Here is a 115,343-nt window from a genome sequence, read left to right as displayed (position 1 = left end):
TCCCCGGACATCCTTCTCTCTAGGGGTACATTCGGCCGCCGACGCCCCGGACTCGGCCAGCGGGAAATGGCAGGCGGCCCGGTGGCCGTCGCCGCCGAACACCCGCATCGGCGGCTCCTCGTGCGCGCAGATCTCCTGCGCCAGCGGGCATCTGGTGCGGAACCGGCACCCCGACGGCGGTGTGCGCGCCGACGGCAACTCGCCGGTGATCACCGCCGCCCGGCCACGCCCGGCCCACGGATCGGCGACCGGGACGGTGTCGATCAGGCCGCGGGTGTAAGGGTGGCGCGGGCTGCGATACACCTCGGCGGCCGGGCCGGTCTCCACCAGCTTGCCCAGATACATCACCCCGATCCGGGTGGACAGATACCGCACCACCGACAGGTCGTGGGAGATGAACACATACGTCAGGCCGTGGCGGCGGCGCAGATCGCTCATCAGATTCAGAATCTGCGCCTGAATCGACACATCCAGCGCCGACACCGGCTCGTCGGCGACGATCAACGTCGGTGCCGACGCCAGCGCCCGCGCCAACGCGATCCGCTGCCGCTGCCCCCCGGAGAACTCGTGCGGATACCGCTGCGCCGCCGCCGCGGGCAACCCGACCTCCCCCAGCAGCTCCCGCACCCGCGCCGCCCGCCCCGCACGCGTACCGACACCGTGAATCACGATCGGCTCGGCCACGATCGCCCCCACCCGCATCCGCGGATCCAACGACGAATACGTATCCTGAAACACCAGATGCGTATCCTGCCGCCGCTGCCGTAACGCCTTCCCCCGCAACGACATCAACTCCGCACCCCCGATCCGCACACTACCCCCCGACGGCGTCTCCAACCCCACGATGCACCGCCCCACCGTTGTCTTCCCACTCCCCGACTCCCCCACCAACCCGAACGTCTCCCCCGCGGCCACCGAAAAACTCACATCAGCAACCGCCGACACCGCCCCCACAGTGCGCCGCAAAACCGCCCCCGCGGTAACCGGGAAGTCCTTCACCAAATGCTCCACCCGCAGCAGCGGCTCCCCCACCACCTCCCGCCCCACCGCACCGCGCTCCCGCACGGAGACAAGCCGTCTCACCGAACCGACAGCACGCCCACCCACTGCCCCGGCGCCATCCCCCTGCGTCACGTCCGCATCATGGTCTTCCAGAACACCGGTGCCATGCCCCTCCACGGCCTCGGCATCACCGGTCTCCGCCACGGCGGCGCCCACCTCCCACAGCGCAGCGACGTTGGGCCCCATCACAATTGCGGCATCGCGCCCCTCCGCTATTGCGGCGTCGCGCCCCGCCACCGTTCCGGCATCGTGCCCCTCCGTCATTCCGGCACTGCGCCCCTCCATCGTTCCGGCGTGCTCGAGGCCGGAATCGAGCGCGCCCGGGGCGCCGACCGGGTGGAAGCACGCATAGTCGTGCCCCGGCACGTCGCTGCGCACGGGCGGGTCCTCGGTGCGGCATCGGTCGGTCGCGTAGCGGCAGCGGGGGGCGAAGCGGCAGGAGGTCGGCGGGTCGATCAGGTCCGGTGGCAGGCCGGGGATGCTGTACAGCGTGTCGCCGGAGTCGGCGGAATTCTCCGGCAGCGCGTCGAACAGGGCCTCGGTGTAGGGGTGGCGCGGGTTGGCGAACAGCGATCGGGTGTCGGTGAGTTCGGCGATGCGGCCCGCGTACATGACCGCCACCCGGTCGGCGCGCCCGGCGACCACCCCCAAATCGTGGGTGACCAGGATGACCGCCATGCCGACCCGGGTGCGCAACTCGTCGATGAGCTCCAGGATCTGGTGCTGGATGGTCACATCCAGGGCGGTGGTCGGTTCGTCGGCGATCAGCAGATCCGGCTCGCACACCAGCGCGCGGGCGATCATCACCCGCTGGCGCATGCCGCCCGACAGCTGATGCGGGAAATCGCCCAGCCGCTCGGCCGCGCGCGGCAGACCCACCAGATCCAGCACCTCGATCACCCGCGCACGCCGGGCCGCCGCCGACAGCTCCGCGTGCAACACCAGCGGCTCGCCGACCTGCCTGCCGATCGGGATGGTCGGATTCAGCGAGGTCAGCGGATCCTGGAACACCATGCCGATCCGGCCGCCGCGCACCCGCCGCAACTGCGGCTCCGGCAACCGCGCGAGGTCCTGCCCGCCGAGCAGGACACGGCCCGACGCGATCCGCCCGCCCGCGGGCAGCAGCCGCAGGATCGACAGCGCCGTCATGGTCTTACCGCAACCGGATTCGCCGACCAGGCCCAGCAATTCGCCCCGATGCACGTGCAGGGTCACGCCGTCGACCGCGCGCACGACACCGTCGCGGACATCGATGGTGGTGTGCAGATCGTCCACCCGCAGCACGGGCGGCCGCGTCGCGTCGGTCATGTCAGCGCCTCCGCAGCCGAACCTCGAGCGCATCGCGCAACGCATCGCCCAGGAAATTGAATCCGACGACCACCAGCATGATCGCCACACCCGGCGGCAGGATCATCCACCAGTACCCGTTCTGCACGAAATCCGTTGCGTTGGACAGCATATTGCCCCAATCCGCGTGCGGGGGCGCGATCCCCAACCCCAGATAACTCAGCGCGGCGACCAGCAGAATCGCGTCCGCCACCTGAAAGGTCGCGTTCACCACGATGGTGCCGATCGCATTGGGCATGATGTGGCGCAGCACAACCCGGCGATTACCGCCGCCCATCATCGTCACCGCCTGCACGTATTCCCTGGTACGCAACGACAGGGTCTCCCCGCGCACCAGCCGCGCCGGCGTCAGCCAGGCGGCGAAGGACACCACCACGATGAGCAGGCCCACCGACGCGGTGAAAATCGACGCCAGGATCAGCAGCAGAAACAGCGTCGGAATCGCCAGCAGGGTGTCGACCACCCGCATCATCGCCGCATCCACGATGCCGCCGACATATCCGGCGACCGCGCCCCACAGCGTCCCGAACACGGTCGCGATAATCGCCGCGGCCACCCCGATCTCGAGCGACGCCTGCCCGCCCACCATCAACCGACCCAGCTCGTCGTAGCCGACATCGTCGGTGCCCAGCGGATGCGCGCCACCGGGCGGCTGATTCGCATTCGCGAGATCGGTGCCGATCTGATCGGTGTGATACAGCAGCGGCCCCAGAAAGCAGAGCAGCAGGAAGGACACGACCAGCGCGACACCGGCCACGGCGAGCTTGTTCTCCAGCAGGGCGCGCACGGTGGCGCGGAATCCGGCACGCGCCCGGACGCTGTGATCGGTCATCAATACGTCACTCTCGGATCGAGCACCGCGTAACCGATATCGGCGAGCAGCGACCCCACGACCGTCGCGACCGCGACCATCAGGCCGATACCCAGCAGAATCGGATAATCGTGCACCTGCGCCCCCTGGACGAAGACGAACCCCATCCCGGGATAGTTGAACACCTGCTCGGTGATCAGCGCGCCCGCGAACAACTGCGGCAGCGTGATCCCCAACAGCGTGACCACCGGAATCAGCGAATTGCGCAGCACATGCCGCAGCAGCACCCGCCCGTCGCCGGCGCCACCGGCCAGCGCGGTGCGCACATAATCCTGACTCAGGTTCTCCATCACCGACGACCGCACATACCGGCTGAACGAGGCCACGGTGATCAACGCCAGCGTCGCCACCGGCAACACCAGGCTCGACGCCTGCCCGAACACCGCCCCCAGCGTGTCCCCGTTCGGCCCGACCGGCGAAAACCAGTGCAGCTGAATGGCGAACAACAAAATCAGCAACTCACCGAGAAAGAAGCTCGGCATGGCATAGAACGCGAACGACAACGCCGTCACCGCGTAATCGCCCAGCGTATTACGCTTGCGCGCCTGATAGATCCCGATCGGCACCGCCAGCACCAACGCCACCGTCGTCGACAACGCCATCAACACGATCGTCTTGGGCAGATGCTCATCGATCACATCCAGCACCGGCTGATTCAACTTGTAGGAATACCCCAGATCCCCGTGCAACACCCCGCCCGCCCACCGCAGAAACTGCACCACCACCGGCTTGTCGTACCCGTTCTGCCGGGTAAACGTCTCGATCTGCTCCGCGGTCGCCTTCGGCCCCAGAATCGCCCGCGCCGGCCCACCCGGCAACAGCTGCAACAACACGAACGTCACCACCGCCACCAGCACAACCACCACCACCGACTGCAGTACCCGCCGCAGCAGATACCCGGTCACGGTCGCCTCCCCCCGACGGCACCCGCACCGCCCCGCACACTCACCACCCACACCCTCCCGAACCCGACCAACCGCCCAGCCGTCCTCATGCCGGAATGCTAACCAGGCCACATGCCCCCGTCCACCCCAGAATCCTTGTGCGCCAAACCCTTTACCCAGGCCGTATCAACCGAAATCCACCACACCCGACCGGTCAGTTCAGATCGATGCGGACAGTGAGCAGATCGGTGCCGAGCATGCGGACATTCCAGCTACCGACCCCGCGACAACGGAACTGCTCACCGCCTTCGCCCGCGACCGCCGCACCACCCTGCATCGCATCCTCGACCGCGCTCGCACCCGCGGCGAACTCCCCGCCGACGCCGACCTGGAACTGCTCGCCGACCAGATCTACGGCGTCCTCTGGTACCGGCTCGCGGTATCCCGCACCCCCCTGGACGCGAAAACCGCCGCGCGCCTGATCGATTCGATGGGTTTCTAACAGGACTCGGCAAACATGGGCCACCGATCGTCGGTGACGAGCGAAATGTCGTAGTGCCCAGCCGAACCGCGACCCGGCGTGGCCCACTGGCAGGCGACCGCTCCCGCGATTGCGTGCTGGCGTCCCGTCCACTCGGCGATCCACACCGCGTAGGTCAGGCCCTTGCAGGCCGCGCGGACGGCGGGCCAGGTAGATCTGTTGCAGTAGATGGTCGGTCGCGCCAGACCGGCCGCATGCCGCTTCCGGATCCAGCCCGGGGCCTGAGCCGGAGTGCTGTCGCCCGGCTCGACATCGAGGACGTGACCGTCGTCGGTATGCGGGCTGACCGCGATGCGCACTTTGATCGCATGCGGGAACCGACCCCAATCAGCCTGCGACCAACGGAATTTCCCGTCGACATACCCCGCCACCATGGCGGCATGCGCCGGAATATCTTTCGCCGTAACGGAATCGTACATAGTCCGCGCCATTGCGTTTCCCCATCTGCACCGTCGGCGATCAGCGGGCCACCCGAACACATCGAGAGAGCCCGCCCGCCCCGCTCGTATCATTTGCGACCAGTATGATTTCGCCAAGTGCCGCACGGGAATACAGCACATTGCGATTAGGGATCGACATCGCGCGGAGAGCCGCCCTCGACCGCCGCCACCAGACAGCGAAGAATACGCGCCCACCCCAGATCGTATGCGCCGCCGGTATATCCGCCCGGTAGCGTGCATGCCGCCGCCAGCTCGTCATCGGTGAGTCTGTCCCAACCACGGTGTTCGACAGTGACTCTGGTCAGGGCGGGAGCGAGTTCGGTGAACGACAATTCGACCTCGGTGGGGGTCGAGGTCATGGTCCAGGTGAGGGTGAACCGGTGGGGCGGATCCCAGAAAAGCACTCGGCCCCAGTCGAATTCGGTGCCATCCGATCGGATTTCGTAGACACGGCCGCTCGCGAACCGGTCGAAACGGACCTCACGGACCCGGTCGCGGCCCGCGGAATACGGGACCAGGGGCCACCAGGCGCCCAGGGTGCGGACGAAGGTGTCGAAAGTGTGTGAGCGGGTGCTGCGCACCAGCACCGACTGGCGGACAGGGGGACGGCGCAGATTGGTGACGGTCTCGTCCGCGCTCACGCGGGCCTGCCCAGGTAGCGCAGCAGCCGGGTCTGCGGGTCGGCCTGGGCCGGTGCTGCCAGGGCCGGGCCGAACATCTCCGGCGGGCGCGCCGCGTCCATATGCGTATCCGCCCAGCGTTGCGCGTACTCGACCGCATCCGGATCCAGCCGGACCCGCACGCCGATCGCCTGGCCCAGATCCCAGGCGTGCGTGAGGAAGTCGACGGTCAATGCCGCCACGATGTCACCCACCCGCATCGGCCCGCGCGTGCGGGTGGACACGACGACGGCGAGACTGTCCGGAGTCAGGGTCCGCGCGCAGGCCGCTCGTGCCCGCTCCCAGTCGGCCACCGGGTCCGCGCCGAGATAGTCGCCGGGACGCAGCGCGCCGGGCGCTCCGACCCGATTCTCGAAATCCGAACCGCCGCACCATGTTCGGACCAAGTCCAGGCCCCAGATCACATGCCCGGCGATATCGCGCACCGTCCACCGCGTACACGGCGTCGGATTGCCCCATTGGTCGGCGGCGACCTCGGTCAGCACCCGCGCGAACTGATCCTGGCTGTGTGTATACCACTGCATCGGCTACCCCACTGCTCCGTGCTTCTCCTCGTCGATGCCGCGCTCGGCCTCCACCAGACCGCGGGCGGTGTCCAGCGACGCCGACCACATCTCGTCCAAGGCGTGGCGCAACTCATCCAAACCTTGTGCGCGAGCACGGTACAGGCGGCGGGTGCCCGCGCGGCGCTCGGTGAGCAGGCCCGCGTTCTTGAGCACCGTCAGATGCTGGCTGACCGCCGTCCTGGTCACCTCGAACGCCGCGGCGATCTCGCCCGCGGCCAGTTCGTCGCGGGCGACCAGGCGCAGGATCGCCCGCCGCCGCGGTTCGGCCAGGGCGCGCAGGACGTCGTCGGTGCGCACATCGTCCGGCATGCTCCTCCGTTCGCTCTCACTAACGTTAGCAACCACTGACATAATTGGGAAGGGTCTCGCCCACCCCGGAGGCGACGTACGATTTCGCTTGTGACCAGCACACCCGCCGCCGACCAGCAGTTGCGTGAGCTCGCGCGATTACGCCGGGTCCGCGACCGGATCGATCGGGAGTACGCGCAGCCGCTGGATGTCGAGGCGCTCGCGCGCGATGCGCACATGTCGGCGGGGCATCTGAGCCGCCGGTTCCGGCTCGCCTACGGCGAATCGCCCTACGCCTATCTGATGACCCGCCGCATCGAGCGGGCCATGGCCCTGCTGCGCCGGGGCGATCTCAGCGTCACCGAGGTCTGTTTCGCCGTCGGGTGCTCGTCGCTGGGCACCTTCAGCACCCGGTTCACCGAGCTGGTCGGGGTGCCGCCGAGTGTCTACCGCCGCGAGGCCGCCCGCGAGACCGAGGGCATGCCGTCGTGCGTGGCCAAACAGGTCACCAGACCGATCAGGAATCGAGAAGCGCAGGCAACCTCGCCGCAATTAGCCTGATCGACATGGACATCACCATTGCTTCCAGCTTCCTCCCGCAGACCGATCCCGACGCCGCGAAGACCTTCTACCGCGACGTCCTCGGCTTCGAAATCCGCAACGACGTCGGCTACAACGGCATGCACTGGATCACGGTCGGCCCGCCCGGACAGCCCGGCACCGCCATCGTCCTCTACCCGCCGCAGGCCACCCCCGGGCTCACCGACGACGAACGCCGCGCCATCGCCGAAATGATGGCCAAGGGAACTTTCGGCAACATCCTGCTGGCCACCAAGGACGTCGACGGCACCTTCGAACGATTGCAGGCCAACGACGCCGAGGTGGTCCAGGAACCCACCGACCAGCCCTACGGCGTCCGCGACTGCGCCTTCCGCGATCCGGCGGGCAACCTGCTGCGCATCCAGCAGGTGAGCTGATCCCGGCCAAAAGCACGCCGGGATAACGAACCCCAGCACGCCGCGATCATGAACCCCAGCACGCCGGGATGACGACCCAAGCACACCGGGATCATGAACCCCAGCACGCCGGATAACGACCGCCAGCACGCCGGGATCATGAACGCCAGCACACCGGGATGACGACCGCCAATATGCCGGGATGACGATCGGAGCATGCCGGGATGACGAACGCGGCCGTCGCGACCACAACGGCGGCCGCACGACCGCATACCCGGCAAAGGCGCACCACCGCACGCACAACACACGGAGGCACGATGACCAAGGCTGCCAGGAAAAGCGCGCCCCCGGCTGCTCGGGCGGGCGCGGACAGTCATGAACTGATTCGCGTGCAGGGCGCGCGGGAGAACAATTTGAAGGACGCCAGCGTCGAGATTCCCAAGCGGCGGCTGACGGTGTTCACCGGGGTGTCCGGGTCGGGGAAGAGCTCGCTGGTGTTCGACACCATTGCCGCGGAGTCCCAGCGGCTGATCAACGAGACCTACAGCGCCTTCGTGCAGGGCTTCATGCCGACGCTGGCGCGGCCCGAGGTCGACGTGCTCGAGGGGCTGACCACCGCGATCATCGTCGATCAGCAGCGCCTGGGCGCCGACCCGCGCTCCACGGTCGGCACCGTCACCGACGCCGACGCGATGCTGCGAATCCTGTTCAGCCGCCTGGCGAAACCGCATATCGGCTCCCCCAAGGCATTCTCGTTCAATGTGGCCTCGATGAGCGGCGCGGGCGCGGTCACGGTCGAGCGCGGCGGCCGGACCGTGCGCGAGCGGCGCAGTTTCAGCGTGACCGGCGGCATGTGCCCGCGCTGCGAGGGCCGCGGCGCGGTCAACGACATCGACCTGACCCAGCTCTACGACGACACCAAATCGCTGCGCGAGGGCCCGTTCACCATTCCCGGCTACAGCATGGACGGCTGGTTCGGCCGCATCTTCATCGGCTCCGGATTCTTCGACCCGGACAAGCCGATCAATAGATACACCAAGCGCGAGCTCGACGACCTGCTCTACAAGGAACCCACCAAGATCAAGGTGGAGGGCATCAACCTCACCTACGAGGGCCTGATCCCGCGCATCCGGAAATCCATGCTGTCCAAGGACGTCGACTCGATGCAGCCGCACATCCGCGCGTTCGTGGAGCGGGCGGTGACCTTCACCGTCTGCCCCGACTGCGGCGGCACCCGGCTCAGCGAACTGGCCCGCTCCGCCAAGATCAAGGGCACCAGCATCGCCGACGCCTGCGCCATGCAGATCACCGACCTCGCCGCCTGGGTGAGCGGGCTGAAGGAACCGTCGGTCGCGCCGCTGTTGACCTCGCTGCGGCACACCCTCGACTCGTTCGTGGAGATCGGGCTGGGCTACCTGTCGCTGGACCGGCCCTCGGGCACACTGTCGGGCGGAGAAGCACAGCGCGTCAAGATGATTCGCCACCTCGGCTCCTCGCTCACCGACGTCAGCTACGTCTTCGACGAACCCACCGCGGGCCTGCACCCGCACGACATCCAGCGAATGAACGGCCTGCTGCTGCGGCTGCGCGACAAGGGCAACACGGTGCTGGTCGTGGAGCACAAGCCGGAGACCATCGCCATCGCCGACCACGTCGTCGACCTCGGCCCCGGCGCGGGCGCGGCGGGCGGCACCGTCTGCTTCGAGGGCACCGTCGACGAGCTGCGCCGCAGCGGCACCGTCACCGGACGCCACTTCGACGACCGCGCCGCACTCAAGAAGACGGTGCGTAAACCCAAGGGCGCGTTGAAGATTCGCGGTGCGTCCACGCACAATCTGCGCAGGGTGAACGTCGACATCCCGCTCGGGGTGCTGGTCGCGGTGACCGGTGTCGCCGGGTCCGGCAAGAGTTCGCTCGTGCACGGCTCCCTGCCCCCGGGCGCGGACGTGGTGTCGGTCGACCAGGGCGCGATCCGCGGGTCGCGGCGCAGCAATCCGGCCACCTACACCGGGCTGCTGGATCCGATCCGCAAGGCATTCGCGAAGGCCAACGGCGTGAAACCGGCACTGTTCAGCGCGAATTCCGAAGGCGCGTGCCCGAACTGCAACGGCGCGGGCGTCGTCTACACCGATCTGGCCATGCTGGCCGGGGTCGCCACCACCTGCGAGGAATGCGAGGGCAAGCGGTACCAGGCGGCGGTGCTGGACTATCACCTCGGCGGCCGCGACATCAGCGAGGTGCTCGCCATGCCGGTCACCGAGGCCGAAACGTTCTTCGGCACCGGCGAAGCGCGCACCCCGGCCGCCCACGCCATCCTCCAACGGCTCGCCGACGTCGGGCTCGGCTATCTCACCATCGGCCAGCCGCTCACCACGCTGTCCGGCGGCGAGCGGCAGCGGCTCAAGCTGGCCACCCACATGGCCGACAAGGGCGGCACCTACATCCTCGACGAGCCGACCACCGGCCTGCACCTCGCCGATGTCGAACAGCTGCTGGGCCTGTTGGACCGGCTCGTCGACTCCGGCAAGTCGGTCATCGTGGTCGAGCATCACCAGGCGGTGATGGCGCACGCCGACTGGATCATCGACCTCGGCCCCGGCGCCGGGCACGACGGCGGCACCATCGTCTTCGAAGGAACACCCGCCGATCTGGTCGCCGCCCGCTCGACCCTCACCGGCGAGCACCTGGCCGACTACGTGGGCGCCTGATCGGCCGCGATCCGGTCGAGCCAGTCCCCCATCAGGGCCTTCTCGTTACCGGTGAGCGCGTCGAGCGCGGGCAGCGCGGCCCGCAGCGCGACCGCGGCGGCGATCGGGGCCGGTGCGGGCCCGAGCGGTTCGTCGGTGGTGATCGCCGCGATCACCGCCTCCCGCGCGGTCACCGACAGCGCCGGGTCGCGGTCGGGCTCGGGGGTGGCGATCAGGCTCAGCGTGGTACCCGATCCGGCGGCGTGCACGAGGGCGGCGGCCAGGGACTCGGGGACCCGCAGGCGGCCCGCCTGCGCCGTGCGCCGGATCCGCGCGGCCAGTATCTCGAACGCGGCGGCGCCGGCCGGGGACGCCAGCGCCCGGGGCCGGTGATACATGAGCAGGTAGAGGGCGGGGTCGGCGAGTCCGAGTTCGACGTGCTGATCCCAGCCGCGGCGCAGTTCCTCCACCGGGTCGGCGGCGGGCGGCAGCGCGGTCTTGCTGGCCAGGTAGTCCCGAAAGCCTTGGGCCGCAACGGCATCGAGCAGGCTGTCCTTGTCGCCGAAGAACCGGTAGATGGTCGGCGGCTGCACGCCCGCCGCGGCGCTCACCGCGCGCGTGGAGATCGCCTCCTGCCCGCCCTGCGCCAGCAGTCGCCGCGCCGCGGCCAGGATGCGGGTGCGCGGGGAATCGGCGTCGCCGTCGGTCTCGGATCCCATTTCTCGACGATAACATCGCGCTGTTACCGCCGATAATACCGGTGTTATCAAGATCAATTTTCATCGATACCCCGAGCTGGCCGCCGCTGACCAGCGGCGTTGCCGTGCGGCCGAGATACCGGGAATATCGAATGTGAATCGAAGGTGAACCGCATCAACGACGCTGCCGGGTCGCTACCGGAAAGGATCGAAGCAATGACAGGCACCGTGGTTGATGTCCCGATCGCTCCCCTGCAGATCGCGCAGCCCCTCGGACCGCGATCCGCCGGCACGGGCATGGCGGCGAAATGGCAGGCCGCCAAGACGGTTCTGGTGACCCGGGTCGTCGGCCCGCGGCAGCTGATGACCGTGCCCCGGCTGGTCGTTCCGGTCGGCGACAGCCAGCTCGCGTTCCGGGTGTCCTCGCACTCCCCCGAGGCCGATCAGCTCGACCGCGACGGCCGCGTGCTGGTGCAGGCCGGTGACTGGCGCGGCAACCCCGCCCTCGGCTCGCATCAGCATCAGGGCCAGGCCCAGCTGGTCACCGGCGGCACCCTGCTGCCGTATGTGCAGGCCGAGATCGACGCCAAGTATCGCTGGCGAATTCCCATGGCGCGCTTCGCCCATCGCCTCGCCCGCGGCGCGGCCCCCTACGGCGACGTCATCGTCCTGGTGACCGTCCAGGAGCCCAGCCCGATCCCGCTGCCGCCCGCCTAGATCGGCCGGAAACGCAGCGGGGCCTCGCCGTACTCCTCGAGGGTGTGCGCGATCCAGCCGATGGTGCGGGCCACCGCGAAGATCGCCTCCCCGGCGTCGGGCCGCATGGCGAACGCGTGCATCAGAACGGCAAGGGCCAGATCCACATTCGGTACGGCGGTCGCGGGCTTGCCCACCCTCGCGGTGATGACATCGATCGCCGCCAGCGCGGGCGCGGCCCCGGGCACCGCGCGCAGCAGGCGCAGCAGCAGCTCGGCGCGGTGATCGCGGTCGCGGTAGATCAGATGCCCGAAGCCGGGCAGTGGCCCGCCCAACCGCAGCCGCTCCGAGACCGCGCCGACCGGATCGGCGATGGCCTCGGCCAGGAAACGATACGCGACAGTGCTTGCCGCGCCGTGGTATTGGCTGTCGAGCGCGCCCAGGCCCGCGGACACCACGCCGTAGGGATGCACCCGCGCGCTGGCCGCCACCCGCGCGGCCACCGTCGACACCGCCAGCCCGTGATCGGCGAGCAGCACCAGCACCGCATCCAGCAGATCGGCGTGGGTGGGCGCGGCGGTCAGGCTCGGCCACAGTCGCCGCGCCAGCGTGGCCTCGGTCACCGAATCCGGTGCCAGACAGCTCGTTTCGACGGCGAGCAGGACCCGCGCCGTGCGCAGCACGCCCTCGGTCGACAGGTCGAAGCGCAGCGGATCGCTCGCCGCGGCCACGGTCACCGCGACCCGCATGCGGTCGGTGAGCCGGGCGCCGTCCCCGAGCGCGCCGACCGCGGCGCGCACCGCGGTGAGCACCTCCGGCGGGGCGCCGGGCCGCTGCGGCGCCGGTTCGCCGGTCCACAGCAGGCCCGCCACCGATTCGGCCGAATACCGTCCCACCAGGTCGGCCACCTCGTGCCCGCGGTAGTACAGCCGGTCGGCGGCCACGTGCGAGACCGCCGTCGAGGTGCCCTCCACGGTCCCGCCGCCGCTGTGTGCGCGGCGCTGCCGCCGGGCGAGCTTCGCCACCTCGTCCTCGCGAAACAGGCTGCCGCGCCGGTCGTTCGACGCGACCTTGGTGAGCAGCCCGCGGCTGACGTAGGCGTACACGGTCGCCGGTTTGATATCCAGGCGGCTCGCGACCTGCGCGGTCGTCAGGTAACGCGCGTCACCTTTCTCGCCTGCCACCTGCGCCTCCCGTCTCATATTGACTTGATCAATATTGACTCTACTGGACCGCGATTGCACAGTGCAGTCAAGGAGGTTCGGATATGACGATCAACGGCCACGAACTCATCGATGTCCCCGCGGGCTTGCGCCACGTGGCGGCGGCCGAGACCCGCTTGGGCGATGTGCGCGGGAACGAAGGGTTCTATCACTACCGGCAGTACTCGGCGATCGATCTCGCGACGACGCGCAGCTTCGAGGAGGTGTGGTTCCTGCTGTTCGAAGGCCGCCTGCCGAACCGGTCGGAACTGGCGGAATTCACCGATACCATTGCACCGCTGCGTGTTCTGCCGACCGAACTGCTCCCCGTGCTGTCGGCCGCCGCCACCGCCGGACGCGAATTCCGGCCGATGATCGCGCTGCGCACCGCCCTATCGATGCTGGCGTCGGTGCGTGATCTGCAACCCCTGTGGGATGCCGATCCCGACACCCGTAAGGCCGACGCGCTGCTGATCTGCGCGGTGACGCCGACCATTCTCGCGGCCCTGCACCGGCTCCGCCGCGGCGCGGATCCGATTGCGCCGCACCCGGATCTGTCGACCGCCGCGAACTGGCTGCACATGCTGGGCGGCACGCGGCCGAGCCCGCGGTCGGTGCGGGCGATCGAGCAGTACCTCATCGCCACCATCGACCACGGGTTCAATCCCTCCACCTTCACCGCCCGCGTCGTCGCCTCCGCCGGAGCCGATGTCGCCTCGGCCATCGTGGCCGCCATCGGCGCGTTCTCCGGCCCGCTGCACGGCGGCGCCCCCGACCGGGCCCTCGACGGCCTGGACGAGATCGGCGGCATCGACCGCGTCGACGACTGGGTCCGCGCCAAGATCCGCGACGGCGACCGCGTCATGGGCTTCGGCCACGCCGTCTACCGCACCGACGACCCGCGCTCGAACCTGTTGCGCGCCATCGCCGTCGACCTCGGCGGCGACCTGGTCGAGTTCGCCACCACGGTCGAACGCCGCGTGGTCGACGTGCTCGCCGAACTCAAACCGGGCCGCGAACTGTACGCCAACGTCGAGTTCTACGCCGGAGTGGTCATGGAGCTGTGCGGCATCCCCCGCCCCATGTTCACCCCCACCTTCGCCGTCAGCCGAGTCGTCGGCTGGACCGCCAACATCCTCGAACAAACCGAATCCACCAGAATCATCCGCCCGTCCGCCCGCTACATCGGCCCCACCGCACCCCAACCCGTCCCGCCACGCGAGTGACGGCTCACCCGTCCACGTAGCGGCGGACGGCGCGACCGCGAGGGGCACAGACGATTTCGTCGTGGATGGTGTCGAGCGTGTCGGCCCACTCCCGGGCGGTGGGCTGGCCCGGGTCGCCCTCGGCGATACCGGCGCGGTTGTCGCCGAGATCGACCACCACTGATCCATACACACCCGGCCCACGCTCGGATACCGCGCGCCGTCGATGCCGACATCGAAGCGGCCGCTCAGCGTGCGCGGTACGCCGTCGGCGTACCCGGCGGGAACCAGGGCCACCCGGGCGCGGAAGGTCATGGCCGGGCGCAGGCCGAAGTCGCCGACACCGTCACTGCCGGTAGGTGGCCAGGAAGCGGCCGATTCGCCCGATGATCGCCTCCAGGTCGTCGGCGTGCGGCAGGGTGAGGATGCGGAAGTGATCCGGGCGGGGCCAGTTGAAGCCCGTGCCCTGCACGATGTGAATCTTCTCCTGCAGCAACAGATCCAGCACGAACCGCTCGTCGTCGTGAATGCGGTACCGGTCCAGGTCGATGCGCGGGAACGCGTACAGCGCGCCCCGCGGTTTCACACACGTGACCCCCGGAATCGCGTCGAGCGCCTCCCACGCCCGATCCCGCTGCTCGCGCAGCCGCCCGCCGGGCAGGGTGAGATCGTAGATGCTCTGATACCCGCCGAGGGCGGCCTGAATCGCCTGCTGCCCCGGCACATTCGGGCACAACCGCATCCCCGCCAGCATGGTCAGCCCCTCCAGATAGCTCGCCGCGTGCTGGGTCGGGCCCGACACCACCAGCCAGCCGGAGCGAAAACCCGCGCAGCGGTAGGACTTCGACAGCCCCGAGAAGGTCAGGCACAGCAGATCCGGGGCCAGCGACGCGACCGCGGTGTGCTCGGACCCGTCGTAGCGGATCTTGTCGTAGATCTCGTCGGACAGCACGATCAGCTGATGCCTGCGGGCGATCTCCAGCAGCTGCCGCAGCAGTTCGGTCGGATACACCGCGCCCGTCGGATTGTTCGGGTTGATGACGACGATCGCGCGGGTGCGGTCGGTGATCTTGGATTCGATATCGGCCAGATCCGGGCACCAGTCCGCGCCCTCGTCGCACAGGTAGTGCACCGCGCGGCCGCCGTTGAGAGTGGTCACCGCCGTCCACAGCGGGAAATCCGGTGCGGGAACGAGAATCTCGTCACCGTTCTCGATCAGCGCGGTCATCGCCATCGTCACCAGCTCGGACACGCCGTTGCCGAGGAACACCTCCTCGACGTCGACATCGGCGACACCCAGGGTCTGGTAGTACTGCACCACCGCGCGCCGCGCGGGCAGCAGCCCCTTCGCCGAGGTGTAGCCGCTGGAGGCGGGCAGGCTGCGCACCATGTCCTGCAGGATCTCCGGCGGCGCCTCGAAACCGAACAGCAGCGGATTGCCGGTGTTGAGTTTCACCACATGGTGCCCCTCCGCCTCCAGCCGCGCCGCGTGCTCGGCCACCGGGCCACGAATCTCATACGACACCCCCGCCAGCTTGCTGGACTGCTTGACCTGCATGAACATCCCTTCTCGCGGCAACGTGCCCACACTCTACTTGGAAAATCCAAGTTTGCGCTTGGCATTTCCAAGTGACCAGCTAGAGTGGGGTGCGTGCCACGCCGAAGCTACGACCACTACTGCGCCGTCGGCCGCGCCCTCGACGTCGTCGGCGATCGCTGGAATCTGCTGCTGGTTCGCGAATTGCTCTCGGGCCCGCGCCGTTACAGCGATCTGTTCGCCGACCTGCCCGGCATCAGCACCGACGTGCTCGCGGCCCGGCTCAAGGACCTCGAACGCGACGGCGTGCTGCGGCGGCATCGCGCCGGGCCGCGCGCGACGACGGTGGTCTACGAACTCACCCCGGCCGGTGCGGCGCTGCGCCCGGTGCTCGACGCGCTCTCGGCTTGGGGCACACCGCTACTCGGCGAGCGCGGCAGCACCGACGCCGTGCGCGCCCACTGGCTCGCCCTCCCGCTGAGCCGCGCCATCGCCGAGCAGATCCGCACCGGCACGGTCAGCGTCCACATCGGCGACACCGTCTTCCACGTCGTGGTCACCGGCGACGGCGTCACCCACCACGACGGCCCCGCCGCCACACCGGATCTCGACCTGCACCTCGACCTGCCGACCGCCCTCGCCGTCGCCACCGGCGCCACCCCGCTGGCCGAGGCCGCCCCCGAATTCCCGTCCCCCGCAGCGGGATCACGCGCACGCTGACGGATGCCCTCACCGCGTCCGCAGCCACCGCTCGAACTGCTCGGCATCGAAGTCCCGGCCCGCCAGCGTGGTGTCGGTGCCCGATCGCAGTGCGGTGACGCGGGTCTCGGTCCATCGGAACCAGGTGTGCGACGGATAGTCCAGCAGCAGCCGCGAATCCGGCGTCAGGGAGCGGGCCACCTCCGCCTCCTCGGTGCCGGTGGCCACCGCCCGCGGCGTATAGGGGGCGTCCGGGGCCAGTTGCAGTGTGTCGGAGCCGTTTCGGTGGCCGACCCGGACCGGCACGGCGAGATAGGCGGGCACGCCCGCCGCGCTCATCGGCGCGCCCGCCGCGGTGGCGAACCGCGGATCGGTGGCGAACACGACGACGGGAACATCCGTGCGCCGCACCGGCGGCGCGGCGGGACCGGCGGACGGGTCCTGCGAGCGCAGGAACGCGCCCGCGAGCTGCGCGGTCGCCGGGGAGGCGACGACCCCGTCGATCGCGCCCAGATCCGGATCGACCGCCCACGGGCGCGGCTGCGGCTGCGCGGCCACGCATCCCGCCGCCGCGCACGCGGCGACCGCGACGAGCACCGCGCGCACCACGATCCGGGTCACTGCTTCGGGGCGATTCGATAGTCTTCGCCGAACCACAGCCACTCCGGATTCTTCGTATACGACGACAGCGTCTGTGTCACGTTCCGCTGCGAGGTCGGCCACGGATCGCCGTAGGTGACGGTCCCGGCATCGGCGTCGTATCCGTAGACAACTTGTGCATGACCGCCGCCCGCGGTCCACGCAATTCCGGTCAGAATGGGACGATTCGCGGCGATCTCGGCCGCGACGGTGGTCATGGAGAACGGCGAGCCGACCTTGGCGTCGAATCCGATCTTCCCGAATGCGGCGGCGATTTCCTCGAGCGAGGCGTTATCGTTCGGGCACTGCCCGTCGGCCGCCGATCCGTGCACCAGTTTGCAGTATTCGTTCTGATCGACGAACCTGTCCGAATATGCGGCGATCGAGGCGCCGTCGGCGGCCCAGCACCACTGGTCGAACTCCTGAATCTGCTGGAAGTAGAACAGTGTCCGCGCCCCGGTGGCCGCGTCGCGCGGCTCCGCGACGCCGGGCAGCCCGGTGCTGACCCGCAATCCCGTCGAGTGGCCGGAGAAATTCTTCCCGTCCGGCGGTGGCGCGGCGACCGCGGCGGCCGCCGAGAACGAAAAAGCCAGCACCAACGCGGTGCCGGCGAGGGCGAATATTTTCCATCGCAGGCGCACTCGAACGCTCCTTTTCGGATGGGAATTGTGGCAGAACATGTATCGAGTCATTCCCGACTCGGTTCGATCATGGTAATCGAACACGGTGGCACCCGCGCCGGACTGAACATCTTGAACAACTCTTGCCGTACTCCGAGCTGTGCGCAAAAAATTGATTCTGTCGTGAAGGAGTACCCGGAGGGGTTGTGCTCGGTTCGATCGGGTAATTCCGGGTCCCTTCCCGACAGGGGGCGCAAGCCCTCGATTCACCTTTCACAACCAGGAGAAACAATGCGTTACTCGTGTTTACCCACCGCGTTCGCGTTCGCCTTGGGAATCGGACTCGTATCGGCGGGATTCGCCAACGCCGCTCCGGCCCCCAGCGCCCCCGCTCCCGTGCTCAAGCACCACGCCTTCGGTCTGGACGTGAAGGCCGCCAAGGCCGCGCAGAGCCACGACACCAGCAGCGGCAACCCGCTGCCCGTGCTGGTCGGCCGCACCGGCGCTCCGCCGGATTCGTATTCGCTGGAGCAGTACGCGCAGTCGCCGGGCAATCAGGGCCAGGTCGGCTCGTGCGTGACCTGGGCGACCGGCTACAGCGCCTACGGCGTTCTGATGAACGAGCAGAACATCAGCGGCGGCCCGATGGCCCCGATGTACATCTACTCGCAGATCGCCCAGGGCAACGACACCGGCACCTACGCCTCGGTCGCGATCCCGATGGAGGAGCAGCAGGGCATCGACACCAAGTCCGATTACTACCAGGGCGATTTCGACTACACCACCCAGCCCACCGATGCCGAGCGCGCGAACGCCGCGCACTACAAGACATCCGGCTCGCAGGACCTGATCAACAGCAGCGACCGCCAGCAGGCGATCGAGCAGGCGATCTCCACCGGCATGCCGGTGCCGATCGGCTTCGAGGTGCGGCAGAGCTTCGAGAACCTGAACTCGAGCAACTACAACTACAACCCGGACCCCAGCGAGAGCGTGCTGGGCGGGCATGAGGTCACCATCGTCGCCTACGACCAGACCGGCGTGACGATCGAGAACTCGTGGGGAACCGGTTGGGGCAACGGCGGTTTCTTCACCGCCCCGTGGTCCTGGATCAACTCGAGCGACGTGGACGAGATCCACTCGATGGGCCGCCTGGTCACCGAGTGATCGCTCATCGACTGGAGTTCAACGGTGAGGGTTGGACTGCACACCGATGAACGACGATCCGGTTCCTGCCGACACCGCCCGGTGCCGACAGGAACCGGAGTCGCTCAATCCTTCCGATTTTCCAGATTGGCCGCGAACCGCCGCCAGTCCTCGGCGAACAGATAGGCGAGTTCGATGATCAGGCTGACATTGTGGGTGGGCAGCGCATCGACCACCGCCTCGAGGCCGGTATTGGCGACCGTGTACAGATCCAGCCGGCGCAGCAGCGCCCGGCCCGCCTCGGTGAAGCGCAGCGAGGGGTCGGCCCGCAGCCGCTGGATCACCAGCCGGGGGTCCTTGATGCGCAGCCGATCCGACGGGCCGTTCGGCTGGGCGTGCGGCGCGGGCGCCTTCTCCAGCGGCACCGGCGCCGAATTACGGTGCCGCCGTGCGGGAATCGGATCGTCGCCGCGGCGCATCCGCTGACGCACATCGTGCGCTGTCCCCAATGAGACACCGGCCGCCTTGGCCACCTCCCGCAGCGGAGCCTCGGGCGAGCGGGTGATCAGCTCGCTGGCCAGCCGCCGGCCGTCCTCCCGATTCGAGACGTGGGTGCGGCCGTCGCGGCCGATGCGGATGTTCATCTGGGTATCTCCCCCGGCCGAACGCCGAAGCGACCCAACGGTCTTGTGCGACAGGCCGGTGGTCGCGGCGATGGCGCGGTCGGACCACTGCGGACGCTCGCGAATGATCCGATAGGCCGCGGCCTTGCGGTCGGCCAGCGACAGCGGCAGCCCGTGCGCGATGTTCATGCGAACCGCCAGAATGAATGCCTCGGAGTCGGTGCCGTCGAAGAATCGCGCCGCTATTGTGCGGTCGCCGCGTAATCGCGCCGCGCACACCCGGTGGGCGCCGTCGATGACGCGCATGCTGGGCCGGTGCACCAGGATCGGCGGCAGGCATTCTCCGGTCTCGGCGAGCGCGCGGACATGGGCGAAGTCTTCTCCGGTGAGTCGTGGTGAGTCCGCCAGGACGAGACCGTCGATCCGGACCGCGGTGATGGCCCCGGCATGATTCGTCCGATGTTGGTGGTCGGACGAAACTATCCATAACGGGATGCTCGGGTCGCCACGCCCCTCGGGCGTGACGCAAGTTTCCTGGTCCATCGACGTAACTCCCAACGTGTTGGTCACGCGCACAGCTTCCGATGACTTCCGACTATATCGCCCGGCACAATATTTCGACTGTTAATTTAATGTTTCTTGGCATTGACCGAACTTCGCTCGAATGCCGGTTGGGATAAACGCCTTTCAGGGTACCCGGATTGTTGTCGCTACAACCGCTCGGCGGACATGAGGAATTGTCATAGCGCGTGCGAGCAGTGCTGTTCCGCAGAATAATTGGAAATCCCAACAGGCGGTCGTCGGATATACGGAGACCAACGCTGTGACAAGAAAGAGCGCGGGCGCCAGAAATTGGCCCGACGCGAAGAAAGAATGTCTGGCGCGCCCGAAAAGGAAATCACGCCGACAGAGAAGTACGGCAGCCGAGAAACTCGCGGGCTCGGCCACGCCGCCGATTACGGATATTCCCGAAGCCGCGATCGCGGTGACTGGGTAATATAAAGGAATACTGATACTCGAAAGTGTCGAAACCGCCGATCGTTGCTGGAGCCGCCTGCTGCCGCCGCATAAGTATGCGACGATGTCAGTATAGCCAGCGACCGGGCATGTCAACATCGGATCGGTCGAAAAGGACGGTATTTTCAATCGCTCGCGAAGGTCCGCGGGATTCTCTATGATATGGGGTTAACCTTCTTTCCAGTTGTCACGTGCTAACTATTCGTAACGCCTAGTCAGACCGGTGCGTCCGGCCGAATTCTTGACCGAATGATGAGATTCTCCGCGATCATGCCGCACGACGCGACCCCTGTTCTGCCCGGCCATAGGGGTTCAGGGGTCCCCACCGTCGCCGCCACCCGGACCAGCTCCCCGGGCAGCAGGACCGACGCGGTACTGTGCGGCTTCGCCGATCCCGGCCCGCAGCACGCTGTCCACGGTGGTAACCACGGCCCGCGCGTGGCGCACTTGCGCCCGCCAGCACGAGCAGGTTGTCGCAGGTATGACGAATTCGCGCGGTCACGTGCCGGACCTGGAACAGCTCGGCCCGACCTCGATCACCGAGCGCCTGGGCCGAATCGACGGCCGCGCCACCACGATTCGCAACGACGACGACGGATTCACCTTGCGGGCATGGGTTCCGGCAGGAACGGGCCCGCCCGCACCGGCATGGGAGCGTTACCCGGTGCGGCCGCCGAGGCGGCGGGTGGCCCGGTCGGCGGCGGCCACGACCAGCGGGGCCAGTTCCTCGCAGCGGGCCGGGGACAGGCGCTGGATAGGTCCGGCGAGGGCGAGGGCGGCGATCAGGGCGCCGTGGATGTCGAAGACCGGGGCGCCGACGCCCGCCGCGCCGAGGTCGCGTTCCTCGGCGGTGGTGGCGTAGCCCTGCTCGCGGGTCAGGCGCAGGGCCTGCCGGAGCCGTTCGGGGTCGGTGAGGGTGTGTCCGGTGTAGCGGGGCAGCGCCGCGGCCAGCACGGCCTCGGCCGCCTCCGGGTCCCAGGCCAGCAGCACCCGACCGGCCGAGCCGACGTGCAACGGCATGATCTTGCCGACGTGTACCTCCCGGCGCACGGCGTGCCGGGTCTCGGCGACGGCGATGCACACCCGGTACCCGCCCTCGCGCCGATACAGGCAGGCCGTCTCCCCGGTCGCGTCGCGTAGTTCGCGCAGCACCGGCGCCAGCGCCTCGACGGTGTCCGGCTCCCCGGCCGCGGGCGAGGCCCAGCGCGCGAGCGTCGCCCCGATCCGGTACCGGTCACCCGCCCGGTCCAGGAAGCTCTCGGCGACCAGGTTCGCCACCAGCCGCTGGCAGGTGCTGGGCGGCAGCCCGGTCGCGCGCCGGATCTCCGGCAGCGTCAGCTCCGGCCGGTCGAGGGTGAACACGTCCAGGATCTCGCGGATCTTGCCCAGCACCAGCAGCGGCTTGACCCCCTTGGGCAGCGCGCGATCGGCGATCCCCGGTGCGAGATCGGTCTCGGTCATCCGCCCCTCCGTCCGCTCGGTGCGCGCTTCGCGCGATGATCGTAGTGGGGTGTCCGCCAAACGCTTTCGGCGCACCGGGCCGATGGTCTTGAATGGTCGGGTGCATTCGTTCCGAACAGAAGGAGTCCTCATGCGCGACGCGGTGCCCCGCCACGACACGGTCCGCCGTGCCACCAGCCGGGGCGTGATGATCGCGGTCACCGGCGCCGCGCTCATGGCCTGCGGCGACACCACCCCCTTCAACCAGGCGGCGGGCTCGCACGGCGATCCGGCCGCCTCGGGCCGCGCCCGCGACGTGCTGACCCGCGGCCTGGGTGTCGGCTCCTTCGATCAGGCGTGCGGCCGCGTCGACTGGGCCTGCCCGATCACCGACGTGGTGGCCGAGTCGCAGTACGTGGTGACCATCCGCGCCTCGGTGCGCGACAAGCGCTGGGAACCGGCCGGGCGCGGGGCGCGCAGCATCCTGAAATACCTGCGGCAGGCGCCGGAGACCTCACAGGTCAGCACCGTCAAATACGCCAACGCCACCGGCGATGTCCTCGACACCGCCGACAAATTCACCTCCGCGATCGGCGGCGACTGCGCGCTGCCCTGCGGCAGCCCGCGGTAGTCAGCCCCGCAGCGGCGACCGGGCCGTCAGGTAGCGGACGTGGTTGCGGGTGCTGTTGAACCGGTCCAGGTCGGCGGGGATGCGGCGGCCGTAGCGGGTGGCCAGCTCCGGGAGCACCACGGCGTCGGTGTGCCAGCCGCGCGCGGCGAACCAGGCGTCGGGGTCGGCGCGCGCGTCGCCGTACAGCAGGCCGCGGACCTCGACGCCCTCGAAGTAGATGCCCGCCAGCTCGTCGTCGGAATATCCGGCCAGCCAGGCATAGTCGGTGGCCAGACCGCTGCCGGGGGCCGAGAGCCGGTCGATGCGCTCGAACAGCAGGTCCTGGGTGGCGCCGGGCAGGTAGGCCAGCAGGCCCTCGGCGGCCCACGCGGTCGGGACGGTGGGATCGAATCCGGCGTCGAGCAGCGCGGCGGTCCAGTCGTCGCGCAGGTCGGCGGCCATGCCGCGGCGGTCGGCGGCCGGGCAGGCGCCGTGGTCGGCGAGCACCTTCTCCTTGAACTCCAGCACGTCGGGCTGGTCGAGCTCGAACACCACCGTGCCCGCGGGCCAGGCCAGCCGGTAGGCGCGGGTGTCGAGCCCGCTGGCCAGGATCACCGCCTGCCGCACGCCGCCCGCGGTCGCCGTCAGGAAGTAGTCGTCGAAGTAGCGGCTGCGCAGACCCATGAAATGGGAGCCCTGCACGGCGTCCGGCCGGGCCGCCGGATCGGCCAGCAACCGATTCATCTCCTCATGCCCGGAGGCCGCAACGAACAGCTCGGCGTACGGATCTCGCATCAGGGCGTCGCTGCGGGCGGACTCGATGGCCCGCTCGGCCGCCACGCCCAGCGCGGTCACCCCCACACTGCTGACGATGTCCCAGGTGTCCCCTTCAGTACGCACGATCCATCTTTCTTCGACATTCAGAACACAGCACGCGGCTGGAGCTCTCGCGTGGGCGGCCGATGATCACCGCCGGTTAGCCATCCTACGACCGTTCGGTCCGTTCTGCCGAGCGAGATCCGGTCATTCATCCAGTGCGCACCGGCTGACACTTGACACCGGCCCCGGAACGCACCCGGAATTCCGCACCGACGTACGCCAACCGCTGCTCGAGGAGAAAACAGGCGGTCACACCCGGAATACCCACGCGACCGTACACCCCACACCCGCCCGGAATACCTACTTCAGCGGGGCCGCGGTCCGGGCCGGGCGACGAGTGCCACGGTGTCGCCCGCGACCCGGACGACGGCGTCCAGGGTGAGGCCCGCGCGGTCGAGCAGCGTGCCGAATTCGGCGGCGGTGCGTTCGCGGCCCTCGACGACGGTCAGCATGTACAGCGTCATCAGGGCCGTCAGGCGGGCCTCGTCCCCGGCGTCGGCGGCACCGGCGACGCGGTCGACGATCACCACGCGCCCGCCGGGGATGACAGCGTCACGGCAGCGGCGCAGGATGGCCACGCAGCGGTCGTCGGGCCAGTCGTGCACGATGTGCCGGAGCAGGTAGAGGTCGCCGCCCGGGGGCACGGACGCGTCGAAATCGCCGCCCACGCAGTCGATCCGGTGGGCGACGGGTGCGCCGGTGAGCCGCCGCCGGGCCGCGCTCACCACCGAGTCCAGGTCGAACAGCACACCGCGCGGGCGCGGGTGGGCGTCGAGGATCGCCGCCAGCAGGGTGCCGTCGCCGCCGCCGACATCGACAATGGTGTCCGCGGAGCCGAAATCGACCGCGTGCACGAGTGTTTCCGATTCCAGTTCTACCCCGGCCGCCTGCGAGGCGTCGAAGACCTCCCGGAAGCGCCGGTGCGCACCGAGATAGCCGAAGAAGTCGATGCCGTGCACCCGGTCGAAGGCCGGGCGCCCGCTGCGGACGGTGCCCGCCAGCCCGTCCCACGCGGCGCCCACCTCGCCGCCGAGCAGCAGCGCGGTGGGCCGGGCGGTGGCGGGTGCGTCCGCGCGCAGGGTCGCGCCGAGCGGGGTGAGCGCGAAGCGGCCGGGCTCGGTCTCGCCGAACACCTCGAAGGCGCACAGGCTGCGCAGCAGGTGTTCCAGCACAACCGGATTCGATCCGGTCCGCTCGGCCAGCTCGGCGGCGGTGGCCGCGCGGTCGGCCAGCAGGTCGGGGATGCCGAGTTCGGCGACCACCACCAGCGCCCGGGACAGCAGGTGTCCGTAGAGCAGGTGCCGCATGCGCAGCGCATCGTCGGTGGCCGCACGGACGCTAGTGGTCATTGTCGTCGCTCTCCTCGTCCAATCGCCGGATCGCGGCGTCGTAGAGCCGCACCATGAACCGGTCGTGTACCTTGCCCGCGGCGAAGTGCGCGCCGAAACGTTCCCGGTAGAGCCCGAACCAGCGGTCGTCCTCGTGCAGGAACAGGATGTCGTGCGGCGCCATGAGCCGGGCCGCGAGCAACGGGACCGGCGCCCGCGACACCGGGAAGATCGGATTGCGCACGGCCGGTTCGTTGCAGTGCGGATGGAACTGCCCGACCATGAGCCCGCGGGTGACCGCGAATTCCTTGAGCCCCGGATAGATCATGTCGAGCATCAGGCAGTGCTCCGGCGGCATATCCGGGAACACGACCAGCAGACTGTCCAGCGCCACCCCCGATTTCGGTGTGCCGGAATGAATTCGACGGAACCGACGCAGCTCCCGGCGGAGGATGTCGATCACGGCGTCCGGGTCGCTGCCGTCGATGCCGCCGCGATACACCAGCGACAGCTGCCCGGCGGTCAGCGCGGGGCGCACGAACGGGCAGACCGGGCCGCTGCGGCCGAGCCGCTCGTGCGGCGCGCAGATGTAGGTGTCGAGCCAGTCCGACACCAGCGCGTGCCGGGCGGGCAGGCCCGGATCCTCGACATCGGGGGTGTGCTGGACCAGGTGGCCGTAGGCCAGTTCGGCCAGCGCCGCCGGGGCGCGGCCGGGCCGGGACAGGGCGCGATCGAGGATCGGGCCGAGGTCGGCGAGCGCGGCGGCCGAGGTCATCTCCGCGTGCGCATGGTCGACCACATGCTCGGTCATGCGCCCGGTGACGTGCTCGCGCCACCGCTCGACGCCGGGCACGGTGGCCGAATCACCCTGCCCGGCACGGAAATACAGCAGATCGGCGGCGGCGACGCCGGGCCGGTGCTTGGCGAGGATCGCGGCGGTATTGCGGCACACCGCGATGATCGCGGCCAGGGCGGCCTCGTCGACCGCGCCGACCATGGCGGTGTCGGAGCAGGCGCGCAGCAGCCGGGCGACGGCCGCGACGGTGAGTTCCTCCTCGGGCACGTCCGCGATGCCCGCCTGCTCCAGCAGCAGCCGCAGCACGTTCGCGTCGGTGACGGCGGCGTCGCCGATGTCGTCGGCGGGGTGGGAGTCCAGCATCACCACCAGGTCGACCTCCGCGCCGGAATCGGTGAGCGCGGCGGCCACCTGCTGGGCGATCAGCCCGCCCGACGACCAGCCCAGCAGCCGATACGGTCCCTCCGGCTGTACCGTCCGGATCTGGTCGATGTAGTCCGCGGCCATCTCGGCGACGCTGGCGGGCAGCGGATCGGTCCCGTTCAACCCGCGCGCCTGCAGGGCGTACACGGGGGTCTCGGCGTCCAGCTCCCGCACCAAACCGAAGTAGCACCAGCCGATTCCGGCGAACGGATGGATGCAGAACAGCGGCGGCCGCGCGCCACGGGCCCGCACCGGCAGCAGCGACCGGAGCATGGCCGACGCACCGCCGCCGGTCGCGTCGCGCGCCAGCAGGGCGGCGGGGGTGGGATGGTCGAACAGGTCGCGAATGGTCAGCCCGGGATCGACGACCTCGCGCAGCCGGGTCACCAGGGTGGTGGCCAGCAGCGAATGACCACCCAGTTCGAAGAAGCCGTCGTCCATGCCGACCTCGGGCACGCCGAGCACATCGGCGAACAGGCAGCAGACCACCTCCTCGGCCGGGGTGCGCGGCGGCCGCGACGCGGAGACCACCACCGGCGCGGGCAGATCGCGCGCGGCGATCTTCCCGTTCGGGGTCAGCGGCCACTCGCCGAGCTCCACCACGGCCGCCGGGACCATATAGGCGGGCAGCCGCCGGGCCAGGCGGGCGCGAACGGCGCTGGGCGACACGGTCTTTCCCGCAGGCGGACTGACATAGGCGGTGAGCCTTCTGTCGCCGGGCCGGTCCTCGCGGACAATCACGTGGGCGCGCTCGACGGTGTCGTCGGCGAGCAATGCCTGTTCGATCTCCGCGAGTTCGATGCGGAATCCGCGCACCTTGACCTGAGTATCGGTGCGGCCCAGGCAATCGATCACCCCCGTGCGCAGCCAGCGCCCGAGATCCCCGGTCCGATACAGCCGATCGCCCGGTGCACCGAACGGGTCGGCGACGAAGCGCTCCGCGGTGAATGCCGGTCGCCGCAGATACCCTTGCGCCACACCGGGTCCGCCGATATAGAGCTCGCCCGGCACGCCGACCGGCACCGGGCGCAGCCGGTGATCGAGAATATGGATCCGCTTGCCCGCGACAGGCGCACCGATCGGGACGCTGCGGGCGGGGTCGGGGTCGGTGACGGGCTGGAAGGTGGCGAAGATGCTGGTCTCGCTGGGTCCGTAGGCATTGAGCACCCGGTGCCGACGGCTCCACCGCGCGGCCGTGTGCGGTGGCATGGGTTCACCACCGACGACGAAGGTCACCGGCCCCGGTATGACATCCGGGTCCATGGTCTGCAATACGGCGGGCGGGCAGAACAGGTGGGTGATCCGCTGGGCGGCAATATAGTCCGCCAGCTCCGCGCCGAGTAGCCGACCGGGCGGGGCGAGCACCAGCGCGCCCCCGCGCAGCAGCGCCTGGGCGATATCGCCCACCGCACCGTCGAAGCTGGGTGACACCGCTTGCAGCACACGACTGTCCGTGCCGACGCCGAGCGTGTTCTCGAATGCGTCGGCCAATCCCGCGAAACCGCCGTGCGCGGTGACGATCCCCTTCGGTTCCCCGGTCGACCCGGAGGTGAAGACGATATAGGCGGGCTGATCCGCACGCGGATACCGCTGCGGCACCGCATGATCGGGTGCGCTGTCGATACGCTCCCGGGTGCGCGGCTCATCGATGACGAGCCGCTCGCCGCCCGGAATCCGCGCGCCCTCCGCGACAGTCGTGACGGTGAGCGCGGGCGCGCTGAGCGCCATCATCCGCTCGAGCCGGTCGACGGGATACTCGGTATCCAGGACAGCGAACGCGCCCCCCGCCTTCATCACCGCGACCACCGCCACCACCCACTCGACCGACCGCGGAACGGCCACGGCCACCACATCCCCCGGCACGACCCTGTCCGCCAGGCAGTGCGCCAACCGGTTCGCCCGCCGCTCGAGCTCCACATACGTCAACCCGCACACCCCGTCGAAGACCGCCAACCGATCGGCCCCATCCCACACCCGCTCACCGAACAACTCGAGAAACGTGACCCCGGCACTCGGATCGAGAAGCCTGGCCCCGGCACTCGGACCGAGAACCCTGATCCCGGCACTCGGATCGAAAACCCTGGCCCCGACACTCGGATCGAAAACCCTGATCCCGGCACTCGGACCGAGAACCCTGGTCCCGGCGCGCTTTTGGCCGGGATCACCCCCGCCCACACGACTCGCACACGTATTCCACTCCCGCAGTAGGCGATTCCGCTCCGCCTCTCCATAAACCGGCAGGCCGTGCAGCGCCGCACCGGTATCGTCCGCGATCCCCTCAAGGACGTGGACGACGGCCGCGGCGAGCGAGTCGGCGGTGGCGCGTTCGAACAGGTCGGTGCTGTACTCGAGGACCATGGTCAGCCGCGTTCCCCCGCCGGGGACGGGCCGTTCGGCGAAGGCGAAGCTCAGGTCGAAGCGCGCCACCGGTTCCCGCACCGGTTCCGCGGTGACCCGCAGGCCGGTCTCGTCCGCGTAGCGCTCCCCGGCGTCCGGGCCCTGTGCGGTATCCAGGCTCAGCATGACCTGGAACAGCGGGTGCCGGTTGGTGGCGCGGGTCGGATTGAGGGCGTCCACCAGGTGTTCGAACGGCAGGTCCTGGTGGGCGTAGGCGGCCAGGTCCGCCTCCCGGACCCGGGCGAGGGCCTGCGCCACGGTGGGGTCGCCGGACAGATCGGTGCGCAGCACGAGCGTGTTGACGAAGAATCCGACCAGATCCGTCAGCGCCTCGTCGGTGCGCCCGGCCACCGGGGAGCCGACGACGATGTCCTCCCCGCCGCCGAAGCGGGACAGCACCACCGCCACCGCCAGGTGCAGCAGCATGAACAGGCTCGCCTGCTCCCGATTCGCGATGTCGCGCAGCGCATTCCGCAGTATCGGGTCGATCTCGACGTCGATGCTGTCGCCGCGATGCGAGAGCGTCGCCGGGCGGGGATGGTCGGCGGGCAGCGGCAGTTCCTCCGGCGCTCCGTCGAGCGCCGCACGCCAGAATCGCAGCTGCGCCGCGAGTTCCGAGGCCGGATCGTCGACCGTGCCGAGCACGTCCCGCTGCCACAGCGTGTAATCGGCGTATTGGACCGGCAATTCGGGCAGCCGCGGAGCTCGTCCCGCGCGCCGGGCGGCGTAGGCGCGCGCCAGATCGTTCATGAGCGGGCCCAATGACCAGCCGTCGCAGGCGATATGGTGAACCACCAGGAGCAGCAGGGTGCGGTCCGCGGCCGCGATCAGCCGGGCGCGCAGCGGCGGTTCCCGCTCCAGATCGAACGGCGCGCACACGACGTCATGGACGGCGTCGGCCACCTCCGCTGCGGGGCAGACGATTTCGGGGATCTCGGTCACGGCCCGAACCGCCTCCGCGTCCGGGTCCAGGACGCGCTGCCAGGTGCGGGTGTCGTCCTGCGCGTACACGGTGCGCAGGATCTCGTGCCGCGCCAGCACATCCGCCAGTGCCGCGGGCAGCGCGGCCCGGTCGAGGTCGCCGTCCAGGCGCAGCAGCACCGGAATGTTGTAGGCGCTGCTCGCGCCGTCGACCCGGCTGACCAGCCACAGCCGCTGCTGCGCGGACGACATGGGCACGACGGCGGGCCGGTCCGCGCGCCGCCGCAGGCGGGTGCGGGCGGCGCCCGCGGCGTCGAGGGCCGCCGCGATCCGGGCCACGGTGCGGGCCCGAAACACCACGCGCACCGGCACTTCGACGTCGAACACCTCCCGCACCCGGCTCACCAGCCGCGCCGCGAGCAGCGAATGCCCGCCGAGTTCGAAGAAGTCGTCCTCGACGCCGATACCGTCCAGCCCGAGCAGGTCGGCGGCAATATCGCAGAGCAGTTGTTCGCGATGGGTGCGCGGCGGCCTGCCGGACGCGGCGGTGTCGCGGTCGGGCAGCGGCAGCGCCGCCCGATCGATCTTCCCGTTCATCGTCACCGGGAACCGATCGAGCACCACGAAGGCGGCCGGGACCAGATATCCGGGCAGCCGCGCCGCCACCAGCTCGCGCAGCATCGCCCGATCCGGCCGCGCCCCGCCCTCCGGCACCACGTACGCGACCGGACGCCGGTCGCCCGCAGCGTATTCCACCCCCACCACCAGTGCCCGCGCGATATCGGCATGGGCGGTGAGCACGGCCTCGATCTCGCGCGGATCGACCCGGAAGCCCCGCACCTTGAGCTGATCGTCCCCGCGCGCAACGAATTCCAGCTGACCGTCGGGCCGCCAGCGGGCCAGATCGCCGGTGCGGTACAGGCGCGCGCCCGGCTCACCGTACGGATCGGCGACGAATCGGGCCGCGGTGCGGGCGAATTGGCCGTGATAGCCGCGGGCAATGCCGGGCCCGCCCGCGTACAGCTCACCGACCGCACCGCGGGCGACCGGATGCAGCCGCCGATCCAGCAGATAGACCCGCACATCATCGAGCGGCCGCCCGATCGGCGGGTGCCCCGCGGCCGGAACCAGCGGATCGCTCTGGGTGACCGAGACCGTCATCTCGGTGGGCCCGTAACCATTGACGAGATCCACATCCGCAGCCAGATCGGCGACCAGCTCCGGCGGGCACGCCTCACCGACCACCGCGAGCGTCCGCAGCGAGGCCCACCGCCCGCGACCGGCGGCCGCGACCGCAGCGGGCGGCAGCACGGCATGCGTAATGCCCTGCCGGACAATCCAGTCCCGCACCTCGATCCCCGCCCCGAGCTCCGCAGGCGCCACAACCACCGTGGCCCCCGCCGCGAGCGCGGGCATCACCTCACCGATAATCCCGTCGAAACTGGGCGAAGCGAACTGCAACACCCGACTATCCGACGCAATCCGCAACCGATCCCGCGTCGCGGCAACAAAATTCGCCGCACCCCGATGAGTGACGACGACCCCCTTCGGGGTACCGGTGGACCCCGAGGTGTAGATGAGGTAGGCGGCGCTGTCGACGTGCACATTGGGCGGCGTGAATTCAGCTGGGGTGGAGCCGATCTCGCCAACCGAGGCCGCGCCAACCTCACCAATGGCGGCGGCGCCGATCTCCCCGACGGGGGCAGAGCCCATTTCTCCGTCTACCCGAAGGGTCGGCATATTCTCCGGCAGCGCCCGCATGGTCTGCTCACAAACGATGGCTGAGACCGGCCGGGCGTCGCGCAGCATGTGGGCGATGCGCTCGGCCGGGTATTTCCAGTCCACCGGGACGAACGCACCGCCCGCGATGTGGACGGCCAGCATGCCCACCGGCACCTCCACCGAGCGCGGCAGGACCAGCGCGACCAGCGTCTCCGGTCCGACCCCGCGCGCGGCCAGCGCGGCGGCGAGAGCCGTTGCCCGCGAGACCAATTCCGCGTAGGTGAGGGTGATCCGCCGTCCGCGGGTGTCGGTGCCGATCACCGCCACCGCCTGGGGAGTGGCGCGGGCGCGGTCCAGGATCAGCCGGTGGAACGGGACCGGCTCGTGCCCGACCCGGGTGTCGTTGAGCGTGTACAGCACCTCCCGGCGGGCCGCGTCGGGCAGGCTGGTCAGCGACCCGACCGGCCTATCCGCCGTCTCCGCCAGCGCGGTCAGCACCCGGGTGACCCGGTCCAGCAGCAGCCCCGCCGTCGCCTCCCCGATCACGCTCGGGTCGTGGCTGAGCCGCAGCCGCAGCCGTTCCCCCGGAACGACGATCAACCCGAGCGGATAGTGCGAGCGGTCGTATCCGTCGCTGCCCACCGCCCGCACCCGCAACCCGTCGATCGCCTCCGCGGGCGCGCCCATATCGGCGGGCAGGTTCTCGAAGACCATGCCGATGTCGAAGAGGGTGTCGAACCCGGCCGCGCGCTGGATATCGGGCAGGCTCAGGTGGCCGCTGTCCTGTAGTCGCGCCTGCTCGGTGTGCAGCCGGGTCAGCAGCGTGGCCGCGGTGTCGTGCGGGTCGAGGCGGATCCGCGCGGGCACCGTATTGATGAACAGGCCGATCATCGTCTCGATGCCCGGCACCTCCGGCGGCCGCCCCGACACCGTGGTCCCGACCACGATATCGTCGCGATTCATATGGTGTGCCAACGTGATTCCCCACGCGGCCTGCACGACGGTATTCAGGGTGACCCCCTGTCCGGCGGCCCGGCGGCGCAGATCCGCCGACAGGGCCGCGGTGAGCACCCGATCGGCGCGGACCGGCGGCGCGGCTGCGCGGCGGGCATGCGGGTCCGTGAGCAGGGTGGGTTCGTCGAGCCCCGCGAAGGCTTCCCGCCACCGCAGCCGGGCATCGTCGTGGTCCCGGCCGACCAGCCACGCCAGATAGTCCCGATACCGGGGCGGCCTCCCCAGCGGCCGCTCGTCACCGCCCGCCGCGTACAGCGCCAGCAGCTCCCGCATCAGCAGCGGCACCGACCAGCCGTCGAGAACCGCGTGATGATTGGTCATGGCGAGCCGATACCGGTCCCTGCCGTGCCGAATCACGGTGAACCGCACCAGCGGTGGCCGCCGCAGGTCCACCCCGCGCTCCCGCTCGGCCCGCAGCACCCGGTCGATCTCCTCCTCCGGCTGCCCGCTCAGATCGTGAAAGGCCCACGCGCCCTGCTGGTCCCGATACACCACCTGCACCACCTGCCCGCTGCGGCGGGTGCGGAACCCGACGCGCAGATTGGGGTGCCGCCGCAGCAGCGCGGCAACGCTCCGCTCCAGCACGCCGACCCGCAGCGGCCCCTCGATGGCGTAAGACTGTTGCAGCACATACATATCCGGATGCCGGTCATCGTGCTCGGCATGAAAAACGAACCCCTCCTGCAATGGCGACAGCGGCAGCACCGCTTCCACGGTGGAATCGGCCGTGACGTGTCCGGCATCCATACTCAGCGCTCCTCGGAATAGGCGACGGCCAATTCCAGATCGGCCAGTTCATCGGGATCGAGCATCAGCAGCGGCTCCTCGGCCCCCACCGCCATATCGCCGCCCTCGGCGGCATCGACAAGCGTTTCCAACGCGGCAAACCACGCATCACTCACCGCCCCCACCTCCCGCTCGGAAAGCACAGCCCCAGCCCAAATCCAAAACACCCGCAACCGCGGCCCCTCCGAACTGTCAATAGTCAACGCATTCAAATCCAACGCATGCTCAAACCCCAACGGAAAACCACCACCCACCGAACCCCTTCCGACGCCCCCTCCACTCGCCACCCCAACACCTTCTCCATTCGCCAGCCCAACACCCCCTCCACTCGCCACCCCGGCATCTTCTCCGTTCGCCAGCCCAACACCCCCTTCGCTCGTCACCCCGGCACCCTCTCTGCTCGTCACCCCGGCACCCTCTCCACCCGTGATCCCGGCATGCTTTTGGCCGGGATCGGCGACCAATGTCCAGCCGCCCGCGGAGCGATGGGCGAAGCGGCCCAGGTAGTTGAAACCCAGTTGCGGGCGGGCTGCCTGTGCCAGGCCGGATCCGGCCGGGTCGAGATAGCGCAGCACCTGGAAGCCGTTGCCGCCGTCGGGGATTGCCGAGCGGATGGCGTGGATGCGTGCCAGCGCCGCGCTGGCGCCGGCCGGATCGCCCGGGTCGAGGTCTTTCGCGAGGGGGCCGAGTCGAATCGGGTAGCGGGCGGTGAACCAGCCCGTGGTGCGGGTGAGATCGGCGTCGGGCACCGCGTCGCGGCCGTGGCCCTCCACGTCCACCAGGATCGAATCCGCCTGCGGGTGCCCGTGATCGCGCTGCCAGGTCACGGTGGCGATGGCCAGCGCGGTCAGCAGCAGGTCGTCGATGCCGGTTCCGGTCGCCGCGGGCGCGGCCAGCAGCCGCCGGGTGAGGTCGACGGTCGCCGTGCGCACGAGGGTGCGGGCGTGGTCGCCGGTGTCGATGGCCGGGTCGACGCGGCGGCGGCCGAACGGGGGCTCCTCGCCGTCGAGTACCGCTGTCCAATAGGGCAATTCGTGCGCCCGAGCCGACTCGATGCCCTGCCGGTGCAGCCGTTGCGCCCAAGCCCGGTAGGAGGTACCCGAGCCGGGCAGCAGCGCGGCCGGGTCCGCCAGCACCACGGCGAGGTCGTCGAGCAGCGTCGACCACGACACCCCGTCGACACCGAGATGATGCACCATCAGCAGCAGCCGCGTCGGCAGCCGCCCGAGCGCGGTGCCCGGCTCGAACAGCACCGCCTGCACGAGTGCGCCCGCACCGGGATTGAGCCGCCACTGCGCCGCCACGGTGTGCTCGGCGACGAACGCGTCCAGCTCGGCCGCGGTGAGAGCGGTGGTATCGACCACCAGCAGTTCCGGCGAAACCTCGCCCGCGGGAAGGATTTCCACACTCATCGACCCCGCATCCGCGACGACCTTCGCCCGCAGGCTCGGATGCCGCTCCAGCAGCGCGGTCAGCGCCGCGCTCATCCGGGCGGGCTCGACCCGCTCGCCGGTCTCGAGCAGCACCGACTGGTTCACCTCGTCGTGGCGGCCCGGCCGCTCGTAGAGCCACCGCACCATCGGCGGAGCCGCGAAGACACCGACCGGCTCGTCCGGCTCGGCGTCGACCCGGGTGCGCCCGGCGGTCGCGGCGAGTATCCGCGCCACCGTGCGATGCTGGAAAATATCCTTGGGCAGCACCGGCATTCCGTCCTGGGCGGCGCGGGCGGCGACCCGCATGGCGGCAATGCTGTCCCCGCCCAGCGCGAAGAAGTCGTCATCGATCCCGACGCCGTCGCGATGCAGCACCTCGGCCACGACCGCGCACAGCCGGATCTCCTCGTCGGTACCGGCGTCCCGGCCGGTCGTCTCGGCGGCGCGCGGCGCGGGCAGCGCCTTGCGATCGAGCTTGCCCGTCCCGGTGCGGGGCAGCTCGTCGAGCCGAATCACGGTGGCGGGCACCATATATCCGGGCAGCCGGGTCACCAGCGCATCGGGCACCCCGGCGGTGTCGACCTCCGGGTCGGCGACGACATATCCGACGATCCGCCCGTCCCGCACATCCGCCGCGGCGGCGTGGATTCCGGGCGTTGCGGTGAGCGCGGCCTCGATCTCCCCCAATTCGATCCGGAACCCGCGAATCTTCACCTGCCCGTCGGCGCGCCCGTGATAGTGCAGCACCCCGGCGCGATCCCAACTCACCAGATCGCCGGTGCGGTACAGACGTTCGCCGGGCAGGTAGGGGCAGGCCACGAATCGTTCGGCGGTCAGGTCCGGTCGTCCCAGATACCCGCGAGCCAGCCCCGATCCCGCGACGTACAGTTCGCCGACCTCGCCGGGAGCCGCCGGACGCAGGAACGAATCCAGCACGTACGCACGCACATTCGGCAGCGGAGCCCCGATCGGCGGCACCGGATACGAGCCGTCGATGTCGCCGGTGCTGTAGATCGCCGCCTCCGACGGCCCGTACAGATTCACCACCCGCCGCCCGCGCCGCCGCATGGTGTCGGCGGTATCGGCGGGCAGCGCCTCGCCCGCGGTGATCAGCGTGGCGGCCCCGAGCTCGGCCGGGCAGGCGGCCAGGATCTCCCGCCACAGCGTGGGGGTGGCCTCGATCAGCGTGGGCCGGTGCTCCTCGATCATCGACACCAGCGGCAACAGGTCGCGGGCCGCGTCGGGTGGGGTCACAACCGTGGTAGCCCCACTGATCAGCGGCAGCAGCAGTTCGGCGGTGGCGATATCGAAGGTGATCGCGCTCAGGGCCAGCAGCCGGTCCCCGGGCGAAACATCCAGCAGCAGGCGCAGTCCGGCGAGCACATTGGTCAGCGCACCGTGCGGCACGACCACACCCTTCGGCCGCCCGGTGGAACCGGAGGTGTAGACGATATAGGCCGCGGCGGCGGGTTCCGGTCGGGCATCGGTGAATTCGGCCGGTTGACCGGTCACCTGCACCGGGACGGCCGTCGTAACGGCGTGCGCGGCAGCCAGTTCCACGGTCGAGCCGGTGACGATCGCCGCGGCGGGCGCGGCCTCCGCGAGTATGTGCGCCGTCCGTTCGGAGGGACCGGACAGATCGATCGGCAGATACGCGGCACCGGCCCGCAGCGTCGCGAGTATCGCCACCACCAGGTCGGCCGACCGCGGAACCAGCAGCGCCACAGCATCATCGGCTCCGACCCCGGCGGCGCGCAGTCGCCGCGCCAATGCCGCACTGCGCCGGTCCAATTCGGCGTAGGTCAGCGACTCCTCCGCCGAGACGACCGCGGTGGATTCGGGAGCCATCGCCACCCACTGCGCGAACAGCTCCGGCACCGGATCGCCCGGCAGCGCGACACCGGTATCGACCCAATCCCCCAGTACCAGACCACGATCCGTCGCCGCGAGGGTGTCGGCCGCCGCCACCGTGGTCTCCGGCGCCTCGGCCAGCAGGGTGAGGCCGCGGCGCACCCGCGCCAGCAGCGCCTCCGCGGCCTCGGCGGTGAGCAGATCGGGCCGGAACGACAGCCACAGCGACAGCTCTGCCCCGAGCGTCGCGGTCAGGGTGACGGGGTAATGCGTTGCGTCCCATCCTGTTACGTCCGTGATCCGCAGCCCGTTCACCTCGGCCGCGAGCGCGGTCGGATCCACCGGATAGTTCTCGGTGATGACCACGGTGTCGAACAGCTCACCCAACCCGGTCTCGCGCTGGATTCGGGCCAGCCCGAGATGATCGTGTTCCCGCATCCCCTCCTGCGCCGACCACAGCGCCCGGGCGGTGTCCAGCAGGGAGGCGGTGGGCGAGATCGTCGCCCGCACCGGCACGGTATTGATGAACAGCCCGATCATCGACTCGACACCCGGCAGCTCCGCCGGACGCCCCGACACCGTCGACCCGAACAGCACCTCGCCCGCCCCGCGCGAACCGCCGAGCACCAGCGCCCACGCCGTCTGCACCAGGGTGTGCACGGTGAGCCGATTCTCGCGGGCCACGGCGATCAATCCCGCCGTGGTCGCCTCCGGCAGGCACACCGTCAGCGACCGGGGCGGCTGCCGCACGTCGGCATCGGCGCCCGGCGCGATCAGGGTCGGCTCATCGATCCCGGCCAGGTGCTCGCGCCACGCCTGCCGCGCCGCCTCGGTGTCCCGCTGCGACAACCACACCAGATAGTCCCGAAACGGCGTCGGCGACGGTGCGGCCGCGTCGGAATCGTAGCGGGACAGCAACTCTCGCAGCAGAATCGGCATCGACCAGCCGTCGAGGAGAATGTGGTGGCAGGTCAGGATCAGCCGATGGTCCCGGTCGCCGAGCCGGGCCAGGGTGAAGCGCAGCAGCGGCGGTTCGGCGAGATCGAACGGCGTGCGGCGCTCCGCGGTCACCAGCCGATCCAGTTCCGCCGCCCGGCGACCATCGGGCACCGGCCGCAGATCCACCTCCTCCCAGGGCATGTCGACCTCGTGCGGGATGAGCTGCACGGGCCGATCCAGGTCCTCGTAGACGAAGGCCGCCTTCAGATTCGGGTGCCGCGTCAGCAGCTCCGCCGCCGCCCGCCGCAGCGCCCCGGCATCGAGATCGCCATCGATCGACACCACCACCTGCGTGGTGTACACATCCACGCCGGTCCCGTACTCCGCGTGGAACAGCACGCCCTCCTGGAGGGGCGTCAGCGGCAGCGCATCCTGAATATTGCTGGTCATCGGCGATTTCGCCTCCATTTCCGTTCGAGCCCGTCGACCTGGCTCTGCGCGAGCGACAGCAGCGGGAAGTCCGAGGGACTGTGCCCACCGGACCCGTCGTCGTCGAGATGACGGGCCAGCCCCCGCAAGGCCCGCAGCCAGGCGGCGGCGAATTCATCGATGGCGGCGCGAGTGGCCAGCCGCGCGGGCCACCGGAACGTCCCCACCAGGCAGTCCCCCTCGGCAGTGTGCCGCACCCCCGTATTCAGTTGCAGCACATGAATACTCGGAACATCATCATCGAACGCATCGATCCCGATCGCCTCCCCCGCCGGACCCCACTCCCCCACGGCCGCAGCCCCACCCCGGCCGAGATAGTTGAACGCAATCTCCGGCCGAGCCAGCCCCGCCAACTCCCCCCGAGTCTCAGCATTCACATACCGCAACAGCCCATACCCAACCCCGGCCCGCGGCACCACACTCAACCGCTCTTTCACCGACTTCACCACCGTCGTCCAGTCAATCCCCGCCCCCACCACAGGATCCCGGCCAAAAGCACGCCGGGATCTAGGAGTGCCACCCTCCGATCCCGACACACTGCCCTGCGATCCCGACGCGCCACCTTGCGATCCCCGCGCACCACCTTGCGACCCCAGCGCACCCCCCTGTGACCCCGACGCACCGCCCCGCAATCCCGACGCACCGCCCCGCAATCCCAGAGCACCACCCTCTGATCCCGACGCGCCACCCTCCGATCCCGACCTGTCACCCTCCGATCCCGGCGTGCTTTTGGCCGGGATCTCCCCCACACCAGCGGGATTGATGGATACGAATGCCGGGTGCACGGTGGTGAACCAGCCGACGGTTCCGGTGAGGTCCGCGCCTCGAATCGGTTCTCGCCCATGCCGTTCCAGGTCGACCAGGAGGTCCCCGCGGCCGGTGGTTTCGGCCAGGGCGGCGGCCAGGGCCGCCAGGAGCACGACGTCCGGGCCCGTGTGGAAGCGGGCGGTGGCCTCCTCGAGTACCCGGCGGGTGAGGTCGGCGGGCAGGGTGACCTGGACTTCCGCTTCGCTGCCCACCCGGTCGAGCGCCGGGTCGAGCGGCTCGGTCGTCAGCGACGGAACCTGGTGGGACAGTATCGTTTTCCACTGTTCCAGCTCGGCCACCGTGGTGTCCGACACGGCCTCCTCGGCCAGCAGTTGCGCCCAGCGGCGCAGCGAGGTGCCCGGCCGGGACAGCGCATGGTCGTCGCCGGTGCGCAGCACGGTGAGCAGGTCGGTGAGCAGGATCGGCCAGGACACGGCGTCGACCGCGATGTGGTGGCCGATGACGAGCAGCCTGCCGGGGCGGGCGCCCGCGTCGAACCAGCGCAGCCGCAGCAGCACTCCCTTGCGCGGATTCAGTTCGGCCCGGGCCCGTGCGGCATGCCGGGTGATGGTGTCGGCGAGTTCGACCTCCCCCAGGCCGCTCACGTCCACCCGGTCCACGAGCCGCCGGGTCGGCGCGGCATCCGGCGCCAGGATGTCGACCGACCAGTCCTCCCCGGTGCCGGGCCGCACGGTCGTGCGCAGGGCGGGGTGGTGGTCGATGATGCGGCGGGCCGCCGCCTCGAGCCGTCCCTCGTCGAGGCCGACGGGACTGCGCAGCAGCACCGCCTGGTTGAATCCGCCGATCGGGCCGCCGCGTTCGCGCAGCCAGTGCAGCATCGGCGTCATCGGGACCGGGCCGGTCGGGATGTCGTCGGCATCGGTCGCGGCCTCGATCGGTGTCGCGGTGGCGGCCAGATCGGCCAGCGTCGCCGCGGCCAGCACATTCCGCACCGTGAGTTCCACGCCGTGGGTGCGCGCCCGGCTGACCAGTTGCAGCGCGGTAATGCTGTCGCCGCCCAGAGCCAGGAACCCGTCGCCGACGCCGATATCGGTGCGGCCCAGCATCTCCGAGCACAGCGCCACCAGCAGCTCCTCCTGCGCCGTGCGCGGCGGCTGCGGGGCGGCGGCGCGCATGACCGGTTCCGGTAGTGCGGCGCGGTCGAGCTTGCCGTGCGCGGTGGTGGGCACGGCGTCGATCTCGACGATCGCCGCGGGCACCAGATAGTCCGGCAGCCGTCCCCGCAGATACCCGCGCAGGTCGTCGCCGTCCAGCGGTGCGCCGCCGGGCGCGGGCACCGCGTAGGCCACCAACTGCGACCGATCCGACACGATCACCACCGCGTCGGCGACCGCCTCGTGCTCGGCGAGCGCCGCCGCGATCTCGCCCGGCTCGATGCGCAGCCCGCGCAGCTTCACCTGATCGTCGCCGCGGCCGACGTATTCCAGTGCGCCGTCCCGATTCCACCGCACGAGATCACCGGTCCGGTACATGCGGGCGCCGGGTGCGGCGTGTGGGTCGGCGACGAATTGCGCTGCCGTGCGGTCGAATCGGCCATGGTAGCCGCGGGCCACACCCGCCCCGCCGACATACAGCTCCCCCACCACGCCGGGCGGCACCGGTTGCAGCCGAGGGTCGAGCACATACACCCGGGCCGCGGCCACCGGGTGACCGATCGGCGCGCGACCGGCCTCCTCCAGCGGTTCGCTCATCGTCGCGCAGACGGTCGTCTCGGTCGGGCCGTAGGCGTTACGCATCTCCCGGCCCGGCGACCACCGCCGAACCAGTGTGGCGCTCACCGCTTCCCCGGCGACCACCAGCAACCGGATCGACGCCAGCGTGCCCTCCGGCACCGACGCCAGCACGCTCGGCGAGATCGTCGCTACCGAGATATCCGTCGCGGCAATGAAATTCGCCAAATCCGCGCCGACGACCGGAATTTCCGGGGACACGACGAGCGTGGCGCCGGTCAGCAGCGCCATCGACAGCTCCCAGTAGGAGGCGTCGAAACTCGGTGATGCCAAGGCGAGCACCCGATCTCCGGGCCCGACGCGGCAGCTGCGCGCATGGGTGTCCGCGAGCCCGGCCACGCCCGTGTGCGAGACCACGACGCCCTTGGGCCGCCCGGTCGATCCCGACGTGTAGATGACATAGGCCGCGGCTGTGGCCGGACCCGTTGGCGGCGTGGCCTTTTCCGGCTCCTCGATCGGATCGCCGACCACGGTTCCGATCCTCGGCCCAGCGGCAGTGATCGCCACGGTGTGTACCACCGGACTCGGCTCCGGCTCGGTCTCACCCACCAGTACCAGCGCGGGACGGCTGTCGGACAGCACATACTCGATGCGTTCGGCCGGATACCCGGGATCGACCGGAACGTAGGCCGCACCGGCCTTCAGAATACCGAGCACCGCAACGACATTCGCCACCGAGCGCGGCAGCAGCACGGCCACCCGGTCCTCGGCTCCGATACCCCGAGCCCGTAACTGCCGAGCCAGCACCGACGAGGCCGCATCCAATTCCCGATAGGACAGCGACGCACTCCCGTTGGTTACCGCGCAGGCATCCGGCCGGGCCCGCACGGAGTCCGCGAAGATCTCCGGAACCGTCCGCACCCGCCCGGCGAAGCTGCCGATCGCCTTGCGCCCCAACAGTTCCACGCGCTCGCGCGCACCGAGCACCTGCACCGCCCCGAGCCGACGCCCGGGCTCGTCGAGCAGCTGCCGCAGCACCAGCCGGAACCGCCCGGCCAGCCCCGCCACGGTGTCGGCGTCGAACAGGTCGGCGGCGTATTCCACCGTCCCGTCGATGCCGGCGGGATCGCCCTGCGCGTCGCGCTGTTCGACGAAGCTGAACGACAGATCGAATCGGGCGGCGGGCACACTCACCCGATACGGTGTCGCCCGCAGCCCCGGTAGCCGTAGCGTGCGCTCCCGGCCGTTCTGGAAGACCACCGCCACCTGGAACAGCGGGTGCCGCGACCGCGAGCGCGGCGGGTCCAGCACCTCCACCAGCCGCTCGAACGGCACGTCCTGGTGGGCGAGGGCGGTGAGATCGGTGCGCCGAATCCGTTGCAGCGCTTCGCCGAGCGTGGGATCGCCCGACAGGTCGGCGCGCAGCACCAGCGTATTGACGAAGAACCCGATCAGCCGCTCCAGCGCGGCATCGGTCCGGCCCGCCACCACCGAGCCCATCGGAATATCGGTGCCCGCCCCGCAGCGCGACAGCAACACGGCCGCGGTCGCGTGCAGCACCATGAACACGCTCACCTCGTGGGCGCGCGCGAACTCCGCCACTTCCCGGTGCAGGTCCGCATCGAGCCCGAGATCCACCGTCCCACCGCGGTAGGAACTTTCGGCCGGGCGAGGCCGATCGGTCGGCAGTGTCAGCTCGGCGGGCAGGTCCGCCAGCGCGGTGCGCCAGTACTCCAGCTGCACCGCGGCCAGGCTCCGTGGATCGGATTCGTCGCCGAGCAGCCGCTCGTGCCACAGGCTGTAGTCGGCGTATTGGACCGGCAGCGGCGCCCATTCGGGCGCGCGGCCGCGTCGACGGGCCGCATAGGCGGCGGCGAGATCGGTGGCCAACGGCACCTCGGACTCGCCGTCGGTGGCGATGTGGTGCAGCGTCAGCAGCAGCACATGATCGTCGGCGGCCCGGCGGAACAGGGTGGCGCGCACCGGGATCTGGTGGCGCAGATCGAATCCGCGGCCCGCCTCCGCCGCCGCCCGTGCCGCCAGCCGATCCGCATCGACATCCTCCACGGCGAGGTCCAGCCGCGCGGCCGCGCCGTCGAGCACGAGTTGATAAGGGCGGCCGCCGGATTCGGGCAGCACGGTGCGCAGCGCCTCGTGCCGCCGCACCACATCGTCGAGCGCGGCGGCGAGCGCCGCGACATCGAGGGCGCCGCGCAGCCGAACCGCCAGCGGCACATTGTAGGTGGCGAGTTCGGGATCGAGCCGGTTGAGCAACCACAGCCGCCGCTGGGCCGCGGAGGCGGGCACCCGCGCCGGGCGCTCCCCGGCCAGCAGCGCCACCCGGCCGCCCGCGGCGCCGTCCACCCGGGTGGCCAGCCGGGCCGGGGTGGGATGCTCGAACACGTCGCGCACCCCGAGGTCGCCGCCCAGCCGCGCCCGCACCCGCGCCACCAATCGCGACGCCGACAGCGAATGCCCGCCGCGCGCGAAGAAATCGTCGTGCACCCCGATCTCGGTGGCCGCCAATATCTCCGAGAACGCCTCGCACAGCACCTGTTCGGTCGGCGTGCGCGGCGCCTGCGCGCCGTCGGTGGTCACGGCCGGTGCGGGCAGGGCGGCGCGGTCGAGTTTGCCGTGCGCGGTGGTGGGTATGGCGTCGATCTCGACAATGGCCGCGGGCACCAGGTAGTCGGGGAGCCGCTGCCGCAGATGTGTGTGCAGCGCACCGACATCCACCGGTCCCGTCCGCGCCACGACATAGCCGAGCAGCTGATCCCGGTCGGACACGATGACGACCGCGTCCTCGACCGCCTCGTGTTCGGCGAGCACCGCCGCGATCTCGCCGGGCTCGATGCGCAGCCCGCGCAGCTTCACCTGATCGTCGCCGCGGCCGACGTATTCCAGTGTGCCGCCGCGATTCCAGCGCACCAGATCACCCGTGCGATACATGCGGGCACCGGCGGGCCCGAAGGGGTCGGCGACGAATTGTCCTGCGGTGCGCGCGAATTGGCCGTGATATCCCCGCGCGACACCGTCTCCGCCGACATACAGCTCGCCCACCACGCCCGGCGGCACCGGCCGCAGCCGCCCGTCCAGCACGCACAGGCGCGCCGCCGCGACCGGGGACCCGATCGGGGTCCGCCCCGAGGTGTCCAGGGCCTCGCTCATGGTGGCGCACACCGTGGTCTCGGTCGGCCCGTACGCATTACGCAGCGCCCGCCCGGCCGCCCAGCGCCGAACCAGTCCGGCCCCCACCGCTTCTCCGGCGACCACCAGCAGCCGGACCGAGGCCAGCGTGCCCTGCGGCACCGACGCCAGCACGCTCGGCGAGATCGTCGCCACCGTAATCCCGGTACCGGCAATGACATTCGCCAGCTCCGCGCCCACCACCGGCTGCTGCGGCGACAGCACCAGCGTGGCGCCGGTCAGCAGCGCCATCGACAGCTCCCAGTAGGAGGCGTCGAAACTCGGTGACGCCCAGGCCAGGACCCGGTCACCCGGCCCCACCCCGCAGGTGTCGGCGTGGGTGGCGGCCAGCCCCGCCACACCCCGGTGCGAGACCACCACGCCTTTGGGCCGCCCGGTCGACCCGGACGTGTAGATGACATAGGCACCCGCATCGACCGGGACCACCGGCAGGTCGGGTCCCGCAGCGGGGACCGGGTCGCCGACGAGCACACCGTCGCCGCGCAGCTCGGCCGAATCCAGCTGCGGCAGCGGAACACTCGATCCCGCACCCACCAGAACCAGCGCGGGACGACTGTCGGACAGCAGGTATTCGATGCGCTCGGCCGGATACCCGGGATCGACCGGGACATACGCCGCACCGGCCTTCAGAATGCCCAGCACCGCAACGGTGTTGGCCACCGATCGCGCAAGCAACACGGCCACGCGATCCTCGATGCCGATCCCCCGGGCCCGCAACTGCCGGGCCACGATGTCCGAGGCCGCGTCCAGCTCCCGATAGGTCGCGACCCGCACCCCGTCGGTGACCGCCTCCGCCTCCGGATTCGCGCGGACCCGGGCGGCGAACAGCTCCGGGAACGGCCGCGGCGCACCGGTGAAATCACCCGTCGCGCCCCGGCCGAAGGTGGCGGCGCTCTCGGTCAGGCTCAGCACGTTCAGGTCCCGCACGCGGCGCCGCGGATCGCCCGCGACCTGCCGCAGCACCAGCAGGAACCGCGACACCAGCTCCCGCGCGGTCTCGGGGTCGAACAGATCGGCCGAATACTCCAGCACCGCAGCGGCTCCCGAGTCGGCGTGCGGCTGGGTGATATGCCAGGACAGGTCGAATTTGGCGGTGGCGAGATCCGGTTCGCCGACCTCGGCCGTCAGCCCCGGCAGCTCCAATCGCGGTGCGGCCGTATTGTTCAGCGACAGCGCCACCTGGAACAGCGGGTGCCGCGCCCGCGAGCGCGGCGGGTCCAGCACCTCCACCAAGCGCTCGAACGGCAGCTCCTGATGCGCGAACGCCCCCAGCGCCGATTCCCGGCTCCGCGCCAGCTGCTCGGCCACGCTCGGGTCGCCGCTCAGATCCGCCCGCACCACAAGGGTATTGGCGAACAGGCCGATCAGCGGTTCCAACTGTGGCTCCGGTCGTCCCGCCACCACCGTGCCGATCGGGATGTCGGAGCCCGCGCCCATCCGATGCAGCAGCGCCGCGAGCGCGGTGTGCAGCACCATGAATACGCTCGCCCGATGCTGTTCGCCGATCAGCTCCAGCTGCCGCCACAGCCGCCGATCGAGGGTAAACCGCACGCGCCCACCGGATCCGGTGGCGACGGCGGGACGGGGCCGGTCCACCGGCAGGGACAATTCCTCCGGCAGGCCCGCCAAAGCCGAACGCCAGTACCGGATCTGCTCCGCACCCAGGTCGGTGGGTTCGTCCTCCGTTCCCACCACCGATCGCTGCCACGCCGCATAGTCGGCGTACTGCACCGCCAGCACAGGCAGTTCGGGGGCGTTCCCGTCGAGCCGGGCCCGGTAGGCCGCCGACAGGTCCGCGGCCAGCGGGGCCAGCGACGCGCCGTCGGCCGCGCTGTGATGCAGCACCAGCAGCAGCGTGCGCGTTTCGGGTCCGGTCTCGAACAGTGTTGCCCGCAAGGGCAGGTCGACATCGAGCCGGAAGGGACGCGCCGCCTCGGCGGACAGCAGTTCCGGTTCCCGCTCCACGGTCGTCGGCACCACGGTCAGCCCGAATACCGCACCGGGCGGCGCGATCGCCGCCACCGGGACGCCGTCCTGCTCCCGCAGCCGGGTGCGCAGGCTGTCGTGCCGGGCAACAACATCCGCGAGGGCCCGCTGGAGCGCGCCGAGGCGTAGCTCGCCGGACAACCGGACCAGCAGCGGAATCGTATAGGTCGCCCGGTCCCGATCGATCCGGTCCAGCAACCACATTCGCCGCTGCGCGAACGACAGCGCGGGCGGCGTACCCCGCGGGGCGGCGCGCAGTACGGGCCTGCCGGTGTCGCCGCCGCGACCGTCGTCGAGCCGGGCGGCGAGGGCGGCGACCGTCGGGTGGTCGAACAGCGCCCGCACACCGATGTCCACCCCGTGCGTATCCCGCAGCCGCGACACCAGTTTGGTGGCGAGCAGCGAATGCCCGCCCAGCCCGAAGAAATTGTCGTCGGCGCCGACCGTCTCGATGCCGAGCACCGCGGCGAACGCCTCGGCGAGCCGATGTTCCCAGGCGGTGGCCGGGGCGCGATACTGCTCCGCCTCGAACACCGGCGCGGGCAGGGCACGCCGATCCAGCTTGCCGTTCTCGGTGATCGGCAACCGCCCCACCGGCACGAAGGCGGCGGGCACCAGCGGGGCGGGCAGCCGGGTCGCGAGCAGTTCCCGCAGTCGGCGCGAATCGGGTTGTCCCGCACGGGACGTCACATAGGCGATCAGCGCGGGGCCGGTGGGCAGGTCGGTGCGCAGCACCACCGCGGCCCGATCGATACCAGGGTCGGCCTCCAGCAGCGAGGCGATCTCGGTGGGGTCGACCCGGTGCCCGCGCAGCTTCACCTGATCGTCGGCGCGGGCGAGGTAATCCAGTTCGGCCCGGTCGCCGACCAGCCGCCAGCGGGCGATATCACCGGTCCGGTACATGCGGTCACCGGCGGGATCGAGGCAGTCGGCGACGAATCGCGCCGCCGTCGCCTGCGGCCGGTCCAGGTACCCGCGGCTCACCCCGGTACCCGCCAGATACAGCTCGCCCGCGACACCGGGCGCGCAGGGCCGCAGATACTCGTCGAGCACATAGCAGCGCATCGAATCGAGCGGCACGCCCAGCGGCATCGCCGTCACGCGCGGCAGCGGGCCCAGGACCGGGTAGCGGGTGGCGAAGGTGGTCGCCTCGGTCGGCCCGTACACGCACACGATCCGCGCCGACGGGCAGGCGGCCCGCACCCGCGCCACGGTCGCGGGCGCGATCGCCTCGCCGCCGACATTGATCTCGCGCAGCCCGGCGAAGCAGCCCGGATCCTCCTCGGCCAGCAGCGCGAACAGCGCGGTGGTCAGGAACACGGCGGTCACGCCGTGCCGGACGATGCGGTCGCGCAGCACCCGCCCGTCCAGCGGGCCCTCCGGCGCGAGCACCGCGGTGCGGCCGGTGAGCAGCGGCACCCACAACTCGTAGGTCGAGGCGTCGAACGCGAGCGGCGAGTGCAGCAGCACCCGATCGTGCGCCGCGCCCGCGAACCCCGAATCCGCCGCCAGCGCAACGATATCCGCGCCGGTCACGACCACGCCGTTGGGGCGGCCGGTCGATCCGGACGTGTACATCACATAGGCGGCCTGCCGGGGATGCGGCGCGAGCCGGAGGCGTTCGACGATCGACAGGTGCCGGATGCGCTTCGCGGTGCGACGGTCGTCGAGCACGATGCGGTCCACGCCGGACGGCAGGGTCGCGGCGCTGGCCGAGTCGGTCAGGATCAGCCGAGGCCGCGCCTGCGACAGCAGAAACCGTTGCCGCTGCGGCGGATAGGCCGGATCGATCGGCACGTAGGTGGCGCCGATCTTCACGCACGCCAGCACCGCCACCACATAGTCCACCGACCGGGGCAGGCACACACCCACCCTGGTCTCCGCGCGAACCCCCTGTCCGAGTAGATGGTTCGCCAGCCGCCCGGCCCGTGCGGACAGGTCCGCGTAGTCGATGGTCTCGCGATCGGTCACCAGGGCCGCGGCGTACGGGTGCTCCCGGACGGCGCGATCGAACAGCGCCGCCATCGAGTCCCGGGGCGGCGGCGGTGGCGGCGTGGCCGGAAGCGTCAGTCGCCGTTCGGTTTCCGACAGCACATCGATGTCGTGCAGCCGTCGTGCCGGGTCGCCCGCCACCGCATCGAGCATCAGCAGGAAGCGGTCCGCGAGCGCCCGCGCGGTGTCCGGGTCGAAAAGGTCGGTGGCGTAGGCGAGATAACCGGTCAGCACGCCGTCGCCGTGGTGTTCGGTGAGTTCGAAGGACAGGTCGAATTTCGCGGCCTCGAGCGCACCCGGCGTCGCCGTGATCTCCAGGCCCGGCAGCCGCACGGTCGCCTCGGCGGTGTTCTGCACGGCCAGCGCCACCTGGAACAGCGGATGCCGACCGAACGACCGCTCCGGGTCGATCTCCGCCACCAACCGCTCGAAGGGCACATCCTGGTGCGCGAGCGCCGCCAGGTCGGTGCCTCGAATACGCGAGATCGCCTCCGCCACGGTCGGATTACCGGACAGGTCGGTGCGCAGCACCAGGGTGTTGACGAAGAAGCCGACCAGCTCGTCCAGCGCGCTGTCGGAGCGGCCCGCCACGGGCGCGCCGATCACGATGTCGGTTCCCGCGCCGCTGCGGGCCAGGGTCGCGGCCAGGGCGGTGTGCACGAGCATGAACACCGTGGCCCGCCGGGCGGCGGCCGCCTCGGTCAGCGCGGCGTAGCGGGCGGCGTCCAGGTGAATCGGCACGGTAGCGGATCCGCCGCTCGGGTGCGCCGGGCGCGGGCGGTCGCGCGGGAGATCGAGCTCTTCGGGCATCCCGTCGAGAACGGCTCGCCAGTGCGCCACTTGCGCGGACAGCGGCGAATCCGGATCGCTCTCCTCCCCGACCGTTCGGCGCTGCCAGAGCGCGAAGTCGGCGTAGGCGACCGGGAGCCGCGGCCACCGCGGCCCGGTCCCTGCCGCCCGCGCCCGGTACGCCTCGGACAGGTCCCGGGCCAGCGGTCCCAGCGACCAACCATCGGCCGCGATGTGATGCACCGTCAGCGCCAGCACGTGCGCGTCGTCCGACAGCCGGAACAGCGTGCACCGCAAGGGAATATCGGATTCCAGCGCGAAACGCCGGGCCCCCTCCGCGCGGAGGGCCGCATCCAGGTCGGAGGGCGCGATGCCGATGGTCTCGAACGGCACCGCGACCGTCTCGGCGGGCAGCACCCGCTGATACGGTTCGCCGTCCGCCTCCGGGAGGACGGTCCGCAGCGTCTCGTGCCGGGCCACCACATCGGTGAGAGCCGCGCGCAAGGCCCGCTCGTCCAGTGTTCCAGTGAGCCGCAACACGATCGGCATGTTGTAGGCGGTCCCGGTGGTCAGCCGGTCCAGGAACCACAGCCGCCGCTGGGCGTGCGACACCGGGATGCGCTCGGGCCGGGGCTGGGGCACCAGCGGGGTATGCCCGGCGGCGGGCCGGTCGAGGAGCTCGGCCAGCGCCGCGGGCGTCGGGCATTCGAACACGTCCTGGATGCCGAGTCCGGCCGGGGTCACCGCCTCGAGCCGCGCGACCAGCTTCCCGGCGAGCAGGGAGTGGCCGCCGCGGTCGAAGAAGTTGTCGTCGACGCCGACGGCGGGCACGCCGAGCACCTCCGCGAACAGCGCGCACACCAGCGCCTCGGCGGGCGTGCGCGGCTGTGTCCCGGCCTCGGACACGGCCGGTTCCGGTAGCGCCCGCTTGTCCAGCTTTCCATTGGGGGTCAACGGGATTCGATCCAGCAGTACCAGCGCCGACGGGATCAGATAGGTGGGCAGTTCGCGGGACAGCTGCTGGCGGATCACGATCGGATCCGGGTCGGCCCCCTCGGCGGCGACCAGGTAGCCGGTCAGGCGCTGATCGCCGGGCCGGTCCGCGCGGACGATCACCGCGGCGTGCGCGATATCGGGCCGCGCGGTCAGCACCGCCTCGATCTCCCCGGTCTCGATCCGGATACCCCGCAGCTTCACCTGTTCGTCGGCGCGGCCGTGATAGTCGAGCGTGCCGTCCGGCCGCCACCGCACCAGATCACCCGTCCGGTACATGCGGCCACCGGTGAACGGGTCGGCCACGAACCGGGCGGCCGTGCTGCCCGGATGCCCCGCGTACCCCCGGCCCACACCGGGACCGGACACATACAGCTCACCGAGCACGCCCGGCGGCGCCAGCGCGAGATCCGGCCCGAGGACGTACAGGTCGATTCCCGCGATCGCGGTCCCGATCGGAATCGGTTGCCGCCGATACCGATCCAGATCCGCATCGAGCCGGTGGCAGGCGACCACGTCCGCGGCCTCGGTGGGACCGTAGCTGTTGACGAATCGCGGTGCCGGAGCGCCGATTCGAGCCAGATCCTCGACCGGGATCGGTTCCCCGCCCAGCACCACCGCGCCGATCGATCCCAGCACGCCCGCGGAGTCGGCCTCCAGCACGGCGTGAAAAGCGCTGGGCGCCATATTCGCCACGGCCACCGGGAACTCGGCCGCCAGCGCGGCCACCTGCGCGGGCTCGAATCGCGCCCCCGCCAACGCTATCGGCCGCCCGGTCCGCAAGGCCACCCACACGTTCTTCTGCGTCAGATCGAAGCTCGGCGACGAGGCGATCAGCACCGCGCCGTCCAGGTCGGCCAGTTCCTCCTCGTACCAGGCCAGGGTGTTCTCGAAGCCGTCCAGCTGCACCGCGGTCGGTTTGGGCCGCCCGGTGGAGCCCGAGGTGAAGATGACGTACGCCAGCCGCTGCGCCGGAAGCTCGGCCGGATTCGGCAGGGTGACGGCGTGATTCGCGTGCGGCCGGTCGGTGATCGCGCCGGTGAGGCCGACATCGTGGCTGTCGGCCCACCCGCGCGTGGTCAGCACGCAGCGCGCGGCGCTGTCGTCGAGCATGGCGCGAATCCGGTTGTCCGGATAGGTCGGATCGATGGGCGCGTACGCGGCCCCGGTCCGCCGCACCGCCAGCAGCGCCACGATCCAGTCCGCCGAGCGCGGCAGCACGACCGCTACCACATCATCGGGGCCGATGCCCGCGCCGACCAGGTCCCGGGCCAGTGCCGCCGAGCGTTCGTCCAGCTCGGCCCGCGTCAGCAGGGCATCCGCCGCCACGACGGCCACGGCGTCCGGTGTCGCACGCGCGTGCTGGGCGATGCGCCGCACGGTATCGACCGCGGCGGGCGTGGCGGCGGGACCGCGGCCGAGGGCCAGCAGGTCGCTCCGCTCCGAACCCACGAGCACCGTCGGCCCGGTCAGCGGCGTATCCGGTTGCCGCAGCAGCTGTTCCAGAAACAGGACGTATCGCCGGGTGAGGGTGCGCGCGGTCGTCTCGTCGAACAAATCGCACGCGTACTTCAGCGAACCCGCCAGCCCGTCCGGCCGCCCGTCGCGGGTGAAGTGTTCGGCCACCACGAATTCCAGGTCGAACCGGGCGTCGCCGATATCGATGGGCAGGATCGTCGCCTCCGCCGCCGCGAAGTCCAGTCGGGGCCGGTCGTGGTGCTGTACCGCCAGCATGACCTGGAACAGCGGATGCCGGGCCAGCGAGCGATCCGGATTCAGCGCCTCCACCAGCAGTTCGAACGGCACGTCCTGATGCTCGTAGGCCGCCAGCGCCCGCGCCCGGGCCCGCTCGACCAGGGCCCGGAAGGTGGGATTGCCCGCCGTGTCCAGGCGCAGCACCAGCGTATTGACGAAGAACCCGACCAGGGAATCCAGCGCGGTGTCCGGCCGTCCGGCGATCGGCGACCCGATCGGGATATCGGTGCCCGCACCCAGCCGCGTGAGCAGACCCGCCAGGGCCGCCTGCAGGATCATGAACGCGCTGCTGCCGGTCTCCCGCGCGAATTCGGCCAGCAGAGCGTGTGTTTCGGCCGGAACCTCGAACTCGACCCGCCCGCCCCGATACGACGATCGCGGCGGCCGCGGCCGGTCCGCGGGCAATGCCAGCTCGGCGGGCACGTCGCGCAACTGTTCCCGCCAGAACGCCACCTGCCGCGCGGCCCGGCTGTCGGCATCCGTCTCCTCGCCCAGCAGCGCACGCTGCCACAGCGTGTAATCGGTGTACCGGACCGGCAGGGGTTCCCAGTCCGGTTGCCGCCCGGCCACTCTCGACCGATATGCCGACGACAGATCCGCCGCCAGCGGACCCGCCGACCAACCGTCCGCGGCGATATGATGCGCCACCACGGCCAGCACGTACTCGTCGACACCGAGCGTGAACAACCGTGCCGCGAACGGAATGTCGGCGGCGAGATCGAATGGGGTGGTGGCGAATTCGCGCAGGCGCTCGTCGATGTCGGTCGCGCGCGCCGCCACCACATCCAGCACCGGCGGCAGCGCCGCCGGGTCGAGGACCCGCTGATACGGCTGTCCGTCGCGCTCCGCCACGACGGTGCGCAGCGCCTCGTGCCGGGTGAGCACATCGCCCAGGGCGGCGCTCAGCGCGTCGATGTCCACCGGACCGGTCAGATGCAGCGCGTACGGCTCGTTGTAGGCGGTCCCGGCCCCCTCCAGCTGGTTCAGGAACCACAGCCGCCGCTGCGCGTAGGACAGCGGCACCGGCCCGGTATCCGGCCGCCGCACCAGCGGGGGCCGGGTGGCCAGGGCGCTGCCCGCCAGCCGCTCGGCCACCACCGCCACCGTGCGCGCATCGAACAGGTCCCGGATGCCGAGCTGAATCCCGAACTCCGCCTTGATCTTCGACGTCAGTTTGATCGCCGACAGCGAATGCCCGCCCAGCTCGAAGAAATCGTCGTCGGGCCCGACCTCGGGCACGCCGAGCACCCCGGCGTAGAGCCCGCACAGCGTCGCCTCCACCGGGGTGCGCGGCGCCCGGCGCGCACCGGCCCGAGGCAGCTCCGGCTCGGGCAGCGCGCGGCGGTCCAGTTTGCCGTTCGTGGTCAGCGGCAGCACCGGCAGGGCGACGAAGGCCGCCGGAATCATGTAGTCCGGCACCAGGTCTCGCAGAAATTCGCGCAGCTCGGCGGCCGAGGGCGGGTCCGCGTCCGCCACCAGGTACGCGGTCAGGCGCTGCTCGCCGCGCACCACGACCGCCGCGTCGCGCACCCGCGGGTGCCGCAGCAGCGCCGCGGCGATCTCACCGGGTTCGACGCGAAAGCCACGGATCTGCACCTGATCGTCGCCGCGACCCAGGTACTCGAGCTCACCGTCGGCGGTCCAGCGCGCGATATCCCCGGTGCGGTACAGGGTTTCGCCCGGCGCACCGAACGGATTCGCCACGAACCTGGCCGCCGTCAGCCCGGCGCGGCGATGATACCCGCGCGCCTGTCCCCCACCGCCCAGATAGAGGTCGCCCGCCGCGCCCGGCGGCACCGGACGCAGCCGCGAGTCCAGCACGTAGGTGCGCTGATCGGGAATGGCGCGGCCGACCACGTTCGCGGTCACGTCGCGTTCGCTGGGGCCGAGGGGCCGGTAGGTCGCGTGCACCGTCGTCTCGGTGGTGCCGTACATGTTCACCAGGCGCGTCCGGTCGCCGCACCGCTCGAACCAGGCCCGCAGCTGCGCCGGATTCAGCGCCTCGCCGCCGAAGGTCACCACCCGCAGCGCGGGCAGGCCGGACTCCCCGCGCACGGCATCGATGAGGGGCAGGAAGGCCGACGGCGTCTGGTTGAGCGCGGTGACGCCCTCGCTCCGCAGCAGCGCCAGGAACCGATGCGGCGACCGCGACGTCTCGTAGTCGACCACCACCAGGCGGCCGCCACGCAGCAACGCATTCCAGATTTCCCACACCGACATGTCGAAGGCGTAGGAATGAAACAGCGGCCACACGTCCTGCGCGCCGAAGTCGAACCATTCGCCGGTCTGGTCCAGCATGCGAATCACATTGTGGTGCGGGATGATCACGCCCTTCGGGAGGCCGGTCGACCCGGAGGTGTAGATCACGTACGCGCCATTGGCCGGGCGCAGCACCGCGCCGCGCTCATCGGTCCCGACGGGCTCACCCGGCCGTGCCCCGATCCGATCGACCGTCTCGGGATCGTCGAGCAGCACGGTGTTCCCGGGAACGAGTCCGGCGTACTCGGCGAGCGTGAGCACCGTCGCGGGCGCGGAGTCCTCGAGAATGTGGGCGATCCGCTGCGCCGGGGCGGCCGGATCCACCGGCACGTAGGCCGCCCCCGTCTTCAGCACGGCGAGAATGCCGACCACCAGATCCAGCGAGCGCGGCAGGATCAGGCCGACCCGATCCTCCACCCGCACACCGCGTTCCAGCAACTCGCGGGCCAGCCGGTTGGCGCGCTCGTCCAGCTCCCGATAGGTCAGCGCCGCCGCGCCGAACCGCACGGCCTCCGCCTGCGGGCTGCGCCGCACCTGCCGGTCGAACCGGGCGCAGATATCGTCGCCGGGCGGCGCGACGCGGTCGGGATTCCACCCCGTCAGCACCTGCGCGCGCTCTTGCGGCAGCAGGATCTCGACATCACCGACCCGGGCCTGCGGATCGCGGGTGATCTCCCGGCAGTAACGGGTGAATCGGTCACGGTGTGCCGCAACCACATCCGCGTCATAGGCGTACGGATTACCGTCGACGTCGATCTGCAGACCCGCACCGTCGGAGCGGTCGTAGACGGTGAAGGCGAGATCGTCCACCGGCCCGTTGCTCAGGTTGTGCACCGTCGTCGCCACCCCGGCGAAATCGACGGGCAGATAGAACGACAGAATATTCACGAACACCACCGGCAGCACCGCGTTCCCGCGCAGCGCCGCCAGCTCCTGGCGCAGATCCTCCAGCCGGTACTTGCGGTGCGCCAGTGCGGCTTTCAGCTCGGTCGCCGCCTGCGCCACCACCTCGGCGACGGTGCTGTCCGCGCGGATCCGGAACCGCACCAGCACCATATTCGCCGCCATGCCCGGCGTCATATTCGCCTCCGGCGTGGACCGGCCGGTCACCGGCAGCACCAGCACCACGTCCTCGCGGTCGATGATCCGATGCACATAGCAGGCGATGGCGGCCAGGATCACCCGCGTCCACTTCGACGCCAGCCCGGCCCCGACCGCGGCCAGATGATCGGCGAATTCCTGTGGCAGGTACGCGGTTTCGCGATAGAAGGACGGCGCGACCGAGCCGGCGCGGCGGCCCATGCCCACCAGTTCGACGTCGTCGGCGAACTTCTCCAGCCAGTACCGCCGATCCTGCGCGAACTGCTCGGACTCCCGATAGGCCCGCTCGTCGGCCACGAACGCGCCGCTGTGGCCGAACGGGTTCGGGCCCGCGTCCTGCCCGCGCACCAGCGCCGCATAATGCTGGGTGATGCGCTGAATGAACAGCGAGCCCGAATAGGCGTCCAGGATCGCGTGGTGGGCGCTCTCGAAGAACAGGCACAGCTCGTCGGACAGCCGGAACGCGGCGGCCGTGAACAGCCCGCCCGCCGCCAGATCCGGGGCACTCGCCAGATGCGCCTGCATCCACGCCATCGCGAACTGCCGCCCCTGCGGGTCCGCACGCAGGTCGTACGTCTCGATGACGCAGACGCATTCGTCGGAGTGCTCCTGGAAGATCTCGCCGTCGATCTCCACGAAACGGATACGGCACGGGTCGATCTCGTCGGCCGTGCGCTCGACCGCCGCCCGCAGCGCCGCCAGATCCACCTCGCCGTGAATCTCCACGTACTCCGCGATCCAGAACGCCGAACTGGACGGATCCAGGGCCTGGCCCATCACCACGCCCGTCTGGGCGCGCGACAACGGCCGCAGATCCGAGGATTTCGTCGACCGAACCATGATCAACTCCTTGGCGGGTGCGCGGCACCACGTGCCCACGCACGGCGGATGAGACGAAACACGACCTGCCCGAAGACAAGTCACGACCGCCCGATAGTTCGAAAATCACCCCGACTGTTCCCGGGGGGCACGTCCCGGATGCTGCTCGAACGGAACGCCGGAGAGCCAGGCCCCGAGATATACCGATCTTCCTCGGCGAGGGCAACCCTACAGCAATCTGATTGCGAACGGAAGGATACCGATAACCCTCCATACCGGATCATTCGAGACGTGCGGAGATCGCGCCGCGCCCGGCGCTCGAATTAGTCAATAATTCAATGGGATCCGACGATCCCGAGCCGCGAAACGAGTGCCGAGAAATTCCCCCACGGCGCGACGGAATATGACCTGCACCACGTTGACGGCGCAACCCCGAGGCCCCGCCGGGAAAGCCTTTGCGCCGCATACGCGCCGTATTGTGCCGCTTTACCTGCGAGAACGCATTGTCATCGAATTGAGTGCCAAATGCGGCTAGCCAGATGTTTGCTGTCGTGCTAGCTTCGGTGCCCGGAGAGCTGAAGTGGTTTGTTCAACCGACACTGTGGAGTCGCGATGGCAACGAGTACAAACCCTTTCGACGACGAGGATGGCCGATTCGTCGTTCTGGTCAATGCCGAGGAGCAACATTCCCTCTGGCCCACCTTCGCCGACGTCCCCGAGGGGTGGCGCGTCGTCTTCGGGGAGGACACCCGCGCCGCCTGCCTCGAGTACGTCGAGCGGAACTGGACCGATATGCGCCCGAAGACCCTGCGGGAGGCGATGAACTCGGCGAACTGAGCCGCGGCACTTACCCTTGCGGCCAGCCGGACGGGTCGCTCACCGGCCGGTCGATCTCGACCGGCGCCACCGGTCGTCCCTCGTACTGGGTCGACAGCACGATGTGCGTCTCGATCGCGCCGTGCTGCCCGATCCGCTCGGCCAGACCCTCGAAATGCCGCAGCGATCCGGCGCGCACCTTCAGCAGCGCGCAGTGGCTCCCGCTGAGCTTGTGCACCTCGACCACCTCCGGAAAGTCGTCCGCGGTACTGGTTTTCAGCAGGCAGCGGCCGAGTGCGCAGCGCAGGTGCACGAATGCCAGCACCGGCAGCCCGGCACGGGCCGCGTCGATGCGCGCCGTATATCCGGCGATGACGCCGCAGTCCTCCAGCCGCCGAACCCGATCGGCGACGGCGGGCGGCGACAGATTGACCCGGCGCGCGAGTTGGTTGTAGGACAGTCGCCCGTCGCGCTGTAACTCGGCCAGGATGTGCCAGTCGGTGTCGTCCAGGGGTTTGTTCGATTGCAAGGCGATCCCTCCCGAATTGGTTGCATTCGACAGCCGAGACCGCCGGAACTCCCTTCGTATCGTATTCTTTCGGGCTCGCGCGCCTTCTAGCGTTTCCGGCATGACTGCGATCGAGACTCGGCCGGGAGCGCGGGGCCGGATGGTGGCGCTGTTCCTCGGGGCGGCGGCAATGAGCCTGGCCATGGTGACGGCCAGCACGATGGGCACCCTGGTCGCGGCTGACTCGCTGGGGCCCGGCCTGTCCGGCCTGCCGAGCGCGGCCGGGGTGGTCGGTACCGCGGCGGGCGCGGCGCTGCTGACCGCGGTCATGCACCGGCGGGGTCGCCGGGCGGGGCTGGTGACCGGCTACGCGATCGGCGCGGTGGGTGGTGCGCTGGCGGCGGTGTCGGCGTCGATGATCGTGCTGCTCGTCGCGGGCATGGTCCTGCTCGGGGTGGGCAATGCGGCCGCGCAGTTGTCCCGTTACGCCGCAGCCGATCTGCGTCCCGACCGTCCCGGTCCGGCACTGGCCGCGGTGGTGTGGGCCGGGACCGTCGGGGCGGTCGGCGGGCCGCTGCTGCTCGCCCCGGTCTCGAACGCCGCGACGACCGCCGGATTCTCCGCGGGCACAGGCGTTTTCCTGGTGGCCGCCCTCGCGGTGATCGTATCGGCCGCTGCCGCACTGTCATTGCCGCGCGCCGTACCGGCATCCCCGCCGAGCACGACCGCCGCACCGCTACCGCCGATGCGAACGGCCTTGGCCGCCATGCTGATAGCCCAGATCGTCATGGCGGCCATCATGACCGCCGCGCCCCTCGACATCCATGCCCACGGCCACGGCCTCCCCACGATCGGCATGGTCGTGTCCGGCCACACCTTCGGCATGTTCGCCCTGGCCCCGCTCACCGGCCTGCTCCTGGACCGCTTCGGCGCCCGCCGCGTCATCGCGGTGGGCCTGGCGCTGCTCGTCCTGTCCTGCGCCGCAACCGTTCTCGCCTCCGCCGCGGGCGGCCTGGTCCTGGCCGCCGACCTCTTCCTCCTCGGCTACGGCTGGAACCTCGCCTACGTGGGCGGCAGCGCCCTCATCACCACCGCCCTCCCGCCCCTCGCCCGACTCCACGCCCAGGGCGCCATCGAATCCCGAATCTGGTCCGCCTCGGCCCTGGCAACCCTCCTGTCCACCCTCACCTTCACCCTCGGCGGCTACTCCCTACTCTCCCTGATATCCCTTGCCCTCCTGACGATTCCGTCCTTCCTCATGCTCCGGTCGGGCTCGGCGGTCACCGCGCGACGGAAATATCGATGACCGGATGGTCGGCCGGACCGAGCCAGCGCATCAGGGCATCCAGGTCCGGACCCGGGACGCTCACACACGGGACGCGCCCGACGGCGATCAGCCGGTGAACCGACCGCCGAGGCATATCACCAGCGGAGCAGGAGGGCGAGCATCGCCAGCAGCCATAGCAGCGCGATCGGCACGAGTACCAGCAGCCAGCCGTAACCCGGCCCGGCCGGGGCGCCCGGCGTGCGGGAAATCGAGAACCAGTTGCGCGTCTTGAACACACCCGATTGCCGCATCTCCAGGATTCGCGTAGTCGCCGCGGGCGACGCATACGGCGAAAATGTCTGCGATGGCTCGGAAATCGGGCAAATCGGCGTGGAGTGCCAGGTCATCAGGCAGCGCGAATTCGTGCAGATATACCCATCCATCGATGACCTCCCTCCGTTTGCCGGGGCGGCGCCAGCGTACTCGCCGAATACCCTCGACCACACCGAATCGGCGCAGGCCGTCCGTTTCGTCCATCCCATTCCCGCCTCGAATGCGGACTCGTGATCCATCGCGTCCTCGTCGGTGTCGGCCTGCTCCTCCAGCACGGCCCCGACCGTGAAACGACCGGCGGTTGCTGGCCACTGCGGCCAGCGTCGCGTGCTTCAGCGGCTCGCCTACGAACTCGGCGACCACGCGGGCGCACAGTCCGCCTTCCTGATCGCCATGCGCGTCGCCGCTGCCGCCCGGGAGCCGCAACCAGGGGCGTGGGCAATGACGCTGATCGCCAAGCAGTACGTCGACCTGGGAAAGCTCGCCGGTGTGCACCTGCTCCTCGACGGCGCGCAGCGGCTCTGCGCGCCCTCGCACCCCAGTCGGCGAATGTCGGCCGTATTCGTGGTCGCGCACGCTCTGGCGAACGCGAAACAGGGCGAGACGAACAACTTCGAACGCCATGTCGGCGCGGCCCGCACGGTGTCGAGACCTACCACGTCATCCCGGCACGCCCCACACATGATCCCGGCACGCTTTTGGCCGGGATCAAGGCCGGGGAACATTGCGCAGATTCGTTCGGGCCAGCTCGAGCATCTTGCCCACACCGCCGTCGAGGACCGTGCGCCCGGCGGCCAGGGCGAAGCCACGGACTTGGGCCGCGGTGATTTTCGGCGGGATGGAGAGTGCGTTGGGGTCGGTGCGGAGGTCCACCAGAGCGGGGCCGGGGTAGGCGAAGGCCGCGGTGAGCGCGCGGCGGATGTCGGTGGGCTTGTCGACACGCACCGCGTGGATGCCGCAGCCGCTGGCGATGGCGGCGAAGTCGACCACCGGGTGGTCGGTGCCGAAGTCGGGGTATCCGTCGACCAGCATCTCCAGTTTCACCATGCCGAGCGAGGCATTGTTGAACACCACCACCTTCACCGGCAGCTCGTAGGTGGACAGCGTCACCAGGTCGCCCAGGAGCATGGCCAGGCCGCCGTCCCCGGAGATCGACACCACCTGCCGCCCCGGCGCGGCCGACTGCGCGCCGATGGCGTGCGGCATGGCATTGGCCATGCTGCCGTGCCGGAAGGAGCCGATCACGCGGCGGCGTCCGTTCGGCGTGAGATACCGTGCGGCCCAAACGTTTCCCATCCCGGTGTCGACGGTGAACACCGCGTCGTCGGCGGCCACCTCGTCGAGCACGGCGGCGGCATATTCGGGATGGATCGGCGTGCGGTGCTCGATATCGGTGGTGTAGGCATCCACCACCTTCTCCAGCTTGCGGGCATGCTCGCGCAACATGCGATCCAGGAACGACCGGTCCGACCGCGTCCGCAGCAGCGGCAGCACCGCCCGGATCGTCGCGCCGACATCACCGTGCACGGCCAGATCCAGCGGAGTATGCCGACCCAGCCGCGACGGTTCGATATCGATCTGAATGGTGCGCCCCTGCGGCAGGAACTTGTCGTACGGAAAATCGGTGCCCAACAAGACGATTCGATCCGCGGCCTGCATGGCGTCGTAGCAGGCCCCGTACCCGAGCAGCCCGCTCATGCCGACATCATAGGGATTGTCGTACTGAATCCACTCCTTACCCCCGAGCGAATGCCCCACCGGAGCCAGCAGCGCCTCCGCCAACTGCATGACCTCGTCGTGCGCGGCCCGACAACCCGCCCCGGCGAACAACACCACCCTCTCGGAGTCGTCGAGCAGCCGAGCCAGTTCCGCGATCGTGTCCGAAGTCGGCACCGCAGGCGACGGCGCGGCCAGCCGCACCGGAACCACGGTGGGCCCCACCGCATTTTGCTCCGACACATCACCCGGAATGGTGAGCACCGACACTCCCCCGCGCCCGAGGGCGGTCTGCATGGCGATGTGCAGCAGCCGCGGCACCTGCGTCGGCTGGGAAATCATCTCGCTGAAATGACTGCATTCGAGAAACAGCCGATCCGGATGCGTCTCCTGAAAATACCCCGTGCCGATCTCCTCGGAGGGAATATGCGAGGCGATGGCCAATACCGGCGCGCCGCTGCGATGAGCATCGAACAGGCCGTTGATCAAATGCAGATTCCCGGGCCCGCAACTCCCCGCGCACACCGCCAGCCGCCCGCTGACCTGCGCCTCGGCCGCCGCGGCGAAGGCGGCGGTCTCCTCGTGCCGCACATGCACCCATTCGATACCGTCGGTGCGCCGAATCGCATCCACGATCGGGTTCAGGCTGTCGCCCACCACCCCGTAGATTCGCCGCACCCCCGCCTGCCGCAGGCTCTGCACCAACTGTTCGGCAACGGTTGCCATCGGGACTCCTTCCGTAGCGAACTGACCCTCCCAGTCTCCACGACATGGCACCATCGCCCGATATGACCACCGACAACGACGCCGCCATCCAACAATGGAACACCCTCCCCCGCGCAGCCCTGGAAGCCATGGAACCCGACGGCGATTTCGCGAAACGCCACCTGATCAATCCGGTCGTTCTCCGCATGCTCGGCAATGTGACAGACCGCCGCATCCTCGACGCCGGATGCGGCCACGGCTACCTCAGCCGAATGCTCGCAGAGCGCGGAGCAAAGGTAACCGGAGTCGAGCCCACCAACACAATGTTCTCCTACGCCCAAGAGAAAGAAACCACACTCCAGCACGGAATCCATTACGTCCGAGCCGATCTCACCCACCTCCCCGACCTGGGCCACTTCGACGCCGTCGTCTGCAACATGGTCCTACTCGCCATCCCCGACTGGAAACCAGCCATGCACACCTGCATCCAATCCCTAACCCCCGGCGGCCTGTTCATCTTCTCCATCACCCACCCAGCCTTCGAACAACTCCGCACCACCTGGCAAACCCACAACGAATACCGCCTCAACCGCTACCTGGAAGAATACGAAATCCCCAACCCCACAGCCCCCGACTACCACCGCCCGATCTCCACCTACCTCAACGAACTAACCACCCACGGCTGCCGACTACTCGAACTAGCCGAACCGGGCCTCGATCCCGAGTTGGCCCGGGAGAGACAATCAGAGGACCCCGGCCTCGAAGGCTACGTACACCTACCGAACTTCATGATCGTCGCCGCCGAACGCCTCTGATCGGTTCTGCCGCTATTCATCAAGCCACTGTTCGATCTGGTCAAGCGTCACAGCCGAGTGAACGCACTCACCGTCTTCCTGGTCGAACAGGACCCAACTGCACGACGAATATTCCTCCCGCACAAGACGATAGCCTGCCACCGTCGCCCGCTCGATCAGGCCTTTCGCCCGCTCGGCCTCCTTCTTTTCCAGCGTGGCTCGCGGGCAGTAACTGAGAATGACGCCCAGCTTCCTCATTACGGTGATGCGCTCCTGTTCGACATGATTGATTGTCTGGCAGTCGATGAGCTGTCGGTTCGAGCGTTGCGAGCCCCGCGAAGGCAACCTCCACCCGGGCACATCTACAGCACACCACAGCGCTGTCTGAAAGATAATGTCGAGCAGAGATTTTCCGTTTCTTGCCTCAAAAGCCCAGGGACGCTGTCAAACTGGCACCGTCATGCTCTCGAACTGAAAATGTCAGCGAGGAGTCACCGATGTCGAGCGAAGCACCAGGGCCGTCACTGCCGCACCGCCAGATGGGCCAGTACCTGCGTCGGGCGCGTGAAGACCAGGACCTGACGCAGGGTCAGGTAGCCGAGAGCCTAGGGTGGAGCGTGAGTACACAGTCACGGCTCGAACGTGGCGAGACCGGGCGCATTCGCGATCGCGACATCGAACATCTCTGTCGCACACTAGGTTTCGATGATGAGAAGACCGCGGCAATGGTCGGCCTCTTCAAACAGGGAGGTGAGCGGAGATGGTGGCATGCGTTCGGTGACGTCATCCCGGAGACCTTCAACGTCTACATCGGTCTGGAGTCGAACGCCTCCAAGATCGAGATCTACCGGCCCGACATCGTGCCAGGACTCTTCCAAACTGCCGAGTACGCTGCCGCGCTGGATCGCATCTACTTCCCGAATGACTCCGAGGAGGAGCTTCAACGCCGCATCGAGCTGAAGATGAAGCGCCAGAGCGTCATTACACGCAAGCTCAACCCGGTCTCGATCGAGATCATTCTCAGTGAGACCGCCCTCCATCCCCTGGTCGGCAGTCCCACAATCATGGCGAACTTGTGCCGCCACCTCGCGGACCTGAGCACCAAGCCGAACATCACCATCCGAATACTCCCATCCAGCGCCGGTTATCCGGTCGGCGGCCCGGTCGGACCCTTCACGATCCTCGAGTTCGGCAGGGACAAGGAAGGCAGCCTGGTCGAACCGACCGTGATCTATGTCGAGACATTCACCGGTGACATGTACCTTGAGGATGAGTCCGATCTCCGAAAGTATCGGGCGGCATGGGCGACGATCCAACGTGCCGCGTTGGACGCCGTGGCAAGTAGAAGGCTGCTTCGACAGCTCGCACAGAGGAGTCCTTGGCGTGAACATTGATCTATCCCAGGCCAATTGGTTCAAGAGCACTCGAAGCTCGATGGGCAAAGACTGTGTCGAAGTCGCGTTCCTCGACGGTGCCATGGTCGGCGTACGCGACTCGAAGAACCCCACCGGCCCGGCCCTCGTCTTCACCCCCACCGAATGGACCGCCTTCACCGGCGGACTTGAAGATGGCGAGTTCGACCGAGCGTAGTTGCCTCGAGCAGGCGCCGATTGCGGCAGATAGCAAGGAGATACGAAGCGTGAACGTCGATCTCTCGAAAGCTCACTGGTTCAAGTCCACCCGCAGCGGAGGTGGCAAAGACTGTGTAGAAGTCGCGTTCCTCGGTGAGGACCTGGTCGGCGTGCGCGACTCGAAGAATCCGACCGGCCCGGCCCTCGTCTTCACCCCTACCGAATGGGTCGCCTTCACCAGCGAACTGAAAGACGGCGAGTTCGACCGAGCATAATCGAATTCGAAGCGCCTACGGCCTCCTTCCGATTCAGGATGGAGGCCGTAGGCATATCCAGATGCAAGCCGAATCATCATAGGACCGGCTAGTTCTCGACGTACTTACTCAGCTCGCTGTTATCCAGCGCAGCCTTGTCGTTGATGCCGATGACGTATCCGTCAGGGTCACGGAAGTAGAACATCCGTTGTCCATTGTTATCGGCGGTCATCGGTTTGACGATCTCGGCGTGGGTGGAGATCTGGTTGTATGCCTGGTCGATGTCGTCGACGGCCAGGTAGAACATGCCCGCGAATCCGATCGGGGTGTCGGCCAGTACAGGGAGCCAGTTCTTCAGGTCGGCGTTGCTGTAGATCATGGCGCAGAATTGGCCCTTGTAGAGCAGCATGTGGATGTCGTCGCCAGGGCTGGCGGTGCTCGAGTCTGCGTCGAAGCCGAGATTCGCATAGAACGCCAGGGTGGTGGCGGTGTCTTTCACGCTGAGGCAGGGGGCGAAGGGCATGGTTTCGTCCTTTCGTGGTTACTGTGCGGGGGATTGTGGGTTCAGGCAGATGGGGGTGCCCTCGGGGTCGAGGATTACGACCCAGGGCTGGTGGCCTTCCCATTCGGGGGTTGCGCCCGGCTGGAATTCCGGCACGGTGGCACCGAGTTCGAGGGCGCGTTCGGTGGCGGCGGCGAGGTCGTCGACGGTCAGGTCGAAGTGCACGCGTTTGGGGTGGTCGGGGTCGTCGGGCCAGCGGGCGGGGGTGTGCCGGTCGACCGCGCCGAAGCACAGGGTGGTCCGGCCGTCGCCGATCATGGCGTAATCGTCGTCGCTGTGGTGGATCTGCCAGCCGAGCAACCGGCTGTAGAAATCGGCCAGCGTCGGTGGGTGTGCGGCGTCGATGGTGACGCAGGTGAACGAAATCGTCGTGGCCTCAGGGGAAATCGTCGGCATGGGTCTACTCCTGTTCGAGGGTTGTCACGGCGTCGGCGCGAGTCAATGCGATGCCGACCGAGGTGTCCTTGCCACGCAGCAACCGATTGCCGTAGATGGCAAGGTATCCGGGCAACCGGTACTTCCTGGCGATCAGCGCGCGAACGTGATTGGTCTCGTCGGTATCGAGAATCCGTGCGGTGGCGGCGATTTGGGCCCCACGGCGGTTGCCGCGCAGATCGCAGGCGGCGACGGTGACGCCGGGGTTTCGCCGCATGGCTTTGACCTTGCCGGTGTCGACGTTTTCGACCCACACGACCAACCGGTCACCGTCACGAGCCACCCAGATCGGAAATCCGACCGGAGTTCCGTTCTTACGCAGATACGTGAGGTAGACGTACTTGCCGTCACCGAGATCGGTGAACGAATTCATGAAAACCTCTTTCTCAGGACTCACGGCCGCTCCAGCAGGCCGAGAGTGTTGCCGCTCGGATCGGTGAAGAAGCCGTACGCCCCACCCGACGGCAGCGGTGTGCGGCCCTCGAAACTGCGCCCACCGGACCGGATGACCTCGCGCAGAGTGGTGTCGATACTCGGAGTCCGCAACAGCACCACCGGATGGCCGACCTGATACAGCGGACGAGCAGGCCCCGCGGCCGGATCATCGGCCAGGGCTATACCGATATCCGGCCCGCCCCCACTGGTCAGGATCGGGTAACCGGGCGACTGTTCCTTCAGATGCAACCCGAACAATCGCTCGTAGAACGTCCGCGTGCCCGACACATCGGGTGTCGAAATGGCAATCAGCGTAGCGGGATTCGCGTGCGGCGAGGCCACGGCATCCGGGCCTGGCTGCATCAGCGCGATCGTATTGCCGACGGGGTCGGTGAACATCGCGAACGAACCACCCGTCGAGATCGGCGTCGGCGGCTGCACCACCGCGCCCCCGAGCTCGCGCGCCCGCGCCAGGGCGGCGGGTATGTCCGGGACGCCGAAGAACACGATGCTCGTGCCGATCCGATACAGCGGTTCCAGGCCGCCCGCCTCCGGATTGCCGAGCGTGGCGATACCGATCTCGGGGCCGTCGCCCGCGGCCAGGATCGGATACTTCGGATAGTCGGCCGCCAGCGTCCAGCCGAAGGTTCGCTCGTAGAAGGCACGGTCGCGGGGGACGTCGGCCGAGGTGATGTCGATCAACGTCACCTGCGACGGCCGGACCGACGCCGACGCCGCGTCTCGAGGCTGGCGTTCGATGAACACGACCACCGCGACCACCAGCACGACCACCACGATCACGGCGCCGAGCAGACGCCGCGCATAGCGGCCATTTGCAGAAAGCTTGCCATTCATCGCTACCTCCCGACGTCGGTCAACACAGTTAACGTACATCAGTACATGTTCGCTTGTACACTAGTTGGCGATGCCAATCTCGGACAAGCGGAGGTACAGCTACTATGACTTGGGCATTCATGTTCGGAGCGATTGTGTGCGAGGTATTCGGCACCACCTGCATGAAGCTGTCGGATGGCTTTACCCGGCCGCTACCCGCGGCGGGGATGGCCCTCGGCTACTGCGGAGCCTTCGGTTTGCTGACACTCGCGCTGAAGCAGCTGCCGGTCGGTGTCGCCTATGCGACCTGGGCGGGCGTCGGCACCGGATTGGTCGCGCTGGTCGGCGTCGCCCTGCTCGGCGAGCCGTTGTCCGCGGCCAAGATCGCCGGTGTCGGGTTGGTGATCGCGGGTGTGGTCGTGCTCAATCTCGGCGGCGCGCACTGACCGTCCACGCCCCGGCGCGGCGGCTGATGTACGAATGTACGTAACCGGACGCCGCCCCCAGGAAGGACACCGCCACATGGCTCCCGAAGTCAGCCGCCAACGCCGACGGCGCGATCCGGCGCAACGACGAGCGGAGATCATCGCCGCCGCCGAGTCGATCATCGCGGACCAGGGTGTCGGCGCACTGACCCACCGTGCGGTGGCCCAGCACGCGGGCCTGTCACCGGGATCGGCGACCTACTACTTCGAGACCATCGACGACGTACTGCTGGCCGCCCTCCAGAATTCGGTCGACCGCTTCGATGACGGAATGACCCAGTGGGCCACCACCTTTCGCAACACCGACCACGCCACCCTGCTCGCAGGACTGGTGGACAGCGTCATGGTCTGCTTCGGGCCGGATCGCAATCAAATGATGGTCGCCTACGAACTCACCGCCGCCGCCATGCGCAACCCCGCACTACGCCCACTCGCCCAGCGCAGCATCGAAATCAGCGTGGCCCGCCTGAGCGAGGTCACCGACCCCGACACCGCCGCCGCCCTGACCGCCACCATCACCGGCCAGGTCCTCAACGGCCTGGCCGCCGAAACACCCCCCACCCGAACCGAAGTCGAGGCAATCCTCGCCCGAGTCCTCGGCCCCGCCTAGCCCGCTGCCGCGGCTTCGTCACCCAGCTCCGTCAGTACCTGCTGACCGATGGCGAAAGCGGAATTCGCTGCGGGCACACCCGCGTAAGCGCCGGTATGCAGTAGCACTTCGCCGATTTCGGTGGCGGTGATCCCGTCGGCGAGCGCGGCGCGGATATGCATCGCGATCTCCTCGTGCCGTCCGAGAGCGGTGAGTACGGCGAGGGTGATGCAGCGGCGGGTACGGCGGTCCAAGCCCTCGCGGGTCCAGATCGAGCCCCACACGGACTCGGTGATGTAATCCTGGAAGGGGCGGGTGAATTCGGTCGTGCGGGCGATGGCGCGGTCTACGTGTGCGTCGCCGAGGACTTCGCGCCGGACCGCCATGCCCTGCTCGACTCGCTCGTTCATGAATTGTCCTTCAGGTGTTGGAGAATCAGCTCGTTGACGAGGTCGGGCTGTTCGGCGCTGGCGAGATGGGCTCCCGGAGAAATGATTTCGAGCCGGGACCCGGGTATCTCGGCGGCGATGTCGGCACCGTGTGACGGCGGTATCGCCGGATCGTCGGCTCCGGCGATCACCAGGGTTGGTGCGGTGATTCGTGACAGCCCGGCGGCGATGTCCATCGTTTCGATTGCGGCACAGCACGAGGCGTAGCCTTCGGCCGGGGTCGCCGCGATCATTCGTTGGTACGCGCGGGTCCGCTCGGGATCGGCGGCGCGCCACTGCGGGGTGAACCAGCGCTGTACCGCGGCCGCTGCGATCGCCTGTGTCCCTTCGGCTCTGACAATCCGTGCCCGGGCCGCCCAGCCGCTGGGCGGCCCGAGTTCGGCCGAGGTGCAGCACAGGGTGAGGCCGTCCACCCGATCCGGCGCATGCTCGGCGAGCCACATACCGACCATGCCGCCGAGGGACAGTCCGACGACATGCGCCCGTGCCACGCCCAATCGGTCCAGCAGGGCAATGACGTCCCCGCCGAGATCGGCCAGCGAGTACGGGCCGACCGGGACCGGCGATCGGCCGTGACCGCGATGGTCGTAGCGAATGACGCGATAGCCCGCCTCGACGAGCGCGGTGACCTGCGGTGCCCACATGCGCAGGTCACTGCCCAGCGACCCGCTCAACACGACCGGCCGTCCCCCTTCCGGCCCGGCGACGACATGGTGGACGGCAACGGGCATACCGGCGGTTCCCTCGCTCACGACCTGTCCTCCCATTCCTCGAGCGCCCGCCGGAGGAATGCACCGGCCGACCCCAGATAGTGCGCCGGATCGAGCAGTTCCGCTAACCGTGTGCGCCCCAAGTACTTTCCAATCACCGCATCGCCCGCTAGCAGATCGATGAGATCTCCCCCGTCGGCCAGCGCCCGCCGACAGCAGTCCGCGACAATATCGCTCGCTTCCTGCCGACTCACCGCCGCCCGCGAGGCCGAAACCAGCCCGATCGCAACGTTCTCCGCGAGCAGCAACCCCCCGGTCAGATCCAGATTGGCGCGCATCCGGTCCGGGTCGACCCGCAATCGCTCCAGGCTGGTGCGCAGCCAACACACCGCGGATCCGGTGGTGCGCAACAACTCCGACAGCGGCCGCCACTCCGCATGCCAGGCGCCCGCCGCCCGCTGATACTCGTGCGCCGACGCACCGAGCAGCGCGGCGACCAGCCCCGGCGCCTGCCCCGCCGCACCCGCGGCGAGCACGGCGGCCACCGGATTGCGCTTGTGCGGCATGGTCGAGGAACCACCTGTCCCGGCCGATCCCTGTTCGTACACCTCCGCGACCTCGGTCTGCGCGAGCAGGGTGAGGTCGCGCGCGATCTTCGCGACGGCCCCGCAGGTCTGCCCCAAAACGCCTGCCACCTCGGCGATCCGGCTGCGTTCGGTGTGCCACGGCAGCACCGGTTCGGCCAGTCCGAGCCGCCGGGCGATGCCACCCAGCACCGGAATTCCGCTGTCCCCCAATGCCGCCAGGGTCCCGACCGCCCCACCGAACTGCACCGCCAGTCGGTCGCGGCGGATCCGATCGAGCCGAGTCCGTGCCGCGGCAATGCCACCGAGCCACCCGGCCGCAGTCAGCCCGAATGTCACCGGCGGAGCCTGCTGCAACAGACTCCGCCCCGCCATGACGGTGTCGGCATACTCGTCGGCGAGCCCCGCTAGTATCGCTGCACAGGACCGCAATTCACCGTCCAGCACGTCGAAAGCCCGAGCCGTCACGAGCATCGCGGCCGTATCGCTCACATCCTGGCTGGTGGCGCCCAGATGCACGTAGGCGGCCGCCTCCGGCTCGACGCGCGCGGTCAGTGCGCGCACCAGCGGACCGGCGGGGTTGCCGATATCCACCGCCCGCGCCCCGATTGCGGTGACATCGTAATCATCGGCGCGGCAACATCGGACGATCGCCGCCGCGGCCGGGGCCGGAATCACGCCCGCATCCGCCGAGGCCAGCGCCAGCGCTCCCTCGAAATCGAGCATCGCCTGCAACCATGCCGCGCCGCTCACCCGCTCGGCGACCGGTCCGGCCGCGAGCACCCCGTCGAACAGCCCGTCAGACATCGAAGAACACGGTCTCCGAGTCGCCCTGTAGGTGCACGTCGAAAACGTAACCGTCGCTGCCGTATCCGGCCACCAGCGTGCTGCGCCGCTGCGGCGGCACCGTCGCCAGGACCGGGTCGGTCCGATGCCGGTCGGCGTGCTCGGGGAAATAGATGCGCGTGACGACCCGGTGCAGCAGGCCGCGAGCGAAGACCGACACGTCGATATGCGGCGCCTGCCGACCGTCCACGCTGCCGGGAACGACCGTCCGGACGGCGAATCCGCCGCCGCGGGTATCACTGCGCGCGAATCCGCGGAAGCCGTCGCGGACCCCGCGACCGTCGTCGGGATGGGCGAGGTGGCCGTTCTCGTCGGCCTGCCAGATCTCGACCATCGCATCGTCGACCGCCCGCTCGGCGCCGTCGAACACCCGGCCCCGAATCCACACCGCCCCAGGCATTTCCGGCCCCACCGCGTAGGGTCCGTCGTCCCAGGCGAGGCCGATATGCAGGAAGGGCCCGACGGTCTGCGACGGAGTGGTCGCCAGCCTAGTCGTCATGATCGTCCTCCTCGTTCTCGAACGGAGTGGCCTGCCGCCCGCGCAGCACGATGTCGAACTCGAACGCCAGCGCCCGCGCCGGCTCGGTGCGGACGTAGTCGAAGCGGCTGATCAGCAGCCTGCGACCGGGTTCGGGGACCGCGTTGAAGATGGGGTCCTGGAAGAACAGCGGATCGTCCGGAAAGTACATCTGGGTCACGAGCCGCTGGGTGAAGGCGCGCCCGAACAGCGAGAAATGGATATGCGCGGGCCGCCAGGCATTGTGGTGATTGCCCCACGGATACGCGCCCGGTTTGACGGTGGTGAACTCGTAGCGCCCCGCGCCGTCGGTGAGGGTGCGGCCGACGCCGTCGAAGTTGGGATCCAGCGGGCAATCCCAGGTGTCGCGGTCGTGCCGATAGCGGCCCCCGGCATTGGCCTGCCAGATCTCGATCAACGAGTGCGGCACCGGCTTGCCGTCCCCGTCGAGCAGCCGACCGTGCACGATAATGCGCTGCCCGAGCGGTTCGCCGCGATGCTGGGCCGTCAGGTCGTTGTCCCCCACGCCGATTCGATCCTCGCCGAGCACCGGGCCGGTCAGCTCGGTCAGCCGCTGCGGCAGCAACGTCAGCGGTCGTGTCGGATGCCGCAGGACGGTGGACCGATAGTCGGGTGAGTCGAGCGGCGGATGGGTGTGCTCGGAATCGCGGACATAGTCTGGCATTTGCGATGTCATGACGCTGCCTCCAGAACGACGGCCAGACCCTGGCCGACGCCGATGCAGAGCGCCGCGAGCCCCCAGCGGCTGCCCCGATGCCGCATCTCGCGAGCAAGCTGATTGATGATGCGGGCGCCGGAAGCGCCCAGCGGGTGACCGATGGCGATCGCGCCGCCATTGACATTGACGATCCCCGGATCCAGGTCGGACCACTCGGCCAGGCACGCAAGCGATTGCGCGGCGAACGCCTCGTTGAGTTCCACCACGCCCAGATCGCCCCAGCCGATTCCCGCGCGCCGCAGCGCGATTCGCGCCGCCCGCACCGGCCCGATGCCGAACACGTCGGGATCCACACCCGCCGCGCCCCGCCCCGCGATACGGGCCAGCGGCCTGCGCCCGAGCCGGTCGGCCAGGGACTCGTCACCGAGCAGCAGCGCGGCGGCACCGTCGTTGAGCGGCGAGGCATTTCCGGCGGTGACGGTGCCCTCCGCCCGGAACGACGGGGTCAGCCGCGCCAGCGTCGCGACGGTGGTGTCCGGGCGCAGCGATTCGTCGCGGGCCAGGTCGGTGCCGGGGACGGCGACGACGTGATCGTCGTAGAAGCCGCTGTCCCAAGCCTTCCCGGTCAGTTGGTGGCTGCGCGCCGCGAACTCGTCCTGCGCCGCCCGGCCGATACCGTAACGGTCGGCGAGGATTTCGGTGCTCTCCCCCAGCGACACCGTCCATCGCGCGGGCATGGCCGGATTCACCAGACGCCACCCGAGCGTCGTCGAATGCAGGGTTTCGCTGCCCGCGGGAAAACCCTTGGCGGGCTTGGCCAGTACCCAGGGCGCCCGGCTCATCGATTCCACTCCGCCGACGACAACCAGTGCGGCGTCGCCGGTTTCGATCATGCGGGAGGCCTGTCCGGCCGCATCCATGCTCGATCCGCACAGCCGGTTGACGGTGGTGCCGGGCACCGACGTCGGCCAGCCCGCCAGCAGCACCGCCATGCGCGCGACATTGCGATTGTCCTCGCCGGATTGATTGGCCGCGCCGAACACGACCTCGTCGACGGCGGCGGGGTCCAGATCGTTCCGGTCGGCGAGTGCCCGCAGCACGTGGGCGGCGAGATCGTCGGGTCGCACCCCGCCGAGGCCACCACCGTAGCGGCCGAACGGAGTTCGCACGCCGTCGTAGAGAAAAGCGCCCGTCATGACGCCCCCTGTAAGGCGCGCAGCGCCGACAGTTCGGCATCCGTCGGTGGCTCGGTGACCTCGATATCGGTGGCGGCCTTCAGATCCCAGCCGGTGGCCTCGCGCACCTGCGCCGCGGTGACACCGGGATGCACTGCGACGAGGGTCAATTCGCCGCTCGCATCGGGCCGCATGACGCCGAGATCGGTGATCACCATGGTCGGGCCCGCACCCCGCAGCCCGAGCGCGGCCCGTTCACCGTGCCCGCGCCCGTGCCCGAACGAGGTCACGAAGTCGACCCGTTCGACGAACGAGCGCCGGGACTGGCGAACCACCACGAACACCTCGCCGCAGGACGCGGCGATCTCCGGCGCCCCGCCCGCGCCGGGCAGCCGGACCTTCGGATGGGCGTAGTCGCCGCCGATGACGGTGGTGTTGATATTGCCGTACCGGTCGAGCTGCGCGGCGCCCAGGAAACCGATATCGATGCGGCCCGGCTGCAACCAGTAGTTGAACACCTCCGGCACGCTGATCACCGCATCGGCCGTCTCGGCGAGGATGCCGTCGCCGATCGACGCGGGCAGCCGGTTCGGCTTGGAACCCAGTGTCCCCGACTCGTAGACGAGCACGAGCTCGGGTGCGTGCGTGGTGCGCGCGAGATTCGCTGCCGCGGACGGCAATCCGATGCCCACGAAACACCGCTTGTCCCCGCGCAGGGCCCGCGCGGCGGCGACGGTCATCATCTCGTCGGCGGTGTACGGCAGACCGGTTGCGGCGGAGGAGGTTTCGGTGGCGGTCATGCGTTGCTCCCGGTGTCGGCGAACACGTGCTCGTGCAACCAGCGGACGAAGGTGTCCCGGTCGCGGCCGATGGCGTCCCAGTCGGCGTAATAGGCGTTGTCGCGCTCGCTGTAGTCCTGCGCGTAGGACGGGTGAGCCCCGCCCGGAACCTCGGCGACGGCGGTTACGGCCCAGGCGGGCAACACGATCGCGCCGGGCACCGGGGTGAGCGTATCGACGATTTCCTCCACGGTGACCAGGCTGCGGCGGGCGGCCAGCACGGCCTCCTTCTGCACCCCGAGCAGCCCCCACAGCTGCACATTCCCGTCCCGATCGGCGCGCTGCGCGTGGATGACGGTGACGTCCGGGTTCAGCGCCGGGACCGCCGTGAGCCGTTCACCGGTGAACGGGCACACGATCGGTTTGATCGTGTCGGTCACCGTCGCCAGGTCGGTGCCCACATAGCCGCGCAGCACCGCGAACGGCAGCCCCGACGCCCCGGCGACATAGCGATTCGCCATGCCCGCGTGGCTGTGTTCCTCGATCTCCAGCGGGACCGGCCACGAATTCTGCACGGCGTCCCGGAACCGGTGCAGCGACCCGACACCGGGATTGCCGCCCCAGGAGAAGATCAGTTTGCGGGCGCATCCCGCGCCGATCAGCTGGTCGTACACGATATCCGGGGTCATTCGCACCAGGGTCAGATCGCGGCGGCGCTGACGGATGATCTCCTGCCCGGCGGCCACCGGAATCAGATGGGTGAACCCCTCGAGGGCGGCGGTGTCGCCGTCGTGGACAAGTTCGGCGACCGCCTCCGCCAGGGATACGATCTCGGCCACATTCTCTCCTTGCTCGTCGTGTGAAAATCCCTATGCCCAACCCGTGTACGCCTCGGCCAGATAGGCCGCGCCGTGCCGCGAACCGGTGACCAGCGACAACTCCGCCCGCTGCCGCTCCCGATCGAACGCGGACACGCCCTCGGCGGAATGCAGCATCGTCGTCATCCAGTAGGAGAAGTGCTGTGCCTTCCACACCCGGTCGAGGGCACGGTCGCCGTAGGTGTCGAGCACGTCCTCGCGACCGCGGGCGAAGAACTCCGTGATCACCTCGTGCAGGACGCGCACATCGGCGAGCGCCAGATTCAGGCCCTTCGCGCCGGTCGGCGGGACGGTGTGGGCCGCGTCCCCGGCCAGCAGCAGCCTGCCGTGCCGCATCGGCGCGGTCACGAACGACCGAAACGGCAGCACCGTCCTGGCGCCGATCGGCCCCTCCCGCAGCTCGAAACCGTTGCCGTTGACGCGCTTTCGCATTTCCGCCCAGATCCGGTCGTCGTCCCACGCCTGCACGCGCTCGGTGGGCGAACACTGGAAATACATGCGCTGCATCGTCGGTGTGCGCTGGCTGACCAGAGCGAACCCGTGCTCGGAGCGCGCATAGATCAGTTCCGGATGCGACTGGGGCGCGTCGGTGAGGAACCCGAACCACGCGAACGGATACTCGCGGAACCATTCGGTACGAACACCGTCCGGCAACGCCCGGCGGCAGATCGATCGAGAACCGTCCGCCCCGACGAGCAGATCCGCCTCCACCCGCACCGCACGGCCATCGGCATCGGCGAACGTCACGACCGGACGGTCCCCGGTGATATCGACCGCGGTATCGGCGACGCCGTAGCGCACATCGCCGCCGTCGGCCGTGCGCCGCGCGGCCAGATCGATGAACACCTCGGTCTGCGGATACAGCCACACCGACTCCCCGACGAGGTCCCGGAAGTCGATCCGATGGTTCTCTCCGTCGAATCGCAACACCACGCCGTCGTGCCGATCCCCCTCGGCGACAACACGATCCGACACCCCCGAGTCCACCAGCAGCCGCACCGAACCGGCCTCGAGAATGCCCGCCCGGCTCGTCGTGGCGATCTCCTCGCGCGTACGAATATCCACCACGACCGAGTCGATTCCGGAGCGAGACAGCAGGTGCGAGAGCATCAGCCCGGCCGGTCCCGCGCCGACGATGGCGACCTGCGTGCGGGTCCCTGTCATGCCGCATCCCCCTCCGCACGCACCAGCGACAACGACGTCGACATGTTGTACCCCGCCTCACGCATCGGCCACACGAGCAATCACCCGTGATGACCATCACGCTAAAATGACGTCCTTCAGAAAACCAATAGATGTTTTTCGCGTTGCGTATCGAGGGGATCTATGTCCGGGAGTTTCGATCTCAACCTGGTCCGGACATTCGTGGTGCTCTACGAGACCAGAAGCGTCACCGCCGCCGCCGATGTCCTCGGCGTCACCCAGCCCACCGTCAGCTACGGCCTGGGCAAGCTTCGCCGACGACTGCACGACGAGCTCTTCGTGCGCGGCCCCGGCGGACTGGCGCCGACCTCCGAAGCGGAGCGAATGTATCCGACGCTGCGCGCCGCCGTGGAGCACGTCGACGTGATATTCGGGGCCGCAACCGAATTCGATCCCTCGCAGCCCGCGAGCTTCGCACTCGGCCTCTCCGATCTCGGCGAGGTCAACGTCCTGCCCCGCGTGCTGGCGGAGCTGCGCGCCCGCGCACCCGCGATCACCCTGCACGTGCACGCGTTCGATATCGGCGCCGCGACCGACCAATTGACCCGCGGCCAGGTGGACGCGATCGTCGCCAGCCCCGAACTGGACTCCCCCCGGCTGAGCCGGACGCCGCTGTTCACCGAGGGGTATGCGGCGCTGGTGGCGGCCGATCATCCACGGCTACAGGGCAACTCGGCCACCGAGGCCGAACTCCACCGCGAACGGCACGTGGTCGTCGACGGCGTCACCGGCCACCCCGGGCCGCGCCGCGCCCTGCACGAGCACGGGCTCGACGCACGGATCACCGTGCGGGTCACCCGATTTGCGACCCTGCCCTACGTGGTACAGAACAGCGACCTGGTCGCCATCGTCCCCGAACTGGTCGCCGCCGCCCTCGCCCGCACCCACCCCGTGCGGGTCATCACCCTACCCTGGCCGATCGAACCGGTCGAGGTGTGCGCCTACACCCGCCGCACCCCCGGCCGCGGCGCCGCCCAGCGCTGGTTCCTCGGCGTCATCCGCGCGGCCGTGCGGGATATCCGCGCGTAGGAAGGGATTTCAGGAGCGTACGAGCAGGACTCCCCCGGCGGCGAGCACGGCGAGCACTATGCCGACGATGCCGTAGCCGAGGCGATGGTCGCGCACGCCGGGCACGAAGCGGTCCAGCGCGCAGCGGCCGGGTCCGGTCAGCGCGATCGAGGCGGCGGCGAGGCCGAGCAGGAGTTCGTATTCGACTCCCTTCGGCGCGAAGAATCCGCCGTCCCATTTCACGGCGATCGCATTGATCAGCGTGCCGATCACCGCGGCCCCGGCACACCGGCTGCGAATGACCGAACTCGCCGCGGCGCTGTACACCTCCAAAAGCGGTCTCAGCTACCAGATCACCCAACTGGAAAGGCCGGGCTGGTTTACCGCGAACCGTGCCCCTCCGACGAGCGCGGCGTCGTCGCGGTCCTCACCGCCACCGGCCGCCGCCTCGAACGCATCCCACCCGGTCATGTCACGACCGTCCGCCGAGCACTCATCGACGGCCTCACCCCCGCCCAGCAGGACCTCATCGCCGACGCCCTGGCGGAAATCGCCCACCGGCTCGAGTCGGCCACCGATAGCGGAAACCCCACGGCGATACCGACCGGGGGATAGGGTGCGGCGGAGTCACCGGCTCGTTCTCGGCGCGACCGCACGGAGGAGAAGGGAACGAAGGAGATGGGAAAACAGGCAGTAACCGTGCTCTACGTCCTCGCACTGATAGCCGTCGTGGTCGGCGTGGACATCCTTTTCTTCAGGCACCACTTCTGGGGCCGCCTGCTGGTGAACGTCGGAATAGTCCTGGTATTCGGGGCTTTCTACCTGCGATTCGTGAAGGAATAGCCGTCGTTCGACAATGCTCGCCCAACCGGGCGTGCAGCCGGACTTCGTTGCCGCCGTTGCGTGATGTATTGAGCACAGTCCGTCTGGACGGTATCGTCACACGGGTCGACAGCACTCGAACCCTTGTGGAGGGCCGCCATGGATCCCGCTCGCGACTACGAACAGATCAACCGTCGTCTGCTGACGGTCGAGTTCACGACCGAGCTCGTGTTGGGGAGCGAGTTCGCGCAGATTGCGACCTTTGCGGTGCCGAGCATCGGCGAATTACTGGACCGGACAGGCGAATTCGTCTCCGATGGAGTTCGGCGCAATGACGATACCGGGCTGCTGCTCGGGGAGGTGACCGTGCACGGGTTCGGTTCCGCGCGGGGGAAGCGGGCCCTCGGCCGGATCAACCGGGTGCACGCGCCGTACGACATCTCCGGCGACGATTTCCGTTATGTGCTGGCCACTTTCGTGGTCTACGGGGTGCGCACGGTCGCCATGCACGGTCGGCGGCCACTGACCACGATCGAGCGCGACGGCCTGTTCCACCACTATCGGCAGCTCGGCAGGCACATGGCCATCAAGGACATTCCCGAATCCTATGGGGAGATGGCCGCATTCCTGGACGCCTACGAGGCCGAGCGCTTCGGCTTCACCGCGGGCGCGCACCGGGTGGCCATGGCCAATCGGGATCGTATGGCCGCACAATACTTTCCGAGGCTGCCGCGGTCGGCGGCGCTGGACCTCACCGACGCCCTGGTTCCCGAGCACCTGCGGCGAACGCTGCGGTTGCCACGCCCGAGCCCGGCCGCGCGTGCGCTGGTGGCCACCGGACTGAAGGTGCGCCAGGTGGCGGGCCGCTATCTGCCGAGAAACGGCACGCCGGTCGACCTGCTCGCCGCCTCGGCCGAGCGCAGCTATCCCGATGGGTACACGATCGATCAACTCGGCCCGCGCTGCCCGGTCGAGCGCTAGCCGGAACGCGGTGCCCGCCTGGTCATTTCGATCAAATGGTCGCGCACCTGCCCGGCCAGTGGTTCCGACAGCGGGGCGAGCCCGAACAGGCGGGACAGAAACCAGCCGTCGGCGGCGAGCCGGACCACGGTCGCCCGGACCGGATCGATGCCGTCGTCTTCCAGCCTGCGCTGGAACGTTTCGTACCACTCACGCAGCGGCTGCAGCAGGGTGGGGTCGAGGGTGGCGGCGGCGAGCAGGGCGGCGGCGACGCGCTCGGGGCGGCGGTCGTGTGGGTGCTCGACGCTACCGATCAGGAATGCCCGGGCGGCCGCGCCGGGTTCGGCGTCCACCGGGATCGCCATCTGCTCGACCAGCCGGTCGATCATGGCGCGCACCAGGGCGAGCTTGTTCGGAAAGTAGTGCAGCAGACCGCCTTTGCTCACCCCCGCCGCCGCGGCCACCCGCTCCAGGGTCAGATGCCCGGCCCCCTCCCCCAGCAACACGTCCTCGGCGGTATCCAACAGCCGCTCGCGCACACCGATCCGCGGCTTCGCCACCTCGCCCGCAACGGCCGTCCCCGGCTCCCCCGCCTTCCGACCGCGATAAGCCCTGGCCTGACAAGCGCGCGAGCAATAGGTCGACGGACGCCCACGCCCCCTCGACGCAAGCGCTTTCCCACACACAGCACACCCGGCCATCCCATCCTCCACTCGTCTCCTCGTGACGAAATTCTAGCGGACGATTGTGATGAAATTGCGCGGCGGTCCTATGAACGCCGGTCGGCCTCCATCCGCTGGACATAGGCGACCGCGTCGCCGACGGTCCGCAGATCCTCCAGGTCCCCATCCGGAACCCGCACGCCGTACCTGTCCTCCACCTGCACGACAATCTCCACCAGCGACAACGAGTCGACCTCCAGATCGTCGACGAAGGACCTCTCCATCGCCACCTCCGAAGCGTCGATGCCGGTCACCTCCTCGATGATCTCCGCAATGCCAGCCACGACTTCCTCCTGCGTGATAGCCACGAATCACCCTTTCCTGTGCGACATTTCGAGCGGCAATGCCAGTACGCTAAAAGCTCCATCGGGGTGGAGGTTCAACACGTTGTGACAGACGACACACGGCCCAGGGTGCTGGTGAGCATCGGAGAGTTGGCGCGTAACACCGGCCTTCCGGTGCGAACGATCCGGTTCTACTGCGACGAAGGCATTCTCGAATCCCGCCGGAGCGCGGGCGGGCATCGGATGTTCGACGCGGACAGCGCGACCGAGCGTCTGCTTCTGGTGCGGCGGCTGCGCGCGCTCGGTCTCGGGCTGAGCTCGATTACCGATGTGCTGCACGGGGAGCGGTCCATCGGCGAGGCCGTCGCCGCCGAAAGCGCCCGGCTCGATGGGGAATTCAGGTCGCTGGCGTGGCGGCGGGCATCACTGCGGGCGGTCGAGGCGGCCGCACCGACCCGGCGGGGCGAGCGGCTCGCGCTGCTGGCCGCCGCACAGGACGGCGGTGCGGCACACGAGTGCCTCGTGCGGTTCTGGCGGCGCATCCTCACACCGACGCGCGGGTGCGACTTCGACACCTTTGTGTGCGGGAATATCCCGGAGCCGCCCGCCGATCCATCCGTCGACGAGGTGGTCGCGTATGCCGAGCTGGTCGCTCTGGTCACCGACTCCGACATGAACAGCGCTGTAAGACAGCAGCTCTGGCGAAATCAGCCGGAACTGATCCGCGACCGCAGGGGGCTGTTCTTCAGCATCGGCGACATAGTGCTCGATGTCATTCCGCTCGTATCGAAAGGCGTGCGGCCGCACGGTGGTAGCGAACTCGATGGATTCGTCGAGGCCCACGCCAGTGCGCGACGGGAGCGTGATTCCCGCCGGTTCCGGGAGCAACTACTGGTCGGTGCGACCGACACCGACCATCGAATCCATCGCTACTGGGCTCTGATCGGGCAGCTCTTCGGAACCTCCGTCACCGTGGGGCAGGCCCACCACTGGCTGTACGACGCACTGGTTTACTGCGCCGCGCCTCAGGAGCGGCGGGGCGACAGCGTGTAGCTGAACGAGATCACGAAATCGATGCCGAGGATGACCGCCCACGGAACCATCACGCCCCACAGCGGGATGGTGCGATGGATATCGCCGACCAGGAGCGTGAAAACGCCCAGGACGGCCGCGCCGATCACGTAGGCCAGCACGTGCCGGAACCATTGCGCCCGTTCGTGAGCCGCGTGCGCGCGGCCCGCCTTGGGCGGGCGGGTCGGCGCGGGGCCGTGGGCGAAGCGGTGCGCGAAACGCTCGTCGGCCCAGCGGATCATCTGCGATCCGAAGGCGACCGACACGCCGATGTAGATGGCAGCCAGGCCGTGGGACGCGGTCGCGTGGCCGCCGCCGCGCAGGTCGAGCACCGCCGCCGCCAGCAGGACGACGTCCACCAGGGGGACCGCCATGAGCAGGGCCTTGCTCAGCCCGCGGGCCGGGGTCAGGTACCGCACCGCCAGACCGAGCAGGAGCAGCACCCAGAACCCGATCTCGCAGCCGATGATCACCGCAATCACATCGAGCTCCTTATTTCGCACAGTCGTATCAAAACCAAAATAACACATCTGTGTGAAAATGGGATCGTGCCCAAGATCGTCGATCATCAAGTCCGGCGGGTGGAGCTCGCCGAGGCCGTCGGGCGGGTCGTCGCGCGCGATGGAGTGGACGGGCTGTCGGTGCGGTCGGTGGCGGCCGAGGCCGGTTGGTCGCCCGGTGCGCTGCGCTACTACTTCACGACCCGCACCGAGCTGCTGGCCTTCGCGTGCGCGGAGGTCATTACCCGGGTGACCGCGCGTGTCGAGGCGCTGCCGCGCGAGGGTTCGCCGCGCGATCAGGTGCGCGCCCTCCTGCACGAGACCATGCCGCTGGACGACCACCGCCGGACGGAGGCGGCCATCGCGTTCTCCTTCGTCGCGCTGGGACTGGGCAATTCGGAGCTGGCCGAGGTGGAGCGCCGCCATTTCGACGCCATGTACGGCATGTGCCGCGATCTGGTCGACGGCCTGGCCGCCGCCCATCTGCTCGCCGAGACCGACGCACCGGTGCGGGCGCTGGCCCGCCGCCTGCACGCGCTGGTGGACGGCCTGAGCCTGCAGGGGCTGGCCCGGCACCTCTCCCCCGCGCAGATGATCGATCAGCTGGACGCATTCCTCGACGAACTGCTTGCGCCCCAAGCACACTCGAGCACCTGATATTCCATTGTCCCCATTACCCGTTCATGGTTCGATCGCCGCATGTCCGCAGTACCACCGCTGCTCGATCGGGTCGCCGAAACCGTAGGCGCGGCCATCGCCCGCACCCACCCCGACGCCGCGGGTGCCGATCCGGTCGTGCGTCGCTCCGCCCGGGCGGACTTCCAGTCGAATGCCGCACTGTCCCTGGCCAAACGGCTACACCTCGGCCCGGGCACACTCGCGGGCGGGCTCGCGCAGGCGCTGACCGACCCGGACGAGCGGCTGCTCGGCGAGGTGAGCGTGTCCGGCCCCGGCTTCCTCAATCTGACCGTCGCGGACCGGCCGCTGTGGGAGCAGGTCGCGGCGCGGCTGGCCGATGACCGGCTCGGTGTCGGCGCGCCCGAGGACGGCCGCCGCACGCTCGTGGACTACAGCGCGCCGAATATCGCGAAAGAGCTGCACGTGGGCCATCTCCGGACCACGATCATCGGCGACAGCCTGGTCCGCGTGCTGAGGTTCCTGGGCGCGGAGGTGGTTCGCGTCAATCACGTGGGCGACTGGGGCACCCAGTTCGGGATGCTCATCCAATACCTGGACGAACATCCCGACCAGCAGTGGCGCGGCGAATCCGCCGTCTCCGCACTGGATGCGCGGTACAAGGCCGCGCGGGCGCTGTTCGAGGCCGATCCGGCCTTCGCCGACCGATCGCGGGCCCGGGTCGTCGCCCTGCAATCGGGCGATCCGGCCACGCTGGCGCGCTGGCGGGAGATCGTCGCCGAATCCGAGCGCGCGTTCGCGGCCGTCTACGCGCGGCTCGGCGTGCTGCTGACGGCGACGGATTCGGTGGGGGAATCGTTCTACAATCCGATGCTGGCCGATACGGTCGCGGAGCTGGTGGCCGCGGGCATCGCCGAGGTGAGCGACGGTGCGCTGGTGGTGTTCTCGACCGAGGCCACCGGTCCCGACGGGCGGCCGGTGCCGCTCATGCTGCGTAAGCGCGACGGCAGATACGGCTACGACACCACCGATTTGGCCGCGATCCGCTATCGGATCACCGAACTCGGTGCGCGGCGGCTGCTGTATGTCACCGATTCCCGGCAGACGCTGCACTTCCGGCTGGTCTTCGAAACCGCCCGGCGCGCAGGCTGGTCCGGCGACGGGATCGAGGCCGAGCACGTCGCCTTCGGCACGGTGCTGGGCCCGGACGGACGCCCGTTCCAGACGCGCGCGGGCGGTACCGTGCGGCTCACCGCATTGCTCGACGATGCCGTCGCGGCGGCGAGAGCGGTTGTCGCGGAGAAGAATCCGGATATGCCGGAGGAGGAGCTGACGGAGATCGCGGAGATCGCGGGCATCGGTGCGGTGAAGTACGCCGACCTGTCGACCTCACGGGTGAAGGACTATACCTTCGATCCCCAACGGATGGTGGCCTTCACCGGGAACACCGGTGTCTACCTGCAATACGCGCACGCTCGTATCCACTCGATTCTCCGCAAGGCCGAAAACGCCACCGGCACTGTCGATCCCACGATCGCGCCGCAACCGGCGGAGCGCGCGTTGGCGCTGCGCCTGGATGCCTACGGCGGCACCGTCATCGAGGTCGCCGACACCCTCGAACCGCATCGGCTGTGCGGCTACCTCTACGATCTCGCCCGCGATTTCACCGCCTTCTACGACACCTGCCCGGTGCTGTCCGCCCCGCACCCGGTGCGCGACAACCGGATCGCGCTGTGTGGCCTCACCGCCCGCACCCTGGCGCACGGGCTGGGATTGCTCGGGATCACCGCGCCCGATCGGATGTAGTGCGGTCGATCTCGGCCATGTGCTCCTCCGCCCAGGCGCGCAGCGCGGACAGCGGCACCTCCAGGGAGAGGCCCAGTTCGGTCAGGCGGTAGTGCACGCGCGGCGGCACGGTCGGTTCGACGCGGCGCGCGACCAGGCCGTCGGCGGTCAGGTTCCGCAGCGTCACCGACAGCATTTTCTGCGAGACGCCGGGCATGCGCCGCCGCAGTTCGGCGAAGCGCACCTCGGTGGGCGCGGCCTCGGCCAGCAGCTTCACCACCATGGACACCCATTTGGTGCCCAGGCGATCGAGCAGCTGCCGGGTCGGGCAGTGCGGGTCGAACACATCGCCGCGGGCGGGCGCGGTCGTATCGGAGGGGGTCACCTCGGGCTCACCACCTGTCGGGAAAGTGCCTTCTTGGCAGGCAGGGCCATGTTACCTACGGTCAGGTGGTTACCAACGGTTACTGCTTCGGGAGGCTCGATGCCGGTCGATATCGTGGTAGATCACGTGCGCGCCAATGGAATCCAGCTGCGGGTGGCGACCGCGGGCCGCGGCCCCGCGGTCCTGCTGCTGCACGGCTTTCCGCACACGTGGCAGCTGTGGCGACCGGTCATCGACCACCTTGCCGAGCGGTATCGGGTCATCGCACCGGACCTGCGCGGACTCGGCGGCAGCACGCGGGCGGCCGATGGCTACGACGCCGAGAATCAGGCCGCCGATATCGCAGGATTGCTCGACGCGCTCGACATTCCGTCCGCCGCGGTGGTGGCCATCGATGCGTCGGTGGCGCCGGCGTTTTTGTTCGCGCTGCATCACCTCGATCGGGTGCGGCGGCTCGTGCTCATGGAGGCGGCCCTCGGCGCGCTGCCCGGCGCGGAGGACTTTCTCGCCGCCGGGCCACCATGGTGGTTCGGTTTCCACGCCGTGCCGGGGCTGGCCGACACCGTCCTCGCCGGGCACGAATCCGCCTATATCGATTGGTTTCTCGATATCGGCACGCTGGGCCGCGGTGTGCCCCGGCCGATTCGGGATGCCTTCGTGGCCGCCTACACCGGAACCGAGGCGCTGCGTAGCGCATTCGGCCACTATCGCGCCATGTCCGTCACCGCCGATCAGATCCGGCGAGCGGTCGCCACCGCCAGGCTGACGATGCCGACGCTGGCCGTGGGCGCGCATCCTGTGGGTGGCGCGCTCGAGCGGCAATTGCGCCCGATCGCCGACGATCTCACCGGGCACGTGCTCACCGACTGCGGGCACATCATCCCCCTCGACGGGACGGCGCCACTGCTCGCGCTCCTGAAGAATTTTCTCGCCGCACCCCACCGAACTACTTCGTTTGGGGCACAAACGATCTCGGCTACTTGCCCGTGACGGCACCGCCGTATCGCGTGATCGGCGGGTTCGGTTGGTTCGGCCAAATGTCGTTCCGTGTGAGAACATCCCTGGCACATGTGGTCACCCCACCACACATGGGATGACTTCGAGTGCCCGACGAGGGCTCAGCTGGAAAGAGTTTGGTAGGAATGCACGACTCCCACCACGCGACGACCGTGACCCGGCCTCGTGTGCGGCAGGTACCGCTGTCGTTCGGGCAGCAGCGCCTGTGGGTTCTGGCGCAGATCGACGACGCGAATGCGGCGTACAACGAGGCGATGGCCTTCGATCTGCGCGGTTCGCTGGATCGCACGCTGCTGGCCCGCGCCCTGGATGCCCTGGTGGCCCGGCACGAAGCGCTGCGCACCCGCCTGATCCCCGCCGATGGCGAGGTATGGCAGCACATCGACCCGCCCGACACCGGATTCGCCCTCGAGGTGGTGGATCTGACCGGCGACCCGGACGCCGACCGGCGGCTGCGCGAGATCCGCAGGCTCGACGCCGAAACCCCCTTCGATGCGAGCCGGGGCCCGCTGGCGCGCGGCCATCTGGTGGTGCTCGGCCCGCAGCATCACGTGCTGCTCGCGACGGTGCACCACATCGTGTTCGACGGTGCGTCGCGCGATATTTTCCTGCGCGAGCTCGGCGTGTACTACACCGCCTTCCGGCGCGGCGTGGACCCCGAGCTGCCGGAATTGCCGTGGCAGTATGCCGATTACGCGCGGTGGCAGCGGGACTGGCTGGCGGGCGACGAGCCGTCGGCGCAGGCCGACTACTGGACCCGGACGCTGGCGGACGTGCCGCCGATGCTGGACCTGCCGACCGACCGCCCGCGCCCGGCCGAGCAGCGCTACCACGGCGCCCGGGTGCCCGTCGTCCTCGATGAGGATCTGACCGCGGCGCTCACGTCCCTCGCCGACGCGCACGGTGTCACCGTGTACTCGGCCATTCTGTCCGGCTGGGCGGTGCTGCTGTCGCGGCTGACCGGCGCGACCGACCTCGTCGTGGGCGTCCCCACCGCCAATCGGCGGCGCGGGCAGGTGGCGGGCCTGATCGGCTTCTTCGTCAATTCCCTCCCCGTGCGGGTCGACCTCTCCGAATCGCCCACGGGCGCGGTACTTCTCGGCCGGGTTCAGCGGTCCTTGCGCGGCGCGCTGCGGCATGTGGATCTGCCGTTCGAGCGGGTGGTGGAGGCCGTCAATCCGCCGCGCAGCCCCGCGCACAGTCCGCTGTTCCAGACGATGCTCGCCTGGGTGCCGACCCTGCACGGCCTGCTGGAACTGGCGGATGTGCGGGTGGAGCCGCTCGACATGCCGGACGCCCCGGCCAAATTCGATCTGGCGCTCGGGCTGGCCGACGAAAACGGCCGCATCGTGGGCCATCTCGACTATTCGACGGGGCTGTTCGATCCGGAAACGGTCGCGCGATTCGCTCGCTACCTGGTCCGGGTGCTCACCGAACTGACCGCGCATCCCGATCGCCCGGTGGCCGATCTGGAACTCCTGGACCCCGCCGAACTCCGAAAGCTGGTGGGCGACTGGAGCATCGGCGAGCCGACCGCCGACCGTCCCGCCACCCTGATCCAGCGATTCGCCGACCGGTCCCGCACCCACCCCACCGCCCCGGCCCTCGTCTGCGATGGCGTCACCGTCGACTACGCAACCCTGCGCCGCCGCGCGAACCGGGTAGCCCACGGTCTGCTCGCCCGCGGCATCGGTCGCAACCACGTGGTCGCCCTCCACGCCCACCGAACCCCCGACCTGATAGTCGGCATCCTGGGCATCCTCACCTCGGGAGCCGCCTACCTGCCCCTGGACCCCGCCCAGCCCGCAGACCGGTTGTCCGCCATGATCACCGACGCCGCCCCGTCACTGATCCTCACCGACAGCGAACTACCACCAACGGAACGCACAACCCCCGTGATTCCGGCATGCTTTTGGCCGGAATCTCCTGGCACGCAGCAGGTTACGAGGGATCCCGGCCAAAAGCACGCCGGGATCACGAGGGGGCACGCCGCGATCGCAAGGGAGCGTGCCGCGATCACGAGCGACCACACCGGGAACACGAGCGACCACACCGGGAACACGAGCGACCACACCGGGAACACGAGCGACCACGCGGGGAGGGCGAAGGGGCATTGCAGCGCAGATGCCAGTGACAGCACAGCGGTACGCACGCTCGCTGGCGCTGGACCAGCGCGTGTGGAATGGGTTGCGGTGGCGGCTGTCGAGGCCGAGTGCGACGACGATCCGGAGATCCCGGTCGGGCCTGCGGATTTGGCGTATGTCATCTACACCTCCGGTTCGACCGGGAGGCCCAAAGGTGTTGCGGTGCCGCATGGGAGCGTGCTGAATCTGCTCGATCAGTGGGTGATGCGGTTCGGGGCACTGCCCGGCGCTCCGGCTTCGGCGTGGTCGAGTATCGGGTTCGACGGGGCCGTGCACGAGATTTTGCTGCCGCTCACTACCGGGGCGGTGTTGCATCTGGTGCCGGAGCGGTTGCGGGGGGATCCTGCGGCGCTGCTGCGGTGGATGGTCGAGTGTCGGATCGAGAGTGCGTTTCTGCCGCCCGCGTATGTGCGGTGGATCGATGAGGATCCGCGGGCTCGGCTGGCCGGACTGGTGCTGCGGCAGTTGCTGACCGGCGTGGAGTCGCTGCCGGAGACGGCGTTGGCTCGGTTACGGGTCGAGGTGCCCGGTCTTCGGGTGTGTTACGGGTATGGTCCGACCGAGGCGACCGTGTACGGGACCGCGCTGACGGATCCGGCTCCTCGTGAGCGGGCCGCGCCGATCGGGCGGCCGGTGCCGGGTACCCGGTTGTATCTGCTGGATGCGCGGCTGCGGCCGGTGCCCGCCGGGGTGGTGGGCGAGATCTATTTGGCTGGCAAGGGTTTGGCGCGAGGGTATCTGCGGCGGCCGGATTCGACCGCCGATCGGTTCGTGGCCGATCCGATGGTGACGGGCGAGCGGATGTATCGGACCGGGGATCTCGCGCGGTGGCTGCCGGACGGTACGGCCGAGTATCTGGGCCGGCGCGATGATCAGATCAAGTTGCGCGGGTTCCGCATCGAACCGGGCGAGGTGCAGGCGGCGCTCGTGCGGTTGCCGGGGGTTCGGGAGGCGGCGGTTCTCGTCGATCGGTCTCCGTCCGGTGAGCCGCGCCTGGTGGCCGGTCTCGCCCGTTCCGGCGCGCCGCGATCGGCCCACGAGTGGCGGGCCGAGCTGTCGAAGCGGTTGCCGGACTATATGATTCCGGCCGTCTTCGTGGAAACCGAGCACCTGCCGCTGAATCGGAGCGGAAAGCTCGACCGCGCCGCCCTGCTCGAGCTGGCGCATGCCTCGGTGACCGAGGTGGTGAATGCGGCCAGCCCCCGCGATCACATCGAGCTGGGGCTCTACCGGATCTGGCGGAATACGCTGCTGCACCCGGGAATCGGGATCACCGACAATTTCTTCGACATCGGTGGCACGTCGATATCCGCCATCAAGGTGGCGCATGCGATCGAATCCGAATTCGGGCGGGCGATACCGGTGCAGCAGTTGATGCTGCATCCGACCATCGAGGCGCTGGCGGCGCTGCTGCGCACCGGCGGCGGGTCCAACGCGCCGGGCAGCGTCATCGAATTGCGTTCCGGTAGTGGCGATCAGCGCGTGGTCTGTGTGCATCCGGCGGGCGGTACCGCCTTCTGCTATCTGCCGCTCGCCGCGGGGCTGCCGGACGACGTCGGGGTCGTGGGCATCCAATCGCCGGGCCTGAATCCCGGTGAGACGCCGCTGCTCTCGGTGGAGGCGATGGCCGAGGAGTACCTGCGGCTGATCGAACCCGGCCGGGACGAGACGATCGTGCTGTGCGGGCTGTCCTACGGCGGCTTGGTCGCCCACGAGATGGGACGACGCCTGGCCCTCGCCGGGCACGAGCGGGTCGGTGTAGTGCTACTCGACACCGTCGGCTCCGTCGCGCCGGACGCGATCGAACCCGTTGCGGCCGAGGAGTTCCGGGAGAAACTGATCCGGTTCAACGGCATGTATCCGGGGATCGACGACGCGCAGGTCGACCGCTACTACCGGATCTACAACCACAATCGGATGACCGCGCGCGCCTACGAGCCGCCGCCGTCACCGACGCGGACGGTGTTCGTCCAGGCCGTCGGTGACGAGGCCGATCCGGCGGATATCGCTGCGGGAGCGGACTTCTGGCGCGAGCGCGCCACCGGGGACCTGGCGATCGAACCGGTGTCGTGTGGCCACTGGGACATGTTGGAGGCCGACCAGTTGCCCCGGGTGGCCGAGCTGATCTCGGCCGAGCTGGCACTGCTGTCCGCCGCGGCGTCGCCCGCATCGATCGTCCTGGAGTCCTAATGTCGTCCGACACCGAACGGCCCACCGTCGCCGGTGTGGCCGGGGCCGTACACGGCCGCGCCCAGCGCACCCCCGAAACCCTCGCGGTCGTCGAGGGAGATCAGCGGCTCAGCTATGCCGCGCTCGATGCCTTCGCCGCCGCGGCGGCGGAGAGCCTGTCCCGCACCGGGATCCGCCCCGGCGATGCGGTGGCGGTCGCGTTGCCACGCGGCTGGCGGCTCATCGCCACCATGCTCGGCATTCTGCGAATCGGCGCGCAGGTGGTGCCGCTGGATACCCAGAGCCCGGCCCACCGCCGGGCGCACATCCTCACCGATTCGGATGCCGTGGCGCTCGTCCATGGCCCGGACGAGCTGGACGCGGTGCCCGACGGCGTCCACCCGGTACCGGTCGGCACGCTGTTCGAGCACGAACCAGCCGACCCGCGGCCACCCGCTCCCCCGGCGCAGGCATCGTTCCTGTTCTATACCTCGGGCACGACCGGCCAACCCAAGGGTGTCGAGGTCCGCGATGCGGGCATCCTGCGCCTGGCGCGGCCGGGGTACATCGACCTGGCCGAGGGCGCGCGCTACGCCTGCCTGTCCAATCCCGCCTTCGATGCCATGAGTTTCGAAGTCTGGGTACCGCTGCTGACCGGCGGCTGCTGCGTGATCCTGGACGAGGAGACCGTGGCGACGCCGCACCGGCTGGCGGCCGCGCTGCTGCGCGAGCGGATCGATACGCTGTGGATGACGGCGGCGCTGTTCAATGCGGTCGTCGACGCCGTGCCCGACTGTTTCGCCGGGGCCGCGCAGGTGCTGATCGGCGGAGAACAGCTGAATGCGGCCGTGATTCGCCGCTGGTATCGCGCCAATCCCGACTCGAACACCGTCCTGCACAACGGGTACGGTCCCACCGAGACGACGACTTTCGCGCTCTCCCACCCGATTCCGCGCGATTTCGCCGGGGACGTGGTGCCCATCGGCCGACCGCTACCCGCGACGACGACGGCGATCGTGGTGCCCGGTACCGAACGCCTGGCCGAGCCCGGCGAGGTGGGTGAGCTGTATGTCGCGGGCGACGGCCTCGCCGCCGGATACCGCAACCTGCCCGAGGAGACCGAGCGCCGATTCGTCCGGTTGCCGTGGCTCGACGGCGAACGCTATTACCGCACAGGCGATCTGGTGCGCACGAATGCCGACGGAGCCGTCGAGTACCTCGGCCGCACGGACCGGCAGGTGAAGGTGCGTGGTTTCCGGATCGAGCCCGGCGAGGTGGAGCGGCAGCTCGCGGCGCATCCGGCGGTGCGGCAGGCATACGTGTGCACCCGCCGCGAGGGCGAGCACGGGCCGCATCGGCTGCTCGGGTACCTGGTGGCCGATGCGGGGTTGTCCTACGACGAGTTCGAGCGGCATATCGCCGATCGGCTCCCGACCTATATGCGCCCGCATCGCCTCTATCGTCTGGATGCGTTGCCGCTCACCGCCAATGGGAAGATCGACCATATCGCCCTCGCGGAGCGCACGGACGAACCGTGGCGGCGGACCGGCGCGGCGGAGGCCGTCACCGATTGGGAACGCGAGGTGCTCGACCTGGCGGCGCAGACGCTAGGTATCGACCCGCCGCGGCCGGGCGATAGCTGGATCGCCTGCGGCGGCGATTCGCTGCAGGCATTACGGCTGCGGTTCGCCGTGCACCGCCGCTGGGGGTGCGAGATCTCGCGGCACTCGGTGCTGCACAGCACCTTCCGCGAGTTGGCCGCCGCCATCGCCGAGGCGCGCAGCGCCGGTGGATTCGCCTACCCGGACGCGCCCGCGCCCGCCGCGGCCGCCTCCGCGCCGCTGACCAGTGAACAGCAGCGGCTGTGGTTCCAGCAGCAGTGGAGGCCCGGCTCGCGCGCCTACAATGTGCCCCTGGCGTTCCGCATCGACGGCGCGGTGGACGCCGTGCGGTTGCGACATGCCTTGTGCGCGCTCGTGATACGGCATCCGGCGCTGCGCACCGCGTTCGAGTCCACGGCGGACGGGCCACGGCAGGTTGTCGGCGAGCCCTACGATCCGTGGATCGAGGCCGATCCCGGCGCCGCGCGCGACGAGGCGGCCCGCCGCGCCTTCGCGGACCGGTTCTTCGCCGTCGCCTTCGATCTGCGGCAGCCGCGAATGCTGCACGCCTGCTGGTTAGCCCACGACAATGGCGGCACCCTGCTGTTGCGGCTGCACCATATCGCCGTCGACGGCTGGTCGCTGAGCGTGCTGTTCCGTGATCTGTCGCAGGCGTACTCGGGCGAGAGCGAACCTGCGGACGCCCGCACACCCCTGGATTACGCCGGATGGCAGTCCGACTGGTTCGCCACCGACGCCTATCGCACCCAGGTTCGCGAATTGCGCGACCACTACGCGCGTTTCGATGAGCCGGAGTCGCTGCGACCCATCCACGAGCGGCCGTTCTCCGCCGGACGGATGCTGCACACCGCGCTGGACGTCACGCGCCGGGCTCGGCTGGATCGGGTGTGCGCCGACACGGGCCTGACCCGATTCCAGGTGTTGCTCGCGGTCTTCGGCTGGAGCCTCTACGCGGTCACCGGGCATACGCGGCCGAGAATTGCCGCGCCCGTGGCGAATCGGCCGATTCACGAGTTCGAGGCCAGCGTCGGCATGTTCGCCAACACCGTGCTGCTGCCCGTCACCGTCGAGCCCCTGGCGACAATGCGGGATCAGGTGGCGCGACTGGGAGCCGATACCCGCGCGGTGCTGGATCGGCAGGACGTGGCGCTGGCGGATGTGCTGGCCGACCGTGAATCGCCCACGGGGACATCCCCGTTCGATGTGCTCTTCGTGCTGGAGAACACCGACTTCGGCGCGCTGGCGCTGGCCGGGACGACGGCCCGGCCACTGTGGTGGGCCCCGGCCGAGGCCAAGACGCCCATGACCGTGTCGGTGATCGAGCACGCCGAGGGTTTCGACTGCCTCTGGGAGTACGCGGAAGACTACTTCGACGCGGAACGGGTGGCGGCACTGGCCGAGCTGTTCCGGCACGGCCTGGACCTGCTGTGCGACGGCGGTATCGCCACTCCCGCCACCCTGGCCCGGCCGTATCGCGCCGCGCTGCCGGATACCAGCCGAGGACCGGCGGCGGAGCCGACCTTCACCACGGTCGCCGAGGGTTTCGCCTGGCAGGTGGCGCTGACCCCGGCGGCCGTCGCACTGCGGTCGCACGACCGCGACGTGACCTACGCCGAACTCGACACCGCCGCAGCATGTTCGGCTCACACACTACGTTCGGCATACGCGCTACCCGACCAGGGCGAACCCTGCCGTGTGGCACTGTATTTCGAACCGTCGATCGAGCACGTGGTCTCGCTGCTGGCACTGGCTCGCCTGGGGGTGACGGCCGTACCGCTGGATCCCTCGTATCCCCCTGCGCTGCTTCGGCAGATCCTCGCGCAGGTGCGACCGCTGTGTGTCCTGCTCGCACCCGACCGGGCGGCGGCATTCGATACGGTCGATTCGACCGGGATCCCGCGCCACCTCGTGACGGATGTTCTCGGGCGCACCGGCGACGAGGAATATCGCTCTGTCGCATCGTTTCCCACGACGGCGACCCGCCCGATGTACACCCTGTTCACCTCCGGTTCCACCGGCACGCCGAAGGGTGTGCAGGTTCCCGACAGCACCCTCTGCAATCTGCTGCAATGGCAGTCGACCGTGGGCGGCCTGTCGACACCCGCGGTGACACAGCAGTTCTCGATGCTGTCGTTCGACGTGTCGTTCCAGGAGATCTTCACGACCCTGTGCGGCGGCGGCACACTGCATCTGGTGCGGCCCGAGTGGCGACGAGACATTCCGGCCCTGCTCGACCAGCTCGACGGCGCGGGCATCGAGCGAATCTTCCTGCCCTACGTGGCATTACAGCTGCTCGCCGAGCACGGCGTGCGACTCGGCCGCTACCCGGGGCGATTACGCGAGGTAATCACCGCCGGTGAGCAACTGGTGTGTACCGACGCCATCCGGCACTGGTTCGCCGGGCTGCCGGGCGCTCGCCTGTTCAATCACTACGGACCCACCGAAACCCATGTGGTGAGCAGCCTGTGCCTGGACGGCGATCCCCTGCGCTGGCCCGATCGGCCCGCCATCGGGCACCCGATCGCGCAGGCGGTGCTGCGGGTGGTCGACAGCGCCGACCTCCCGGTGCCCCCGGGGGTCGAGGGCCGACTGCTGCTCGGTGGCGCCATGGTCAATCGCTGCTATCTGGGCGATCCCGCCTCTGCCGCACCGCGTTTCGAGGAACTTCCCGGAATCGGCCTGTGCTACCGCAGCGGCGATCGCGCCCGGGTCGATGCCGACGGCCTGGTGCACTATGCCGGTCGCGACGATCAGCAGATCAAGCTGAGCGGTCACCGGGTGGAACTCGGCCAGATCGAGGCGGCGCTGCTCCGCCACCCCGCCATCGTCCACGCCCTCGTCGTCCAGGACGGCACGGCGCTGGTGGCCTGCCTCCGGTGCCGCACCCCGGAACCGACCGTCGAGGACCTCACCGCGCATGTGGCGGACCTACTTCCGGCCCACGTGCGCATCGACCGGTTCCGGCTCCTCGCCGAACTCCCCCGCACTCCCAGTGGGAAACTCGACCGCCGCAACGCATTACGCGCCCCGGGCCGCGAATTGAGTCGCAGCACTACCGACCCGGCCACCTGGTCGGCGACCGAGGCCACCCTCGCCGGAATCTTCCAGGCCGCCACCGGTGCACCCATCGCCCCGGGTCAGACCTTCTTCCAGGCAGGCGCAACGAGCCTGGGCCTCATGCGTTTCCACCTGCGGTGCACGGCCGATCCGACGCTGCGGTTCACCGTCGCCGATCTTTTCGAGCACGTCACCATCCCCGCCCTCGCCGCATTCGTGGACCGGCAGACGAGGGACCGGGCTCCCGCGCATGCGCGGACGGCAGTCCCGGCAAGCCGCACAAAGCAGGCGGACGCGGAGACGGTCGCGTCGGCGGCGACGGAACCGATCGCGGTTATCGGTATGGCGGTGCGGGTGCCGGGCGCGACCGATCTCGGAGCGTTCTGGGAGCTGGTACGCACCGGGCGCAGCGGGATCGAATACTTTGCCGCGCCGGAGGGTGTGGTGGGAGCCCGCAGCCAGATGGACGGCCTGCTGGCCTTCGATCCGGGGCATTTCGGGATCAATCGGCGCGATGCCGCGCTCATGGACCCCCAGCAGCGGCATTTGCTCATGAGTTGCGTCCAGGCGCTCGCCCATGCCGGAATCGCCGATCCGGCGGCGCGGCGGATCGGGCTGGTGGCCGGGTGCGGGGAGAATACGTACTTCCAGACCATGCTGCGGGAGGCCGATCCGGCGCTGCTGCCGGACGGTTTCCAGCTGGCGCAGCACCACGACAAGGACTTCCTCGCCACCAAGGCCGCCTACCATCTGGGGCTCACCGGGCCCGCGTTCACCACGCAGGCCGCGTGCGCGAGTTCGCTGGTGGCCGTGCATCTCGCGGCCGGACTGCTGCGGCAGGGCGATGCGGAGGTGATGCTGGCCGGGGGCGTGCTCGTCGATACCACGCTCACCGACGGCTACCGGTACCGCCCGCAGCACATCTTCTCGGTGGACGGGCACTGCCGCCCGTTCAGCGACGACGCCAGCGGCACCGTCGGCGGCAGCGGTGTGGGCGTGGTGGTGCTCAAACCGCTGCGGGCCGCCCGCCGCGACGGGGACACCGTGTACGCGGTCGTCACCGGCTCGGCGGTCAATAACGACGGCTCCGCCAAACTCGGGTACAGCGCCCCGTCCCTCGCGGGCCAGCGGGAGGTCGTTCGAACCGCCCTGCGCCGCAGCGGACGTCGCGGCACCGACATCGGATATGTGGAGGCGCACGGCACCGGCACCCGGCTCGGCGATCCCGTCGAGGTCGGCGCGCTGCGGCAGGCATTGGAGCTCGGCGACGGCGACAACTGCGCCCTGTCCTCGGTCAAGAGCCAACTCGGGCATCTGGGCGCGGCCGCGGGCGTGATCGGATTCATCCGCGCCGTCCTAGCGGTCCGACACGGCATCATCCCCCCGACCATCGACTTCCGCGCCCCGAATCCACAACTGGCACAGGATTTCACGGCCTTCTCGGTGCCGACCACCGCAGTGCCGTGGCCGTCCGACCGCGATCGTGTGGCAGGTGTCAGCAGCTTCGGCATCGGCGGCGCCAATGCCCACGTGATCGTGGAGGCTTCGACCTCCGATCCTTCATTCCCGTCGAATTCCCCCGCGTGCCTGCTGCTATCGAGCAGCAGCGAGGCCGCGCTACGCGCCGATGCCGCCCGCATCGCGAATTACCTTGCCGCCCATCCGGACCGGTACACACAGGTGCTGCGGCATCTCCAGGCAGGGCGACCGGCACGGCGGTACCGCATGGCAGCGGTCTGCGCGGACGCCGACGCGGCGGTGGTGTGGCTGGGTAGCGCAGCTGGGGCCACGGTGCACGATACGGCTGTAGCTGCTGCGGAATCCGTTGCGACAGTGGTGTCGTCCGTCGATGCACCGAGCGAACTCGTAAACGCCTGGATATCCGGAGCACGCATCGATTGGCCGGACGGCCCCGCGCCAGCACCCTGGGATTTCCCGCCGCCCACATTCGACTTGGCCGACTACAGCTTCCAGCGTACGACATCCCGCACCACATCATCCCAGTCCGCGTCCCACACGTCGTCATCGCGGTCTGCGTCCCATAATCCCTCACTCCGACACGCGTCCGAGACTCCGTCATTCCGGCACGCGTCCGAGACTCCGTCATTCCGGCACGCCTCCGACACTTCGTCATTCCGGCACGCCTCCGACACTTCGTCATTCCGGCACGCTTTTGGCCGGAATCTACAGTCGGATCCCGGCCAAAAGCATGCCGGGATAACTGAGGCGAGACATGCCGGGATAACTGAGGCGAGGCACGCCGGGATAACTGAGGCGAGGCACGCCGGGATAACTGAGGCGAGGCACGCCGGGATAACTGAGGCGAGGCACGCCGGGACAACGGAAGCGAAGCACACTGGGACAACGGAAGCGAAGCACGCCGGAATAACGGCGGAGAAGCAGGCCGGGATGACGGGGGCGAAGCGCGCCGTCACGACAGAGGCACAGTGCGCCGGGATGTCGGAGACACCGTGCCAGGACGGCTTTGTCGGGTCGACGGATTTGCCGGAGCGATTGGCCGAAGCCGAGTGGCTACATCAGCCGACGTGGGTTCGGTTACGGCGGGCGGGTGCCGTCGATGGGCGGCACGAGGATCGAGTGCTGGTTGTTATGACCGACACGCCGGTCGACGTGGCGGCGCGCACGGCGTTCTCGGCAGGTCACCGACGGGTGATCGAGGTGCGTTCGGCGGTGGCGTATTCGCGCGTGGCGGCCGATCTGTTCGAGGTGGATCCTGCCGATAGTGCCTCGCTGCGAAGGCTTTTCGACCATCTCGGTGAAACGGACGGGATCGACTGGTTGCATACTCTGCCCCTCGCGGTGACCGGGGCGGTCGGGGCGGACACGTTGGATCGGGCGTATCGGGCGTGCGTGGATACTCCGGCGGCCGTGCTGCGGGCCGTGGCGGATAGTCCTGTGGCGGCGCGGTTTCGGGCCTGGTGGCTGTCGGCGGGTGCGCAGCCGGTCGACGGGTTGGTGCGGCGGCCGGAATCGGCGCTGCTGTCGGGTATTTCCGCCGTCGGTCCCCAGGAGGTCGGGGTGCCGGGTCATTGGGTCGATCTGCCCGACGGCAATCTCGCGGCCCATGCAGCCGTACTCGCGGGACTGCTGGCCGCCGATGATGCGCCGAAACAGGCTGCCCTGCACCGGGACTACTGGTGGGAGCAGAGCACCACACCGGTGACCGTCGCCGAAACCGAACGTCCCCGAGGCGAGGGCGCGCATGTAATCCTCGGCGGCACCGGCGGAATCGGTGTGGGCATAGCGACCTGGTTGCTCGAGCACACCGACGGTGACGTGGTCCTGCTGGCGCGCCGGGCGCAACTCCCGGACGAATTGACCCCGTGGGCAAATCGCGTGCGGATCATCTCCGCAGATCTCACCGAAACCGCACCGGCTGAGATCATGTCGCGGCTACGAGAGCGAATTACTGTCCTACACACCGTGACTCATGCGGCTGGAGTAGCTGCCGGTGGGTTGATCGCTCGGCGCGACTCGGTCACGGCCAAGCAGGCGAGTGCCGTGAAACTCCTGGGCGCACTGCTCATGGAACAAATCATCGACCACTACCGCCCGGCGATCGCGGTCTACTGTTCCTCCATGTCCGCCCGCTTCGGCGGCATCGGCCAGCTCGACTACGCCGCCGCCAATGGTCTGCTCGACGGCTTCGCCCACCATCGCGCCCGACCCGGCGAGGCCACGGTCCGCATCGGAATCGACTGGGACATCTGGTCGGAGACCGGGATGGCCGTTCGCGCCCTGCGCGGCGACGCCCGGCACCGGGACCATCTGTCCGTCGGCCTCACGGTCGCCGAGGGGCAGCGGGTTTTCGCGCGGGCGCTCACGGCGCAACTGCCGCAGCTGCTGGTGTCGACCACTCCCCTGGCCGAGGCGCACAGGTTCTACGCGCCCACCCGCGACACCGTCGCCGAGGCGAACGCGGACCTGCCCTCGGCCGCCCGGCTGCTCACCGAATTCCTCTGTGACGCATTGGGTCTCGAGGAACTGGACCCGGATGCCTCGCTCTACGATCTGGGCGCGGATTCGCTCACCATGCTCGATGTCATCGATGCGGTGAAGCAGCATCTCGGGATCGATCTGGAGCTGTCGCGCCTGAGCCATCGGGTGTCGCTGGCGGAGATTCTGGCCCGGGTGACCGACGCCGCCGCGGGTGCCGTCGGCGCGGAGGACGTGTCGGTGCAGGTGTGGCAGGAGGGTACCGGCCGCGAGGTGCTGTGCCTGATCCATCCGGTCGGCGGCGATATCCAGGCGTACCGGCCGCTGGTGTCGGGACTGGCTGCCGAGTTGACCGTTTGTCTCATCGCCGATCCCGCGCTGCGGGACACCGCGCCGCCCGGATGGACCCTGACCGAGCGGGCGCGGCTGTATCACGCGGCGCTGCAGGCCCGATTCCCCGTCGAGACCTGGCGCTGGCAGCTGGCCGGATGGTCGTTCGGCGCGTGGGTGGCGCTCGGGATGGCCGCGGAATCCGAGGCCGCCGGACAGCCCGCGCGGGCACTGCATCTCATCGATCCGCCGCCGCCGGGCGCGGGCGCGCGGTTCCGCGACTACGACCGGGCCCAGCTCGAGGCGGTCTTCGCGCACGAGCTCGGCCAGTCCGGCGATTCCGGCGCGCACGGCTACGCCGAACGCCTGGCCCGCTGCTGTGAGGCCAACCTGCGCAGCATGATCGATCACCGGCTGCCGCGGCTCACCCGCACGCCGAGCCGGGTCTGGCTGGCCGAGCGGCCGCTTCCGGACCTGCCCGACCATGGGAATCTCGATGCGCAGCAGGCGGATTGGGGGCCGCATCTGCCGGAGTCCGCGGTCTGGCATCGGCTCGATACCACGCACTACGGCATCGTGCGCCCGCCGCAGGTGAGCGCGGTGGCCGCGGCCGTGAACGCGACGCTCGGAGAGGCGGATTCGTGAACCCGTATCAGCACCGACCGGCGCGGGCATTCTGGCGGCCCGCCGTCGCCGAGGCGGATCCGCGCACGGTGGACGCCCTGTGGACGCCGAAATTCGGTCTCGGCCAGGACGATCCGATCATTACCGCCGGATCCTGCTTCGCGGCCCGGCTCGGCCGCCCGCTCATCGATCACGGCCGCAACTGGTTCAATGCCGAGCCCGCGCCGCCGGGGCTCACGCCGGAGGAACGCAAGGCCCGCCGCTTCGGCGAATTCTCCTTCCGCACCGGCAATATCTACACCGCGGCCGTGCTGCGGCAGTGGTTGTCGTGGGCGTTCGACCGCGCGGACGCGCCGACCGAGGTGTGGGAGCACGACGGCCGGTGCTACGACCCGTATCGGCCCGCCATCGAGCCCGACGGGTTTTCCAGTGCGGCAGAGCTTTTCGAGGCACGGTCGGTCACGCTGGCGGCGATCCGGGATGCGGTGATCGAGGCGCGCTGGTTCATCTTCACCCTCGGCCTCACCGAGGCATGGCTCGACACCGCCGACGGGACCACGTATCCGGCCTGCCCGGGCACCGTGCGCGGCACCTTCGATCCGCAGCGACACGCCTTCCACAACTACACATTCGCCGAGGTGCACCGCGACCTGACCGCGGCGCTCGATATCGCCCGCGCCGCCAATCCGGAGCTGCGGTTCGTGCTGACCGTCTCCCCGGTGCCGCTCACCGCGACCGCCACCGACGATCACATCCTGGTCGCCAACGGCTACAGCAAGTCCGTGCTGCGCGGCGTCGCGGGCCAATTCGCCCAGGAGTGCGACGATGTCGACTACTTCCCCTCCTACGAGCTCATTACCGGCGCGCCGTTCCGCAGCGGATTCTATGCGCCGAATCTGCGAGAGGTGACGCCCGAGGGCGTCGAATTCGTCCTGCGCCACTTCCTGTCCGCGCTCACCGGGCAGGCCGTCGCGACCGGTCCGGCCCGCACCGCGTCCGGCACACCGACCACGGGAGGAGACGTCTGTGAGGACGCCGTACTCGACTACTACGGCCCCCGCTAGGTTCCTGCTGCTCGGCGACTCGCACGCCGGGCCGATCGGCAAGGCGGCGCAGGCGGCGCGAATCCCGTTCCGCGGCGGGCCGATCGGGGCGGCGCGCGAGTTCACCGACGACTTCTTCACCGCGCGCGCGGACGATGTCGTCTTCTCCGACGCGGAAACCGAGCAGTACTACCGTAAGTTCCTCGACGAGCTGGGTATTTCGACGATCGCGGAACTGACTGTGCCGCTGGTGGTTACCTTCGGCTTCGCCGCGCATTTCGTCGCCACCCGGGAGAACTGGGAGCCGTATCGGGTGCGCGGCAATGGTTTCGAGGACGGGTTCCTGGACAGTTCGCTGTTCGAGGCGATCGTCACCACGGTGGTTCGCGATGCGCTCGCCTTCTACGGGCACGCCCGGGGGCTGGGTCTGCGGGTGCTCGCGGTCCTGCCGCCGCAGCGGGTGCCCGGGCAGTCGAACCCGGAAATCTTTCTCGCCGCGCAGGATTGCGTGCGGCGGGCCTTGCTCGGGCTCGATATCGAGATCGTCGATCTGCGCGAGCGCATTACCGATGCGAGCGGCTTCCAGCGGCCCGACCTGTGTGAGGTCGACGACGAGATTCACGGCAATCTCGCCTGGGGCCGCATCGTGCTGGCCGATCTGCTCGATCGCGGGCTGTAGCGAATCATCATTCGAATCAGGAGGAAAATCTGTGGAGCAGTACGAACTCGAGGCCATCGAGCGCCTCACCACCCGCACACCGCGCGACTATCGCACCATCGAGGTCCGCACGCTGACACCGATTATCGGGGCGGAGGTCTCCGGTGTCGATCTGTCGCAGCGGCTTTCGGACGAGCAGCTCGATGAGATCAGGACCGCGTTCCTGGATCATCACGTGCTGGTGTTCCGGGATCAGATCATCTCGCAGGAGGATCACAAGCGCTTCGCCGGGCACTTCGGCGAGCTGCGGCCGGTGAATCCGCCGCCCCCGCAGGGTGATCCGTATGTTCTCGAGATCAGCACCAGCGCCGAGGCCGCCAATGTGGCGGGCAACGGCTGGCATGCCGACGGCACCGACGACGCCGAGCCCTCGCTCGGCTCCATGCTCTACATCACCCGGATCCCGGAGGCGGGCAGCGGCGGCGACACGCTGTTCGCCAATATGCATCTCGCCTACGACATGCTGTCCCCGGCCATGCGCCAATTCCTCGACGGGCTCACCGCCATCCACGACGGCCACATCGCGTGGCGCGGCCACACCCCGCCGGAGGGCTACGTCATCCCCCGCACCGAACATCCGCTGGTGGTCCGCCATCCCGAGACCGACCGCAAGATCCTCTACGTGAACCCCGCCTACACCGAATCCATCCCGCAGCTGTCCGCCGACGAGAGCCGCGCCCTGCTGGACATGTTGTTCCGGATGGTCCCCAATCGGGCCCTGCTGTCGTGCCGCGTCCACTGGACCCCGAATACCTTGGTCTTCTGGGACAACCGCTGCGTCCAGCACCACGCGACCTACGACTACTACCCGCACACCCGCTACGGGCAGCGCGTCGCCATCAACGGCGGGCCGCTGAAGGGCTGACGCGGTCGGGCATCGATGTAGTGTCCGAGGCATGAGCCATCCCATCCGGATCGGCGCCAAGCTGGTGCCGCAGGGTACGTCGATCGCGGCATTGCGCGCCTTCTGGCGGCTGGCCGACGAGTCGGGTTTCGATCACCTGTGGGTGTACGACCATCTCGCCGGGGCGGGCAATGCCGCCATCGCCACACCCGAGCCCGCCATCGATGTATTCGACGGCTGGACATTGCTGGCGACGATGGCATCGGAGACCCGGCACGCGCGCCTCGGCTGCATGGTGACGGCGAATTCGTTCCGCCACCCCGGCATACTTGCGAAGATCGCCACCACCGTCGATCACCTCTCACACGGCCGCTTGGAGTTCGGAATCGGCACCGGCTGGGGCGAATACGAGCACACCATGTTCGCCCTCCCGCTGGAACCACCCCGCGAACGCATCGAAAAACTCGACGAGGCCCTGCGCGTCATCACCGCACTGTGGTCCCCCGAGGTCTACTCGACCTTCCACGGCAACCACTACCACCTCACCGCAGCCGTCCACTCCCCCAAGCCATTTCAGCAGCCGAGACCCCCGATCTGGCTGGGCGGCACGGGCGAGAAGCGCATGCTCAAGCTCGTCGCCGAGCACGCGGACGTCTGGAACATCGTCGACAAGGCAGGCCCCCAGGAGGGCGCCCGCCTCTCCGGCGTCCTGGACCGCTGGTGCGCAGACGTCGGCCGCGACCCCCACCAGATCCGCCGCTCGGTCCAACTCAAGCCGGACCCGAAACGAGTAGCCGCATCCATCACACCCTGGCTCGAATCAGGCTTCACCGAAATCATCCTCTTCATCGCCCCAGACCAACCCCTCACCGACTTGGAACAGATCGCCGAACAGCTACCGGCCCTGCGTAGCTGAAAGATTTCCTCGTCCTGTCGGATGGTCGTCCGACCCCGAGGGTTTCCGGCACCCCGGGAACGGGCCATGCGGTGGGTCTGTTCGCCCAGGACGACAGAACCCGCGAGGCGGTCTCGGAGGACCGCCTCCCACGCCATGCCCAGAAACCCCAGCAAGGACTGACGGTCGGATCAGGGTGCGGGCTGACCGTGATCCGGCGACTGCAAGTAACGTAGCGCGCCGTGCAGCGGGTGATGCTCCACCGAGACAGGTGCGCCGGAGTCGGACCAGGTGATCAGCTGGTACAGGTTCTGGTCGTCGACCGCCGCTATCCGGGACAGGTAGGCGAGAACGATATCGCGGTGCCGGTCGAAGATCGCCAGGCTCGTTGCACTCGCCCGGCGCTCCCTGACCCATTCCTGGAACGCGTCGGCGTCTCTGGGGAGTTCGAAGTCGCGCCGCTTGCCGCCGAATCGTGTGCGGACGTAGGCGAATCGTGTCATCGGCGACGCCGCCGTCCGTGCTTGCGCCGGGGTGCCGCGACGGGCCACAAGCACGCCCACAGCGCCACCAGCGCCGGTAACCCGACCGCTACCGCCATCCCGGTCCGATCCCACGAGGTCATCAGTTGACCTCGCGAATCAGGCTGTCGGCCAACGTCTTCGCGTCGTCCACGTCCCGGGCCGACATGCCCCGCACCATCCGGCCATCGGGCAGGCACAGCCCCACACCGCACGCGGACGCGGTCGCGAAGATCCGCACGACCCCGGTGCCGATCGGCTTGCACAGGAACCACTCGCCCTGCGCGTCGCCCTCGAGCTGCCAGCCGTCGCCGACGTGTTCGGGCCCGATCGGGCCGAGCCGAACACTGTCCCCGCCGCTCATTTCGCAAACCTCCGCTGCTTTACAGCCCAAACATGTTGTCCCCGTTGCGTTATCGACCAGCGAGCCTGATACGGCGCATGCACGATCAGGCCCCGCGCCGATAGCTGCCTGATCGCACGCCGGACTGACCAGCTGGTCAGCTGGGCCTGTACGGTGATCTGATTCGCCGAGAGCAGTCCGCCGGGCGCGAGCACGCCCAGCACTGCGGATTCTGCGGCCATTGCCGTTTCCCATCCCGGTACGCTCCTTGGTTCCGCCGAAGGGATGGGCGCTCGCCACCGAGGTGCCGGGAATCGGGTGGTCCGGTGCATCAACCCGGAGGCGAGGCCCACGCCCTAACACTCGCCGGATTCGGGCACGTGATCGACTGCGTCTCGTTGGGAAAGCAATGGGAACGTAGTGGGAAGAATGCCGACGCACAACCCATGGGTCACTATGGTGAGACCAGGTCCAGAAGAGAGGGCTCTACGCCGTGGCAGAGCGCAACGAGCTGCTGATCGAGGCCCGGTCACGTGTGGAGTCGCCTGGAACGCCTGGGCGGCCGATGACGCGCCAGGAACTGGCCGACGCCGTCAACGACCACGTATTTCGCGCCACAAGCAGGCGCGGAGCCGTCGATGAACGACACGTCGGCAAATGGGAACGGGGCGAAACGACGTGGCCGCGAAAGCATTACCGGGCGGCCCTTCGCGCGGTGTTGAACGTAGCCACGGACGCCGAGCTGGGGTTCACCAAGGATCGGCAGTCAACGGATGACGAGGACGTGAACCGAAAGCAATTCCTGAAGACCACGCTCATGATGAGCGCGGCCGTGCTGACGAATGCGGCACCGACCGAAACCGAGCTACTGGACACGATGGCGGGACCGACCGCGAGCTACCGCCGCATGGAGTCGTCGGTGCCGTCCGATCGCCTCTCGCCAGCCGTCGAGGCGCATCTGAGTCTCGTGTCCAGCGTCGTGCGCGACCGTCTCCGCACCGCCAGCGGCTATCGCACCCTGTCGGAGGTGGCCGGGCTCGCTGCGTGGCTGGCCGCCGATCGCGGCGACGACGCAGCCGCGCGCCAGCGATACAGCGACGCCATTACCTACGCTGAGCGCACACATCATCCGCTGTTGGTTTCCTACATGACCGCCAGCCTCGGCCACTACGCCGTCGAAACGGGCGACGCCCGCGCCGGACTCGCACTACTGCATACCGCGTCAGCCCAGATGGGACAGGACGCGCCGGACAGTGCGACAGCATGGTTATCGTCCCTACTGGCCGTCGCATACGCAGCGACCGGTGACCGCAAGGCCGCCCTGTCCGCGCTCGGCCACGCCGAGCGGCTCGCCAACCGACAACGAGGCGAACCGCAGTGGCCGTGGGTATTCGCGTTCGACGGTGCCAAAGCTGCCCGGTATCAGGCCAGCACACTCGGCAGGCTTGGCGACCATCGAGCCGCCCGCAGCGCGTTCGACGCCGCAACTCCGGCGCTTGGTGCCGACAAGCCCCGCGCACTCGCCCAAGTCGAGCACGCCCATGTCCTAGCTCGTAGTGGCGATATCGGGGGCGGATGCGCGTTGGCGGCCGAGGCACTGCGCGTCGGGCTGAAGTTGCGCAGTGAGCGAATCACGCGGGTAGCCCGAGCATTCCGGGCAAGCCTGCCGACACGGACCGCCGAGGCGAGGCCGTTGGACACTGCCCTGGCCACTCTGTACAAACGGGACGGACGATGACCCGCATTGCTATTACGGGACACCGGGGCCTGTCGAAGGGCACGACAGTACTGATCGACAAAGCTCTGCGGGCCGAACTGGCCAAGCGCGACACCAATCTCATTGGGCTGAGTTGCATCGCCGATGGTGCCGACGCCCTGTTCGCCCGCGCAGTTCTCGATTGCGGCGGAATGCTTATCGCAATCATTCCCGCGCGCCAATACCGCGACGGACTTCCGGCCGAGCACCACGCCACCTATGACGAACTCGTGGCCGCCGCGTCGGATGTGATCCAGCTGGACTACGACGAATCAACCTCGCAGGCACACCAGGCGGGTAGCGAACGCATGCTCGAGGCAGCCGACGAACTGTTCGCGGTGTGGGACGGTAAACCAGCGCGCGGGTACGGCGGCACCGCCGATGTGGTGGCCGTAGCACAGCATCGAGGGATACCGGTGACGGTGGTATGGCCGGAAGGCGCACGCAGGGATTGACCCACCGCTGAGGAGTGCGTATGAGATGTGACCGCCCCACCATCCCGGCATGCTTCCGCCCCGTCATCCCGGGGTGCTTTTGGACGGGATCCATCGTAACCCGCTGCGTACCAGTAGATTCCGGCCAAAAGCGTGCCGGAGTGACGGGGCTGTAACGACATCGCGTCACCTCAGTCGCTCGCGGCAGTCCGAGATAGGTTGCGGTGCAGGATCACGGAGTTCGGGAGGCCGGGGCCGGGGCGGTGGCGTTGGTGATGGCTTGGTCGAGGTCTTCCGGGAGTAGGAAGCGGTGGTCGACCAGGTTTTGGGCGGCGGTGCGGATTGCGGTGTGGTTTGGTGGGGTGGTGGTCGGGAGGCGGCTGCCCAGTAGTTCGTAGAGGACGTCGGGCAGGCCGTCGATGTGGACGCGGGGGTTCCAGCCGGTGTAGGCGGCTGTTTCTGCGGCGAGGGTGGGGAGGCGGATGCCTGCGGTTTCGTTGCCGTGGTCGTCGATGTTCGAGACGAGGGCGATGAGGGGGTCGCCGAGTTCCAGTGGCCAGTGGGTATTTTCGGGGTCGATGACCGGGGTCCACGGTAGGTGCTCGGGGGCGGGTAGGGCGGCGGCGGGGAAGAGGGTGCGGATTCGGGCGAGAACGTGGGCGCGGGTGGTGGCGGTGCCGTCGGCTCGGCGGGGGACCTGGCTGGGTTCGGGGGCGCGGCCGTCGCAGACCCACTGTTCGAGTTGGGTGAACAGCGCGCGCAGGACGAGGGTGGGGTCCAGGTCGTGCGCGGGGTTGGCGATCGGCATGAGCTTCTTCAGTTCCGGGGCCGGGCCGATGTGGTCGGTGCCGGAGATCAGGTGGGCGCGGGCGTCGGGGTCCTCGGGGAGGTCGGCTCCGGTGCGGGGGTCCTGGTGGATCAGTGCGGCGTCGCCGCGCCAATACTCCCAGGAGCTGTTGACGAACATGATCTTCGGGGTGCCGCCGAGCGCGCGCTGGCGCGCCAGCAGCGCCGTGGTGTCCAGGGGCACACCGTAGGCGGGAGTCAACGGATGGGTCAGCGACGGTTGCCCGAAGCGCTGATTGAACTCTCCCCGCCGTGCGCTGGCGATCTGGCTGAACACGCCGTCGAACACCTGCGCGCCCGCTTCGTCGACATTGAGGCCCTCGAACAGTAACTGCCGCAACGCCCTTCCGCACTGCGACACCCCGGAGGCGAACACGTACTCGTGCTCGCCACGCAGGTGCGCACCGAAGTCCCGCACCGCCAGCAGCCCGGTTCCGACGACGGGCGCAAACGCCGATCGGTACACCAGCCGGTACCAGTGGAAGGCCCGGAAGCCGCCGTCGACCGCGAAGCCGGTCGGGCCGGTGAACCGCCACGCGGACCGGGGTATCGGCTGCGCCGGTCCCATGGGTGTGGTGCGGACGGTGAGGGTGGCGTCGGGGTCGTGCACGTCGGCGGTCGGGTACTCGGTGAAGTCGGCCAGCGGCCCGGAGTCGCTCAGCGCGTGCTCGGCCTGGTCGACATCCGGCCGGAACTCCACCCGCATCCAGCCGGGCTGCACGTCCGCGACCGGTGCGGTCAGTCCCAGCGCTCCCGTCGATCGCAGGATGTCCCACTGCCAGCCGCACCAGGCGATGGTCCAGCCGCGGCGCAACAGGAAACCGTCGCCCGGGGACGGCACGGCGGCCAGGTCGAACGGCGGCGCGGACTGCGATTCGAACGGAAGACCCAGGGTCATACCGCGATTCGGCAGCACGAGCAGTGCGCGGCCGTTGCCGCCGGTAACGGGGCGCAGCAGACGGACGTCGGCGTCGAATCGGACGCGCCCGCCGGCGCCGCGCGGGGCCCGATCGAGATCGACGATGCGAGCATTGGCCGAGACGGTGGGATCGACGGCGAACTCCGCAGTGGCCGTGACCCATTCGTAGGGGTAGCCCTCGTACGGCGCTGTCGACTGGATGGTCAGAGAATCAAGCACAATGCCCCTCTCGTCAGTCACTGACATTACCAAGCGTCAGTAACCAAGTCGTGCACCCGTGAAGCGCTGGGCGTGCGACGGTGCCCAGGCCGGATCGCCGCTGCGGGCGAAATCCACCCACGCCCCGGTGCATGCAGGCGGCAAGCGCGGCGGGAGGTTCGGCGGGGCCGAGCAGGCCGTGGAGGCCGCGCAGCGCGCGCACCTGCGGCAGCTCACCGCCCAGCGTCCCCGTACGCGGCGCACGCCGCCACCGGAACGGCTCAGCTCGCTGATGCGCTCGTTCGGCAGCGCGCCCGCGATGGTCCTCGGCCGACGGACCGACGTTCTGGCCTGGAACGCGCTGGGGCATGCGCTGCTGGCCGGGCACATCGACGCGACCGCACCCGGCCGTCGCGCGGATCGCCCGAATCTGGCGCGAATGCTGTTCCTGGACTCCCACATTCGCGACCTGTATGTGGACTGGCATCGCAAGGCCCGCGCCGTGGTCGGCAATCTCTGCGTCGTCGCCGGGCGGCATCCCGACGACGGGCGGCTGGCCGCGCTCATCGGCGAGCTGTCCATGAAGAGCCCGGAGTTCACGGTGCTGTGGAGCGATCATCGGGTCGCGCCGTGCGAGGCCGACGAGTACGAGTTTCGTCATCCGCTGGTGGGCACGGTGACGGTGACCCAGCACATCCTCACGGTGGCTCGCTCGCCGGAGCAGTCCGTGGTCGTCGCCACCACCGCCGAAGGATCCGGTTCCGAGCACGCGATCACCGATCATCGAGGACAACAGCGTCGATCACGGCCAGGATCGGGCAGCGATCGAGGCCGTCATCGCGACCGTCGAGACCGCGTACAACACCAACGACGCCGACCTGATAGTCCAGGATGTCGCGCGCTACCAGGCCACCCGAGCGATCACCGCCGACGGCGAGCCCATCGATATCGAACCGGCCATGGTCGCCCTCTACGTCCTGACCAAGGTAAACGGCCGCTGGTGGATCGCGGCCCGGCAGAACACGCCGGTGCCCCGGGGGTGATTGTGCATTTGATGGCGGCCTAGTTACAGTAAATTCAGCTGGAGTGCTGGCTGCTGCATCAAAGCTGTTTGGCGAAGAATACGCGACTGTACCCCTCCTCTGTGGCGCGATGCGTTTCGACATAGCCGTGGCGTGGATAGTAGTCTATATTTTCAGTCATTGCTTCGTTGGTGTAGAGCCGGATTTCGGAGAGGTCGTGTTCACGTGCATGCATCTCAGCGAAGGCTAGTAACTGTGCGCCAATGCCGGTGCCCTGCACTTCCGGTGACACTGCGACATTGTTGAGTAGCAGATGGTCGGGCTCGACCTCGAGAACCAGCAGGCCCACAATGCTACCGCATTGTTCGGCTACCCAGACATTCCCCAGGCTGATGAGGTACCCGTAGTCTTCCATCATAGGCGCCGGTTCCCTACCTATACGGTCGACATAATGTGCATAGGCTGTGCGCGCCAGCTCGGAGAGCGCTTCGGAATCGGTCGAACGTGCCGATCTGATGGTCGCCATCTTTTCAGCCTACTAAGGCAATGCCGCAGTACGGAAGGACTTCAGTTAATTCGGTATCTCACATATTTGAAGCGCCGAGAAGGGTGCCAATCAATTTTCGAGTCATAGGTACGGAGACCACGTTCGTCGAGAGATTCCGTTATCCGACCGGTGGGTAGATGGCTCGGGCGAGGTCGAGGGTGAGTTGGGTGCAGGCGCGGGTGGCGGCGGTGCGGTACGCGCCGGTGCGGGTGAGGAGGGCGGCGGTCCTGGTGGGCAGGGGTGGATCGAGTTCGAGAGGGATGAGGGCGGGGTGGTTGTGGGTGATGACGTCGGGCAGGACGGTGGCCAGTGGGGTGCGTTGGACGATTTCGATGAGGGCCTGGATCGAGTTGGCTTCCAGGGCGATTCGCGGCGTGATGCGGTGGTCGGCGAAGTGGGCGTCGATGTGGGTGCGGGTGATGAAGTCGGGGGTGAGCAGGGCGAGGGGGTGGTGTTCGAGGGTGCGGGCGGGGATTGGTCGGGTGGGGTCGAGGGCGAGGGGTGCGCCGGTACCGACGACCAGGCGCAGGGTTTCGGCGAACAGAGTGGTGGCGGTGATGCCGTGCGAGTGCGGGGCGTCGAAGGCGATGCCGAGGTCCAATTCGTCTGCCAAGAGCGCGGATTCGAGGCGTTCCTGGCTGGTTTCGCGGACGGTGACGGTGATGCCAGGGTAGCGGCGGCGAAGTTCGGCGGTGAGGGGGCCGACGAGGTAGGCGGTGAAGGTGGGGGTGACGGCCAGCCGCAGGTGACCCCGGGACAGATCATTGACATCGTGGACGGCGCGCTCCCCGGCCGCGAGTTCGCGCAATGCTCGCGCGGCGTGCTCGAGGTAGGCGCGCCCGGCGTCGGTGAGGCGGACCGACCGCCCGCCGCGGTCGAGTAGTTGCGCGCCCAGCGCGCGCTCGAGCTGGCGGATCTGCTGGGACAGGGTCGGTTGCGAGATGTGCAGGTCTTCGGCGGCACGGGTGAAGTTCCCGTGCTCGACGACGGCCTGCAGGTAGCGGAGGTGACGGAGTTCCGGCAGCACGGAGACAACTATAGGCGAGTCCAATGGATGCGATCCGAACTACGTCTTGGACTCTATACCTGCTGGTGATGCATGGTTGATTCGTCAGACCGCGACGGTCTGCGAGGAAAGGACAGCGACCATGCACGACCTGGCCGAGGGCATCGCACAGTTCCGGCGCGAGGTGTTTACGGCGAAATCGGATCTGTTCGCACACCTGGCCGCGACGCACACGCCGGATACGTTGTTCATCGGGTGCTCGGATGCGCGCGTCGTCCCGGAGTTGATCACCAGTAGCGAACCCGGCGAGCTGTTCGTGATCCGTACCGCCGGAAATCTGGTGCCCGCCTACGGTTCCGGTGCGGACGCGGTGGCGGCGAGTATCGAATATGCCGTGGCCGTGCTCGAGGTGGCGCGAATCGTGGTGTGCGGGCATTCGGCGTGCGGGGCGATGACCGCCCTCGCGCAGGGCCACGATCTGACCGCGGTGCCGATGGTCGCCGAGTGGCTGCATCATGCCGACGCCGCCCGCGCTCGCGTCGCCGATAATGCAGTGGGACAACTGATTCGGCGCAATGTCGTGGCGCAGCTGACCAACCTCGCCACCCATCCGTCGGTCGCGCGGCGGCTGGCCGACCACAGCCTGACCCTGCACGGCTGGGTCTTCGACATCCCCACCGGCGCGGTCGAGGAACTGCCCGCCGATATCGCCGCAGTCGCCCGCCATCGAAAGGAAATCCGCTGATGATCCACGCTCAGTTCGACCCCGCCGCCCGCCAGGCGCTCGCCGCGACCGCGGTGGCCGCCAAGACTCGAAAGGACCTGTCCTGGCAGCAGATTGCCGATAGCACCGGGCTGTCGGTCGCGTTCGTGACCGCGGCCGTGCTCGGCCAGCATGCCCTGCCGGAGTCCGCCGCGCGGGCGGTGGGTGAGCTGCTGGAGCTCGACGAGGAGGCCGTGCTGCTGTTGCAAACCATTCCCACTCGCGGCTCGATCCCCGGCGGCATTCCGACCGATCCGACCATCTACCGGTTCTACGAGATGCTTCAGGTCTACGGCACCACGCTGAAGGCATTGGTGCACGAGCAGTTCGGCGACGGGATCATCAGCGCCATCAACTTCAAGCTCGATGTCAAGAAGGTCGCCGATCCGGAGGGTGGTGAGCGTGCGGTGATCACACTCGACGGAAAGTACCTGCCCACCAAACCTTTCTGAGTGCAAGGAAACCCGCACTACACCGACGACCGCCCTGGCGGCAGCGCCGCCTCCCGATGCGCTACGCCGAGCACGACGACGCCGTCGAGGTCTATCGCTTCTGGGAGCAGACCAATACCCGGTGAGGTGTCACCGCTCCCACAGTCGCCACGTGGCGAGGTTGTCGTCGTAGGCGCGGACGCGGTAGGCGGCGTCTCGCAGGTGGCGGCCTGCCGTCAGTTCGTAGAACAGCAGCAGGGTGGCCAGCAGTGCCGTGGGGCCGTCCGGTGCGTTGTCGGGTGCGAAATAGCTGCTGGCTCCGGCGTCCAGAAATGCTTGCGCCAGTGCGGGTTTCCCGGTTTCGCACCCGGTGCAGATCACGGCGCTGTCGGGGAGGCGCAGGTGTTTGCGGACCCGCTTGGGGCCGAGCCTGCCGGTGAAGGGCTGCTGGTCGGCGATCGGTCCGCCGAGCGCGGGTAGCAGGATCCGACCGTTGTCACCGTGGCAGGCGACGATCACGTACGGAGCGATGGGGCGATCGCCGCCCAGCACGGCGATCACATGGCGGGGCTGCCCGATCGGGTGGTAGTTGACCCGAACTCCGAGCTCCTCCAACGCGCCCCGTAACGGCCGTGCCGAGCTGTCGTCGACATCGAGCAGATCCACCTCGGTCCAGGCAACCTTGCCGCCGACTATGTCCTCGATACGCGAACTCGACACCACCCCGACATTACCGAGGGCCGCCGACAACAACTCTCAGCGAACCTCGCCCTCGAGCACATCGCAGCGCCATGCCGTCAGCCGCTCGTCCAGCGTGCCCTGGCCGTCCAGGACGTGTCGGGTGAAGGCATTTCGTTCGTGCGCCAGGACCGCCGCCTCCCACACGCACGGGGCCAGACCCGATCGCCCGGGCCGCAGCTGCGCGGGATCACCGGGCGGGCCGATGAATACAGCGAGGTCGGACATGTACGCCTCGATCCAGGTATGCACCAGAACGTAATCACCGTCGGCGCCGGCATGGACGAGCAATACGGCAAGACCGACCGAACCCCGCAGATGCCCCGACGACAAATGATCACCCGCGACCCGCAGCGCGGCCCGCACATCGTGGTCGACCACCCGCCGCCCCGGCGCCTCGATCACATAGGGCTTCACCAAATGCCCGGCGACCGAACCACTCTCCAGCGGCCGCACCATCCGCGCATGATATTGATCGGCCAAGGCCATCAGATTCTTCGGGTCGAAACCGGTCACAGCCAGCCCGAGCTGAGACCCTCCACTGTCGGTCATACGACCATAATGCCTGGGTCGGGATCACGTTGTGCGCGGTACGTCGTCGGAGCACGACATATCGGACCGAGGTGGACGGCATAGAGGCAACCTGGGGGCTCCACCACCCATCCGGGATCTCAATCATCAAGGTGCACAACACCTCCGAGGTTCGCCCCCCTTTGCGGAGTTCACTGTCGACCACGCTCGCACCGCAACCACCTGCATCCGGCCAGGCCGGTAGGTTGTCGGGATGCGGGCGCGTCGGCGGGATCTTGTTGTTACCGAGGGAGTTCTCGGCCATCGGCAGCGGCGGACCTATACGGTTGTGCGGCCGCGGGTTGTGCGGGCGGGGGCGCCGATGGTTGTGGTGTTGCATGGGCTTCGCGACAGCTTCGAGTCGACGCGGCGGTGTGCGGGCGGGACGTTCGATCGGTTCGCTGAGGGCGGGGCCGTCGTCGTCTATCCCGATGGTGTGGACCGGGAATGGAATTCGGCGCGGAAGGCGGTGATGTTTTCTCGGCGGGTCAAAAGTGTTGACGATGTCGGGTTTCTGCGGGTGTTGAGTGAACGCCTTGTCGGCGAGTGGTCGTTGGATCCGCGGCGGGTTTTCGCGGTCGGCTTCTCGCTCGGTGGGCAGATGGCGATTCGGATGGTGTGTGATGCACCCGATTTGCTGGCGGGCGTGGCCTTGATTTCGACTACCCTTCCCGCACCGAGCAATCGGGTGTGCAGCGATCTGCCGCCGATTCCCTTGCCGGTACTCGCCTTTCACGGTACCGCCGATACTCTCGCGCCGTGGGGTGGTGGGACGGTCGGGTTTCGGGTCTCGCCGCGGCAGCGGCGGGCCTGGTTCGGGAAGGGACCGCACGAATCGGTGCCCGACACGCTCGAATGGTTCGCCGCCCGCAATGGGATCGAGGCGGTGCCGACCGTCGAGTGGGTTCGTACCGGTAGCGGCTGGGCCGCGCGGACAGATTATCGGCAGAATGGATGTCCGCCGGTGACCGGCTACACGATAATCGGTGGCGGGCATGAGATTCCGGGCCCGCGCTGGCGTCGGCTGCTGCCGAATACCACGGTCGGGGGCGGGCTCGTCGCGGCCGATGTGATCGCTCGGTTCTTCGATCTGAACGCTTCCGAGTGACCAGACTGCGGGATGGCTTATGACGAGGCTCGGGTGAGGGATTCCCCCAAAGTTTCGGCGAGGTGGGACCAGATGGCGGGCGCTCGGGTCGGGTCATCGGCGGTGGCGGATCGGACTGCGGCGCGGAGGCGGGCGGAGGGATAGGTTTCGGTGTAGGCGGTGGTGCTTCCCGCGCTGAAAGCGCGGGCGAGCGCTCGGGCGTGGGCCTTCGCATTGGCGGTGGCGTGGACTCGGGCGTTGGCCGTGGTGTTGAGTTCGGCGTAGCTGTCGCCGTATCGGCGGGCCTCGTCGTCGGGGTAGCCGTGGGAGGCGGCGTATGCGCTCGCGGCCGTGGCGGCGGTGGTGTAGGCCCGCGTGTACGGGTAGGCGTGTTCGAAGATCTCGCGGAGTGCGGGTTCCAGGGCTGTGTACCAGGCGTCCTCGGTGAGGGCCTCCCCTGCCAGGGCGCGAATGTGCATGGCCTGCACGGCTTCTTGCGCCGAGGATCCACCGCGGGTGGCGCTTGCCTCGATCAACATCGGACCGAGCGCCCTTGTGTACCAGTCGTGCACGACCCGCAGGGATGGTGCGGTGTGGCAGTCGGAGATCTCGAAGCTCCCCGTTTCGGTACGGATGGTCTCGACAATGCGATGGAGCCAGGTAGGTGCCGCCGTCGATATCGATGCCGGGTCAGCAGTCACTTGTCGCGCACCTTCCTTCCAGAACAGGCCCGTGTCAGGGTAACCGACGGTCGCCCGGATTCCCGGCGCAGGTGGGCGGGCTGCGCCGAGGTCCGTCACTCCTCCCGATGTGCGGCCGAAAACCGGGGCGGCACCGGTGAATCCCCCGGACGGCGCAGCGAGCGGGCCCAGGCCGGGGGTAGGTTGCCCCATACCGTGACGACTCCGGTGCCGTATCGGTTCTGATAATCGTCCAGGATTCGCTCCACCTCCCGATGGCGCGCGGTCTCGGCCCGAGACGACACCAGCCGTCGCGCGACACTCGTTCCCCGATAGGCGAAATAGGTCAGCGCACCACCGGGGCGCAGCAGCTCCAGGTATCGGCTCATAATCGTATCAACCTGTGCGGGTGGGAAATTCGTGAACGGTAGGCCGGAAATGATGGCGTCGTAACAGCACTCGCCCGGTATCTCCTCGGCGCGCTTGTGCAGCACTCGAATCCGGTCGTCCGCATCGGCGTGCGCGCCCACCAGCCCGCGAAGTCGCTCCACGAAACACGCGTTGGCCTCCACGACGTCGAGTTGATCGTCCGGCCCCAGGAGCGTCAGCAGTTCCCGGGTGATCGGGCCGGTGCCCGCGCCGACCTCGAGCACGGTCACCGGTTGTCGACTCGCCCGCACCGGTTCGGTCAGGGCCCAGGCCAGCGCCCGGCTGCTCGGCGCGACAGCCCCGGTGGTCCGAAAGTCGCGGAACGCTTCGAGCAGGAACATACGCCGCCCGGTGCCGCGCGTGAACGACCGGCCGCTGCTGGAACTCTTGGTTGCGATCATGCCGGAAACGCTAGGAAGCATTGCGCCCCAGCAAATCCGCCGCGACGCTACGGTCGGCTCCGACGAAAGTAGGGGGTCGCGGGTGGCGAAAGTCGGCGGCGGACCGGGCCCGGCCCACCTAGGATCGGCCGATGATCAGCATGCTGCACCGGATCAGGGCCCGATACGGACGCCTCGTCGTGGTCGTCGTGGTGACCGTGACCGCCGTGCACAATGCCGCGTTCTCCGACTCCGTCGGGTACCTGTCGCTGCGATCGGCTATCGCGCTGCTGTGCGGCGCCACGCTGTTGCTGCGCCGCTATCGGCCGGTGGCGCTGGCGGCAACCGTTGCCGCGACGGGTGTGTGGGGCTGGCCGATGAGTCTGCCATTGCTGGTAGCGCTGTTCGACGCCGCTGTGGCCGGGCGGATCGCGCTCGCGGTCGGGGCGGTGGCGGTGGCGCTGGCCGCCAATGCGGTGACGCATCCGACCATGCCCCTGGCCGCCACCCAGCAGTACGGCTCGATGCTGTTCCCGATGCTGGCGGTGGTGGGCGGGCTGTGGGCGGGTAGCCGGCGGCGGCTCATCGAATCGCTGGCCGAGCAGGTCGAGCACCTGCGGGTCGAGCGCGAGCTCCGCGAATGCGCGGCCCGCCAGGCCGAGCGAACCGCCATTGCCGCGGAAATGCACGATGTGCTCGCCCATCGGCTGAGCCTGGTCGCCCTGCACGCGGGCGTGCTGGCGACCCGCGCCGAGACCCTCCCCGACCCGCTCGCCGACCGCCTGATGCTGCTTCGCACCGCCGCTACCGCCGCCCTCACCGATCTGCGCGATGTCCTCGGCGCCCTCCGTGACCCCGAAACCCATGCTCCCGCAGCGCCTCCCGCGCCGGTACTGCGCGATATCGATGACCTGATCGCGCAGGCCCGGACTGCGGGCCAGCATGTCACGACCGAGGTCACGGGCTGCGCGGACGATGCTCCGGCCGCCCACCGCCTCGCCGTCTTCCGGATCGTCCAGGAGGGCCTGTCCAATGTTCGCAAACACGGCACCGACATTCGGGCGCATGTGCGGATCGGTTACGGTCCACCCGCTACGGTCGTGGAGGTGAGCAACACTGCTGCGGATCACATCGCCCCCTCCCCCATGCGGATTCCCTCGGCCCCTCCGGGATTCGGTCTCGTGGGCCTGCGAGAGCGTGTCGAGGCGCTCGGTGGGCGGCTGGAGGCCGGGCCGGACGGTCGGGAGACCTGGGTCCTTCGCGCCTATCTTCCGCAGGATTCCGGCCAAAAGCATGCCGGAATGACGGATGGGGAACAGGCCGGAACGACGGGCGATGAAACCGGCGGCGGCCCTTCGTGATTCGGGTCCTTATTGTCGACGACGATGCGTTGGTTCGGCTCGGGCTGGCGGATCTCATCGATGGCGATCCGGGTCTCGAGGTCGCGGCGCAGGCCGGGGACGGGCTCCAGGCCGTCGAGAAGGCCACCGCGCATCGTATCGATATCGCCCTGGTGGATATTCGGATGCCGCGCATGGACGGCATCGCGGCCACCGCGCGCCTGCGGGCGCTGCCGCATCCGCCACGGGTCATTGCACTCACCACCTTCGATCTCGACGAATACGTCTACGACGCGCTTGCGGCGGGAGCGGACGGTTTCCTGCTCAAGGACACCGATCCCGCCGAGATCCTGCGTGCGGTCCATCTGGTCGCCGCCGGGTCGGCCATGCTGCATCCGGCGGCCGCCCGGCGAGTGATCGACCGCTTCCACCGCGGCGGCGGCCCCGGCGCATCCGCGGCGCGCACCCGACTCGAACGCCTCACACCCCGCGAACGCGAGGTGCTGGCCCTGGTCGGCGACGGCGCCACCAATGCCGAGATCGCCCGGGCGCTGGGCATGCGCGAGAGCACGGTCAAGGCCCACGTGAGCCGCGTCCTCACCGCCCTCGAGGTCGGAAACCGAGTCCAGGCAGCGCTTTTGGCACGCGACGCGGGCCTCACCGGGTGAGACCTCGCCCAGGTCAAGCGCTGGCACCGGAGCAAACGACGCCTTCGCTTTATCCAGCGACGGAAGAGTTTTCGGCGTCCGCAGGGATAAGACGATAGGAGCCCTCGGCGCGGATCACAC

General features: G+C 69.1%; 90 protein-coding genes and 1 pseudogene (2 of these 91 cut by a window edge). 38 read left to right on the top strand and 53 right to left on the bottom strand.

Annotated elements, in window-relative coordinates; all coding sequences use genetic code 11:
• On the bottom strand, position 1 holds a 1-nt sliver of the coding sequence (locus HPY32_RS35835) for an ABC transporter substrate-binding protein (RefSeq protein WP_082871467.1). 1,829 nt of this gene lie to the left of the window's left edge; a 1-nt sliver of its 1,830-nt coding sequence is all that appears in the window; only part of the start codon is in view: it crosses the left edge, with 1 base visible at position 1; the stop codon falls past the left edge of the window.
• Positions 1-2,370: the 5' portion of an ABC transporter ATP-binding protein gene (locus HPY32_RS44135; RefSeq protein WP_216676638.1), read on the bottom strand. The gene continues 3 nt to the left of window position 1, outside the view; only the first 2,370 of its 2,373 coding nucleotides appear in the window; the start codon lies at positions 2,368-2,370; its stop codon lies beyond the left edge, outside the window. The genes HPY32_RS35835 and HPY32_RS44135 overlap by 4 nt, the downstream gene beginning before the upstream one ends.
• A gap of 1 nt (position 2,371) precedes the next feature.
• Complete coding sequence (locus HPY32_RS35820; RefSeq protein WP_067588993.1) at positions 2,372-3,241, bottom strand: ABC transporter permease; 870 nt, start codon at positions 3,239-3,241, stop codon at positions 2,372-2,374.
• Positions 3,241-4,185 (bottom strand): ABC transporter permease, encoded by a 945-nt coding sequence (locus HPY32_RS35815; RefSeq protein ID WP_067588995.1) that lies wholly within the window; start codon positions 4,183-4,185, stop codon positions 3,241-3,243. Before HPY32_RS35815 ends, HPY32_RS35820 begins: the two co-directional genes overlap by 1 nt.
• On the opposite strand from HPY32_RS35815, the gene HPY32_RS46660 reads away from it, so the two are divergent.
• The gene (locus HPY32_RS46660; protein WP_156674848.1) at positions 4,073-4,666 is read left to right on the top strand and encodes a TetR-like C-terminal domain-containing protein; all 594 of its coding nucleotides are present in this window, start codon (positions 4,073-4,075) and stop codon (positions 4,664-4,666) included. The genes HPY32_RS35815 and HPY32_RS46660 overlap by 113 nt on opposite strands.
• Here the strand turns inward: HPY32_RS46660 and HPY32_RS35805 are convergent.
• The 4 genes from HPY32_RS35805 to HPY32_RS35790 form a co-directional block, all read right to left on the bottom strand.
• Positions 4,663-5,124 carry a glycoside hydrolase family 25 domain-containing protein gene (locus HPY32_RS35805; protein WP_067588999.1) on the bottom strand — a complete coding sequence of 154 codons (462 nt, stop codon included), beginning with the start codon at positions 5,122-5,124 and terminating at the stop codon, positions 4,663-4,665. The two genes, HPY32_RS46660 and HPY32_RS35805, sit on opposite strands and share 4 nt — an antisense overlap.
• Before the next feature lie 146 nt (positions 5,125-5,270).
• A complete protein-coding gene (locus HPY32_RS35800; RefSeq protein ID WP_067589001.1) occupies positions 5,271-5,786 on the bottom strand; it encodes an SRPBCC domain-containing protein in 516 nt (171 codons plus the stop codon).
• Complete coding sequence (locus HPY32_RS45185) at positions 5,783-6,349, bottom strand: TIGR03086 family metal-binding protein (RefSeq protein ID WP_067589002.1); 567 nt, start codon at positions 6,347-6,349, stop codon at positions 5,783-5,785. Before HPY32_RS45185 ends, HPY32_RS35800 begins: the two co-directional genes overlap by 4 nt.
• Positions 6,350-6,352: 3 nt before the next feature.
• Positions 6,353-6,700 (bottom strand): ArsR/SmtB family transcription factor, encoded by a 348-nt coding sequence (locus HPY32_RS35790; protein WP_067589004.1) that lies wholly within the window; start codon positions 6,698-6,700, stop codon positions 6,353-6,355.
• Between the two features lie 90 nt (positions 6,701-6,790).
• Between HPY32_RS35790 and HPY32_RS35785 the strand changes: the two genes are divergently transcribed.
• From HPY32_RS35785 to HPY32_RS35775, 3 genes are all read left to right on the top strand, one after another.
• A complete protein-coding gene (locus HPY32_RS35785) occupies positions 6,791-7,240 on the top strand; it encodes a helix-turn-helix transcriptional regulator (RefSeq protein ID WP_067589006.1) in 450 nt (149 codons plus the stop codon).
• Positions 7,241-7,245: 5 nt separating this feature from the next.
• Positions 7,246-7,656, top strand: a complete 411-nt coding sequence (locus HPY32_RS35780; protein WP_067589008.1) for a VOC family protein — start codon at positions 7,246-7,248, stop codon at positions 7,654-7,656.
• A gap of 296 nt (positions 7,657-7,952) precedes the next feature.
• A complete protein-coding gene (locus HPY32_RS35775) occupies positions 7,953-10,343 on the top strand; it encodes an ATP-binding cassette domain-containing protein (protein WP_067589010.1) in 2,391 nt (796 codons plus the stop codon).
• Here HPY32_RS35775 and HPY32_RS35770 read toward each other — a convergent pair.
• Positions 10,328-11,041, bottom strand: coding sequence for a TetR/AcrR family transcriptional regulator (locus tag HPY32_RS35770; RefSeq protein ID WP_067589012.1), 714 nt, complete (start codon positions 11,039-11,041; stop codon positions 10,328-10,330). The two genes, HPY32_RS35775 and HPY32_RS35770, sit on opposite strands and share 16 nt — an antisense overlap.
• Positions 11,042-11,236: 195 nt before the next feature.
• On the opposite strand from HPY32_RS35770, the gene HPY32_RS35765 reads away from it, so the two are divergent.
• Positions 11,237-11,737 (top strand): hypothetical protein, encoded by a 501-nt coding sequence (locus tag HPY32_RS35765; RefSeq protein ID WP_067589014.1) that lies wholly within the window; start codon positions 11,237-11,239, stop codon positions 11,735-11,737.
• On the opposite strand, the gene HPY32_RS35760 is transcribed toward HPY32_RS35765, so the two are convergent.
• Entirely contained in the window at positions 11,734-12,900 is a 1,167-nt protein-coding gene (locus HPY32_RS35760) for a citrate synthase (protein ID WP_231951666.1), read from the bottom strand. The two genes, HPY32_RS35765 and HPY32_RS35760, sit on opposite strands and share 4 nt — an antisense overlap.
• A gap of 83 nt (positions 12,901-12,983) precedes the next feature.
• On the opposite strand from HPY32_RS35760, the gene HPY32_RS35755 reads away from it, so the two are divergent.
• Positions 12,984-14,144, top strand: a complete 1,161-nt coding sequence (locus HPY32_RS35755; protein WP_067589019.1) for a citrate/2-methylcitrate synthase — start codon at positions 12,984-12,986, stop codon at positions 14,142-14,144.
• Positions 14,145-14,148: 4 nt separating this feature from the next.
• On the opposite strand, the pseudogene HPY32_RS35750 reads toward HPY32_RS35755, so the two are convergent.
• Both HPY32_RS35750 and HPY32_RS35745 read right to left on the bottom strand, forming a co-directional pair.
• Positions 14,149-14,465: pseudogene (locus HPY32_RS35750) on the bottom strand (alanine racemase C-terminal domain-containing protein); the annotation flags it as partial.
• Between the two features lie 4 nt (positions 14,466-14,469).
• The gene (locus HPY32_RS35745) at positions 14,470-15,681 is read right to left on the bottom strand and encodes a pyridoxal phosphate-dependent aminotransferase (RefSeq protein ID WP_067595901.1); all 1,212 of its coding nucleotides are present in this window, start codon (positions 15,679-15,681) and stop codon (positions 14,470-14,472) included.
• A gap of 93 nt (positions 15,682-15,774) precedes the next feature.
• Between HPY32_RS35745 and HPY32_RS35740 the strand changes: the two genes are divergently transcribed.
• Entirely contained in the window at positions 15,775-16,380 is a 606-nt protein-coding gene (locus HPY32_RS35740; protein ID WP_067589021.1) for a winged helix-turn-helix transcriptional regulator, read from the top strand.
• Positions 16,381-16,389: 9 nt separating this feature from the next.
• On the opposite strand, the gene HPY32_RS35735 is transcribed toward HPY32_RS35740, so the two are convergent.
• Both HPY32_RS35735 and HPY32_RS35730 read right to left on the bottom strand, forming a co-directional pair.
• On the bottom strand, positions 16,390-16,980 hold the full coding sequence (locus HPY32_RS35735; protein ID WP_067589023.1) for a hypothetical protein: 591 nt from the start codon (positions 16,978-16,980) through the stop codon (positions 16,390-16,392).
• Positions 16,977-17,639 carry a papain-like cysteine protease family protein gene (locus HPY32_RS35730; RefSeq protein ID WP_171983217.1) on the bottom strand — a complete coding sequence of 221 codons (663 nt, stop codon included), beginning with the start codon at positions 17,637-17,639 and terminating at the stop codon, positions 16,977-16,979. The genes HPY32_RS35735 and HPY32_RS35730 overlap by 4 nt, the downstream gene beginning before the upstream one ends.
• Before the next feature lie 270 nt (positions 17,640-17,909).
• Between HPY32_RS35730 and HPY32_RS35725 the strand changes: the two genes are divergently transcribed.
• Positions 17,910-18,782, top strand: coding sequence for a C1 family peptidase (locus HPY32_RS35725; protein WP_067589027.1), 873 nt, complete (start codon positions 17,910-17,912; stop codon positions 18,780-18,782).
• A 104-nt stretch (positions 18,783-18,886) separates the two neighbouring features.
• Here HPY32_RS35725 and HPY32_RS35720 read toward each other — a convergent pair whose 3' ends face one another.
• Both HPY32_RS35720 and HPY32_RS35715 read right to left on the bottom strand, forming a co-directional pair.
• Positions 18,887-19,927, bottom strand: a complete 1,041-nt coding sequence (locus HPY32_RS35720; protein ID WP_082871469.1) for a ParB/RepB/Spo0J family partition protein — start codon at positions 19,925-19,927, stop codon at positions 18,887-18,889.
• A 1,131-nt stretch (positions 19,928-21,058) separates the two neighbouring features.
• A complete protein-coding gene (locus HPY32_RS35715; RefSeq protein ID WP_067589029.1) occupies positions 21,059-21,862 on the bottom strand; it encodes an IclR family transcriptional regulator in 804 nt (267 codons plus the stop codon).
• Positions 21,863-21,992: 130 nt separating this feature from the next.
• On the opposite strand from HPY32_RS35715, the gene HPY32_RS35710 reads away from it, so the two are divergent.
• Positions 21,993-22,472, top strand: a complete 480-nt coding sequence (locus tag HPY32_RS35710; protein ID WP_067589031.1) for a hypothetical protein — start codon at positions 21,993-21,995, stop codon at positions 22,470-22,472.
• Here the strand turns inward: HPY32_RS35710 and HPY32_RS35705 are convergent, their stop codons facing one another.
• The 5 genes from HPY32_RS35705 to HPY32_RS35685 all read right to left on the bottom strand — a co-directional run bounded on the left by HPY32_RS35705 (position 22,473) and on the right by HPY32_RS35685 (position 54,849).
• Positions 22,473-23,354 carry a class I SAM-dependent methyltransferase gene (locus HPY32_RS35705; RefSeq protein WP_195116853.1) on the bottom strand — a complete coding sequence of 294 codons (882 nt, stop codon included), beginning with the start codon at positions 23,352-23,354 and terminating at the stop codon, positions 22,473-22,475.
• A 281-nt stretch (positions 23,355-23,635) separates the two neighbouring features.
• Positions 23,636-24,679, bottom strand: coding sequence for a methyltransferase (locus HPY32_RS35700; RefSeq protein ID WP_067589035.1), 1,044 nt, complete (start codon positions 24,677-24,679; stop codon positions 23,636-23,638).
• On the bottom strand, positions 24,669-32,678 hold the full coding sequence (locus HPY32_RS35695; RefSeq protein ID WP_067589037.1) for a non-ribosomal peptide synthetase: 8,010 nt from the start codon (positions 32,676-32,678) through the stop codon (positions 24,669-24,671). Before HPY32_RS35695 ends, HPY32_RS35700 begins: the two co-directional genes overlap by 11 nt.
• 2 nt (positions 32,679-32,680) lie before the next feature.
• Positions 32,681-37,390: a non-ribosomal peptide synthetase gene (locus HPY32_RS35690; RefSeq protein WP_171983216.1), complete on the bottom strand. Its 4,710-nt coding sequence runs from the start codon at positions 37,388-37,390 to the stop codon at positions 32,681-32,683.
• Positions 37,387-54,849, bottom strand: coding sequence for a non-ribosomal peptide synthetase (locus HPY32_RS35685; protein ID WP_171983215.1), 17,463 nt, complete (start codon positions 54,847-54,849; stop codon positions 37,387-37,389). The genes HPY32_RS35690 and HPY32_RS35685 overlap by 4 nt, the downstream gene beginning before the upstream one ends.
• Positions 54,850-55,440: 591 nt before the next feature.
• Here HPY32_RS35685 and HPY32_RS35680 point away from each other — a divergent pair.
• Positions 55,441-55,665, top strand: a complete 225-nt coding sequence (locus HPY32_RS35680) for an MbtH family protein (RefSeq protein WP_067589043.1) — start codon at positions 55,441-55,443, stop codon at positions 55,663-55,665.
• A 10-nt stretch (positions 55,666-55,675) separates the two neighbouring features.
• Here the strand turns inward: HPY32_RS35680 and HPY32_RS35675 are convergent, their stop codons facing one another.
• Positions 55,676-56,173 carry an Lrp/AsnC family transcriptional regulator gene (locus HPY32_RS35675; protein WP_197696528.1) on the bottom strand — a complete coding sequence of 166 codons (498 nt, stop codon included), beginning with the start codon at positions 56,171-56,173 and terminating at the stop codon, positions 55,676-55,678.
• 100 nt (positions 56,174-56,273) lie between these two features.
• Here HPY32_RS35675 and HPY32_RS35670 point away from each other — a divergent pair, with 100 nt between their 5' ends.
• Positions 56,274-57,458: an MFS transporter gene (locus HPY32_RS35670; protein WP_171983214.1), complete on the top strand. Its 1,185-nt coding sequence runs from the start codon at positions 56,274-56,276 to the stop codon at positions 57,456-57,458.
• A 116-nt stretch (positions 57,459-57,574) separates the two neighbouring features.
• Here the strand turns inward: HPY32_RS35670 and HPY32_RS44130 are convergent, their stop codons facing one another.
• Both HPY32_RS44130 and HPY32_RS35660 read right to left on the bottom strand, forming a co-directional pair.
• Positions 57,575-58,027, bottom strand: a complete 453-nt coding sequence (locus HPY32_RS44130) for a hypothetical protein (RefSeq protein ID WP_067589047.1) — start codon at positions 58,025-58,027, stop codon at positions 57,575-57,577.
• A gap of 433 nt (positions 58,028-58,460) precedes the next feature.
• A complete protein-coding gene (locus HPY32_RS35660) occupies positions 58,461-60,194 on the bottom strand; it encodes a pyruvate dehydrogenase (RefSeq protein WP_067589049.1) in 1,734 nt (577 codons plus the stop codon).
• A 62-nt stretch (positions 60,195-60,256) separates the two neighbouring features.
• On the opposite strand from HPY32_RS35660, the gene HPY32_RS35655 reads away from it, so the two are divergent.
• A complete protein-coding gene (locus tag HPY32_RS35655; RefSeq protein ID WP_067589051.1) occupies positions 60,257-60,988 on the top strand; it encodes a class I SAM-dependent methyltransferase in 732 nt (243 codons plus the stop codon).
• Between the two features lie 12 nt (positions 60,989-61,000).
• Here the strand turns inward: HPY32_RS35655 and HPY32_RS35650 are convergent, their stop codons facing one another.
• On the bottom strand, positions 61,001-61,225 hold the full coding sequence (locus HPY32_RS35650) for a hypothetical protein (RefSeq protein WP_067589053.1): 225 nt from the start codon (positions 61,223-61,225) through the stop codon (positions 61,001-61,003).
• Positions 61,226-61,464: 239 nt separating this feature from the next.
• On the opposite strand from HPY32_RS35650, the gene HPY32_RS35645 reads away from it, so the two are divergent.
• Genes HPY32_RS35645 through HPY32_RS35635 form a run of 3 tightly spaced genes read left to right on the top strand, consistent with a single transcriptional unit; the run spans position 61,465 to position 62,813 of the window.
• Positions 61,465-62,361, top strand: coding sequence for a helix-turn-helix domain-containing protein (locus HPY32_RS35645; protein WP_067589055.1), 897 nt, complete (start codon positions 61,465-61,467; stop codon positions 62,359-62,361).
• On the top strand, positions 62,351-62,557 hold the full coding sequence (locus tag HPY32_RS35640; protein WP_082871473.1) for a DUF397 domain-containing protein: 207 nt from the start codon (positions 62,351-62,353) through the stop codon (positions 62,555-62,557). The genes HPY32_RS35645 and HPY32_RS35640 overlap by 11 nt, the downstream gene beginning before the upstream one ends.
• 49 nt (positions 62,558-62,606) lie before the next feature.
• Positions 62,607-62,813, top strand: a complete 207-nt coding sequence (locus tag HPY32_RS35635) for a DUF397 domain-containing protein (RefSeq protein WP_067589059.1) — start codon at positions 62,607-62,609, stop codon at positions 62,811-62,813.
• A gap of 88 nt (positions 62,814-62,901) precedes the next feature.
• Here the strand turns inward: HPY32_RS35635 and HPY32_RS35630 are convergent, their stop codons facing one another.
• Genes HPY32_RS35630 through HPY32_RS35615 form a run of 4 tightly spaced genes read right to left on the bottom strand, consistent with a single transcriptional unit; the run spans position 62,902 to position 65,079 of the window.
• A complete protein-coding gene (locus HPY32_RS35630) occupies positions 62,902-63,315 on the bottom strand; it encodes a VOC family protein (RefSeq protein ID WP_067589061.1) in 414 nt (137 codons plus the stop codon).
• A gap of 18 nt (positions 63,316-63,333) precedes the next feature.
• Positions 63,334-63,750 carry a VOC family protein gene (locus HPY32_RS35625; RefSeq protein WP_067589063.1) on the bottom strand — a complete coding sequence of 139 codons (417 nt, stop codon included), beginning with the start codon at positions 63,748-63,750 and terminating at the stop codon, positions 63,334-63,336.
• Positions 63,751-63,754: 4 nt separating this feature from the next.
• Positions 63,755-64,162, bottom strand: coding sequence for a PPOX class F420-dependent oxidoreductase (locus HPY32_RS35620; RefSeq protein ID WP_067589065.1), 408 nt, complete (start codon positions 64,160-64,162; stop codon positions 63,755-63,757).
• Positions 64,163-64,182: 20 nt separating this feature from the next.
• Complete coding sequence (locus tag HPY32_RS35615; protein WP_067589067.1) at positions 64,183-65,079, bottom strand: VOC family protein; 897 nt, start codon at positions 65,077-65,079, stop codon at positions 64,183-64,185.
• Positions 65,080-65,183: 104 nt separating this feature from the next.
• Here HPY32_RS35615 and HPY32_RS35610 point away from each other — a divergent pair, with 104 nt between their 5' ends.
• Positions 65,184-65,504, top strand: a complete 321-nt coding sequence (locus HPY32_RS35610) for a DMT family transporter (RefSeq protein ID WP_067589069.1) — start codon at positions 65,184-65,186, stop codon at positions 65,502-65,504.
• A 76-nt stretch (positions 65,505-65,580) separates the two neighbouring features.
• Positions 65,581-66,153, top strand: a complete 573-nt coding sequence (locus tag HPY32_RS35605) for a TetR/AcrR family transcriptional regulator (RefSeq protein ID WP_067589071.1) — start codon at positions 65,581-65,583, stop codon at positions 66,151-66,153.
• Here the strand turns inward: HPY32_RS35605 and pcaC are convergent.
• Genes pcaC through HPY32_RS35560 form a run of 9 tightly spaced genes read right to left on the bottom strand, consistent with a single transcriptional unit; the run spans position 66,150 to position 73,913 of the window.
• Complete coding sequence (gene pcaC, locus HPY32_RS35600) at positions 66,150-66,542, bottom strand: 4-carboxymuconolactone decarboxylase (RefSeq protein WP_067589073.1); 393 nt, start codon at positions 66,540-66,542, stop codon at positions 66,150-66,152. The two genes, HPY32_RS35605 and pcaC, sit on opposite strands and share 4 nt — an antisense overlap.
• On the bottom strand, positions 66,539-67,312 hold the full coding sequence (gene pcaD, locus HPY32_RS35595; RefSeq protein WP_067595903.1) for a 3-oxoadipate enol-lactonase: 774 nt from the start codon (positions 67,310-67,312) through the stop codon (positions 66,539-66,541). The genes pcaC and pcaD overlap by 4 nt, the downstream gene beginning before the upstream one ends.
• A 17-nt stretch (positions 67,313-67,329) precedes the next feature.
• Entirely contained in the window at positions 67,330-68,682 is a 1,353-nt protein-coding gene (pcaB, locus tag HPY32_RS35590; protein ID WP_067589074.1) for a 3-carboxy-cis,cis-muconate cycloisomerase, read from the bottom strand.
• Positions 68,675-69,220, bottom strand: coding sequence for a protocatechuate 3,4-dioxygenase subunit alpha (gene pcaG / locus HPY32_RS35585; RefSeq protein WP_067589076.1), 546 nt, complete (start codon positions 69,218-69,220; stop codon positions 68,675-68,677). The genes pcaB and pcaG overlap by 8 nt, the downstream gene beginning before the upstream one ends.
• Entirely contained in the window at positions 69,210-69,923 is a 714-nt protein-coding gene (pcaH, locus tag HPY32_RS35580; RefSeq protein ID WP_197696529.1) for a protocatechuate 3,4-dioxygenase subunit beta, read from the bottom strand. The genes pcaG and pcaH overlap by 11 nt, the downstream gene beginning before the upstream one ends.
• Positions 69,924-69,931: 8 nt before the next feature.
• Positions 69,932-71,113, bottom strand: a complete 1,182-nt coding sequence (locus tag HPY32_RS35575) for a thiolase family protein (RefSeq protein WP_067589079.1) — start codon at positions 71,111-71,113, stop codon at positions 69,932-69,934.
• The gene (locus HPY32_RS35570; RefSeq protein ID WP_067589081.1) at positions 71,110-71,892 is read right to left on the bottom strand and encodes a CoA-transferase subunit beta; all 783 of its coding nucleotides are present in this window, start codon (positions 71,890-71,892) and stop codon (positions 71,110-71,112) included. The genes HPY32_RS35575 and HPY32_RS35570 overlap by 4 nt, the downstream gene beginning before the upstream one ends.
• Positions 71,889-72,710, bottom strand: a complete 822-nt coding sequence (locus HPY32_RS35565; RefSeq protein WP_067589082.1) for a CoA transferase subunit A — start codon at positions 72,708-72,710, stop codon at positions 71,889-71,891. Before HPY32_RS35565 ends, HPY32_RS35570 begins: the two co-directional genes overlap by 4 nt.
• A gap of 30 nt (positions 72,711-72,740) precedes the next feature.
• Positions 72,741-73,913, bottom strand: a complete 1,173-nt coding sequence (locus HPY32_RS35560; RefSeq protein ID WP_067589084.1) for a 4-hydroxybenzoate 3-monooxygenase — start codon at positions 73,911-73,913, stop codon at positions 72,741-72,743.
• Between the two features lie 162 nt (positions 73,914-74,075).
• Here HPY32_RS35560 and HPY32_RS35555 point away from each other — a divergent pair, with 162 nt between their 5' ends.
• Positions 74,076-74,981: a LysR family transcriptional regulator gene (locus HPY32_RS35555; protein WP_067589085.1), complete on the top strand. Its 906-nt coding sequence runs from the start codon at positions 74,076-74,078 to the stop codon at positions 74,979-74,981.
• Between the two features lie 9 nt (positions 74,982-74,990).
• On the opposite strand, the gene HPY32_RS35550 is transcribed toward HPY32_RS35555, so the two are convergent.
• Both HPY32_RS35550 and HPY32_RS35545 read right to left on the bottom strand, forming a co-directional pair.
• Positions 74,991-75,293 carry a DoxX family protein gene (locus HPY32_RS35550; RefSeq protein ID WP_067589086.1) on the bottom strand — a complete coding sequence of 101 codons (303 nt, stop codon included), beginning with the start codon at positions 75,291-75,293 and terminating at the stop codon, positions 74,991-74,993.
• 12 nt (positions 75,294-75,305) lie between these two features.
• Positions 75,306-75,518 (bottom strand): hypothetical protein, encoded by a 213-nt coding sequence (locus tag HPY32_RS35545; RefSeq protein ID WP_067589088.1) that lies wholly within the window; start codon positions 75,516-75,518, stop codon positions 75,306-75,308.
• A 120-nt stretch (positions 75,519-75,638) separates the two neighbouring features.
• On the opposite strand from HPY32_RS35545, the gene HPY32_RS35540 reads away from it, so the two are divergent.
• Positions 75,639-75,803 carry a hypothetical protein gene (locus HPY32_RS35540; RefSeq protein WP_171983213.1) on the top strand — a complete coding sequence of 55 codons (165 nt, stop codon included), beginning with the start codon at positions 75,639-75,641 and terminating at the stop codon, positions 75,801-75,803.
• 138 nt (positions 75,804-75,941) lie between these two features.
• Entirely contained in the window at positions 75,942-76,763 is an 822-nt protein-coding gene (locus HPY32_RS35535; RefSeq protein WP_082871477.1) for an oxygenase MpaB family protein, read from the top strand.
• Here HPY32_RS35535 and HPY32_RS35530 read toward each other — a convergent pair.
• Positions 76,760-77,302 carry a TetR/AcrR family transcriptional regulator gene (locus HPY32_RS35530; RefSeq protein WP_082871478.1) on the bottom strand — a complete coding sequence of 181 codons (543 nt, stop codon included), beginning with the start codon at positions 77,300-77,302 and terminating at the stop codon, positions 76,760-76,762. The genes HPY32_RS35535 and HPY32_RS35530 overlap by 4 nt on opposite strands.
• A 209-nt stretch (positions 77,303-77,511) precedes the next feature.
• Positions 77,512-77,772 (bottom strand): acyl carrier protein, encoded by a 261-nt coding sequence (locus HPY32_RS35525; RefSeq protein ID WP_067589089.1) that lies wholly within the window; start codon positions 77,770-77,772, stop codon positions 77,512-77,514.
• A gap of 81 nt (positions 77,773-77,853) precedes the next feature.
• On the opposite strand from HPY32_RS35525, the gene HPY32_RS35520 reads away from it, so the two are divergent.
• Complete coding sequence (locus tag HPY32_RS35520; RefSeq protein WP_067595905.1) at positions 77,854-78,801, top strand: MerR family transcriptional regulator; 948 nt, start codon at positions 77,854-77,856, stop codon at positions 78,799-78,801.
• On the opposite strand, the gene HPY32_RS35515 is transcribed toward HPY32_RS35520, so the two are convergent.
• The gene (locus tag HPY32_RS35515; protein ID WP_231951667.1) at positions 78,774-79,301 is read right to left on the bottom strand and encodes a hypothetical protein; all 528 of its coding nucleotides are present in this window, start codon (positions 79,299-79,301) and stop codon (positions 78,774-78,776) included. The genes HPY32_RS35520 and HPY32_RS35515 overlap by 28 nt on opposite strands.
• Positions 79,302-79,367: 66 nt before the next feature.
• Between HPY32_RS35515 and HPY32_RS35510 the strand changes: the two genes are divergently transcribed.
• On the top strand, positions 79,368-79,976 hold the full coding sequence (locus HPY32_RS35510; RefSeq protein ID WP_067589090.1) for a TetR/AcrR family transcriptional regulator: 609 nt from the start codon (positions 79,368-79,370) through the stop codon (positions 79,974-79,976).
• Between the two features lie 42 nt (positions 79,977-80,018).
• Positions 80,019-81,761, top strand: a complete 1,743-nt coding sequence (gene argS / locus HPY32_RS35505) for an arginine--tRNA ligase (protein ID WP_067589091.1) — start codon at positions 80,019-80,021, stop codon at positions 81,759-81,761.
• Here argS and HPY32_RS35500 read toward each other — a convergent pair.
• Positions 81,739-82,125 (bottom strand): winged helix-turn-helix transcriptional regulator, encoded by a 387-nt coding sequence (locus HPY32_RS35500; protein ID WP_067589093.1) that lies wholly within the window; start codon positions 82,123-82,125, stop codon positions 81,739-81,741. The two genes, argS and HPY32_RS35500, sit on opposite strands and share 23 nt — an antisense overlap.
• A 99-nt stretch (positions 82,126-82,224) precedes the next feature.
• Here HPY32_RS35500 and HPY32_RS35495 point away from each other — a divergent pair, with 99 nt between their 5' ends.
• The 7 genes from HPY32_RS35495 to HPY32_RS35465 all read left to right on the top strand — a co-directional run bounded on the left by HPY32_RS35495 (position 82,225) and on the right by HPY32_RS35465 (position 100,566).
• Positions 82,225-83,115 carry an alpha/beta fold hydrolase gene (locus HPY32_RS35495; protein WP_067589095.1) on the top strand — a complete coding sequence of 297 codons (891 nt, stop codon included), beginning with the start codon at positions 82,225-82,227 and terminating at the stop codon, positions 83,113-83,115.
• A gap of 152 nt (positions 83,116-83,267) precedes the next feature.
• The gene (locus HPY32_RS35490) at positions 83,268-87,476 is read left to right on the top strand and encodes a non-ribosomal peptide synthetase (protein ID WP_082871479.1); all 4,209 of its coding nucleotides are present in this window, start codon (positions 83,268-83,270) and stop codon (positions 87,474-87,476) included.
• A complete protein-coding gene (locus tag HPY32_RS35485; protein WP_171983211.1) occupies positions 87,476-97,066 on the top strand; it encodes a non-ribosomal peptide synthetase in 9,591 nt (3,196 codons plus the stop codon). Before HPY32_RS35490 ends, HPY32_RS35485 begins: the two co-directional genes overlap by 1 nt.
• Positions 97,063-98,109, top strand: coding sequence for a GSCFA domain-containing protein (locus HPY32_RS35480; RefSeq protein WP_067589098.1), 1,047 nt, complete (start codon positions 97,063-97,065; stop codon positions 98,107-98,109). Before HPY32_RS35485 ends, HPY32_RS35480 begins: the two co-directional genes overlap by 4 nt.
• Positions 98,072-98,767: a hypothetical protein gene (locus HPY32_RS35475; RefSeq protein WP_171983210.1), complete on the top strand. Its 696-nt coding sequence runs from the start codon at positions 98,072-98,074 to the stop codon at positions 98,765-98,767. Before HPY32_RS35480 ends, HPY32_RS35475 begins: the two co-directional genes overlap by 38 nt.
• A 31-nt stretch (positions 98,768-98,798) precedes the next feature.
• Entirely contained in the window at positions 98,799-99,671 is an 873-nt protein-coding gene (locus HPY32_RS35470; RefSeq protein WP_067589100.1) for a TauD/TfdA dioxygenase family protein, read from the top strand.
• A gap of 31 nt (positions 99,672-99,702) precedes the next feature.
• Positions 99,703-100,566 (top strand): TIGR03560 family F420-dependent LLM class oxidoreductase, encoded by an 864-nt coding sequence (locus HPY32_RS35465; protein WP_067589102.1) that lies wholly within the window; start codon positions 99,703-99,705, stop codon positions 100,564-100,566.
• A gap of 170 nt (positions 100,567-100,736) precedes the next feature.
• Here HPY32_RS35465 and HPY32_RS35460 read toward each other — a convergent pair whose 3' ends face one another.
• Together HPY32_RS35460 and HPY32_RS35455 are read right to left on the bottom strand one after the other, a co-directional pair.
• Positions 100,737-101,108 (bottom strand): hypothetical protein, encoded by a 372-nt coding sequence (locus tag HPY32_RS35460; protein WP_156674512.1) that lies wholly within the window; start codon positions 101,106-101,108, stop codon positions 100,737-100,739.
• Positions 101,109-101,169: 61 nt separating this feature from the next.
• A complete protein-coding gene (locus HPY32_RS35455; protein WP_067589106.1) occupies positions 101,170-101,430 on the bottom strand; it encodes a hypothetical protein in 261 nt (86 codons plus the stop codon).
• A 472-nt stretch (positions 101,431-101,902) separates the two neighbouring features.
• Here HPY32_RS35455 and HPY32_RS35450 point away from each other — a divergent pair, with 472 nt between their 5' ends.
• On the top strand, positions 101,903-103,147 hold the full coding sequence (locus HPY32_RS35450; RefSeq protein ID WP_197696530.1) for an NsdA family TPR-like regulatory protein: 1,245 nt from the start codon (positions 101,903-101,905) through the stop codon (positions 103,145-103,147).
• Entirely contained in the window at positions 103,144-103,620 is a 477-nt protein-coding gene (locus HPY32_RS35445) for a hypothetical protein (RefSeq protein WP_171983209.1), read from the top strand. The genes HPY32_RS35450 and HPY32_RS35445 overlap by 4 nt, the downstream gene beginning before the upstream one ends.
• Positions 103,621-103,831: 211 nt before the next feature.
• On the opposite strand, the gene HPY32_RS35440 is transcribed toward HPY32_RS35445, so the two are convergent.
• The gene (locus HPY32_RS35440) at positions 103,832-105,583 is read right to left on the bottom strand and encodes an alpha/beta hydrolase domain-containing protein (protein WP_231951668.1); all 1,752 of its coding nucleotides are present in this window, start codon (positions 105,581-105,583) and stop codon (positions 103,832-103,834) included.
• Between the two features lie 58 nt (positions 105,584-105,641).
• On the opposite strand from HPY32_RS35440, the gene HPY32_RS45180 reads away from it, so the two are divergent.
• Entirely contained in the window at positions 105,642-106,628 is a 987-nt protein-coding gene (locus tag HPY32_RS45180) for an MmyB family transcriptional regulator (RefSeq protein ID WP_067589111.1), read from the top strand.
• 35 nt (positions 106,629-106,663) lie between these two features.
• Here the strand turns inward: HPY32_RS45180 and HPY32_RS35430 are convergent, their stop codons facing one another.
• Positions 106,664-107,110 carry a GNAT family N-acetyltransferase gene (locus HPY32_RS35430; protein WP_067589113.1) on the bottom strand — a complete coding sequence of 149 codons (447 nt, stop codon included), beginning with the start codon at positions 107,108-107,110 and terminating at the stop codon, positions 106,664-106,666.
• A 139-nt stretch (positions 107,111-107,249) separates the two neighbouring features.
• Positions 107,250-108,155, bottom strand: a complete 906-nt coding sequence (gene cynR, locus HPY32_RS35425) for a transcriptional regulator CynR (RefSeq protein ID WP_197696632.1) — start codon at positions 108,153-108,155, stop codon at positions 107,250-107,252.
• Between the two features lie 124 nt (positions 108,156-108,279).
• On the opposite strand from cynR, the gene HPY32_RS35420 reads away from it, so the two are divergent.
• Together HPY32_RS35420 and cynS are read left to right on the top strand one after the other, a co-directional pair.
• A complete protein-coding gene (locus HPY32_RS35420; RefSeq protein ID WP_067589117.1) occupies positions 108,280-108,882 on the top strand; it encodes a carbonic anhydrase in 603 nt (200 codons plus the stop codon).
• The gene (gene cynS / locus HPY32_RS35415) at positions 108,882-109,352 is read left to right on the top strand and encodes a cyanase (protein WP_067589119.1); all 471 of its coding nucleotides are present in this window, start codon (positions 108,882-108,884) and stop codon (positions 109,350-109,352) included. Before HPY32_RS35420 ends, cynS begins: the two co-directional genes overlap by 1 nt.
• A gap of 129 nt (positions 109,353-109,481) precedes the next feature.
• Here the strand turns inward: cynS and HPY32_RS35410 are convergent, their stop codons facing one another.
• Both HPY32_RS35410 and HPY32_RS35405 read right to left on the bottom strand, forming a co-directional pair.
• Positions 109,482-110,051 (bottom strand): hypothetical protein, encoded by a 570-nt coding sequence (locus tag HPY32_RS35410; RefSeq protein ID WP_067595910.1) that lies wholly within the window; start codon positions 110,049-110,051, stop codon positions 109,482-109,484.
• 36 nt (positions 110,052-110,087) lie between these two features.
• The gene (locus HPY32_RS35405) at positions 110,088-110,621 is read right to left on the bottom strand and encodes a hypothetical protein (RefSeq protein ID WP_067589120.1); all 534 of its coding nucleotides are present in this window, start codon (positions 110,619-110,621) and stop codon (positions 110,088-110,090) included.
• Positions 110,622-110,961: 340 nt separating this feature from the next.
• Here HPY32_RS35405 and HPY32_RS35400 point away from each other — a divergent pair, with 340 nt between their 5' ends.
• Positions 110,962-111,747, top strand: coding sequence for a CE1 family esterase (locus tag HPY32_RS35400; RefSeq protein WP_171983208.1), 786 nt, complete (start codon positions 110,962-110,964; stop codon positions 111,745-111,747).
• 17 nt (positions 111,748-111,764) lie between these two features.
• Here the strand turns inward: HPY32_RS35400 and HPY32_RS35395 are convergent, their stop codons facing one another.
• Positions 111,765-112,265 carry a hypothetical protein gene (locus HPY32_RS35395; RefSeq protein ID WP_067589124.1) on the bottom strand — a complete coding sequence of 167 codons (501 nt, stop codon included), beginning with the start codon at positions 112,263-112,265 and terminating at the stop codon, positions 111,765-111,767.
• 257 nt (positions 112,266-112,522) lie between these two features.
• A complete protein-coding gene (locus HPY32_RS35390; protein ID WP_067589126.1) occupies positions 112,523-113,236 on the bottom strand; it encodes a class I SAM-dependent methyltransferase in 714 nt (237 codons plus the stop codon).
• Positions 113,237-113,367: 131 nt separating this feature from the next.
• On the opposite strand from HPY32_RS35390, the gene HPY32_RS35385 reads away from it, so the two are divergent.
• Both HPY32_RS35385 and HPY32_RS35380 read left to right on the top strand, forming a co-directional pair.
• Positions 113,368-114,576, top strand: a complete 1,209-nt coding sequence (locus HPY32_RS35385; RefSeq protein ID WP_156674514.1) for a sensor histidine kinase — start codon at positions 113,368-113,370, stop codon at positions 114,574-114,576.
• Positions 114,573-115,223 carry a response regulator gene (locus tag HPY32_RS35380; protein ID WP_067589128.1) on the top strand — a complete coding sequence of 217 codons (651 nt, stop codon included), beginning with the start codon at positions 114,573-114,575 and terminating at the stop codon, positions 115,221-115,223. Before HPY32_RS35385 ends, HPY32_RS35380 begins: the two co-directional genes overlap by 4 nt.
• Positions 115,224-115,343: the final 120 nt, after the last annotated feature.

The organism is Nocardia terpenica (assembly GCF_013186535.1).
GTDB classification, from domain to species: domain Bacteria; phylum Actinomycetota; class Actinomycetes; order Mycobacteriales; family Mycobacteriaceae; genus Nocardia; species Nocardia terpenica.
Note: the sequence above shows the minus strand (reverse complement) of the source record. Positions and strands in the feature narration are given on the sequence as shown.

Excerpts from the sequence above, each read along its gene's own strand:
- HPY32_RS35445 (WP_171983209.1), top strand. The coding sequence starts at position 103,144 with ATGACCCGCATTGCTATTACGGGACACCGGGGCCTGTCGAAGGGCACG.
- HPY32_RS35755 (WP_067589019.1), top strand. The coding sequence starts at position 12,984 with ATGACGATCAACGGCCACGAACTCATCGATGTCCCCGCGGGCTTGCGC.
- HPY32_RS45185 (WP_067589002.1), bottom strand. The coding sequence starts at position 6,349 with ATGCAGTGGTATACACACAGCCAGGATCAGTTCGCGCGGGTGCTGACC.
- HPY32_RS35400 (WP_171983208.1), top strand. The coding sequence starts at position 110,962 with ATGGTTGTGGTGTTGCATGGGCTTCGCGACAGCTTCGAGTCGACGCGG.
- HPY32_RS35680 (WP_067589043.1), top strand. The coding sequence starts at position 55,441 with ATGGCAACGAGTACAAACCCTTTCGACGACGAGGATGGCCGATTCGTC.
- HPY32_RS35765 (WP_067589014.1), top strand. The coding sequence starts at position 11,237 with ATGACAGGCACCGTGGTTGATGTCCCGATCGCTCCCCTGCAGATCGCG.
- HPY32_RS35490 (WP_082871479.1), top strand. The coding sequence starts at position 83,268 with ATGCACGACTCCCACCACGCGACGACCGTGACCCGGCCTCGTGTGCGG.
- HPY32_RS35625 (WP_067589063.1), bottom strand. The coding sequence starts at position 63,750 with ATGCCGACGATTTCCCCTGAGGCCACGACGATTTCGTTCACCTGCGTC.
- HPY32_RS35630 (WP_067589061.1), bottom strand. The coding sequence starts at position 63,315 with ATGCCCTTCGCCCCCTGCCTCAGCGTGAAAGACACCGCCACCACCCTG.
- HPY32_RS35605 (WP_067589071.1), top strand. The coding sequence starts at position 65,581 with ATGGCTCCCGAAGTCAGCCGCCAACGCCGACGGCGCGATCCGGCGCAA.
- HPY32_RS35405 (WP_067589120.1), bottom strand. The coding sequence starts at position 110,621 with ATGACCGACAGTGGAGGGTCTCAGCTCGGGCTGGCTGTGACCGGTTTC.
- HPY32_RS35385 (WP_156674514.1), top strand. The coding sequence starts at position 113,368 with ATGATCAGCATGCTGCACCGGATCAGGGCCCGATACGGACGCCTCGTC.
- HPY32_RS35670 (WP_171983214.1), top strand. The coding sequence starts at position 56,274 with ATGACTGCGATCGAGACTCGGCCGGGAGCGCGGGGCCGGATGGTGGCG.
- HPY32_RS35720 (WP_082871469.1), bottom strand. The coding sequence starts at position 19,927 with ATGGACCAGGAAACTTGCGTCACGCCCGAGGGGCGTGGCGACCCGAGC.
- HPY32_RS35715 (WP_067589029.1), bottom strand. The coding sequence starts at position 21,862 with ATGACCGAGACCGATCTCGCACCGGGGATCGCCGATCGCGCGCTGCCC.
- HPY32_RS35465 (WP_067589102.1), top strand. The coding sequence starts at position 99,703 with ATGAGCCATCCCATCCGGATCGGCGCCAAGCTGGTGCCGCAGGGTACG.
- HPY32_RS35710 (WP_067589031.1), top strand. The coding sequence starts at position 21,993 with ATGCGCGACGCGGTGCCCCGCCACGACACGGTCCGCCGTGCCACCAGC.
- HPY32_RS35615 (WP_067589067.1), bottom strand. The coding sequence starts at position 65,079 with ATGAATGGCAAGCTTTCTGCAAATGGCCGCTATGCGCGGCGTCTGCTC.
- HPY32_RS35430 (WP_067589113.1), bottom strand. The coding sequence starts at position 107,110 with ATGGCGACCATCAGATCGGCACGTTCGACCGATTCCGAAGCGCTCTCC.
- HPY32_RS35570 (WP_067589081.1), bottom strand. The coding sequence starts at position 71,892 with ATGACCGCCACCGAAACCTCCTCCGCCGCAACCGGTCTGCCGTACACC.
- HPY32_RS35390 (WP_067589126.1), bottom strand. The coding sequence starts at position 113,236 with ATGATCGCAACCAAGAGTTCCAGCAGCGGCCGGTCGTTCACGCGCGGC.
- HPY32_RS35660 (WP_067589049.1), bottom strand. The coding sequence starts at position 60,194 with ATGGCAACCGTTGCCGAACAGTTGGTGCAGAGCCTGCGGCAGGCGGGG.
- HPY32_RS35725 (WP_067589027.1), top strand. The coding sequence starts at position 17,910 with ATGCGTTACTCGTGTTTACCCACCGCGTTCGCGTTCGCCTTGGGAATC.
- argS (WP_067589091.1), top strand. The coding sequence starts at position 80,019 with ATGTCCGCAGTACCACCGCTGCTCGATCGGGTCGCCGAAACCGTAGGC.
- pcaH (WP_197696529.1), bottom strand. The coding sequence starts at position 69,923 with ATGCCAGACTATGTCCGCGATTCCGAGCACACCCATCCGCCGCTCGAC.
- HPY32_RS35695 (WP_067589037.1), bottom strand. The coding sequence starts at position 32,678 with ATGGATGCCGGACACGTCACGGCCGATTCCACCGTGGAAGCGGTGCTG.
- HPY32_RS35645 (WP_067589055.1), top strand. The coding sequence starts at position 61,465 with ATGTCGAGCGAAGCACCAGGGCCGTCACTGCCGCACCGCCAGATGGGC.
- HPY32_RS35540 (WP_171983213.1), top strand. The coding sequence starts at position 75,639 with ATGGGAAAACAGGCAGTAACCGTGCTCTACGTCCTCGCACTGATAGCC.
- HPY32_RS35655 (WP_067589051.1), top strand. The coding sequence starts at position 60,257 with ATGACCACCGACAACGACGCCGCCATCCAACAATGGAACACCCTCCCC.
- pcaD (WP_067595903.1), bottom strand. The coding sequence starts at position 67,312 with ATGCCCGTTGCCGTCCACCATGTCGTCGCCGGGCCGGAAGGGGGACGG.
- HPY32_RS35780 (WP_067589008.1), top strand. The coding sequence starts at position 7,246 with ATGGACATCACCATTGCTTCCAGCTTCCTCCCGCAGACCGATCCCGAC.
- HPY32_RS35745 (WP_067595901.1), bottom strand. The coding sequence starts at position 15,681 with ATGCAGGTCAAGCAGTCCAGCAAGCTGGCGGGGGTGTCGTATGAGATT.
- HPY32_RS35805 (WP_067588999.1), bottom strand. The coding sequence starts at position 5,124 with ATGTACGATTCCGTTACGGCGAAAGATATTCCGGCGCATGCCGCCATG.
- HPY32_RS35690 (WP_171983216.1), bottom strand. The coding sequence starts at position 37,390 with ATGACCAGCAATATTCAGGATGCGCTGCCGCTGACGCCCCTCCAGGAG.
- HPY32_RS35685 (WP_171983215.1), bottom strand. The coding sequence starts at position 54,849 with ATGGTTCGGTCGACGAAATCCTCGGATCTGCGGCCGTTGTCGCGCGCC.
- HPY32_RS35790 (WP_067589004.1), bottom strand. The coding sequence starts at position 6,700 with ATGCCGGACGATGTGCGCACCGACGACGTCCTGCGCGCCCTGGCCGAA.
- HPY32_RS35770 (WP_067589012.1), bottom strand. The coding sequence starts at position 11,041 with ATGGGATCCGAGACCGACGGCGACGCCGATTCCCCGCGCACCCGCATC.
- cynS (WP_067589119.1), top strand. The coding sequence starts at position 108,882 with ATGATCCACGCTCAGTTCGACCCCGCCGCCCGCCAGGCGCTCGCCGCG.
- HPY32_RS35560 (WP_067589084.1), bottom strand. The coding sequence starts at position 73,913 with ATGACAGGGACCCGCACGCAGGTCGCCATCGTCGGCGCGGGACCGGCC.
- HPY32_RS35395 (WP_067589124.1), bottom strand. The coding sequence starts at position 112,265 with ATGTTGATCGAGGCAAGCGCCACCCGCGGTGGATCCTCGGCGCAAGAA.
- HPY32_RS35575 (WP_067589079.1), bottom strand. The coding sequence starts at position 71,113 with ATGACGGGCGCTTTTCTCTACGACGGCGTGCGAACTCCGTTCGGCCGC.
- HPY32_RS35485 (WP_171983211.1), top strand. The coding sequence starts at position 87,476 with ATGTCGTCCGACACCGAACGGCCCACCGTCGCCGGTGTGGCCGGGGCC.
- pcaG (WP_067589076.1), bottom strand. The coding sequence starts at position 69,220 with ATGACGACTAGGCTGGCGACCACTCCGTCGCAGACCGTCGGGCCCTTC.
- HPY32_RS35420 (WP_067589117.1), top strand. The coding sequence starts at position 108,280 with ATGCACGACCTGGCCGAGGGCATCGCACAGTTCCGGCGCGAGGTGTTT.
- HPY32_RS35610 (WP_067589069.1), top strand. The coding sequence starts at position 65,184 with ATGACTTGGGCATTCATGTTCGGAGCGATTGTGTGCGAGGTATTCGGC.
- HPY32_RS35775 (WP_067589010.1), top strand. The coding sequence starts at position 7,953 with ATGACCAAGGCTGCCAGGAAAAGCGCGCCCCCGGCTGCTCGGGCGGGC.
- HPY32_RS35495 (WP_067589095.1), top strand. The coding sequence starts at position 82,225 with ATGCCGGTCGATATCGTGGTAGATCACGTGCGCGCCAATGGAATCCAG.
- HPY32_RS35820 (WP_067588993.1), bottom strand. The coding sequence starts at position 3,241 with ATGACCGATCACAGCGTCCGGGCGCGTGCCGGATTCCGCGCCACCGTG.
- pcaB (WP_067589074.1), bottom strand. The coding sequence starts at position 68,682 with ATGTCTGACGGGCTGTTCGACGGGGTGCTCGCGGCCGGACCGGTCGCC.
- HPY32_RS35700 (WP_067589035.1), bottom strand. The coding sequence starts at position 24,679 with ATGACCACTAGCGTCCGTGCGGCCACCGACGATGCGCTGCGCATGCGG.
- HPY32_RS35620 (WP_067589065.1), bottom strand. The coding sequence starts at position 64,162 with ATGAATTCGTTCACCGATCTCGGTGACGGCAAGTACGTCTACCTCACG.
- HPY32_RS35535 (WP_082871477.1), top strand. The coding sequence starts at position 75,942 with ATGGATCCCGCTCGCGACTACGAACAGATCAACCGTCGTCTGCTGACG.
- pcaC (WP_067589073.1), bottom strand. The coding sequence starts at position 66,542 with ATGAACGAGCGAGTCGAGCAGGGCATGGCGGTCCGGCGCGAAGTCCTC.
- HPY32_RS35455 (WP_067589106.1), bottom strand. The coding sequence starts at position 101,430 with ATGAGCGGCGGGGACAGTGTTCGGCTCGGCCCGATCGGGCCCGAACAC.
- HPY32_RS35555 (WP_067589085.1), top strand. The coding sequence starts at position 74,076 with ATGTCCGGGAGTTTCGATCTCAACCTGGTCCGGACATTCGTGGTGCTC.
- HPY32_RS35650 (WP_067589053.1), bottom strand. The coding sequence starts at position 61,225 with ATGAGGAAGCTGGGCGTCATTCTCAGTTACTGCCCGCGAGCCACGCTG.